This is a genomic window from Aeromicrobium sp. Root344 (assembly GCF_001425755.1).
Taxonomy (GTDB): domain Bacteria; phylum Actinomycetota; class Actinomycetes; order Propionibacteriales; family Nocardioidaceae; genus Aeromicrobium.
On record NZ_LMDH01000001.1, the window covers coordinates 686215 to 796945 of the forward strand.

The 110731-nt window shown below is 68.5% G+C and carries 121 protein-coding genes, 3 tRNA genes and 1 pseudogene (2 of these 125 running past the window's edge); 29 read left to right on the forward strand and 96 right to left on the reverse strand.

All coding sequences use genetic code 11. The features are described from left to right. From ASC61_RS03350 to ASC61_RS03380, 7 genes are all read left to right on the forward strand, one after another. Nucleotides 1–1113 carry the 3' portion of a citrate synthase gene (locus ASC61_RS03350; protein WP_056209344.1) on the forward strand. 183 nt of this gene lie to the left of the window's left edge, so the window shows 1113 of its 1296 coding nt (coding positions 184–1296); its start codon lies beyond the left edge, outside the window; its stop codon occupies nt 1111–1113. Nucleotides 1114–1188: 75 nt separating this feature from the next. After that, nucleotides 1189–1746, forward strand: a complete 558-nt coding sequence (locus ASC61_RS03355) for a hypothetical protein (RefSeq protein ID WP_157439359.1) — start codon at nt 1189–1191, stop codon at nt 1744–1746. Between the two features lie 21 nt (nt 1747–1767). Then, complete coding sequence (gene truA, locus ASC61_RS03360; RefSeq protein ID WP_056209348.1) at nt 1768–2559, forward strand: tRNA pseudouridine(38-40) synthase TruA; 792 nt, start codon at nt 1768–1770, stop codon at nt 2557–2559. Further along, nucleotides 2556–3059 (forward strand): GNAT family N-acetyltransferase, encoded by a 504-nt coding sequence (locus ASC61_RS03365; RefSeq protein ID WP_056209351.1) that lies wholly within the window; start codon nt 2556–2558, stop codon nt 3057–3059. The genes truA and ASC61_RS03365 overlap by 4 nt, the downstream gene beginning before the upstream one ends. 13 nt (nt 3060–3072) lie before the next feature. After that, nucleotides 3073–3414, forward strand: coding sequence for an MmcQ/YjbR family DNA-binding protein (locus tag ASC61_RS03370; RefSeq protein WP_056209354.1), 342 nt, complete (start codon nt 3073–3075; stop codon nt 3412–3414). Further along, a complete protein-coding gene (locus ASC61_RS03375) occupies nt 3411–4175 on the forward strand; it encodes an endo alpha-1,4 polygalactosaminidase (RefSeq protein WP_200935385.1) in 765 nt (254 codons plus the stop codon). The genes ASC61_RS03370 and ASC61_RS03375 overlap by 4 nt, the downstream gene beginning before the upstream one ends. 12 nt (nt 4176–4187) lie before the next feature. Continuing rightward, nucleotides 4188–4772 (forward strand): class I SAM-dependent methyltransferase, encoded by a 585-nt coding sequence (locus tag ASC61_RS03380; RefSeq protein WP_056209358.1) that lies wholly within the window; start codon nt 4188–4190, stop codon nt 4770–4772. Here ASC61_RS03380 and ASC61_RS03385 read toward each other — a convergent pair. The 10 genes from ASC61_RS03385 to ASC61_RS03430 all read right to left on the reverse strand — a co-directional run bounded on the left by ASC61_RS03385 (nt 4769) and on the right by ASC61_RS03430 (nt 12637). Continuing rightward, a complete protein-coding gene (locus tag ASC61_RS03385; RefSeq protein ID WP_056209361.1) occupies nt 4769–7207 on the reverse strand; it encodes a S8 family serine peptidase in 2439 nt (812 codons plus the stop codon). The two genes, ASC61_RS03380 and ASC61_RS03385, sit on opposite strands and share 4 nt — an antisense overlap. A gap of 150 nt (nt 7208–7357) precedes the next feature. Continuing rightward, nucleotides 7358–7957 (reverse strand): 50S ribosomal protein L17, encoded by a 600-nt coding sequence (gene rplQ / locus ASC61_RS03390; protein WP_056209363.1) that lies wholly within the window; start codon nt 7955–7957, stop codon nt 7358–7360. Between the two features lie 50 nt (nt 7958–8007). Then, entirely contained in the window at nt 8008–9018 is a 1011-nt protein-coding gene (locus tag ASC61_RS03395; RefSeq protein WP_056209366.1) for a DNA-directed RNA polymerase subunit alpha, read from the reverse strand. A gap of 71 nt (nt 9019–9089) precedes the next feature. Then, nucleotides 9090–9698: a 30S ribosomal protein S4 gene (gene rpsD / locus ASC61_RS03400; protein ID WP_056209369.1), complete on the reverse strand. Its 609-nt coding sequence runs from the start codon at nt 9696–9698 to the stop codon at nt 9090–9092. 33 nt (nt 9699–9731) lie between these two features. Further along, the gene (gene rpsK, locus ASC61_RS03405) at nt 9732–10127 is read right to left on the reverse strand and encodes a 30S ribosomal protein S11 (RefSeq protein ID WP_056209373.1); all 396 of its coding nucleotides are present in this window, start codon (nt 10125–10127) and stop codon (nt 9732–9734) included. Between the two features lie 6 nt (nt 10128–10133). Further along, on the reverse strand, nt 10134–10502 hold the full coding sequence (rpsM, locus tag ASC61_RS03410; protein ID WP_056209375.1) for a 30S ribosomal protein S13: 369 nt from the start codon (nt 10500–10502) through the stop codon (nt 10134–10136). Between the two features lie 176 nt (nt 10503–10678). Continuing rightward, nucleotides 10679–10792 (reverse strand): 50S ribosomal protein L36, encoded by a 114-nt coding sequence (gene rpmJ, locus ASC61_RS03415; RefSeq protein ID WP_007540807.1) that lies wholly within the window; start codon nt 10790–10792, stop codon nt 10679–10681. Nucleotides 10793–10827: 35 nt separating this feature from the next. Next, nucleotides 10828–11049, reverse strand: coding sequence for a translation initiation factor IF-1 (infA, locus tag ASC61_RS03420; RefSeq protein ID WP_007078610.1), 222 nt, complete (start codon nt 11047–11049; stop codon nt 10828–10830). A gap of 141 nt (nt 11050–11190) precedes the next feature. Further along, nucleotides 11191–12060, reverse strand: a complete 870-nt coding sequence (locus ASC61_RS03425) for a serine hydrolase (protein ID WP_082530427.1) — start codon at nt 12058–12060, stop codon at nt 11191–11193. A gap of 109 nt (nt 12061–12169) precedes the next feature. After that, entirely contained in the window at nt 12170–12637 is a 468-nt protein-coding gene (locus ASC61_RS03430; protein ID WP_056209377.1) for an Lrp/AsnC family transcriptional regulator, read from the reverse strand. Nucleotides 12638–12782: 145 nt separating this feature from the next. Between ASC61_RS03430 and ddaH the strand changes: the two genes are divergently transcribed. Further along, a complete protein-coding gene (gene ddaH, locus ASC61_RS03435) occupies nt 12783–13652 on the forward strand; it encodes a dimethylargininase (RefSeq protein ID WP_235503470.1) in 870 nt (289 codons plus the stop codon). A 78-nt stretch (nt 13653–13730) separates the two neighbouring features. Continuing rightward, entirely contained in the window at nt 13731–15851 is a 2121-nt protein-coding gene (locus ASC61_RS03440) for a CHAP domain-containing protein (RefSeq protein ID WP_157439360.1), read from the forward strand. A 5-nt stretch (nt 15852–15856) separates the two neighbouring features. Here ASC61_RS03440 and ASC61_RS03445 read toward each other — a convergent pair whose 3' ends face one another. The 34 genes from ASC61_RS03445 to ASC61_RS03610 all read right to left on the reverse strand — a co-directional run bounded on the left by ASC61_RS03445 (nt 15857) and on the right by ASC61_RS03610 (nt 40560). After that, nucleotides 15857–16273 (reverse strand): hypothetical protein, encoded by a 417-nt coding sequence (locus ASC61_RS03445; protein WP_157439361.1) that lies wholly within the window; start codon nt 16271–16273, stop codon nt 15857–15859. A 4-nt stretch (nt 16274–16277) separates the two neighbouring features. Continuing rightward, complete coding sequence (gene map / locus ASC61_RS03450) at nt 16278–17090, reverse strand: type I methionyl aminopeptidase (RefSeq protein ID WP_056209388.1); 813 nt, start codon at nt 17088–17090, stop codon at nt 16278–16280. 16 nt (nt 17091–17106) lie between these two features. After that, nucleotides 17107–17670, reverse strand: coding sequence for an adenylate kinase (locus ASC61_RS03455; protein WP_056209391.1), 564 nt, complete (start codon nt 17668–17670; stop codon nt 17107–17109). Then, complete coding sequence (gene secY / locus ASC61_RS03460; RefSeq protein ID WP_056209393.1) at nt 17670–18974, reverse strand: preprotein translocase subunit SecY; 1305 nt, start codon at nt 18972–18974, stop codon at nt 17670–17672. Before secY ends, ASC61_RS03455 begins: the two co-directional genes overlap by 1 nt. Nucleotides 18975–19114: 140 nt before the next feature. After that, nucleotides 19115–19558, reverse strand: coding sequence for a 50S ribosomal protein L15 (rplO, locus tag ASC61_RS03465; RefSeq protein WP_056209397.1), 444 nt, complete (start codon nt 19556–19558; stop codon nt 19115–19117). A 1-nt stretch (nt 19559) separates the two neighbouring features. After that, nucleotides 19560–19742 carry a 50S ribosomal protein L30 gene (gene rpmD / locus ASC61_RS03470; protein WP_056209399.1) on the reverse strand — a complete coding sequence of 61 codons (183 nt, stop codon included), beginning with the start codon at nt 19740–19742 and terminating at the stop codon, nt 19560–19562. Continuing rightward, on the reverse strand, nt 19742–20359 hold the full coding sequence (rpsE, locus tag ASC61_RS03475) for a 30S ribosomal protein S5 (RefSeq protein WP_056209402.1): 618 nt from the start codon (nt 20357–20359) through the stop codon (nt 19742–19744). The genes rpmD and rpsE overlap by 1 nt, the downstream gene beginning before the upstream one ends. Beyond that, the gene (rplR, locus tag ASC61_RS03480; protein WP_056209405.1) at nt 20359–20742 is read right to left on the reverse strand and encodes a 50S ribosomal protein L18; all 384 of its coding nucleotides are present in this window, start codon (nt 20740–20742) and stop codon (nt 20359–20361) included. The genes rpsE and rplR overlap by 1 nt, the downstream gene beginning before the upstream one ends. A gap of 2 nt (nt 20743–20744) precedes the next feature. Beyond that, a complete protein-coding gene (rplF, locus tag ASC61_RS03485; RefSeq protein WP_056209407.1) occupies nt 20745–21287 on the reverse strand; it encodes a 50S ribosomal protein L6 in 543 nt (180 codons plus the stop codon). Nucleotides 21288–21302: 15 nt separating this feature from the next. After that, the gene (rpsH, locus tag ASC61_RS03490; RefSeq protein WP_056209411.1) at nt 21303–21710 is read right to left on the reverse strand and encodes a 30S ribosomal protein S8; all 408 of its coding nucleotides are present in this window, start codon (nt 21708–21710) and stop codon (nt 21303–21305) included. 93 nt (nt 21711–21803) lie between these two features. Beyond that, a complete protein-coding gene (locus tag ASC61_RS03495; protein ID WP_056209415.1) occupies nt 21804–21989 on the reverse strand; it encodes a type Z 30S ribosomal protein S14 in 186 nt (61 codons plus the stop codon). A gap of 1 nt (nt 21990) precedes the next feature. Next, the gene (rplE, locus tag ASC61_RS03500) at nt 21991–22557 is read right to left on the reverse strand and encodes a 50S ribosomal protein L5 (protein ID WP_056209418.1); all 567 of its coding nucleotides are present in this window, start codon (nt 22555–22557) and stop codon (nt 21991–21993) included. A gap of 2 nt (nt 22558–22559) precedes the next feature. After that, complete coding sequence (gene rplX / locus ASC61_RS03505; RefSeq protein WP_056209420.1) at nt 22560–22922, reverse strand: 50S ribosomal protein L24; 363 nt, start codon at nt 22920–22922, stop codon at nt 22560–22562. Between the two features lies 1 nt (nt 22923). Then, complete coding sequence (gene rplN / locus ASC61_RS03510; protein WP_056209423.1) at nt 22924–23292, reverse strand: 50S ribosomal protein L14; 369 nt, start codon at nt 23290–23292, stop codon at nt 22924–22926. A gap of 10 nt (nt 23293–23302) precedes the next feature. After that, on the reverse strand, nt 23303–23590 hold the full coding sequence (rpsQ, locus tag ASC61_RS03515) for a 30S ribosomal protein S17 (RefSeq protein ID WP_056209425.1): 288 nt from the start codon (nt 23588–23590) through the stop codon (nt 23303–23305). Beyond that, on the reverse strand, nt 23587–23811 hold the full coding sequence (gene rpmC / locus ASC61_RS03520; RefSeq protein ID WP_056209429.1) for a 50S ribosomal protein L29: 225 nt from the start codon (nt 23809–23811) through the stop codon (nt 23587–23589). The genes rpsQ and rpmC overlap by 4 nt, the downstream gene beginning before the upstream one ends. Continuing rightward, nucleotides 23811–24230: a 50S ribosomal protein L16 gene (rplP, locus tag ASC61_RS03525; protein ID WP_056209431.1), complete on the reverse strand. Its 420-nt coding sequence runs from the start codon at nt 24228–24230 to the stop codon at nt 23811–23813. Before rplP ends, rpmC begins: the two co-directional genes overlap by 1 nt. Continuing rightward, the gene (gene rpsC / locus ASC61_RS03530) at nt 24230–25078 is read right to left on the reverse strand and encodes a 30S ribosomal protein S3 (protein ID WP_056209433.1); all 849 of its coding nucleotides are present in this window, start codon (nt 25076–25078) and stop codon (nt 24230–24232) included. Before rpsC ends, rplP begins: the two co-directional genes overlap by 1 nt. Then, the gene (gene rplV, locus ASC61_RS03535; RefSeq protein WP_082530428.1) at nt 25078–25536 is read right to left on the reverse strand and encodes a 50S ribosomal protein L22; all 459 of its coding nucleotides are present in this window, start codon (nt 25534–25536) and stop codon (nt 25078–25080) included. Before rplV ends, rpsC begins: the two co-directional genes overlap by 1 nt. Then, a complete protein-coding gene (gene rpsS, locus ASC61_RS03540; protein ID WP_056209436.1) occupies nt 25533–25814 on the reverse strand; it encodes a 30S ribosomal protein S19 in 282 nt (93 codons plus the stop codon). The genes rplV and rpsS overlap by 4 nt, the downstream gene beginning before the upstream one ends. Before the next feature lie 17 nt (nt 25815–25831). Further along, on the reverse strand, nt 25832–26659 hold the full coding sequence (rplB, locus tag ASC61_RS03545; RefSeq protein WP_056209438.1) for a 50S ribosomal protein L2: 828 nt from the start codon (nt 26657–26659) through the stop codon (nt 25832–25834). 13 nt (nt 26660–26672) lie between these two features. Beyond that, the gene (rplW, locus tag ASC61_RS03550) at nt 26673–26978 is read right to left on the reverse strand and encodes a 50S ribosomal protein L23 (RefSeq protein WP_056209441.1); all 306 of its coding nucleotides are present in this window, start codon (nt 26976–26978) and stop codon (nt 26673–26675) included. Continuing rightward, nucleotides 26975–27976 carry a 50S ribosomal protein L4 gene (gene rplD / locus ASC61_RS20405; protein WP_082530429.1) on the reverse strand — a complete coding sequence of 334 codons (1002 nt, stop codon included), beginning with the start codon at nt 27974–27976 and terminating at the stop codon, nt 26975–26977. The genes rplW and rplD overlap by 4 nt, the downstream gene beginning before the upstream one ends. 2 nt (nt 27977–27978) lie before the next feature. Then, the gene (rplC, locus tag ASC61_RS03560; RefSeq protein ID WP_056209444.1) at nt 27979–28635 is read right to left on the reverse strand and encodes a 50S ribosomal protein L3; all 657 of its coding nucleotides are present in this window, start codon (nt 28633–28635) and stop codon (nt 27979–27981) included. Nucleotides 28636–28649: 14 nt separating this feature from the next. Beyond that, nucleotides 28650–28958 (reverse strand): 30S ribosomal protein S10, encoded by a 309-nt coding sequence (gene rpsJ, locus ASC61_RS03565; protein WP_012923688.1) that lies wholly within the window; start codon nt 28956–28958, stop codon nt 28650–28652. A 316-nt stretch (nt 28959–29274) separates the two neighbouring features. Continuing rightward, the gene (locus ASC61_RS03570) at nt 29275–30189 is read right to left on the reverse strand and encodes a cation diffusion facilitator family transporter (protein ID WP_056209447.1); all 915 of its coding nucleotides are present in this window, start codon (nt 30187–30189) and stop codon (nt 29275–29277) included. A gap of 278 nt (nt 30190–30467) precedes the next feature. Continuing rightward, complete coding sequence (gene tuf / locus ASC61_RS03575) at nt 30468–31661, reverse strand: elongation factor Tu (protein ID WP_056209450.1); 1194 nt, start codon at nt 31659–31661, stop codon at nt 30468–30470. A 90-nt stretch (nt 31662–31751) separates the two neighbouring features. After that, nucleotides 31752–33863: an elongation factor G gene (gene fusA / locus ASC61_RS03580; protein ID WP_056209451.1), complete on the reverse strand. Its 2112-nt coding sequence runs from the start codon at nt 33861–33863 to the stop codon at nt 31752–31754. 68 nt (nt 33864–33931) lie between these two features. Further along, nucleotides 33932–34402 carry a 30S ribosomal protein S7 gene (gene rpsG / locus ASC61_RS03585; protein WP_056209454.1) on the reverse strand — a complete coding sequence of 157 codons (471 nt, stop codon included), beginning with the start codon at nt 34400–34402 and terminating at the stop codon, nt 33932–33934. Then, entirely contained in the window at nt 34402–34776 is a 375-nt protein-coding gene (gene rpsL, locus ASC61_RS03590; protein ID WP_056209459.1) for a 30S ribosomal protein S12, read from the reverse strand. The genes rpsG and rpsL overlap by 1 nt, the downstream gene beginning before the upstream one ends. 166 nt (nt 34777–34942) lie before the next feature. After that, nucleotides 34943–35668, reverse strand: coding sequence for a maleylpyruvate isomerase family mycothiol-dependent enzyme (locus ASC61_RS03595; RefSeq protein ID WP_056209461.1), 726 nt, complete (start codon nt 35666–35668; stop codon nt 34943–34945). A 15-nt stretch (nt 35669–35683) separates the two neighbouring features. Further along, complete coding sequence (locus ASC61_RS03600; protein WP_082530430.1) at nt 35684–38503, reverse strand: FAD-binding and (Fe-S)-binding domain-containing protein; 2820 nt, start codon at nt 38501–38503, stop codon at nt 35684–35686. Further along, the gene (locus ASC61_RS03605) at nt 38497–39786 is read right to left on the reverse strand and encodes a hydroxyacid-oxoacid transhydrogenase (protein WP_056209464.1); all 1290 of its coding nucleotides are present in this window, start codon (nt 39784–39786) and stop codon (nt 38497–38499) included. Before ASC61_RS03605 ends, ASC61_RS03600 begins: the two co-directional genes overlap by 7 nt. Nucleotides 39787–39828: 42 nt before the next feature. Then, on the reverse strand, nt 39829–40560 hold the full coding sequence (locus ASC61_RS03610; protein WP_056209467.1) for a GntR family transcriptional regulator: 732 nt from the start codon (nt 40558–40560) through the stop codon (nt 39829–39831). Nucleotides 40561–40713: 153 nt separating this feature from the next. Here ASC61_RS03610 and ASC61_RS03615 point away from each other — a divergent pair, with 153 nt between their 5' ends. Further along, on the forward strand, nt 40714–41844 hold the full coding sequence (locus tag ASC61_RS03615; protein WP_056209470.1) for a hypothetical protein: 1131 nt from the start codon (nt 40714–40716) through the stop codon (nt 41842–41844). Here the strand turns inward: ASC61_RS03615 and ASC61_RS03620 are convergent. Continuing rightward, entirely contained in the window at nt 41823–42284 is a 462-nt protein-coding gene (locus ASC61_RS03620) for an NUDIX hydrolase (RefSeq protein ID WP_056209473.1), read from the reverse strand. The genes ASC61_RS03615 and ASC61_RS03620 overlap by 22 nt on opposite strands. 61 nt (nt 42285–42345) lie before the next feature. Here ASC61_RS03620 and ASC61_RS03625 point away from each other — a divergent pair, with 61 nt between their 5' ends. Then, nucleotides 42346–43446: an acyltransferase family protein gene (locus ASC61_RS03625; protein ID WP_056209478.1), complete on the forward strand. Its 1101-nt coding sequence runs from the start codon at nt 42346–42348 to the stop codon at nt 43444–43446. Continuing rightward, nucleotides 43443–44219, forward strand: coding sequence for a cutinase family protein (locus tag ASC61_RS03630; RefSeq protein WP_082530432.1), 777 nt, complete (start codon nt 43443–43445; stop codon nt 44217–44219). Before ASC61_RS03625 ends, ASC61_RS03630 begins: the two co-directional genes overlap by 4 nt. A gap of 54 nt (nt 44220–44273) precedes the next feature. On the opposite strand, the gene ASC61_RS03635 is transcribed toward ASC61_RS03630, so the two are convergent. The 21 genes from ASC61_RS03635 to ASC61_RS03735 form a co-directional block, all read right to left on the reverse strand. After that, nucleotides 44274–48092, reverse strand: a complete 3819-nt coding sequence (locus ASC61_RS03635) for a DNA-directed RNA polymerase subunit beta' (RefSeq protein ID WP_056209489.1) — start codon at nt 48090–48092, stop codon at nt 44274–44276. 69 nt (nt 48093–48161) lie between these two features. Further along, entirely contained in the window at nt 48162–51626 is a 3465-nt protein-coding gene (gene rpoB, locus ASC61_RS03640; protein WP_056209492.1) for a DNA-directed RNA polymerase subunit beta, read from the reverse strand. Between the two features lie 369 nt (nt 51627–51995). Next, nucleotides 51996–52724 (reverse strand): hypothetical protein, encoded by a 729-nt coding sequence (locus ASC61_RS03645; RefSeq protein WP_056209494.1) that lies wholly within the window; start codon nt 52722–52724, stop codon nt 51996–51998. After that, a complete protein-coding gene (locus ASC61_RS03650; RefSeq protein WP_056209497.1) occupies nt 52721–53278 on the reverse strand; it encodes a hypothetical protein in 558 nt (185 codons plus the stop codon). The genes ASC61_RS03645 and ASC61_RS03650 overlap by 4 nt, the downstream gene beginning before the upstream one ends. Beyond that, nucleotides 53275–54498 carry an MCE family protein gene (locus tag ASC61_RS03655; protein ID WP_056209501.1) on the reverse strand — a complete coding sequence of 408 codons (1224 nt, stop codon included), beginning with the start codon at nt 54496–54498 and terminating at the stop codon, nt 53275–53277. The genes ASC61_RS03650 and ASC61_RS03655 overlap by 4 nt, the downstream gene beginning before the upstream one ends. Further along, complete coding sequence (locus tag ASC61_RS03660; RefSeq protein WP_056209504.1) at nt 54495–55841, reverse strand: MCE family protein; 1347 nt, start codon at nt 55839–55841, stop codon at nt 54495–54497. Before ASC61_RS03660 ends, ASC61_RS03655 begins: the two co-directional genes overlap by 4 nt. Nucleotide 55842: 1 nt before the next feature. Then, the gene (locus tag ASC61_RS03665) at nt 55843–57006 is read right to left on the reverse strand and encodes an MCE family protein (RefSeq protein WP_082530433.1); all 1164 of its coding nucleotides are present in this window, start codon (nt 57004–57006) and stop codon (nt 55843–55845) included. Further along, nucleotides 57006–58001 carry an MCE family protein gene (locus tag ASC61_RS03670; protein ID WP_056209510.1) on the reverse strand — a complete coding sequence of 332 codons (996 nt, stop codon included), beginning with the start codon at nt 57999–58001 and terminating at the stop codon, nt 57006–57008. The genes ASC61_RS03665 and ASC61_RS03670 overlap by 1 nt, the downstream gene beginning before the upstream one ends. After that, nucleotides 57998–59086, reverse strand: a complete 1089-nt coding sequence (locus tag ASC61_RS03675; protein WP_056209513.1) for an MCE family protein — start codon at nt 59084–59086, stop codon at nt 57998–58000. Before ASC61_RS03675 ends, ASC61_RS03670 begins: the two co-directional genes overlap by 4 nt. Next, a complete protein-coding gene (locus tag ASC61_RS03680; protein ID WP_056209516.1) occupies nt 59083–60516 on the reverse strand; it encodes an MCE family protein in 1434 nt (477 codons plus the stop codon). The genes ASC61_RS03675 and ASC61_RS03680 overlap by 4 nt, the downstream gene beginning before the upstream one ends. 3 nt (nt 60517–60519) lie before the next feature. Then, nucleotides 60520–61365 (reverse strand): MlaE family ABC transporter permease, encoded by an 846-nt coding sequence (locus tag ASC61_RS03685; protein WP_056209519.1) that lies wholly within the window; start codon nt 61363–61365, stop codon nt 60520–60522. Nucleotides 61366–61367: 2 nt separating this feature from the next. Next, the gene (locus tag ASC61_RS03690; RefSeq protein WP_056215250.1) at nt 61368–62087 is read right to left on the reverse strand and encodes an MlaE family ABC transporter permease; all 720 of its coding nucleotides are present in this window, start codon (nt 62085–62087) and stop codon (nt 61368–61370) included. A 136-nt stretch (nt 62088–62223) separates the two neighbouring features. Further along, on the reverse strand, nt 62224–63183 hold the full coding sequence (locus tag ASC61_RS03695) for an ABC transporter ATP-binding protein (RefSeq protein ID WP_056209521.1): 960 nt from the start codon (nt 63181–63183) through the stop codon (nt 62224–62226). A 274-nt stretch (nt 63184–63457) separates the two neighbouring features. Further along, entirely contained in the window at nt 63458–63850 is a 393-nt protein-coding gene (rplL, locus tag ASC61_RS03700; RefSeq protein WP_056209524.1) for a 50S ribosomal protein L7/L12, read from the reverse strand. Between the two features lie 54 nt (nt 63851–63904). Continuing rightward, nucleotides 63905–64570, reverse strand: coding sequence for a 50S ribosomal protein L10 (gene rplJ / locus ASC61_RS03705; RefSeq protein ID WP_056209528.1), 666 nt, complete (start codon nt 64568–64570; stop codon nt 63905–63907). Between the two features lie 305 nt (nt 64571–64875). Next, nucleotides 64876–65688, reverse strand: a complete 813-nt coding sequence (locus ASC61_RS03710; protein ID WP_157439363.1) for a hypothetical protein — start codon at nt 65686–65688, stop codon at nt 64876–64878. 147 nt (nt 65689–65835) lie between these two features. After that, nucleotides 65836–66549 carry a 50S ribosomal protein L1 gene (rplA, locus tag ASC61_RS03715; protein ID WP_056209533.1) on the reverse strand — a complete coding sequence of 238 codons (714 nt, stop codon included), beginning with the start codon at nt 66547–66549 and terminating at the stop codon, nt 65836–65838. Nucleotides 66550–66632: 83 nt separating this feature from the next. Then, a complete protein-coding gene (rplK, locus tag ASC61_RS03720) occupies nt 66633–67061 on the reverse strand; it encodes a 50S ribosomal protein L11 (protein ID WP_056209536.1) in 429 nt (142 codons plus the stop codon). A 51-nt stretch (nt 67062–67112) separates the two neighbouring features. Further along, complete coding sequence (gene nusG, locus ASC61_RS03725) at nt 67113–67979, reverse strand: transcription termination/antitermination protein NusG (protein WP_235503472.1); 867 nt, start codon at nt 67977–67979, stop codon at nt 67113–67115. A 16-nt stretch (nt 67980–67995) separates the two neighbouring features. Further along, on the reverse strand, nt 67996–68217 hold the full coding sequence (gene secE / locus ASC61_RS03730) for a preprotein translocase subunit SecE (protein ID WP_056209538.1): 222 nt from the start codon (nt 68215–68217) through the stop codon (nt 67996–67998). 35 nt (nt 68218–68252) lie between these two features. After that, nucleotides 68253–68325: transfer RNA gene (locus tag ASC61_RS03735), tRNA-Trp, on the reverse strand. A gap of 158 nt (nt 68326–68483) precedes the next feature. Between ASC61_RS03735 and ASC61_RS03740 the strand changes: the two genes are divergently transcribed. The 4 genes from ASC61_RS03740 to ASC61_RS03755 are packed head-to-tail and all read left to right on the forward strand — an operon-like array spanning nt 68484 to nt 71648. After that, entirely contained in the window at nt 68484–69881 is a 1398-nt protein-coding gene (locus ASC61_RS03740; RefSeq protein WP_056209540.1) for an NAD-dependent malic enzyme, read from the forward strand. Nucleotides 69882–69899: 18 nt separating this feature from the next. Beyond that, entirely contained in the window at nt 69900–70964 is a 1065-nt protein-coding gene (locus ASC61_RS03745; RefSeq protein WP_056209543.1) for an adenosine deaminase, read from the forward strand. Then, a complete protein-coding gene (locus tag ASC61_RS03750; protein ID WP_056209545.1) occupies nt 70961–71320 on the forward strand; it encodes a DUF4190 domain-containing protein in 360 nt (119 codons plus the stop codon). Before ASC61_RS03745 ends, ASC61_RS03750 begins: the two co-directional genes overlap by 4 nt. A gap of 28 nt (nt 71321–71348) precedes the next feature. Then, nucleotides 71349–71648: a hypothetical protein gene (locus tag ASC61_RS03755; protein ID WP_082530434.1), complete on the forward strand. Its 300-nt coding sequence runs from the start codon at nt 71349–71351 to the stop codon at nt 71646–71648. A gap of 55 nt (nt 71649–71703) precedes the next feature. On the opposite strand, the gene ASC61_RS03760 is transcribed toward ASC61_RS03755, so the two are convergent. The 5 genes from ASC61_RS03760 to ASC61_RS03780 all read right to left on the reverse strand — a co-directional run bounded on the left by ASC61_RS03760 (nt 71704) and on the right by ASC61_RS03780 (nt 74361). Beyond that, nucleotides 71704–72777 carry a UDP-N-acetylmuramate dehydrogenase gene (locus ASC61_RS03760; RefSeq protein WP_268750625.1) on the reverse strand — a complete coding sequence of 358 codons (1074 nt, stop codon included), beginning with the start codon at nt 72775–72777 and terminating at the stop codon, nt 71704–71706. A gap of 27 nt (nt 72778–72804) precedes the next feature. Further along, nucleotides 72805–72975: a 50S ribosomal protein L33 gene (gene rpmG / locus ASC61_RS03765; protein WP_055964149.1), complete on the reverse strand. Its 171-nt coding sequence runs from the start codon at nt 72973–72975 to the stop codon at nt 72805–72807. Between the two features lie 56 nt (nt 72976–73031). Continuing rightward, nucleotides 73032–73105, reverse strand: a tRNA-Met gene (locus ASC61_RS03770). Nucleotides 73106–73157: 52 nt separating this feature from the next. Continuing rightward, nucleotides 73158–73230 (reverse strand) — tRNA-Thr (locus tag ASC61_RS03775). 105 nt (nt 73231–73335) lie between these two features. Continuing rightward, nucleotides 73336–74361 (reverse strand): quinone-dependent dihydroorotate dehydrogenase, encoded by a 1026-nt coding sequence (locus tag ASC61_RS03780; RefSeq protein WP_082530436.1) that lies wholly within the window; start codon nt 74359–74361, stop codon nt 73336–73338. 63 nt (nt 74362–74424) lie between these two features. Here ASC61_RS03780 and ASC61_RS03785 point away from each other — a divergent pair, with 63 nt between their 5' ends. Then, nucleotides 74425–74733 (forward strand): hypothetical protein, encoded by a 309-nt coding sequence (locus ASC61_RS03785; protein WP_056209553.1) that lies wholly within the window; start codon nt 74425–74427, stop codon nt 74731–74733. Nucleotides 74734–74735: 2 nt separating this feature from the next. Here ASC61_RS03785 and ASC61_RS03790 read toward each other — a convergent pair whose 3' ends face one another. Then, the gene (locus ASC61_RS03790; RefSeq protein ID WP_056209556.1) at nt 74736–76493 is read right to left on the reverse strand and encodes a sensor histidine kinase; all 1758 of its coding nucleotides are present in this window, start codon (nt 76491–76493) and stop codon (nt 74736–74738) included. Beyond that, nucleotides 76490–77146 (reverse strand): response regulator, encoded by a 657-nt coding sequence (locus ASC61_RS03795; protein ID WP_056209560.1) that lies wholly within the window; start codon nt 77144–77146, stop codon nt 76490–76492. Before ASC61_RS03795 ends, ASC61_RS03790 begins: the two co-directional genes overlap by 4 nt. Nucleotides 77147–77299: 153 nt before the next feature. Between ASC61_RS03795 and ASC61_RS03800 the strand changes: the two genes are divergently transcribed. Further along, nucleotides 77300–77671, forward strand: a complete 372-nt coding sequence (locus ASC61_RS03800) for a hypothetical protein (protein ID WP_157439364.1) — start codon at nt 77300–77302, stop codon at nt 77669–77671. 9 nt (nt 77672–77680) lie between these two features. Next, entirely contained in the window at nt 77681–77977 is a 297-nt protein-coding gene (locus ASC61_RS03805; protein ID WP_056209564.1) for a hypothetical protein, read from the forward strand. A 53-nt stretch (nt 77978–78030) separates the two neighbouring features. Here ASC61_RS03805 and ASC61_RS03810 read toward each other — a convergent pair whose 3' ends face one another. Further along, the gene (locus tag ASC61_RS03810; RefSeq protein WP_056209566.1) at nt 78031–78672 is read right to left on the reverse strand and encodes a GAF and ANTAR domain-containing protein; all 642 of its coding nucleotides are present in this window, start codon (nt 78670–78672) and stop codon (nt 78031–78033) included. Between the two features lie 188 nt (nt 78673–78860). On the opposite strand from ASC61_RS03810, the gene ASC61_RS03815 reads away from it, so the two are divergent. After that, entirely contained in the window at nt 78861–80396 is a 1536-nt protein-coding gene (locus ASC61_RS03815) for a molybdopterin-dependent oxidoreductase (protein WP_235503473.1), read from the forward strand. A 32-nt stretch (nt 80397–80428) separates the two neighbouring features. Beyond that, entirely contained in the window at nt 80429–81073 is a 645-nt protein-coding gene (locus ASC61_RS03820) for a fasciclin domain-containing protein (protein WP_056215259.1), read from the forward strand. 65 nt (nt 81074–81138) lie between these two features. Here ASC61_RS03820 and ASC61_RS03825 read toward each other — a convergent pair whose 3' ends face one another. The 17 genes from ASC61_RS03825 to ASC61_RS03905 all read right to left on the reverse strand — a co-directional run bounded on the left by ASC61_RS03825 (nt 81139) and on the right by ASC61_RS03905 (nt 98958). Further along, a complete protein-coding gene (locus ASC61_RS03825; protein ID WP_056209572.1) occupies nt 81139–81924 on the reverse strand; it encodes a DUF1295 domain-containing protein in 786 nt (261 codons plus the stop codon). After that, a complete protein-coding gene (locus ASC61_RS03830) occupies nt 81885–82649 on the reverse strand; it encodes a DUF1365 domain-containing protein (RefSeq protein WP_082530437.1) in 765 nt (254 codons plus the stop codon). Before ASC61_RS03830 ends, ASC61_RS03825 begins: the two co-directional genes overlap by 40 nt. Further along, on the reverse strand, nt 82646–83908 hold the full coding sequence (locus ASC61_RS03835; RefSeq protein WP_056209575.1) for an NAD(P)/FAD-dependent oxidoreductase: 1263 nt from the start codon (nt 83906–83908) through the stop codon (nt 82646–82648). The genes ASC61_RS03830 and ASC61_RS03835 overlap by 4 nt, the downstream gene beginning before the upstream one ends. Before the next feature lie 74 nt (nt 83909–83982). Next, a complete protein-coding gene (locus ASC61_RS03840; RefSeq protein ID WP_056209578.1) occupies nt 83983–84684 on the reverse strand; it encodes an anti-sigma factor in 702 nt (233 codons plus the stop codon). Continuing rightward, nucleotides 84681–85277 carry an ECF RNA polymerase sigma factor SigK gene (gene sigK, locus ASC61_RS03845; protein ID WP_235503474.1) on the reverse strand — a complete coding sequence of 199 codons (597 nt, stop codon included), beginning with the start codon at nt 85275–85277 and terminating at the stop codon, nt 84681–84683. Before sigK (ASC61_RS03845) ends, ASC61_RS03840 begins: the two co-directional genes overlap by 4 nt. A 128-nt stretch (nt 85278–85405) precedes the next feature. Then, on the reverse strand, nt 85406–86143 hold the full coding sequence (locus ASC61_RS03850; protein ID WP_056209580.1) for an amino acid ABC transporter ATP-binding protein: 738 nt from the start codon (nt 86141–86143) through the stop codon (nt 85406–85408). Continuing rightward, entirely contained in the window at nt 86140–86979 is an 840-nt protein-coding gene (locus ASC61_RS19600) for an amino acid ABC transporter permease (RefSeq protein ID WP_056209583.1), read from the reverse strand. Before ASC61_RS19600 ends, ASC61_RS03850 begins: the two co-directional genes overlap by 4 nt. After that, on the reverse strand, nt 86976–87851 hold the full coding sequence (locus ASC61_RS19605; protein ID WP_056209585.1) for an ABC transporter substrate-binding protein: 876 nt from the start codon (nt 87849–87851) through the stop codon (nt 86976–86978). Before ASC61_RS19605 ends, ASC61_RS19600 begins: the two co-directional genes overlap by 4 nt. Before the next feature lie 74 nt (nt 87852–87925). Beyond that, nucleotides 87926–90610, reverse strand: coding sequence for an FtsX-like permease family protein (locus tag ASC61_RS03865; protein ID WP_082530439.1), 2685 nt, complete (start codon nt 90608–90610; stop codon nt 87926–87928). Beyond that, nucleotides 90607–93732, reverse strand: coding sequence for a hypothetical protein (locus ASC61_RS03870; protein WP_056209589.1), 3126 nt, complete (start codon nt 93730–93732; stop codon nt 90607–90609). The genes ASC61_RS03865 and ASC61_RS03870 overlap by 4 nt, the downstream gene beginning before the upstream one ends. Nucleotides 93733–93751: 19 nt before the next feature. Then, the gene (locus tag ASC61_RS03875; protein WP_235503475.1) at nt 93752–94426 is read right to left on the reverse strand and encodes an ABC transporter ATP-binding protein; all 675 of its coding nucleotides are present in this window, start codon (nt 94424–94426) and stop codon (nt 93752–93754) included. After that, nucleotides 94423–95349 (reverse strand): ATP-binding cassette domain-containing protein, encoded by a 927-nt coding sequence (locus ASC61_RS03880; RefSeq protein ID WP_056209593.1) that lies wholly within the window; start codon nt 95347–95349, stop codon nt 94423–94425. The genes ASC61_RS03875 and ASC61_RS03880 overlap by 4 nt, the downstream gene beginning before the upstream one ends. Before the next feature lie 88 nt (nt 95350–95437). Continuing rightward, complete coding sequence (locus ASC61_RS03885; RefSeq protein WP_056209596.1) at nt 95438–95857, reverse strand: hypothetical protein; 420 nt, start codon at nt 95855–95857, stop codon at nt 95438–95440. Continuing rightward, nucleotides 95854–97020, reverse strand: a complete 1167-nt coding sequence (locus tag ASC61_RS03890) for a molybdopterin-dependent oxidoreductase (protein ID WP_056209598.1) — start codon at nt 97018–97020, stop codon at nt 95854–95856. Before ASC61_RS03890 ends, ASC61_RS03885 begins: the two co-directional genes overlap by 4 nt. Then, complete coding sequence (locus ASC61_RS19610; protein ID WP_056209601.1) at nt 97017–97655, reverse strand: class I SAM-dependent methyltransferase; 639 nt, start codon at nt 97653–97655, stop codon at nt 97017–97019. Before ASC61_RS19610 ends, ASC61_RS03890 begins: the two co-directional genes overlap by 4 nt. Further along, a complete protein-coding gene (locus ASC61_RS03900) occupies nt 97652–98299 on the reverse strand; it encodes a TIGR04282 family arsenosugar biosynthesis glycosyltransferase (RefSeq protein ID WP_056209603.1) in 648 nt (215 codons plus the stop codon). Before ASC61_RS03900 ends, ASC61_RS19610 begins: the two co-directional genes overlap by 4 nt. Further along, nucleotides 98296–98958, reverse strand: coding sequence for a glycosyltransferase family 2 protein (locus ASC61_RS03905; RefSeq protein ID WP_056209605.1), 663 nt, complete (start codon nt 98956–98958; stop codon nt 98296–98298). The genes ASC61_RS03900 and ASC61_RS03905 overlap by 4 nt, the downstream gene beginning before the upstream one ends. A gap of 114 nt (nt 98959–99072) precedes the next feature. Here ASC61_RS03905 and ASC61_RS03910 point away from each other — a divergent pair, with 114 nt between their 5' ends. From ASC61_RS03910 to ASC61_RS03920, 3 genes are read left to right on the forward strand one after another with little or no spacing between them, the layout of a single operon-like run. After that, on the forward strand, nt 99073–100371 hold the full coding sequence (locus ASC61_RS03910) for a hypothetical protein (RefSeq protein ID WP_235503476.1): 1299 nt from the start codon (nt 99073–99075) through the stop codon (nt 100369–100371). Nucleotides 100372–100373: 2 nt separating this feature from the next. Continuing rightward, the gene (locus ASC61_RS03915; protein ID WP_056209608.1) at nt 100374–101081 is read left to right on the forward strand and encodes a response regulator transcription factor; all 708 of its coding nucleotides are present in this window, start codon (nt 100374–100376) and stop codon (nt 101079–101081) included. Next, nucleotides 101078–102082 (forward strand): sensor histidine kinase, encoded by a 1005-nt coding sequence (locus tag ASC61_RS03920; RefSeq protein ID WP_056209611.1) that lies wholly within the window; start codon nt 101078–101080, stop codon nt 102080–102082. The genes ASC61_RS03915 and ASC61_RS03920 overlap by 4 nt, the downstream gene beginning before the upstream one ends. 10 nt (nt 102083–102092) lie before the next feature. On the opposite strand, the gene ASC61_RS03925 is transcribed toward ASC61_RS03920, so the two are convergent. Together ASC61_RS03925 and ASC61_RS19295 are read right to left on the reverse strand one after the other, a co-directional pair. Then, a partial coding sequence (locus tag ASC61_RS03925; RefSeq protein ID WP_235503477.1) for an NAD-dependent epimerase/dehydratase family protein occupies nt 102093–103151 on the reverse strand: 1059 nt, incomplete at its 5' end. Nucleotide 103152: 1 nt separating this feature from the next. Beyond that, nucleotides 103153–103943 (reverse strand): annotated as a pseudogene (locus ASC61_RS19295) (S-methyl-5'-thioadenosine phosphorylase); the annotation flags it as partial. 164 nt (nt 103944–104107) lie between these two features. On the opposite strand from ASC61_RS19295, the gene ASC61_RS03930 reads away from it, so the two are divergent. The 4 genes from ASC61_RS03930 (at nt 104108) to ASC61_RS03945 (ending at nt 107588) form a co-directional block, all read left to right on the forward strand. Then, nucleotides 104108–104779, forward strand: coding sequence for a hypothetical protein (locus tag ASC61_RS03930; protein WP_200935386.1), 672 nt, complete (start codon nt 104108–104110; stop codon nt 104777–104779). A gap of 180 nt (nt 104780–104959) precedes the next feature. Beyond that, a complete protein-coding gene (sigK, locus tag ASC61_RS03935) occupies nt 104960–105562 on the forward strand; it encodes an ECF RNA polymerase sigma factor SigK (RefSeq protein ID WP_082530442.1) in 603 nt (200 codons plus the stop codon). Next, nucleotides 105559–106260, forward strand: coding sequence for an anti-sigma factor (locus ASC61_RS03940; protein ID WP_056209621.1), 702 nt, complete (start codon nt 105559–105561; stop codon nt 106258–106260). Before sigK (ASC61_RS03935) ends, ASC61_RS03940 begins: the two co-directional genes overlap by 4 nt. Then, nucleotides 106257–107588: an SAM-dependent methyltransferase gene (locus ASC61_RS03945; RefSeq protein ID WP_056209623.1), complete on the forward strand. Its 1332-nt coding sequence runs from the start codon at nt 106257–106259 to the stop codon at nt 107586–107588. The genes ASC61_RS03940 and ASC61_RS03945 overlap by 4 nt, the downstream gene beginning before the upstream one ends. Here the strand turns inward: ASC61_RS03945 and ASC61_RS03950 are convergent, their stop codons facing one another. From ASC61_RS03950 to ASC61_RS03960, 3 genes are read right to left on the reverse strand one after another with little or no spacing between them, the layout of a single operon-like run. Beyond that, on the reverse strand, nt 107589–108275 hold the full coding sequence (locus ASC61_RS03950; protein WP_056209626.1) for a FadR/GntR family transcriptional regulator: 687 nt from the start codon (nt 108273–108275) through the stop codon (nt 107589–107591). It abuts the gene before it with no gap. A 31-nt stretch (nt 108276–108306) separates the two neighbouring features. Then, complete coding sequence (locus tag ASC61_RS03955; RefSeq protein WP_056209628.1) at nt 108307–109065, reverse strand: SDR family NAD(P)-dependent oxidoreductase; 759 nt, start codon at nt 109063–109065, stop codon at nt 108307–108309. Next, complete coding sequence (locus ASC61_RS03960) at nt 109062–109922, reverse strand: fumarylacetoacetate hydrolase family protein (protein WP_056209631.1); 861 nt, start codon at nt 109920–109922, stop codon at nt 109062–109064. Before ASC61_RS03960 ends, ASC61_RS03955 begins: the two co-directional genes overlap by 4 nt. Before the next feature lie 105 nt (nt 109923–110027). Between ASC61_RS03960 and ASC61_RS03965 the strand changes: the two genes are divergently transcribed. Continuing rightward, a protein-coding gene (locus ASC61_RS03965) for an amidohydrolase family protein (RefSeq protein ID WP_056209634.1) crosses the window boundary here: on the forward strand, nt 110028–110731 show its 5' portion. The gene runs 148 nt beyond the window's last position; the window shows 704 of its 852 coding nt (coding positions 1–704); the start codon lies at nt 110028–110030; the stop codon falls past the right edge of the window.

Sequence of the window (110731 nt, forward strand, 5' to 3'; positions counted from 1 at the left end):
ACCTACATCGACGGCGACAAGGGCATCCTCGAGTATCGCGGCTACCCCATCGAGCAGCTCGCGGAGAAGTCCACGTTCCTCGAGGTGGCCTACCTCCTGATCCACGGCGAGCTGCCCACCAAGGAGCAGCACGAGCGCTGGGTGCACGAGATCACGTTCCACACGTTCGTGCACGAGAACGTCAAGTCGCTGATGCAGGGCTTCCGCTACGACGCGCACCCCATGGGCATGCTGCTGTCGAGCGTCGGCGCGCTGTCGACGTTCTATCCCGAGGCGCGCAACATCAGCGATCCCGACGTCCGCCACGAGCAGGTCGTCCGCATGATCGCCAAGATGCCCACGCTGGGCGCCTGGTCGTTCCGGCACGCGCAGGGCAAGCCCTACGTCTACCCCGACAACGACCTCAACTACACCGAGAACTTCCTCTCGATGCTGTTCAAGATGAGCGAGCCCAAGTACGACCCGGACCCGCGGCTCGCCAAGGCCCTCGACGTCCTGCTGATCCTGCACGCCGACCACGAGCAGAACTGCTCGACCAACGCCGTCCGCTCCGTCGGGTCGAGCCAGGTCGACCCCTACTCGGCGGTCAGCGCCGGCATCGCCGCCCTCTACGGCCCGCTGCACGGTGGCGCCAACGAGGCGGTCCTCAAGATGCTGCGCCGCATCGGCAGCAAGGACAAGATCCCGGCGTTCATCGAGGGCGTCAAGAACGGCGACGAGAAGCTCATGGGCTTCGGGCACCGGGTCTACAAGAACTTCGACCCCCGCGCGACGATCATCAAGAAGGCCTGCGACGACGTCTTCGAGGTCACCGGCGTCAACCCGCTGCTGGAGATCGCGCAGGAGCTCGAGCGCATCGCTCTCGAGGACGACTACTTCATCAAGCGCAAGCTCTACCCCAACGTCGACTTCTACTCCGGCCTGATCTACGAGGCGCTGCAGTTCCCGCCCGAGATGTTCACGGTGCTGTTCGCCATCGGACGTACGCCCGGCTGGCTCGCGCAGTGGCTCGAGCTGGTGGACGACAAGGAGCAGAAGATCGCTCGCCCCAAGCAGATCTACACCGGCGACCGGCAGCTCGACTTCGTCCCCGCCGAGGAGCGCTGGAAGTAGGTCTCGCCACCTGCTCGTTCCGTGACCTTGTCGAAAGGACCCTTCGACAAGGTCAAGGTGCGGCACAGTGTCCGCATGAGCGAGACGCTGACCGCGGTGCCGGTACGACGGCTCGGAGTGCTGCTCATCAGCGTCGTCGTCCTCGCACTCACGCTGACGTGGGCGTTCCTCAGCATGCGGGCCGTCATGGAGGTCGGCGGCTCGTGCGCTGACGGTGGCCCGTACGTCAGCGCGCAGCCGTGCCCCGGCGGCGCCGGCTTCATCGGCATCGCGGTCCCGGTCATGATCCTGGCGACGTTCGTCGGCAGCTTCGTGGCGATCAGCCTCAGCGCGCCCAACCTCCTCGTCCCGATGTGGACGCTGCTGTTCGGCTCGCTGGGCTGGAACTTCCTGGAGTACGCGATCGAGTGGCCCGGTGGCGTCGACCCCGGGTGGCTGATCTGCGGCATCGTGTTCGAGCTCATGGCGTTGCCCGGGCTGGTCGTCATCGTCATGTCGCGCGGCGCGATGTGGACGTCGGGCAAGGGCGCCACCAGCGCGCCGAACGATTCCGGGCTGTGGTGGGGCATCTATGCCGCGCTCGGCACGATCGGCGCAGCCCTCGGGGCGTGGTCCTTCTACTCGTGGCGCTGACCTGCCCGGTAGCGTGACCGGGTGCGACTGCGACTCGACCTCTCCTACGACGGCACCGGCTTCCGGGGATGGGCCGTCCAACCCGGCCTGCGCACGGTCCAGGGCGAGATCGAGGCCGCCATCGCGATGATCCTGCGTCTCCCCCGGTCGGCTCAGCTGACATGTGCCGGCCGCACGGATGCCGGCGTGCATGCGCGCGGGCAGGTGGCCCACGTCGATCTCGACGACGTCGACCCGGGGCACCTCGAGCGGCGGTTGCGCCGGTTGCTGCCCGACGACATCGTGCTGCGGTCGCTCACCGTGGCCGCCGATGGCTTCGACGCCCGGTTCGCAGCGCTGGAACGCCGCTACGCGTACCGGATGTTCGACGGCCCGCCCGGCCCCGACCCGCTGACCCGCACCTCGGTCGTACGCTGGCCCCGCCGGCTCGACGTCGAGGCCATGAACGCCGCCGGCGACCGCCTGGTCGGCGAGCACGACTTCGCCTCGTTCTGCAAGAAGCGTGAGGGCGCGACGACGATTCGCACGCTCCGCCAGCTCAGCACCGTGCGCGACGGCGACAGCCTCGAGACAACCGTGCGCGCCGACGCGTTCTGCCACTCGATGGTGCGATCGCTGATGGGGCTGCTCGTCGCGGTCGGCGAGCGACGCTACGAGCCGGAGTGGACCGACGAGGTGCTCGCCAAGGCCACGCGCGACGCCCGGGTCATGGTCATGCCGCCGCACGGTCTCGTGCTCGAGGAGGTGGTCTACCCCGATGACGCCGGGCTCGCCGCCCGCGCCGCCGAGTCACGTCGCAGGAGGGACGAATGACGCTGCACCTGGTCCGCCTCACGCTGCCCGTGTTCGAGGCACTGGCGGCCGAGAAGGTCACCGAGGCCGAGCAGCTCACCGGGTTGACGATGGGTCCGTGGTTCGCCGAGCGGGTCGAGATCTGGCACTACATGATCTCGCTGCTCGAGGGCCGGCCCGACAACGCCGACTGGCTCATGCAGGCCGTCGTGATGCACGGCGCGGCCATCGGCAACGCCGGGTTCAAGGGCGCGCCGCTCGACGGCCAGGTCGAGCTCGGCTACAGCATCGCGCCCGAGCTGCGCCGCCGCGGCTACGCGTCCCAGGTCGTGCGCCTGCTGCTCGAGCGCGCCGCGCAGGACGCCCGGGTCGACCGGGTCATCGCCCGGATCAACCCCGACAACGCGGCCTCGCTCGGCGTCATCGCCAAGGCCGGGTTCGTCCCGGACGGCGACCACCTCAGCGCCAAGGCGGGCCTCCAGCTCCAGTTCGCGCATCCGATCGACCGACCACCGCGATGAGAGACTGATCGGCATGGGGGTCACCTGGGAAGACGTCGTGGCGTACGCCGCGACCCTGCCCGAGGTCGCGGAGTCGACGTCGTACGGGACCCCGTGCCTCAAGGTCGCCGGCAAGCTCATGGCGCGGCTGCGCACCGAGGACGACGGTGGGCTCGCGATCAAGTGCTCGACGTCCGACAAGGTGGCGCTCACCGGCGGTGACGACCCCGCCTACTACACGACCCCGCACTACGACGGCTACAACTACGTCCTCGTACGCCTCGAGCTCGCCAGGGCCGACGAGCTGTTCGAGCTCATCGCGGACGCCTGGCACATCGCGGCACCGGCGACCTTGCGCAAGCGGCACGCCCCGTGAGCCCGTTCCTCGCGGCGCTGACCGCGCTCCTCGGCCTCCTGGCGAGTCCACCGGTTGCGGGTGTCACCGACTACCAGCTCGGCGGCGCCTACGCTCCCGAGGCGAACGTCCAGGTCGTCACCCGCGACCGCACCGAGAAGCCCGCTGAGGGGACGTACTCGATCTGCTACGTCAACGCGTTCCAGACCCAACCCGGCTCGTACGCCTGGTGGAAGGCGCACCATCCTGACCTGCTGCTGCGCAACGCGAGCGGCACGCTGGTGCGCGATCCGGGCTGGCCCGACGAAGTCCTGCTGGACATCCGTACGCCCGCCAAGCGCGCCACGCTGGCCACGGTGGCTGGAGCGTGGTTCGTGAAGTGCGCGGCTGACGGGTTCCAGGGCACCGAGCCGGACAACCTCGACTCCTGGACGCGCTCGCGCGGCCTGCTCCGCGAGTCCCACGCGGTGGCGTTCGCCAAGCTGCTCGTCCGTGACGCGCATCGTGCCGGGCTCACCATCGCCCAGAAGAACGCGCCGGAGCTGTCCGGCAAGGGCATCGGCTTCGACTTCGCCGTGGCCGAGGAGTGCGAGGTCTACCGGGAGTGCGGGGCGTACACCACGACGTACGGGCGCCGGGTCATCGAGATCGAGTACACCGACAACGGCCGTGCCGCCTACCGCCGCGCCTGCGCTGCGCGGTCCGGCACCCACTCGATCATGCTGCGCGACCGCGACGTGGTGCCCCGCGGCGCTGCGGGCTACGTCTTCCAGACCTGCTGAGACAATGGGCCAGTGCCGGACCACTACTTCGACGCCAGCCCTTCCGTCCCCGACCGGCGGCAGGACGTCACGACGCGGATCTGGGGCAAGGAGCTGACGTTCACCACGTCGGCAGGGGTGTTCTCGCACGACGGTCTCGACAAGGCGACTGCGGTCCTGTTGCGCACCTCGAACCCGCCGACGGGCGGCACGATCCTCGACCTCGGCTGCGGCTGGGGACCCATCGCCTGCGCCCTCGCAGGCGCCGGGGCGACGGTGTGGGCGATCGACCCCAACGAGCGCGCGCTCGAGCTGACCGCGCTCAACGCGTCCCGTCTCGGCGTCACGGTGCACACGGCGCTGCCCGATGACGTACCGGCGGACCTCGTGCTCGACGAGATCTGGTCCAACCCGCCGATCCGCATCGGCAAGCAGGCCCTCCACGACCTGCTGCTGAGGTGGCTCCCCCGCCTCGCCCCCGAGGGCGTCGCCCGTCTCGTGGTCGGCAAGAACCTCGGCGCTGACTCGCTGCAGCGCTGGCTCACCGACCAGGGCTGGCCGACCGAGCGCGTCGCGAGCGAGAAGGGCTTCCGGGTCCTGGAGACCCGCCGCGGCTAGTAGGAGGTGATCCGCCGGCTGATCGAGTACTTCGACGCCACGTACGTGTTGCCGCCGAACTTGACCTTGATGGAGTGCGCGCCCTTCTTCAGCAGCGGCAGCCTGATCGTCTTCCTGCCGAGGGCACTCCCGTACAAGGTGGTGGAGACGATGCGTCGCGATCCGTCGAAGACCTGGATCGTGCCGGTCGGCCCGGGGTTGCTGAACGGTGGTGCCGTGACCGTGACACGCACCGAGGCGTGGGAGGTGTGCCGCACCCTGGTCGCGAGCGATGTCGCGACAGCCGGGACGACCCGGCGTATCGCGAACGGCTGCTGCTCGGACGATGCCGCCGGTGTCGAACCGGCACCGAGGTAGGCGGCCCGCAACAGGTCCGTGCCCGGCTTCCACGCTGTGCCCGGGATCGTGATCTCCGCGGCGACCCGGTTCGGCTGGCCGTCCTGGGGTGCCACGTCATGAGTCGTGCCGGTCGCCACCACGGTGCCGTCGGCCCGCCGGATCTGGATCTCGCCGTTGTCGATGACCTGGTCCGGCTGGTAGTAGTCGGCCACGACCTCGACCGTCGTGGTGAACGGTTTGCCGTACGTGATCGGGTCCGGACTCGTCGTCATCCAGACATCGGGTCCGGCCGGGACCGGCACGGTGGCCGCCGAGGTCGACGGGAACTTGGAGAACGGGTAGATGCGCGGCTGGATCGTGACCGTCAGCGACTTGCCCACATCCTGCTGAGTCGGGTGGTACACCTTGGAGTAGGCGCCGGTGATCGGCTCCCCGTCCCGCATCCAGATGTAGTACGGGTCGGCCGGAACACGGACCCACGATCCGGGCGTGGCCGTGAGCGGCTCGCCGATCCGCACGTCACCGGTGATCGTGGTCGGAGTCAGGGGCACCTCCACCCGACTCAGGTCGAGCAGCCCGCGACCGCACCACGAGTGGCCCGTGCAGTTCAGGTCGACGTAGTAGGCGTCTCCGTTGAACACCACGCGCTTGTTGGCGTACGTGCTGGACTTCGCCCGGAACGGTGACACGGAGGCATAGAGCGCCGTCTCGACCTCGCTTGCCGTCGGAGTCCCCACGGTGTCGAGCAACGAGCGCAGGAGCGCGGCGCCGGCGGAGACCTCCGGAGCCGCCATGCTGGTGCCTTCGTAGCGCACGTACGCCGGGGCCGCTGCCCCGGTCTTCCCCGTGTTGCCGAGCCCGAGGACGGAGTCGCCGGCACCCTCGACCAAGGTGTCGCCACCGGGTGCCGAGATGTCCACGGTCGACCCGATGTTGGAGTAGATCGAGCTGAAGCCCTTCAGGCTCGTGGCACCCACCGACACGAATCCCGAGCAGGAAGCCGGTACGGCGAGGTTCGCGTTCGCCCCGTCATTGCCGGCGGCGGCGACGATCACGGACCCGCGTGCGCGCGCTGCCGACGCGGCCGCTGCGTAGGGGACACAGAACTCATCGCGCTCGGCCTTGGTGTCGTACGTGGAGCCGAGGGACAGGTTGAGGACCTGCGACGGCGTCGCGTTGTCCGGGACGCCGGCCACGTGGCCGCCTGATGCCCAGGTGATCCCGGCGATGATGTCGGAGTCCCACCCGCCGCAGTGACCCAGCACGCGTACGGGCTGGACCTTGACGCCCGGCGCGACACCGGCGATGCCGATGCCGTTGTCCGCCTTGGCCGCGACCTGGCCGGCGACGAACGTCCCGTGCCACGAGCTGGGATAGGCGGGCGAGTTGCGACCGCAGTAGCCCGCCGTTGCCCAGTCTCCCGGGTCGGTCGGGTCACCGTCGCGGCCGCCACCGTCTCCCGCGTTCTTGAGCGCCATCGGGCTGTCGGCGCTGATCATGTCCCAGCCCGGGACGACCTGTCCGTCGAGGTCGGGGTTCGGGAGGATCCCGGTGTCCAGGACGGCGACCTGGGCGGAGTCGGAGCCCGTGGTCTTCCGCCACAGGGAGGGCGCCTTGACGCTGTAGCCGCCGGCCGGCGATGTCGCGGTCGAGTCCCACACGTTCCTCTGGTTCGGGAAGTAGGGATCGTTGACCGGGGTCGGCGACGCCGCCTGGTGCTGGCGCAGGGTGTTGGGCGCTGCCCAGACGACGTCGGCGCGCTTGGCGACCTCGTCGGCGACCTTCGAAGCGACCTCGGTCGAGACGGTCTGGTCGAAGTCGATCGTCGAGATCTTGCCGGTCAGCTTGTCGTCTGTCGCGACATCAGCCTTCGAGCCCAGCGCGTCGTCGGTCGCCGCGAGAGCGCCGTCCGACGGTGTCGTCGTCGTGGTCTGGACGATCAGGCCGCGGGCCACGGGGGCGCGTTGCTCGGGGACCGGGCGACCCGCCGCTGTCGTCGACGGAGCCACCGGCGCCGCAGTGGCGTTCACACCGAGACCGGCGAGGGTCAGGGTCGCGACGGCGACAACGGTCAGAGAGCGGCGAGGCAACGACACGGGTGGATCCCCCAAAGAAAGGGCGCGGCTCCTGTGAGCCCGCGCCTACCAGGACACCCTATCGAGTCAGGGAGTCACGCGAAGCGGAGGTGAGACAGATGGCAGGAGGCCCGCCACCTTGCGGTGACGGGCCTCCTGACGAGCTGATGCCTACTTGGCGTCGTCCTCGGTGGTCTCCTCTGCAGGAGCCTCCTCGGCGGCGTCGGTGTCCGTGGCCTCGGCGACCGTCTCGGCTGCCTCAGCAGCGTCGTCGGTGGCGTCGACGGGCACGTCGGTGCCCAGGTCCTCGGTCGCGACGACCTCGATCTCCTCGACTGCCGGCTCCTCGACGGGCGCGGCGGCCTTGGGAGCAGCCTTGGCCTTCTTGGGCGTCTGGTTCTGCGCGCCGAACTGCTTGGCCTCGACGATCTCGATGACGGCCATGGGGGCGTTGTCGCCCTTGCGCGGCGCGACCTTCGTGATGCGCGTGTAGCCGCCGGGACGGGTCGCCATGGCGGGACCGATCTCGGTGAACAGCGTGTGCAGGATGCTCTTGTCACGGATGACCTTGACGACCTGGCGGCGGTTGGCCACCGTGTCGGTCTTGGCCTTGGTGATGAGCGCCTCTGCGTAGGGACGCAGACGACGGGCCTTGGCCTCGGTCGTCGTGATCTTGCCGTGCTCGAACAGGTTCTGCGCGAGGTTGGCGAGGATCAGACGCTGGTGGGCCGGGCTACCGCCGAGGCGAGGTCCCTTGGTGGGGGTGGGCATGGTTTCGTCTCCAAATGTGTTCGGGCTGAGCCGTCAAGGACGGGCAGTACTCAGTACTGCTCGTCCTCGGCGAAGCTGGCGTCGTCGTCGTAGGCGTCGATGACGGCCGACGGGTCGAAACCGGCCGGGCTGTCCTTGAGCGCGAGACCCATCTCGGCGAGCTTGGCCTTGACCTCGTCGATCGACTTCGAACCGAAGTTGCGAATGTCGAGCAGGTCCTGCTCCGAGCGCGTGATGAGCTCACCCACGGTGTGGATGCCCTCGCGCTTGAGGCAGTTGTAGGAGCGCACCGTGAAGTTGAGGTCCTCGATCGGCAGGGCCAGGTCGGCAGCGAGCTGCTCGTCGACCGGGCTCGGACCGATGTCGATGCCCTCGGCCTCGACGTTGAGCTCACGGGCCAGGCCGAACAGCTCCACCAGGGTGGAACCGGCCGACGCGATCGCGTCACGCGGCAGGATCGACTTCTTGGTCTCGACGTCGATGACGAGCTTGTCGAAGTCCGTACGCTGCTCGACTCGGGTCGCCTCGACCTTGTAGGTCACCTTGAGGACCGGCGAGTAGATCGAGTCGACCGGCATGCGGCCGATCTCTTCGTCGCCGGACTTGTTCTGCACGGCCGAGACGTAGCCACGGCCACGCTCGACGACGAGCTCGATCTCGATCTTGCCCTTGGCGTTGAGCGTCGCGATGTGCAGGTCGGGGTTGTGGACCTCGACGCCAGCCGGGGGCTGGATGTCGGCGGCGGTCACGTCACCGGCGCCCTCCTTGCGGAGGTACATGACGACGGGCTCGTCGTTCTCCGAGGAGACCACGAGCTCCTTGAGGTTGAGGATGATCTCGGTGACGTCCTCGGTCACGCCGGGGACAGTCGAGAACTCGTGCAGGACGCCGTCGATCTTGATCGACGTGACGGCCGCACCCGGGATCGACGACAGGAGCGTACGACGAAGCGAGTTGCCGAGGGTGTAGCCGAAGCCGGGCTCCAGGGGCTCGATGACGAACCGCGAACGGAACTCGTCGACGACCTCTTCGGACAGGGCGGGGCGCTGGGCGATGAGCATTGTTTCTTCCTTTCCGGACCAACCTCTATTTGAAGGTCCGGGTTGTTTTCTCTGGTGAGAGCGGGGCCAGATCAGATCTTGGAGTAGAACTCCACGATCAGCTGTTCGTTGATCGGGACCGTGATCTGCTCGCGCACAGGCTGGCTGTGGACGAGGATCCGACCGCGCTCGGGCGCGACGTCGAGCCAGGCCGGCACGGTGTCGCGGTCGTGGGTCTCACGCGCGACGATGAACGGCGTGGTCTCCAGGGACTTGGTCTTGACGTCGATGATGTCGTGCTTGCTCACCTGGAACGACGGGATGTCGGTCTTGACGCCGTTGACCACGAAGTGACCGTGGTTGACGAGCTGGCGGGCGTGACGACGCGTACGGGCGAAGCCGGCACGGTAGACGACGTTGTCGAGGCGCGACTCGAGGATCTGCAGCAGGTTGTCGCCGGTCTTGCCGGGACGACGCGAGGCGAGCTCGTAGTACTTGCGGAACTGCTTCTCGAGCACTCCGTAGGTGTAACGCGCCTTCTGCTTCTCGAGCAGCTGGTTGCGGTACTCCGACTCCTTGACGCGCGCGCGGCCGTGCTGGCCGGGAGGGTAAGGACGCTTTTCGAATGCAGCGTCACCACCGACGAGGTCGATGCCGAGGCGGCGCGACTTCTTGGTGAGAGGTCCGGTGTAACGGGCCATGGTTGATAGCTCCTAGAAAGAATTCAGTCGACGTCAGAGACGACGGTGCTTGGGGGGACGGCAGCCGTTGTGGGGGCTGGGTGTCACGTCGGAGATGGTGCCGACCTCGAGGCCGACTCCGCTCAGCGACCGGATCGCCGTCTCGCGGCCCGAACCGGGGCCCTTCACGAAGACGTCGACCTTCTTCATCCCGTGCTCCATCGCCTGACGACCGGCCGACTCGGCAGCCATACCGGCTGCGAACGGCGTCGACTTGCGCGAGCCCTTGAATCCGACGGTTCCGCCGGAGGCCCATGCGATCACGGCGCCCGAAGGATCCGTGATGGTGACGTGGGTGTTGTTGAACGTGCTCTTGATGTGGGCCTCGCCCTGAGCGACGTTCTTCTTCTCCTTGCGGCGAACCTTCTTGCCAGCTGTCTTAGGAGGCATGCGCTATCACTTCTTCTTTCCGGCGACGGTGCGCTTGGGGCCCTTGCGGGTACGCGCGTTGGTCTTGGTGCGCTGGCCACGAACGGGCAGGTGCGCACGGTGGCGACGGCCCTGGTAGCTGCCGATCTCCATCTTGCGGCGAATGTCACCGGTGACCGTACGACGCAGGTCGCCCTCGGTCTGGTAGTTCGCTTCGATGTGATCGCGCAGAGCGACGAGGTCGTTGTCGTCGAGCTCGTGGACGCGCTTGTCCGGGCTGATGCCGGTTGCTGCGAGGGTCTCGGCGGCGCGGGTGCGGCCGATCCCGAATACATACGTGAGTGCGATCTCAATGCGCTTTTCGCGCGGGAGGTCGACTCCTACGAGGCGTGCCATCTAGGCATTTCCTTCCATTCGGCGAGGTATGGCCACCTGAGGCATCCCGACTGCCTCCAGGATCTTTGGTCGATCCTGAGTCGGGCTCCGGCCTACGCTTCCGGAGGTGACCCGCCACGATCGTGCTGTGACGGGAGCGATCAGATGTTTCGTGTTGCTGTGTGAAGAACTTCTGCTCAGCCCTGGCGCTGCTTGTGACGCGGGTTTTCGCAGATCACCATGACGTTGCCGTGGCGACGAATCACCTTGCACTTGTCACAGATCTTCTTCACGCTCGGGTTGACCTTCATCGAGATTCTCTCTTTGGGATCTGAACGTGGTGGATTTACTTGTAGCGGTAGACGATGCGGCCGCGGGAGAGGTCGTACGGCGAGAGCTCCACCACAACGCGGTCCTCGGGGAGGATGCGGATGTAGTGCTGGCGCATCTTGCCGCTGATGTGCGCGAGAACCTTGTGGCCGTTGGCCAGCTCCACGCGGAACATCGCGTTGGGAAGTGCCTCTACTACGGCGCCTTCCATCTCGATGACGCCTTCTTTTTTCGCCATAACCTCTTCTTTGTGTCGCTTGTCCGGCCGATCGGCCCGTTCTGGCGCACCCCAGCGAAGCCGCCTGAGCGGTAGCCACGACATGGGAATGCAGACCTGAAAAGGCCGACTCCCGATTCTACGCTCACACAGGCGGCAGACTCAAATCGCCGACAGTCCCGCGACCGCGGCGCGGGCCACCGCGTCGACCAGCGCGACGCCGTCATCGTACGAGGCGTTGCCGTCCGAGAGCACGGCGACGAGGTACGTGTGGCCGCCGGCCTCGATCTCGCCGATGCTCGTGACGTCCCACAGCCCGGTCGCCGACCGCTGCAGGTAGCCGACCTTGAGCGCTGCGTCGTCGGCGTCGTCGGCGGCAGCCGAGACCCCGAAGTTCTGTGAGTCGACGACGTGCGACATGAGCTCCTGCTCGTACGCCTGGGAGTCGGCCGTCAGCACGGAGCCGACCCCGAAGACCACCTCGAGGAGCTTCACCTGGTCGGCCGCTGTCGTCTGCGTGAGCCCCCAGCTGCCGTGCGAGCCGACCACGGTGTCGTCGAGCCCGACGATGTCGTTGAACGCCTCGAGGCCGGCCTTGCCGCCGACGGCGTTGAACAGTGCGGTCGCAGCGGAGTTGTCGCTGCGCTCGATCATCGCGGTCGCCAGTGCCCCCTCCGACGCCGTGAGGGTCCGACCGGCCTGCTGGGCCTGGTGGAGCAGTGCCGCGAGGATGTCGACCTTGACGATGCTCGCGGTGTCGTACGAGCCGTCGCCGTACGTGAGAGTCGCTCCCGTCTCGACGTCGACCGCCGACACGGCGAACTCCGCGTCGGTGTCGATCGCCGCGAGCGCAGCCGTCGACGGCTCGGTCGGGACGGTGGCGGCGGCCGGCCTGGTCGGCGCGGTGGTCGTCGTCGGCGTCCGCGTGGGCGTGGCAGCGCCAGAGTCCTGCGACGCCAAGGTCAGACCACTGATCGCGACGAGCGCGCTCACGAGCAGCCCCGCGAGCCCGTAGAGGGGCGATTTCGCCATGCCGAGGACGCTAGGCATCGGCCTGTTTCCTGTGGGTTTCCATGAGCGTGACGCTAGGAATCGCGGCTGGGATCTCCCTCCACGTCGGGTGTCAGCCGCCTGTGAGCCATCAGGTCGGCGGGCTGAACTCCGACTGGCCGGGTCCGTAACGCTCGATGAGTCGCGACAGGACGATCGCGGTCTCGGTGTGGTCGATGTTGTCGGTCTCGACCCGCACGCGTTCGAGTGCCCGCTCGAGATCGCGTACGTCCTTGGCCACGATGTGCAGGATCGCGTCGGCGGTGCCCGACACCGTCGCCGCTGCATGCACCTCCGGCACCCGGCTGAACGCCGCGCGGAGCTCGTCGGGCGAGATCGTGCCCTTGCAGTGCACCTCGACGTACGCCTCGGTGCTCCAGCCGACGAGGTCCGGGTCGAGGACGGCGGTGAACCCGCTGATCACGCCGTCTGCCAGCAGCCGGTCCATGCGGCGCTTGATCGCCGGGGCCGAGAGGCCGATGCGATCGCCGATCGTGGCGTAGCTGGCCCGCCCGTCCTCGAGCAGGCAGCCGATGAGCTTGCGGTCCAGATCGTCCATCGAGCCAGTATTGCAAGAATCCGCCGCTGAATCGCCATTGACGCAACAAATCGCCGGGCTTGACGACAGTTTCCGATTCGTTGAGCCGTTCTGCCCGGCTCTAGCATTGATTCATTGCGCAGCACCTCACCCCTGGAGGCTCACGTTGACCGTTCTCGACACCCGCACCGTCGTCCGTACCGCCGCCCCGTACGCCCGAACGTCGAGAACCCGGCACTACCTGATGTGCGAGCCGACGCACTTCGAGGTGACCTACGCGATCAACCCGTGGATGGACCCGAGCAACCCGGTCAACGTCGATCGCGCGCGGTTGCAGTGGGACGTCCTGCGCAACACCTACCTGAGCCTCGGCCATCGCGTCGACCTCATCGAGCCGATGCCGGGCCAGCCCGACATGGTGTTCGCGGCCAACGGCGGCCTCGTCGTCGGCGGTCGCGCGTACGGCGCGAAGTTCCGCTTCCCCGAGCGCGCTGCGGAGGGCCACGCCTACGCGTCGTGGCTCGTACGCTCCGGCGTCACGGTCGCCGAGCCGACGCACACCAACGAGGGCGAGGGCGACTTCCTGGCCCTCGGCTCGATGATCCTCGCCGGCACCGGGTTCCGTACGTCGCTGGCGGCGCACATCGAGGCCGCCGAGGCACTCGACCGGCCCGTCGTGTCGCTGGAGCTCGTCGACCCGCGGTTCTACCACCTCGATGTCGCGATCGCCGTGCTCGACGACGGCAACGGTGACGCACCGGCCGAGATCGCCTACTACCCCGGCGCGTTCAGCAAGCACAGCCAGCGCACGCTGCGCGACCTGTTCCCGGACGCCGTCATCTGCTCCGAGGCCGACGCCCGCGTGCTGGGCCTCAACGCGGTGAGCGACGGACGCCATGTCGTGCTGCCGGCAGCGGCGACCGGGCTCGCGGCCTCGCTCACGGCGCGTGGCTACACCCCGGTGCCGGTCGACCTGGGCGAGTACATGAAGTCCGGGGGCAGCGTGAAGTGCTGCACGATGGAGCTGCACCGCTGAATTTGCAGGGCAAATGCCACTGTTGTAATTCAGTTCAATTCATTCCCACCAGTCACACCAGTCACGTAGGGTAACCGGGTGTCACGCTCCCGGGTCCTCATGGTGGTGCTGTTCTGCGCTGCCCTCCTGGTCCCGATCTCGGCCGCTCAGGCGAGCTATTCGCTGATCTGCACGGGGTACACGTCCTGCGCCGACAAGGGCTACTCGCACTCCGGGTACGCGACTCACAAGTCGACGAGCTACTGGCGGATGTACACCGGCACCAACTGCACCAACTACGTCGCCTACCGCCTCGTGACGACCAACGGGATGCCCAACGAACGACCGAGGTCCGGCGTGGGCAACGCCGAGGACTGGGGCTTCGCGATGGCGTCGATCACCGACTCGACTCCCGTCGTCGGATCGGTGGCGTGGTGGGGCAGGACCGGCCACCACGTCGCGTACGTCGAGAAGGTCGTGTCATCGAGCGAGATCTGGGTGTCGGAGTCCAACTGGAGCGGCGCCTTCGACTGGCGCAAGATCACCAAGTCCGGGTCGGGATGGCCTGACGGCTTCATCCACTTCAAGGACCTCAAGCTCGTCAACAACGTACGCCCGACCATCAGCGGCGTCGTCAAGGTCGGTGGCGCCCTGACCGCCTGGGGCGGCGACTGGACCCCCAAGGGCAACACGTACGTCTACCGGTGGCGCGCCGACGGCGTCAACATCCCGGGCGCCGAGGGCAAGACCTTCACCCCCACCGCCGCGCAGCTCGGCAAGCAGCTGTCGGTCTCCGTGACCGCCAGCCGGCCCAGCTATCCGACGCTGCGGGCCTACTCCGTCTCCAAGAAGGTGGCTCCGGGCACGCTCAAGGCGACGGTGGCTCCGGAGATCACCGGCACCGCGCGGGTCGACTCAACCCTGTCGGCATCGGTCGGCACCTGGTCCCCCACCGGCGCGACGTACGCCTTCCAGTGGAACGTCGACGGCAACCCCGTCACCGGCGCGACCGGCGCGACCTACACCCCCGGTCCGGCCGAGGTCGGCCGCCGGGTCACGGTCACGGTGACCGCCTCCAAGCTCGGCTACGACAGCGTCGCCTCGACCTCCACGCCGACGGCCGAGCTCGCGCCGGGCCCGCTGACCGCGACCATCAAGCCGAGCATCACCGGGACGCCCAAGGTCGGTCTGCCCCTTTCGGCGCACCACGGCACCTGGTCCAAGCCGGACCTGACCTTCAGCTACCAGTGGTTCGTCGACGGTTCCGAGGTGAGCGGTGCGGACAGTGCGACGTTCGTCCCACGCGCCGCCGACGTCGGGCTCCCCGTCACGGTGCACGTGACGGCCAGCCGCGCCGGCTACGCCACGACGACGGCCATCTCACCGCAGACCACCCCCGTCGAGCGCGGCACGTTCAGGCTCGTCGAGAAGCCGGCGATCACCGGCAACCACACGCGCGTCGGGTCGCGGCTCACTGCCACGACTGGGCAGTGGTCGCCCGGTGGGACCTACACCTACACGTGGTACGCCGACGGCAAGCCGATCACCGGCGCGACGAGCCAGTCGTTCATCCCGACCAGCCGTCAGCTCGGCGCGAAGATCCGCGTCCGGGTGTTCGCCCACCGTGCCGGTTACGCCACAGCCTCAGCACTCGCGGACAACACCGAGAGGATCGAGCGCGGCCGCATCCAGAACGTGACGGCCCCGCGGATCACCGGCACAGCCCGCCTCGGTTCCTCCGTGGCGGTCTCTCCCGGTGAGCACACGCCCTCCGGTGCGACGCTCCGCTACCAGTGGCTACGCGACGGCAAGGTGCTGACAGGCGCCACGGGTCGTACGCGCAAGATCACGGTCGGCGACCTCGGCCACAAGCTCTCGGCGCGGGTCCGGTTCGCCGCACCGGGCTACACCGCGCACACCGTCACGACGGCTCCGACGGGCTGGGTCAAGGCGAGGACGACGATCGGTGTCTCCGCGACGCCGGGCACGCGACGCGTCTCGTTCACGATCAAGGTCACGGCGGCGGGTCTCCCGGCTCCGGACGGCACGGTCCAGGTTCGCTTCGACGGCGACCACTACCGCACCGTGACGATCGTCGACGGTCGCGGCAAGGTGACGCTCACGAACCAGGCCTCCGGCCCCCATGCGTACGTCTTCACGCTGCGCGGCACGCTCAAGCTCACCTCGGCGACCTACCGCAAGACCGTCACGATCAGCTGACCGGATCAGGCGGCGGAGTCGAACACGACCTTCCATCGAGTGCCGATGCGCTGCACGTCGTAGGACTCGGTCGGATAGCCGTTGCCCCAGGTGATGCTGACCGTGGCGCTGGCGTCGTGCAGCGCTCCGACGCGATAGGACACCTCGTCGAGGTCGATGCCCTCGTCGGCGAACGAGTCCTTGGACTGCTCGACGACGTCGCAGCCGAGCTCTGTCGGCGTGACGACGAGCTTGCGGGCGGCCTTGCAGTCGCCGGCGTCGAGGGCCCGCATCAGTGCGTCGACCGCCGCGGCGGCCGGTTCGAGTGCGGGGGCGGACGTCGCCGTGCGCGTCGGTGTCGACGCGGGCGACCTCTCCGGCGGGTCCGAGGTGCCGCAGGCCGCGGCGACCAGCAGTACGCCCATCGCCACCGCCAGCCTCATGCCCTCAGTGTCCCCCGTAAGGCACACCGAGCTCGGCGAGCCGGGCCGCGCCGCCGTCGATCGCCGTCAGCACCCAGGCTCCGGCGTCGGTCAGGGTGAACGTGTGCTCGTAGTGAGCCGCCCAGGAGCCGTCCGTCGTCACGACGGTCCAGTCGTCAGCCAGCGTACGCGTGTCCGGCGAGCCGAGGGTCACCATCGGCTCGACCGCGAGGGCCAGCCCCTTGACGAGCTTGGGCCCGCGCCCCGGCTTGCCGTAGTTGGGGACGTTGGGCGGCTGGTGCATCGCCGAGCCGATGCCGTGGCCCGTGTAGCCCTCGACGATGCCGTAGTCACCGGCCGCGTCGACCGTGGTCTCGACCGCGTGGCTGATGTCAGACACCCGGCCACCGAGATGCGCCGCCGCGATGCCCCGCCACAACGCCTCCTCCGTGACCCGCATCAGCTCGGTGACCTCGTCGGGCACCTCACCGATGGCCACGGTCGTCGCGGCGTCGCCGTGCCAGCCGTCGACGATCGCACCGCAGTCGATCGAGATGATGTCGCCGTCCCGAAGGACCCGCGTGCCGGGGATGCCGTGCACCACCTGGTCGTTGACCGACGTGCAGATGACACCCGTGAAGCCGTGATAGCCCAGGAAGTTGGACGTCGCGCCCTGCGAACGGATGTGGTCGTGGGCGATCGCGTCGAGCTCCGCGGTGGTGACGCCGGCCACGGCAGAGCTACGCAACACCTCGAGTGTCGACGCCACGACGCGCCCAGCTCTTCGCATCGACTCGATCTGGGCCGGCGTCTTGATCTCGATGCCGCGTTCGAACATGGCTGTTGGCCGACCCTCAGCCGGGCAGGGCGGCGTCGATCCTTCGGGTGACCTCGTCGACGTCACCCATGCCGTCGACCTCGATGACCAGGCCTCGGGAACCGTAGACCTCGAGCAGGGGCGCCGTCTCGGCGGTGTAGACCTCTTGGCGGTGCCGGATGACGTCCTCGGTGTCGTCGGCGCGGCCGCTGGTCTCGGCCCGCTTGAGCAGGCGCTGGATCAGCTCCTCGGGATCGACGACGAGCTCGAGCACGCCGTCGAGCTTGGTGCCGAGCCCGTCGAGGATGCGATCGAGGGTGTCGACCTGGTCGACCGTGCGGGGATAGCCGTCGAGGATGAACGCGTCGCGGGCGTCGTCCTGCGCCAGCCGGTCCTCGACCATCGCGTTGGTGACCTCGTCGGGGACGTACTCACCGGCGTCCATGTAGCGCTGCGCGGTCTTGCCGAGCTCGGTCTGCTGCTGCACGTTGGCGCGGAAGATGTCGCCCGTCGAGATGTGCGCTCCGCCGATGCGCTGGGCCAGCGCCACTGCCTGGGTTCCCTTGCCCGCTCCCGGGGGGCCCATGATCAGCAGCCGCATTACTTGAGGAACCCTTCGTAGTTGCGCTGCTGCAGCTGGCTCTCGATCTGCTTGACGGTGTCGAGGCCCACGCCGACGATGATGAGGATCGTCGTGCCGCCGAACGGGAAGTTCTGGCTGGCGTTGAGGATCGCGATCGCGATCATCGGGATCAGGGCGATCATGCCGAGGTAGAGCGCGCCGGGTGCCGTGATGCGGCTCAGGACGTACGCGAGGTAGTCCTGCGTCGGCCGGCCGGCGCGGATGCCCGGGATGAAGCCGCCGTACTTCTTCATGTTGTCGGCGACTTCTTCGGGGTTGAACGTGATCGACACGTAGAAGTAGGTGAAGAACACGATCAGCACGAAGAACGTGACCATGTAGTAGGGATGGTCGCCCTTGACGAAGTTGTCGTTGACCCACTGGGCCCACGGGGCGCTCTGGTTGAACTGCGCCATCAACGCTGGGAGGTACATCAGGCTCGAGGCGAAGATCACCGGGATGATGCCGGCCTGGTTGACCTTGAGCGGGATGTAGGTCGAGGACCCGCCGAACATCCGGCGACCGACCATGCGCTTCGCGTACTGGACCGGGATGCGGCGCTGCGCCTGCTCGATGAAGATCACCGCGGCGACGATGACGAGACCGATCAGCACGACGAGGACGAACGTCGTCCAGCCCTTGGTCTGCTTGATCTGCCACATGGCACCCGGGAACGTGGCGACGACCTGGGTGAAGATCAGGATCGACATGCCGTTGCCGATGCCGCGGTCGGTGATGAGCTCGCCGAGCCACATGATGACCGCGGTGCCGGCGACCATCGTGAGGACGATCAGGAGGAACGACAGGATGCTGTCGTTGTTGTAGAGCAGGTCGCCGGTGGTCTGGCCGCCGAAGAGGTTGCCGGAGCGGGCGAGTGCCACGATGCCCGTCGCCTGGAGGATCGCGAGACCCAGCGTCAGGTAGCGGGTGTACTGCGTGATCTTGGTCTGGCCGGCCTGGCCCTCCTTCTTGAGGGCCTCGAGCCGCGGGATCACCACGACGAGGAGCTGCAGGATGATGCTCGCGGTGATGTAGGGCATGATGCCCAGTGCGAAGACCGTCAGCTGCAGCAGGGCTCCGCCGGAGAAGACGTTGATCAGCGCGAAGAGACTGCTGTTGTCACCGTTGGTCGCAGCGTCGACCGAGTCCTTGACGTTGCCGACGTTGATGCCCGGCGCCGGCATGGTCGAGCCGAGGCGGAAGAGCACGATGATGAACAGGACGAAGAGGATCTTCTTCCGCAGGTCGGGCGTCCTGAATGCATGGACGAAGGCGCTGAGCACCGCGATCCTCCTCGTGCACCTTGGTGCATATAAAAACGGGCGTCGGTATGACGGACAAAAGCGGGCGAGTACGCCCGCATCAAGACTCTAACAGTCGGCAAAGCAGCCGGGGCAGGACATGGCGTCCTGCCCCGACAGCATCAACCGAGAACGGTGACGCTGCCTCCGGCTGCCTCGATCTTGGTCTTGGCCGACGCGGAGAACTTGTCCGCCGTGATCTGCAGCTTGACCGTGATCTCGCCATTTCCGAGGACCTTGACGGGGCGACCCTTGCGGACCGCGCCGTTGGCGACGAGCGACGCGACGTCGACGTCACCACCCTTGGGGTAGAGCTCCTCGAGACGCTCGAGGTTGACGACCTGGTACTCCTCGCGGAACGGGTTCTTGAACCCCTTCAGCTTCGGCAGTCGCATGTGGATCGGAACCTGGCCGCCCTCGAAGCCCGCGGGGACCTGGTAGCGAGCCTGGGTGCCCTTGGTGCCTCGACCGGCGGTCTTGCCCTTCGAACCCTCACCACGACCCACGCGGGTCTTGGCGGTCTTGGCTCCCGGTGCGGGACGCAGGTGGTGCAGCTTGAGCGCCATGTCAGTCAACCTCCTTGACGTCCACGAGGTGCGAGATGGACGCAGCCATGCCGCGGATCTCGGGACGATCTTCCTTGACGACGACGTCGCCGATGCGCTTCAGACCGAGCGTGCGCAGGGTCTGTCGGTGATTGGGCTTGCGGCCGATGCCGGACTTGACCTGGGTGACCTGGATCTTCGCCATCACGCACCCACCCCAGCCTCAGCCTTGGCCTTCGCCTCGGCGATGCCTTCCTTGCCGGCCCGCAGGAGCGCCGCCGGAGCGACCTCCTCGACCGTCAGGCCGCGACGCGCCGCCACCATCTCCGGCGACTCGAGCAGCTTGAGGGCCGCCACGGTCGCGTGGACGATGTTGATCGCGTTGGACGAACCGAGCGACTTTGACAGGACGTCGTGGACGCCTGCCGCCTCGAGCACGGCGCGCACCGGGCCACCGGCGATGACGCCGGTACCGGGCGATGCGGGACGCAGGAAGACGACGCCAGCCGCCTTCTCGCCCTGCACCGGGTGCGGGATCGTGCCCTGGATGCGCGGGACGCGGAAGAAGGACTTCTTGGCCTCTTCGACGCCCTTGGCGATCGCGGTCGGGACTTCCTTGGCCTTGCCGTAGCCGATGCCGACCTGACCGTCACCGTCGCCGACGATCACGAGAGCGGTGAAGCTGAAGCGACGACCACCCTTGACGACCTTGGCGACACGGTTGATCGTGACGACCTTCTCGATGTAGTTGGACTTCTCGGCGCCGCGATCGTTTCCACGACCCCGGCCGCCTCCGCCTCCACGGCGTTGCTGCGTGCTCATCAGAACTCCAGTCCTGCTTCACGGGCGCCGTCAGCGAGTGCCGCGACGCGTCCTGCGTACTTGTTGCCCGCACGGTCGAAGACGACGGTGGCGACGCCGGCAGCCTTGGCACGGTCGGCGACGAGCTCGCCGACCTTGCGGGCCTTGGCGGTCTTGTCACCCTCGGACGAGCGCAGATCGGCTTCCATCGTCGACGCGGAGGCCAGCGTGCGGCCCTCGAGGTCGTTGACGACCTGAGCAACGATGTGCTTGCTCGAACGGGTGATGACGAGACGCGGACGCTCCGCCGAACCCTCGATCTTCTTGCGTCCTCGCACCTGACGGCGCAGACGCGAAGCCGTACGGGGCGACGTGTGCTTGGCGTGCTTGATCGAGATAGCCATGACTACTTACCAGCCTTTCCGACCTTGCGGCGGACGTGCTCGCCGGCGTAGCGGACGCCCTTGCCCTTGTAGGGCTCGGGCTTACGGATCTTGCGGATGTTCGCTGCGACCTCACCGACGGCCTGCTTGTCGATGCCGTGCACGGCGAACTTGGTGGGCGACTCGACCGAGAACGTGATGCCCTCGGGAGCCTGGACCGGGACGGGGTGGCTGAAGCCGAGCGCGAACTCGAGTGCAGCCGGGCCCTTGGCCTGGACGCGGTAACCGACGCCGACGATCTCGAGCTTCTTCTCGTAGCCCTCGGTGACACCCGTGACCATGTTGGCGATCAGGGTGCGCGAGAGGCCGTGGAGAGCCTTGCTCTTGCGCTCGTCGTCGGGACGCTCGATCGCGAGGGTGCCGTCGTCGGACTTGGAGACCGTGATGGGCTCCGCGACCGTGTGCGACAGCTCGCCCTTGGGACCCTTGACGCGTACGTCCTGGCCCTCGATCGTGACCTCGACCCCGGACGGGATCGTGACGGGAATCTTGCCAATGCGTGACATGTGTTCAGACCCCTCTCACCAGACGTAGGCGAGGACTTCTCCGCCTACGCCCTTCTGGTTGGCCTGGCGGTCCGTGAGCAGACCCTGGCTCGTCGAGATGATCGCCACGCCGAGTCCACCGAGCACCTTGGGCAGGCCGGTCGACTTCGCGTAGACGCGAAGACCCGGCTTGCTGATGCGGCGGATGCCGGCGATGGAACGCTCGCGGTGCGGCCCGTACTTGAGCGTGATCGTGAGCGTCTTGCTCACCTCACCCTCCTTGGGCTCGGTGACCTCGATCGCGGTGATGTAGCCCTCCTGCTTCAGGATCTCGGCTACGCCGGCCTTGAGCTTGGAGTACGGCATCGACACGCTGTCGTGGTACGCCTGATTGCCGTTGCGGACACGCGTCAGCATGTCGGCGATCGGATCGGTCATTGTCATAGTTCGTGTGTTCCATTCCTGCCGTGGTTTCCACTCTGGCTCGAGATTCTCATCTCGGACTGGAGGGACCTTCGGCCTGTGAGGGGTGAGAAATTACCAGGAGCTCTTGGTGATGCCCGGCAGCTCGCCACGGTGTGCCATCTCGCGAAGGCAGATGCGGCAGAGGCCGAACTTCTTGTAGACCGACCGGGGTCGGCCACAGCGCTGGCAACGGGTGTAGCCGCGTACCGCGAACTTGGGCTTGCGGGCGGCCTTGACCTTGAGTCCAGTCTTCGCCATGTCAGTTCTCCTTGTACGGGAAGCCGAGCAGCTTGAGCAGCGCGCGACCCTCGTCGTCGTTGGTGGCCGTGGTGACGATTGTGATGTCCATGCCGCGCGACCGATCGATCTTGTCCTGGTCGATCTCGTGGAACATGACCTGCTCGGTCAGACCGAACGTGTAGTTGCCGCGGCCGTCGAACTGCTTGGGCGAGAGCCCACGGAAGTCACGGATGCGGGGCAGCGCGAGCGTCAGCAGACGGTCGAGGAACTCCCACATGCGGTCGCCACGCAGCGTGACGTGCGCGCCGATCGGCATGCCCTCACGCAGCTTGAACTGGGCGATCGACTTGCGAGCCTTGGTGACCTGCGGCTTCTGTCCCGTGATGGCCGTGAGATCGCGAAGCGCGCCCTCGATCAGCTTGCCGTCGCGGGCAGCCTCACCGACGCCCATGTTGACGACGATCTTGGTGAGGCCGGGAACCTGCATGACGTTGGCGTAGTCGAACTGCTCACGAAGCGCCGGGAGGATCTCCTCGCGGTACCGCGTCTTGAGGCGGGGGGCCGCCGTCGTGGTGGTGTCACTCATGCTCAGATCTCCTTTCCGGTCTTCTTGGCGATGCGCACGCTGCGCTGCGCGGTGTAGGTGGAACCGTCGGGACGGTTCTTGGTGACGTCGTCGCGGCGGTAGCCCACACGCGTCGGGGTCTTGTCGGCGAGCAGCATCACGTTGGAGATGTGGATCGGTGCCTCGCTGGTGATGATGCCGCCCGAGCCTGCGCCACCGGCCTGTGAAGGCTTGGTGTGGCGCTTGACGCGGTTGACGCCCTCGACGATGACGCGGTTCTGGTCAGCGATCACTTCGATCACCGAGCCGGTCACGCCCTTGTCCTTGCCAGCGATGACCTTGACCTGGTCACCCTTGCGAATGCTGATGGTGCCTTTGCGGGCCATCTCAGAGCACCTCCGGTGCGAGCGAAATGATGCGCATGAACTTCTTGTCGCGAAGTTCACGGCCTACGGGACCGAAGATGCGCGTACCGCGCGGGTCGCCATCGGCCTTGAGGATCACGGCTGCGTTCTCGTCGAACTTGATGTACGAGCCATCCGGACGACGGCGCTCCTTGACGGTGCGCACGACGACAGCCTTGACGACATCACCCTTCTTGACGTTTCCGCCGGGGATGGCGTCCTTGACAGTGGCGACGATCGTGTCGCCGATGCCCGCGTAGCGTCGACCTGAGCCACCGAGGACACGGATGCAAAGGATCTCCTTGGCACCGGTGTTGTCGGCGACCTTGAGTCGCGACTCCTGCTGAATCATCTGTCGTCTCCTACTTGGCCTTCTCGAGGATCTCCACGATGCGCCAACGCTTGGTGGCGGACAGTGGACGTGTCTCCATGATCAGGACACGGTCACCGATGCCGGCGTCGTTCGCCTCGTCGTGAGCCTTGAACTTGATGTTGCGACGCAGGACCTTGCCGTAGCGCGCGTGCTTGACGCGCTCCTCGACGTTGACCACGACGGTCTTGTCCATCTTGTCGCTGACAACGAGCCCCTCGAAGGTCTTGCGCGCTGTACGTTCGGTCACTGCCTCGTCCTTCTGGTTCTTGTCGGTCATGCCTGGACCTCCTCGACGATGCCGAGCTCGCGCTCACGCATGACGGTGTAGATCCGGGCGATGTCCTTGCGCACTGCCCGAAGCCGGGCCGTGTTGTCGAGCTGACCGGTGGCGTTCTGGAAGCGCAGGTTGAACAGCTCTTCCTTGGCCTCTGACAGCTTGGCTGCCAGGTCGTCGGAAGCGACGCTGCGCAGCTCTGCTGCGGTTGTGTGCTGCGCCATCACAGCTCACCTGTCTCTCGGGTGATGAATCGGGCCTTCATGGGGAGCTTGTGGATCGCGCGGCGCATGGCCTCGCGAGCAACCTCCTCGGAGACACCCGACAGCTCGAACATGACGCGTCCGGGCTTGACGTTGGCGACCCACCACTCCGGGGAACCCTTGCCGGAACCCATGCGGGTCTCGGCAGGCTTCTTCGTGAGCGGACGGTCCGGGTAGATGTTGATCCAGACCTTGCCGCCACGCTTGATGTGACGCGTCATGGCGATACGAGCGGACTCGATCTGACGGTTCGTCACGTAGGCGGCGGTCACGCACTGGATGCCGTAGTCACCGAACGCGAGCTCGGTGCCACCCTTGGCCGCGCCGCGGCGCGTGGGGTGGTGCTGCTTGCGGTACTTGACCCTGCGGGGCATCAACATCAGCTCTCCCCTCCTTCAGGTGCTGCAGCGGCGGGCGCGGCAACGGTTGCGGCGGCTTCGGTGGCCGGAGCCGCAGCAGCGGCGTCGGCCGCCGGAGCGGCGTCCTCACGGGCGGGACGCTCGGGGCGACGAGCGCCACCGGCGGCGCCACCACGGGCGGGACGACGGTTGCTGCCCGGAGCGGCCGCGCGCTTGGCCGCCTCGGCCTCGCGCTCGGCGCGGGTGCCCGCGACCTCGCCCTTGTAGATCCAGACCTTCACGCCGATGCGGCCGAAGGTCGTCTTGGCCTCGTAGAAGCCGTAGTCGACGTCAGCGCGGAGCGTGTGCAGGGGCACGCGGCCCTCGCGGTAGAACTCCGAGCGGGACATCTCGGCGCCGCCGAGACGACCCGAGCACTGGATGCGGATGCCCTTGGCACCACTGCGCATCGTCGTCTGCATGGCCTTGCGCATCGCGCGACGGAACTGCACACGACCCGACAGCTGCTCGGCAACGCCCTGGGCGACCAGCTGCGCATCCATCTCGGGGTTCTTGACCTCGAGGATGTTGAGCTGCACCTGCTTGCCCGTGAGCTTCTCGAGGTCGCCGCGGATGCGGTCGGCCTCGGCGCCACGGCGGCCGATGACGATGCCCGGACGAGCGGTGTGGATGTCGACGCGTACGCGGTCACGCGTGCGCTCGATCTCGACACGGCTGATGCCGGCGCGGTCCATGCCCTTGGTGAGCATCTTGCGGATCTTGACGTCCTCGCCGACGTAGCTCTTGTAGAGCTTGTCGGCGTACCAACGGCTCTTGTGATCCGTCGAGATGCCCAGTCGGAACCCGTGCGGGTTGATTTTCTGTCCCACTATCGGTTCCCGCCCTTCTTCTTGGAGTTCTTGATGTTGGCCGCGTCCAGCTTGGCCTGGACGACCTCGCGGGGCTGTACGACCACGGTCAGGTGGCTGCTGCGCTTGAGGATGCGGTTGGCCGCACCCTTGGCGCGCGGGCGCCAACGCTTCATCGTCGGGCCCTCGTCGACCTGGACCACGGTGATGACCAGGTCCGAACGGTTGAGGCCTTCGGTCGTCTCGGCGTTGGCCGCGGCGCTGTCGACGAGCTTGTAGAAGTTCTCGGCAACGGCCTGCGGCGCGAACTGCAGGGTGGCCAGCGCGTTGTCGACCGAGTCGCCGCGGATCAGGTCCGCGATGCGGCGCGACTTCTGCGCGGTGACGCGCACGAAGCGCGCGACGGCGAACGCACCGGGCTCGTCGCCCAGCAGACGCTCACGTCGAGCACTGATGCTCTCACGGGTAGCTGCACTCATCGCCTCTTCGCCTTCCGGTCGTCCTTCTCGTGACCGCGGAACGTGCGGGTCGGGGCGAACTCGCCCAGCTTGTGACCCACCATCGAGTCCGTGATGAACACGGGCACGTGCTTGCGGCCGTCGTGCACGGCGATCGTGTGTCCGATGAAGGACGGCAGGATCATCGAGCGACGCGACCAGGTCTTGATCACGGTGTGAGTGTCGGCGGCGTTCTGCGCGTCGACCTTCTTCTCGAGGTGCCCGTCAACGAACGGGCCCTTCTTCAAACTGCGTGGCATCTGTTAACCAATCCTTCTCAGCGGCCGGACTTGCGGCGGCGGACGATCTGGGAGTCGCTGGCCTTGCGCTTGCGCGTACGGCCTTCCGGCTTGCCCCACGGGGAGACGGGGTGACGTCCACCGGACGTCTTGCCCTCACCACCACCGTGCGGGTGGTCGACCGGGTTCATGGCGACACCGCGGACGGTCGGGCGCTTGCCCTTCCAGCGGTTGCGTCCGGCCTTGCCCCAGTTGATGTTGGACTGCTCGGCGTTGCCGACCTCGCCGATCGTGGCGCGGCAGCGGACGTCGACGTAGCGCATCTCACCGGAGGGCAGACGCAGCTGCGCCTTGTTGCCCTCCTTGGCGACGAGCTGCACCTTGGTGCCGGCGGAGCGGCCCATCTTGGCGCCACCGCCCGGCCGCAGCTCGATGCCGTTGATCAGCGTGCCCACGGGGATGTTGCGCAGGGGCAGGTTGTTGCCGACCTTGATGTCGGAGCCGATACCGGACTCGACCGTCATGCCCTGCTTGAGGCCTTCGGGCGCGATGATGTAGCGCTTCTCGCCATCGGCGTAGTGCAGGAGCGCGATGCGTGCGGTGCGGTTGGGGTCGTACTCGATGTGAGCGACCTTGGCCGGCACGCCGTCCTTGTCGTAGCGACGGAAGTCGATGATGCGGTAGGCGCGCTTGTGACCGCCACCCTGGTGACGCGTCGTGATGCGTCCCTGGTTGTTGCGGCCGCCCTTCTTGGGCAGCGGCTCCGTCAGCGACTTCTCAGGCGTCGTGCGGGTGATCTCGGCGAAGTCGGCAACGCTCGAGCCACGACGGCCCGGGGTTGTCGGCTTGTACTTGCGAATAGCCATAAGTCCTCAGTCCTCAGTTGCTCGGGCTCGAGAAGATGTCGATGCTCTGGCCTGCGGCGACACTCACGATGGCTCGCTTGGTGTCCTTGCGCTTGCCGAGCCCCGAACGCGTGCGACGGGTCTTGCCCTTGCGGTTGAGCGTGTTGACCGCAGTGACCTTGACGCCGAAGATCTTCTCGACGGCGATCTTGATCTCCGTCTTGTTGGCGTCGGGGTGCACCACGAACGTGTACTTGTTGTCATCGAGCAGGCCGTAGCTCTTCTCGCTGACGACCGGCGCGATCAGGATGTCGCGGTGGTCCTTGTGGATCGTGCTCACTTGTCATCGCCTCCGGGTGCGGCCTTCTTGGCTGCGGTCTTCTTGGCGGGCGCCTTCTTGGCCGCGGGGGCCTTCTTGGCAGCAGCCTTCTTGGCCGGCTTGTCCTCGTCGGCAGCAGCCTTCTTGGCCGGCGCCTTCTTGGCGGTGCTGGCCTTCTTGGCCGGAGCCTCGTCGGCAGCCTTCGCAGGCGCCTTCTTGGCCGGAGCCTCGTCGGCAGCCTTCGCAGGCGCCTTCTTGGCCGGTGCCTTCTTGGCCGGCTTGTCCTCGTCGGCGACAGCCTCGGTGGCCGCAGCCTTCTTGGCCGGTGCCTTCTTGGCGGGCGCCTTCTTGGCCGCAGGCTTGGCGTCGCGGGCGTCGACCTCGGTCGCCGCCGCGCTCAGGGCGATCGTCTTGACACCCTCGCCCGAGCGCGCCGCCACGAAGGCGTCGAACGCGGACTGGGTGAAGACGATGTCGTCGCTGAGCAGGACGTCGTAGGTGTTGACCTGGTCGAACGTCAAGATGACGGTCTCGCCGGCGTTGCGCAGGCTGAGCGACGTGATCGTGTCGTCACGGTCCACGACGATCAGCACGCGGGGACGCGGCGTGAGCTCGCGCAGCGTGGCCAGGGCCAGCTTGGTCGACGGCTTGTCGCCGGCGACGATGCTGTCGACCACGTGCAGGCGACCCGAACGAGCCCGGTCCGAGAGGGCACCGCGCAGGGCGGCGGCCTTCATCTTCTTGGGCGTGCGCTGGTCGTACGAGCGCGGCGTCGGGCCGTGCACGATGCCACCACCGTTGTACTGGGGTGCGCGGATCGAGCCCTGACGAGCGCGACCGGTGCCCTTCTGGCGGTACGGCTTCTTGCCACCGCCGGACACCTCGCCACGCGTCTTGGTGCTGTGCGTGCCCTGGCGAGCCGCGGCGAGCTGCGCCACGACGACCTGGTGGATCAGCGGGATGTTGACCTGCACGTCGAAGATGTCGACAGGCAGCTGAGCATCAATGGTCTTTGCCATGATCAGGCTCCCTTCACGGCAGAGCGGATGACGACGAGTGCGCCCTTGGGGCCGGGTACGGCGCCCTTGATGAGGATGACGCCCTTGTCGGTGTCGACGGAGTGAACCTTGAGGTTCTGCGTCGTGACCTGCTCGGCGCCCATGTGGCCCGCCATGCGGAGGCCCTTGAAGACACGACCCGGGGTGGCGCAGCCACCGATCGAGCCGGGCTTGCGGTGGTTGCGGTGTGCACCGTGCGAGGCGCCGACGCCGTGGAAGCCGTGGCGCTTCATGACACCCGCGAAGCCCTTGCCCTTGCTGGTCGCGGTGACGTCGACGACGTCGCCGGCGGCGAAGATCTCCGGGGAGACCTCCTGGCCCAGCGTGTAGTCCGAGATGGCCTCGGTGCGGATCTCGACGATGTGGCGACGCGGCGTGACACCTGCCTTGGCGAGGTGGCCGGCGACCGGCTTGTTGACCTTGCGGCCGTCGATCTCGCCGAAGCCGAGCTGGACGGCGGAGTAGCCGTCGGTCTCACGCGTACGGATCTGCGTGACGACGTTGGTGTCGGCAGCGATCACGGTGACGGGAACGATCTTGTTGTCGGCGTCCCAGACCTGGGTCATGCCGAGCTTGCGGCCGAGGAGGCCGCGCGTGGTTGCAGTGCTGCTGGAGCTCATGGTCGCTGTCCCCCTCAGAGCTTGATCTCGATGTCGACGCCGGCAGGCAGGTCGAGGCGCATGAGCGAGTCGACTGTCTTCGGCGTCGGGTCAATGATGTCGATGAGGCGCTTGTGCGTGCGCATCTCGAAGTGCTCGCGGCTGTCCTTGTACTTGTGCGGCGAACGGATCACGCAGAACACGTTCTTCTCGGTGGGCAACGGCACCGGTCCTGCGACCTTGGCGCCCGTGCGCGTCACCGTGTCGACGATCTTGCGCGCCGACGAGTCAATGACCTCGTGGTCGTAGGCCTTGAGCCGGATACGGATTTTTTGTCCCGCCATGCTCTCGCTTGTCCTTTACGTTCGTTCGCTTCGCAGTCTCGCCCCGGATCGAGGGAGAAAGGCTCCTCCCTCCCGCCGACCCCCGAGGTCGGGCGTGTCGCGGCCGCTTGGGCGCATACGTCACACACTTGTCGAGTTAGGTGGTTGGACCCGCCTTCAGCGGGACAAGCTCGATCTCAGGTTCGGCACCGGCGTCGTGATCGGCGTGAGAGGCCGGACGGTCGGCGCCCCAGCGATCGAGCCGGAGCAACCGAACTATTCTGACAGACGCGTCGTGGTTAATACAAATCGAGGCCGCGAAGTGCTAGCCGGCCCTTCAGTGGTGCACGTGGCTCTCGGAGTCGACGTGGCCCGCGGGCTCGATCTGGAATGTCGAGTGCTCGACGTCGAAGTGATCCGCCAGGCAGCCGCGCAGCCGGTCGAGGACACCGTGCGCGTCGTTCATCGCGGTGACCGAGTCCTCGACCACGACGTGGGCGCTCATGACCGGCATGCCGGAGGTGATCGTCCAGACGTGCAGGTCGTGGACGTCCTTGACCCCGTCCATCGCGAGGATGTGCTGGCGCAGCTCGGTCAGGTCGACGTCGCGCGGTGTCGACTCCAGCAGCACCTCGGCGACCTCACGGAGCAACGAGATCGCGCGTGGCACGATCATCGCCGCGATCACGAGGGACGCGATCGCGTCCGCGGGATACCAGTCGGTCAGCAGGATGACCGTGGCCGAGACCAGCACGGCGACTGAGCCGAGGGCGTCGCCCAGCACCTCCAGATAGGCGCCGCGGACGTTGATGCTCTCCTGGGCGCCATGGCGGAGCAGCAGCAGGCCGACGACGTTGACCACCAGGCCGATGCCTCCGGCCACCAGGATCAAGCCGCCCTCGAGCTCCGGCGACTCCCCGAAGCGGCGAATCGCGCTGTAGGTGACCCAGCCGGCCAGGCCCAGCAGGATCAGACCGTTGGCGCCGGCCGCGAGCACCTCGGTGCGCGAGTAGCCGAACGTACGACGCGAGCCCGGCCCGCCACCGCGTTGTGCGACCGTGATCGCCGCGAGCGCCATCACGATGCCGAAGGAGTCACCCAGCATGTGCCCGGCGTCGGCCAGCAGCGCGAGGCTGCCGCTGAGCCAGGCGACCACGGCCTCGACGACCAGGACGCCGAACGACAGGGCGAGAACCAGCGCGAGCCGGCCGCGATGCGCCGCGCCGGCGCCGTGCGCGTGGTCGTGTCCCATGCATTAAGGATAAGGCGGCGTTGCGAAAACAACGAGCCAGTTGTCCGCCAAAAGGACGCGACCGGGAACCACTCCCATCTGGGCGGTGACCTGGTCGCCCATCAGGGGTTCTGAAGGGCGAGACCCCCACCGCCACAACGTACGAAGGGCGAGCAGGTCACCGCTCCCCCGTACGAAGGGCGAGCAGGTCACCGCTCCGGACATGCCAAGAGCCCCGCCCTGCCGAAGCAGGACGGGGCTCTCGATGAGCTGGTGTACCAATCAGATGTTGGCAGTGCTCACTTGTTGATCTTCGTGACGCGTCCGGCGCCCACCGTGCGACCACCCTCGCGGATGGCGAAGCGGAGGCCTTCCTCCATGGCGATCGGCTGGATCAGCTGAACGCTCATCTCGGTGTTGTCGCCGGGCATGACCATCTCGGTGCCCTCGGGCAGCGTGACGACGCCGGTGACGTCCGTGGTGCGGAAGTAGAACTGCGGACGGTAGTTGTTGAAGAACGGCGTGTGACGGCCACCCTCCTCCTTGGACAGGATGTAGACCTGGCCCTCGAACTCCGTGTGGGGAGTCGTGGAGCCGGGCGCGATGATGACCATGCCGCGCTCGACGTCCTCGCGCTTGGTGCCGCGGAGGAGCAGTCCGACGTTCTCGCCGGCCTGGCCCTCGTCGAGCAGCTTGCGGAACATCTCGATGCCGGTGACCGTCGTCGTCTGCTTGTCCTCACGGATGCCGACGATGTCAACGGTCTCGTTGACCTTGATGATGCCGCGCTCGATACGACCGGTGATGACCGTGCCACGACCCGTGATCGTGAAGACGTCCTCGACGGGCATGAGGAACGGCTTGTCGGTTTCGCGGGGAGGCATCGGGATGTAGTCGTCGACGGCCTGCATGAGCTCGAGGATCGACTCGCCCCACTTGGCGTCGCCCTGGAGCGCCGGGTGAGCGGCGACCTTGACGACGGGAACGTTGTCGCCGTCGAACTCCTGATCGCTCAGGAGCTCACGGACCTCGAGCTCGACGAGCTCGAGGATCTCTTCGTCGTCGACCATGTCGCACTTGTTGAGCGCCACGACCATCGCCGGCACGCCGACCTGGCGAGCGAGCAGCACGTGCTCACGCGTCTGGGGCATGGGGCCGTCGGTGGCGGCGACCACGAGGATCGCGCCGTCCATCTGGGCCGCACCGGTGATCATGTTCTTGACGTAGTCAGCGTGACCCGGGCAGTCGACGTGCGCGTAGTGGCGGTTCTCGGTCTGGTACTCGACGTGCGAGATGGAGATCGTGATGCCGCGCTGCTTCTCTTCGGGCGCCTTGTCGATCTGATCGAAGGCCGAGGCCTCGTTCAGGTCGGGGTACTTGTCGTGCAGCACCTTGGTGATCGCCGCGGTAAGAGTCGTCTTACCGTGGTCGATGTGACCGATGGTGCCGATGTTCATGTGCGGCTTGGTCCGCTCGAACTTCGCCTTAGCCACTTGGGGCTCCTTCTTCGAATTGGTTGCTGTTGAACGCCGTTGGGTCCCGCCGTACGGAAGCCTCAGGCCATCTTATGAGATGGACCGCTGCTACTCGCCGCGGGCCTTTTTGATGATCTCTTCCGCGACGTTCTTGGGAACCTCCGCGTAGGAGTCGAACTGCATCGAGTATGACGCACGGCCCGAGGTCTTGGACCTCAGGTCGCCGACGTACCCGAACATCTCGGACAGGGGGACGATCGCCTTGACGATCTTGACGCCTCCCATGCCCTCTTCCATGGCGTTTACCTGGCCACGGCGAGAGTTGAGGTCGCCGATCACGTCGCCCATGTAGTCCTCGGGCGTGGTGACCTCGACCGCGAACGTGGGTTCGAGGATCACCGGATCGGCCTTGCGCGCGGCTTCCTTGAAAGCCATCGAGCCGGCAAGCTTGAACGCGAGCTCCGAGGAGTCGACGTCGTGGTAGGCGCCGTCCTCGAGAGTCACCTTGACGTCGACCATCTGGTAGCCGGCCAGGACACCGAACTGCATGGCGTCCTCGGCTCCGGCGCCGACCGACGGGATGTACTCGCGGGGCACGCGGCCACCCGTCACGTTGTTGACGAACTCGTAGCCACCCTCGCCACCGACGGAGACGCCGGTGGGCTCGATGCTGATGACGACCTTGGCGAACTGGCCCGAGCCACCCGTCTGCTTCTTGTGGGTGTAGCTGACGTTCTCGACCTTGCGCTTGATCGTCTCGCGGTACGCGACCTGCGGCTTGCCGACGTTGGCCTCGACGTTGAACTCGCGCTTCATGCGGTCGACCAGGATGTCGAGGTGAAGCTCGCCCATGCCGGCGATGATCGTCTGACCGGTCTCTTCGTCGGTGTGGACCTGGAACGTCGGGTCCTCCTCGGCGAGCCGCTGGATGGCGGTGCCGAGCTTCTCCTGGTCGCTCTTGGTCTTGGGCTCGATGGCGACCTGGATCACGGGAGCCGGGAACGTCATCGACTCGAGGACGATCTGCTTGTTGGGATCGGCCAGCGTCTCACCGGTCGTGGTGTCCTTGAGACCCATGACGGCGACGATCTGGCCGGCGCCGACGGACGCGATCTCAGCGCGCTTGTTGGCGTGCATCTGGTAGATCTTGCCGATGCGCTCCTTGCGGCCCTTGGTCACGTTGATGACCGTGCTGCCGGCCTCGAGGCGACCGGAGTAGACGCGCAGGTAGGTCAGCTTGCCGAGGTGCGGGTCCGACGCGATCTTGAACGCCAGGGCCGCGAACGGCTCGCTCTCCTTGGGCTCACGCGTGTCGGTCTTGCTCTCGTCACGCGGGTCGAGGCCCGTGATGGCTCCGACGTCGATCGGCGAGGGGAGGTAGTCGATGACGGCGTCGAGCAGGGGCTGGACGCCCTTGTTCTTGAACGCCGTGCCGCACAGCACCGGGTTGAGCTTGGCGGCCAGCGTCGCGCGACGGATGGCCGGCTTGAGCAGCTCGGGAGTGATGTCGACGCCGTCGAGGTAGGCCTCGGCGAACTCGTCGTCGTGGTCGGCGAGCGTCTCGATCATCTCGGTGCGCGCAGCCGCGGCCTTGTCGGCCAGGTCGGCCGGGATCTCCTCGACCTCGTAGTCCTCACCGATCGCGGTCTCGCCACGCCACACGAGTGCGCGGTTGCCGACGAGGTCGACGACGCCGATGAAGTCGCCCTCGGCGCCGATCGGGACCTGCAGGACGAGGGCCGTCGCGCCGAGGCGCTCACGGATCGTCTTGACGCAGTAGTCGAAGCTGGCGCCGGTGCGGTCGAGCTTGTTGACGAAGCACATGCGCGGGACGCCGTACTTGTCGGCCTGACGCCAGACGGTCTCGGACTGCGGCTCGACACCGGCGACACCGTCGAACACGGCGACGGCACCGTCGAGGACGCGCAGGTTGCGCTCGACCTCGACCGTGAAGTCGACGTGACCGGGGGTGTCGATGATGTTGATCTGGTTGTCTTTCCACCAGCAGGTCGTCGCGGCCGACGTGATCGTGATGCCGCGCTCCTGCTCCTGCTCCATCCAGTCCATCGTGGCGCCGCCGTCGTGGACCTCACCGATCTTGTAGTTGATACCGGTGTAGAAGAGGATGCGTTCGGTCGTCGTGGTCTTGCCGGCATCGATGTGCGCCATGATGCCGATGTTGCGGACCCGGTTGAGGTCGGTGGTGATGTCGGTTGCCACGAGTTTGGTCGCTTTCCTTTGTTGCGGAGCATCGCCGGGTCACGGCGACGGGTGAATGTGTTGCTGACTTACCAGCGGTAGTGAGCGAAGGCCTTGTTGGCTTCGGCCATCTTGTGCGTGTCCTCACGCTTCTTGACGGCGCCGCCGAGACCGTTGGAGGCGTCGAGCAGCTCGTTCATGAGGCGCTCGGCCATGGTCTTCTCGCGACGCGCACCGGCGAAGCTGACGAGCCAACGCAGGGCCAGGGTGTTCTGCCGGACCGCGCGGACCTCGATCGGGACCTGGTAGGTCGCGCCGCCGACGCGACGGCTCTTGACCTCGATCGACGGCTTGACGTTGTCGAGTGCACGCTTGAGCGTGATGACCGGATCGGTGCCGGACTTCTCGCGAGTGCCTTCGAGCGCGGTGTAGACGATGCGCTGGGCGACCTGCTTCTTGCCGTCGACCAGGACCTTGTTGATGAGTGAGGTGACGAGCTGGCTCCCGTAGACGGGATCAGTCTCGACGGGGCGCTTGGTTGCCGGACCCTTACGAGGCATTAGCTCTTCTCCTTCTTCGCGCCGTAACGGCTGCGAGCCTGCTTGCGACCCTTGACGGCCTGCGTGTCGAGGGCGCCGCGGACGATCTTGTAACGGACACCGGGAAGGTCCTTGACGCGGCCACCACGCACGAGCACGATCGAGTGCTCCTGCAGGTTGTGGCCCTCGCCCGGAATGTATGCAGTGACCTCGGTGCCACTCGAGAGCTTCACGCGGGCAACCTTGCGGAGCGCGGAGTTGGGCTTCTTCGGAGTGGTGGTGTAGACGCGGGTGCAGACACCGCGGCGCTGAGGCGAACCCTTGAGCGCGGGAGTCGTCGTCTTGACGACCTTGCGCTGGCGGCCCTTGCGGACCAGCTGGTTGATCGTGGGCACTACAAACTTCCTTCTTCTGACTGGTGTGAGCCATGAGTCGTGATGCACTCGCCACCGTGCGATCCGGCAGGATGCGTGCATCGGCCTGAGTGGTTCAGGCACAGCAGCCAATACTACCGGGCAGCCTCGTCATCTTCCAAACCGAGTCTGCCGGGATTCAGGCCGGTCAGGGCGTGGTGGGACCGTCGAACAGGATGCGTCCGTCGACGCCGTCGAAGTCGAGCCGTTCGGGGCCCATGCGCTTCCAGAGGCCGAGGTAGAGCTCGACGGCGGTGCCACGCACGGATCCGTCGGCATCCAGCGATGGATGCAGCTGGATCGGCGGCCCGAGGTCGCCGTTGCCGGGTGCGATCAACCACGACTGGTGGGTGTCGGTGGCGACCAGCCGGATTCGCGAACGTACGTCAGGGCGCTGGCGGCGGGCCGTCATGCGCGGGAAGAACACCTGGAGGACTTCGTCGACGCCGTCGGCGGCGACGGACGAGGCGATTCCCCAGTCGTCCTCGTGGATGCCCAGGGACTGCGCGGCGTCGACCGCGTGCACCGTCGCCTCGTGCATCTGCCGGCGGGCCCAGAACGCGGCCCGCTCGTCGACGTACGAGAAGTTGGGGACGGGTTCCTCGGGGCTGACGGCCTGCAGCGCACTGAGCAGGGCTGTGGCGGTTCCGGCGTACCACTCCACGGCGGGTTCGGTGACGACCGGCTCCGGCTCGTGCAGCCGCTGACCGCTGAGCACCGTCGCGGCGGCCCAGCGATGGATCGTGCCGAGGTGCGTCGTCAGGTCGCGAACGTTCCACGCCTGGCAGGCGGGAACGGGCTCGTCACCCGCAGCCTTGCCGACGAGCTCGGCGAACCGGGACATGGCCGAGCCGAGCTCGAGCATGTGGTCCATGTCGCCAGCTTCCGGTCAGGGGTCGAGGAGCTGCGCCAGGTGCAGCGCGTCTATTGAGGCTAGGTCGTCCAGCTGGGTCCTGCAGGAGAACCCGTCAGCGACAACGACTGCACCGTCACCGGCGTTACGAACCGCCGGCAGCAGCTGCTGCTCGGCGACCGCGACCGACACCTCGTAGTGACCCTTCTCGACACCGAAGTTGCCCGCGAGCCCGCAGCATCCGGACAGCCGCTGGATCGTCGCGCCGGTCGACTGCATGACCGCGAGATCGGCCTCGAACCCGAGCACCGAAGCCTGGTGGCAGTGCGGCTGCACGACGAGCGTCGTCCCCGTGAGGTCGGGCGCACGCCATCCCTCGGTCCGCTGCAACAGCTCCGACAGCGTGAACACCCCGCGGGCCACGTCGACGGCGCGAGGGTCGTCCAGCAGCTCGACGGCGTCCGACCGCAGGACAGCCAGGCACGACGGCTCGAGGCCCACGACCGGCACGCCCGCCAGGACGTACGGATGAAGCCGCGCGACCGCGCTGCCGACGATCGACCGCGCCTTGTCCAGCTGGCCGGTCGTGATCCAGGTCAGCCCGCAGCACGCAGAGCGGTCAAGGAGCTCGACGCGGTAGCCGGCGCCCTCGAGCACGCGAACGGCCGCCTTGCCGCCCTCGGTCGAGAAGAAGTCGGTGAACGAGTCGGCCCACAGCAGGACGCGACCGAGTGGTGCGTCGGCGACGGGCGCACGCCGGCGCGCCCAGCGGCTCAGACTCCCCCGTGCGAACGTCGGCAGGCTGCGACGCTGGTCGACGCCGGCCGCCCACCGCGCCAGCGAGCGGACCCCCGGCGTGCGGAGGCCGAGGTTCGCGAGCCAGGCGATCGGCGAGGTCACGCGCGCCCAGAACGGGAGCCGGCCGAGGATGTAGTGGCTGCGCGGGCGGAGGCGTCCCTTGTACGACTGGTGCAGCACCTCGGACTTGTACGTGGCCATGTCGGTGCCGGTCGGGCAGTCCGTGGCACATCCCTTGCACGACAGGCACAGGTCGAGCGCCTCGTGCACCTCCGGGGCACGGAAACCCCCCGTCACGAGGCGGCCGTCGATCATCTCCTGCAGCACGCGGGCGCGCCCGCGCGTCGAGTCCTTCTCGTTGCGGGTCGCCTGGAAGGACGGGCACATGACGCCGTTGGAGCCGGCGTTGTCGGCGATGCACTTGCCGACACCGGTGCAGCGGTGGACCGCCTTGCCGAAGTCACCGTCGTCGTGCAGGAGCCGCAGGCCGAGCCGGCCGTCGAGGCGGTCCCGCGAGGACTCTGGCCCCCGGAGGTCCGCGTCGACCGGTCGCGGGCGAACCAGGACGCCCGGGTTGAGCAGGTCGTCGGGATCCAGCACCGCCTTGACCTGCGCGAACAGGTCGATCGCCTCGGCGGAGTACATCAGGGGCAGAAGCTCCGACCGCGCTCGGCCGTCGCCGTGCTCGCCGGAGAACGATCCGCCGTGCGACGCCACGAGTCTTGCGGCGTCGAACATGAACGTGCGGAACAGCTCCTTGCCCCCGACCGCGTCGAGCGGGAAGTCGATCCGGATGTGGATGCAGCCGTCGCCGAAATGGCCGTAGGGAACGCCGTCGAGGCCCCGGTCGCGCAGGAGCTCCTCGAACTCGCGCAGGTAGGTCCCGAGCTTGTCGGGCGGCACTGCGGCGTCCTCCCAGCCCGACAGTGCCTTGCCGGGCAAGGTGCGGGTCGCCAGGCCCGCGCCCTCCTCGCGGATGCGCCAGAGCACGGCCTGCTCGCGCAGGTCGGTGACGACCCGGCTCGCGACCGAGGACGACGCCGCCGAGGCGCGGCGCACCGTCTCGGCGACGAGCCCCGGATCGTCGCCGGAGATCTCGACGAACAGCCAGCCCTGGCCTCGAGGCAGGTCGGGCACCGACCCCTTGTGCATGCGGAAGACGTTGACGATGCGGGAGTCGAGCCCCTCACACGCCGTCGGGCCGAACGGCAGGAGCGCCGGGACGTCGTCTGCCGCGTCGGCCATCGAGGCATAGCCGAGCACCAGGATCTGCCGGTGCGGCGGATCCTCGACCAGTCTCACGGTCGCCGACGTCATCGTCGCGAGGGTGCCCTCGGTGCCGGCGAGGAATGTCGCGACGTCGAAGCCGCGCTCAGGCAGCAGGTGCTCGAGGCTGTAGCCGGAGACCTGCCGGCCGAACCTGCCGAACTCCGTGCGGATCACCCCGAGGCCGCCCTGCACGACCTCGTCGAGCCGGTCGAGGGTCGGCGACTTCGTACGCCCTCCGGCAGTCACCGAGAGCCGCTCCCCCGCCATCGTCACGACGTCGAGGCCCATGACGTTGTCCGCCGTACGGCCGTAGGCCAGCGCGCGCGAGCCGCATGCGTTGTTGCCGATCATGCCGCCGACGGTGCAGCGCGTGTGCGTCGAGGGGTCCGGGCCGAACCGCAGTCCGAGAGGCGTGGCCGCCTTCTGGAGCACCGCGTGGACCGTCCCGGGGTCGACCCGAGCGGTGCGGGCCTCGACGTCGATGTCATGGACCCGGTTGAGGTGCCGGGTGAAGTCGATGACGACGCCCGTGCCGACGGCGTTGCCGGCGATCGAGGTGCCGGCGCCGCGTGAGGTCAGGGGCGTACCGGTCAGGCGGCACGCCTCGACGGTCGCGAGCACCTCCTCGACGCTGCGCGGGCGTACGACGACCTGCGGGACGACACGGTAGAGCGAGGCATCGGTGCTGTAGAGGGCGCGACCGAGGGTCGAGTCGTCGACCTCGCGGACCCCCAGCTTGTGCAGCTCGGCAACGACGTCCCGGGTCGCGACCTCGACGGGACTCACCACAGCTCGATCGACTCGTCGAGGATCGTCGCGACGGCATCCTCGGTGACCTCGAGCGGGGCGGTCGCGAGGAGCCGCTGCTGCTTCATGGTGCCCTCGACGAGGGAGTCGATGTCGCCGGAGGTGAACCCGACTGCCCCGATGCCCGCCGGGATGCCGACGTCGCGCATGATCGCGGCCAGGACCTGCGGCAGCGCCTCGGCCGGGTCGTCGGGACGGTCGGCGTCGGGAGCGAGCAGCTCGGCAGCGCGGAGGTGGCGCTCGGGCGACGCCTCGAACGTGAAACGGAACGCGGCCGGCGCGGTCAGCGACACCGCCATCCCGTGCGGCACCATGGCGTGGTCTGCGGGGTAGTCGGCCGGCCGGAAGTCGCGGACCTGACCCGCGATCGGATAGGCGTTGGCGTGCGGGATGTGCACCCCGGCGTTGCCGAAGCCCAGCCCTGCGAACGTGGCTGCCATCGCGACCTCGGTGCGGGCGCCGAGGTCGTCGCCGTCACGTACGGCTTTGCGGAACGACGACGCCATGAGGCTCAGCGCCTTCTCCGACCACATGTCCGCGATGGGGTTGGCGCCGCAGTAGGGCACCCGCTCGTCGGCCTGCTTGTGCTCGTACGACTCGAACGGCCGTGCCGTGTAGCTCTCAAGCGCGTGGCACAGGATGTCGAGCCCGGCGGCCGCGGTCACCCCGGCCGGCTGGGTCAACGTCAGCTCGGGGTCGACGACCGCGAGCGTCGGCCGCAGCCGCGCGTGCGAGATGCCGGTCTTGACGTGCTGGCTGACGACGTCGAGCACGCAGATCGTCGTGCTCTCGCTGCCGGTGCCGGTCGTCGTCGGCAGCGCGATCAGCGGCAACAGCGGCTGCTTCGGCGCTCGCGCCCGGCCGACCGGGGCGTTGATGTAGTCCATCAGCTCGCCGTCGTTGGTCGTCAGCAGGTTGACCGCCTTGGCCGTGTCGATGCTGCTACCGCCACCGATCGCCACGATGGCGTCGAACGGCCCTTCGGCGCGCGCGAAGTCGATCGCCTCGACCAGGCTCGCGTCGGTCGGCTCGACCCTGGACCGGTCGAACACGACCGCGTCGATCGACGCGGCCCGCAGCGACTCGGCGATCTCCCCCGGTGCACCGGTGGCGGCGACGCCCGGGTCCGTGACGATCAGGACCCGTCGCACGTCGAGCTGCGCGAGGTCATGACCCAGCTCGTGCCGCGCGCCGACGCCGAACTTCAGGCCCGGAGCACCGTACGTGAACACGGTCTCGGGGTGTGCGGGATGAAAGCTCGGCACGGTGCTGCTCCTTCGGGTCGACGCGATCAGCGTACTAGCATGCTACTCGCGTAGCGAGGCCCCTTCACCCGGGACGTACAGGTGACGGCGCAGCCGGTCGGCCCAGCCGGCCTCGGGCGCCGGGTCGTCAGCGGTGGCTGCCTGCGCCATGAGGAGCGTCGCAGTGGAGACCAGGTGCTCTTCCATGTGGCGCGCCGCCGCGACGGCGTCGCGCGCCGCGATCGCCGTCACGATCGGCACGTGCTCGTCAAGGATCTCGGGCATGCCGCGAGACCGGTGCAGCGTGGAGGCGCCGCGAGTCTGGATCGAGTCGCGGAGTGCGGCGACCTCGTGCTGAGCCCTCTGGTTGCCGAGGACCGCGCCGATCATCTCGTGGAGCGCGCGGTCGTGGACCGTGAACGCCGTCTCGTCACCGGCTGCCGCCGCGTCCCGCATCCCGTCGAGCTCGGCCTCGAGCAGGCACACGTCCTCGTCGGTTGCGTACGCCGCGGCGTACGCGGTCGCCGGCACCTCGATCATGAGTCGCAGCTCGAACACCGAGCGCACGTCCGTCACGGACACGCCGCGGATGCGTACGCCGCGGTTGCGCTCGATCGTCACCAGCCCGAGGTCGGCGAGCCGCAGGACGGCTTCACGCACGGGCGTACGGGACACCTCGAGCAGGTCCGCGAGGCGATAGATCGAGTGCAGCGAGCCGGCCGGGAACTCGCCGGACAGGATCGACTCGCGCAACGACGCGAGCACGCGATCAGTCGTCGTGACCCGAGCAGCCATCGCGTTCTCCTCTCCGGACGTCAGACCGTACGGTCCGCTCCCTTGGCCGGGAACGATATCGTGTGGTGTTGGTGCACGAGATCTCGTCGCAATGGCGCTGCTCGGAACGCCTGAACGACCACGTCCCCCATGGGGATCCGACGAGGGGATCGCATGAAGTCTCGCTGCTTCCGGGTGGTGTTGTCACTGGTCGCGCTGACGCTGGTTGCCGCCTGTGACGGTGGCTCTGGCGGCGCTCCGACGCCGACCTCGACGCGGACGACGACCCAGCCGCCCGATGTCACCGAGCACGAGTCGGGTCCCGAGAGCCCCATCACGTACGGCCTCCAGGTGCCGCGCGGTGCGACCCAGCTCGGCCCCCTGATCCGCTATCGCAGCGCCCGGTTGATCGCCGCCTACCTGCCCGAGCTCAAGGCGGCACAGGCGCAGAAGGATGCCGAGGCGCGCGACAAGGCAGCCGAGAAGGCCAGCGAGGGCACCCCGACGACTCCCACGACACCGACGCCCGACACGCGGCCCAGCGACGACACGTTCAAGCTGCTCGACGACCCGCCCAAGCCGGACTCGACCGTCTCGCTCATGCGCATCGACGGCGACCCGTCCGATGTCGTGCGTCGCATGCTCGCGCAGATCGCTGCCCTCCTGCCCGACTCGGGCGTCTCGACCAACGACCTCGGCGACTACTGCAGCTCGGCGCAGCGCCGCATCACCAAGTGCCGCCTCGCGATCCAGGGCATCGCCCAGGGCGACCGCGAGATCCGCGTCGTCATGACCGTCGACCCCGGCAAGATCGCGACCCGCACGTCGGGCCCGTCGGATCTCACCCGTCCCGTCATGACGCTCTCCGTCGAGTACGTCGGTGAGCCCCGCAAGGGTCAGCTGTCGCGGGAGTCCAACTCCCTCGACGGCGTCAAGAGCATCGACTCCGAGCCCGAGAAGTCCGGGCTGATCTGGCCCAAGATGGACGAGGACGCCCCGGCCACCGGAAAGCTGCTCAACGGCTGGACCGCGCCGACCTCGGCGACGATCCTGCTGAGCGGCTACCACCCGAGCTTCGTGGTCATCACGGCCAAGCGCGCAGTCGACGCGGACGTGACGGCCGAGCAGTACGTCCTCGCCAACAGCCCCAACGGCCGCATCACCAAAGATGTCGTCGAGGACCTCAACGAGGTCAGCACGACCTACTCGACCCGCACCAAGAGCGGCGGCACGGCCCGGGCGACGTACGTCCTCTCGGCGCGCGGCAACTACAGCGTGCTGTTCTACGAGCCGACGTCGAACTGATCCAGGTGCTCCAGGGCATGCGTCACCATGGGCAGCACGGGGTGCGTGGCTGAGCCGATCTCGTCGATCGGCACCCAACGGACGAGATCTGTCGTGCCGTCGACGTCGACGACGTGCGGCTCGATCGCGGGATCGACCTCGACCGCATAGAGCAGGTGCACGCCGTGGTAGTCCTCGTACTGGTCGCCGCGGCCCACCTCCACGATGTGCACGTGATGCACGTCGACGAGGCGCGCGCTGATCGCCTCGAGCCCGGCCTCCTCGTAGAGCTCCCGACGTACGGCATCATGCGGCGACTCCCCGTGGTCGACACCTCCACCGGGAAGGGTCCACGTGCCGGCCGGGTAGCCGATCGGCGAGATGCGGGTCAGCAGGAGGCGGCCCGCGTCGAGCGCGACGGCATACGCACCCAGGCGCTGGGTACGGGACGGATCGACCACGCGTGCTCCCCACTGATGCGTCACAGTGCACGTTCAGACAGTGCTTATAGAGTCAATCACAATGAGTGCGCTCGAACCGTTGCCCGTCACCACGTCTCCGGCCAAGGAGCGCGTGGCCTACCTCGACAACGCCCGCTACTGGGTCATGCTCCTGGTCGTGATCGGGCACTCCCTCACGCAGTTCACCGACATGGACTCCGCCCGCGGGGTCTACGTCTGGATCTACTCGTTCCACATGCCGTTCTTCATCCTGATCTCGGGCTACACGGCGCGGCGCTACATGGGCGACGCCCGTCAGGTGCGCCGCATCGTCAGCACCTTGGTCGTGCCCTACCTCATCGTCGAGACCACGATGCAGCTCATCACCCGGCACTACACCGGCGAGCCGGATCCCATGATGATCCTGTCCCCGCAGTGGCTCGCCTGGTTCATGGCCGCGTTGTTCGTGTGGCGGCTCACGACCCCGATCTGGCGCGCGCTGAAGTACCCCATCACGACGTCGATCGTGATCTCGCTGCTCGTCGGGCTCATCGAGGTCCCCAACGTCCTCGCGCTGCCCAAGATCCTGGGCTTCCTGCCGTTCTACGTCGTCGGGCTGCACATGAGCCGCGAGAGGTTCGAGCGTCTCACCACGCCTCGCGTCCGGGCGGCGTCGGTCGTGCTGCTCGGCTCGGCACTGCTGATCTGCTACGTCTACTCCAAGAACTGGACGACCGACTGGCTGCTGTGGAAGCAGCGCTACGACGAGAACCCGCTCAGCGCGACACCGATCGAGGGCATCACCCAGCGGGCCGAGCTGCTCGTGATCGGCTTCGTGCTGACCTTCGCGGCGTTGTCCCTCGTCCCCCGGCGCCGCTCGTGGACCACGGCGCTGGGCGGCCGTACGTTCTACTGCTACCTGATCCACGGCTACATCATCTTGTACCTGCAGTACCAGTTCGAGGTCTTCGACCGCGTCGACCGGTTCGGCGTGGGTGCCGTGATCGGTTGCTCGCTCGTCGCCGTCGTCGTGGCCAACCTGCTCATGACCAAGCCCATCGCCACCGTGTTCCGGCCGGTCTTCGAACCCAGGCTGGCCTGGCTGTTCAGGCCCGTGGAGAAGCCGGCCCCTGCGGCCAAGCCGACGGAGCCGGCCACTGACCGCTCTCCCGCCGCCACGTGAAAAGGATCGCGGCAACGCTCGCGCTCCTCGTGGCTGCCGGGTGCTCCAGCCCGAGTCCGGCTCACGAGCCCGGTTCGCCGGCAGCGACGAAGGACGGCCCCGTCCCGGTCCTGGTCAAGACCGGATGCGCCGACCTCGTGGTTCTGGGTCTGCGCGGTTCCGACCAGTCGCTCGACAAGAACTTCGGCTCCGGCCAGGAGATCCTTCGCACCGTACGCGCGATGTCCACCGACCTGCACCGCACGTCACGCACGACGGTACGTCTCGAGGGCATCCCCTACCGGGCGGAGAGCGCCGCCAGCGCGGCGATCTACCAGGCCAACATCGAGGACGGGGTGAGCCGAACCAGGACACGCATCGCGCAGCTCGCCCGGCGATGCCCGCACACCCGCGTCGCGCTCGTGGGCTTCAGCCAGGGCGCCCAGGCCGTGCACGGCCTCGCGATCGAGCTGCCGGCATCGACCCTGCGCAGGGTCGCACTCGTCGCGATGATCGCCGATCCACGACGCAACCCTGACGACACGATCGCGTCATGGACCTATGGCAAGGCCGCACCCGGACCGGGCAAGCTCGGTGCCGGTACGCCGCTGCCCGGCTCTCTCAAGGAGAAGGCCATCACGTTCTGCGCGACCGGCGACGAGATCTGCAACTGGCCGCCCGGGGGCTACTCAGGTCCGTTGTCCCAGACACACCGGCACTTCTACGAGACGCCCGCGCACTCCCGGTCGACCGGGCGCCAGCTGGCCGGCATCCTCCGCACGAACGGGCTCTGAGACACGCAACAGCCCCCGGCCGAGGGCCGGGGGCTGTTGACGTGTGGTGCGTGGCTACTTCTCGTACGACGTGAAGTCGAAGTCATCCAGCTGCACCGGAGCGGAGTCCGGAGCGCCGAAGCCGTAGTCGTAGTCGCCGTAGCCGGTGACGGCGTAGGCGGCCTGACGGGCCTCTTCGGTCGGCTCGACCCGGATGTTCTTGTAACGGTCGAGACCGGTACCAGCCGGGATGAGCTTGCCGATGATGATGTTCTCCTTGAGCCCGCGCAGCGCATCCGACTTGCCGTGGATGGCCGCGTCGGTGAGGACGCGGGTCGTCTCCTGGAAGGAGGCGGCCGACAGCCACGACTCGACGGCCAGCGAGGCCTTCGTGATGCCCATCAGGACCGGACGGCCGGAGGCGGGGGTGCCACCCTCGGCGACGACGCGACGGTTCTCTTCCTCGAACTTGGCCCGATCGACCAGGTCACCCGGGATGAGGTTCGACGCGCCCTGCTCGATGACCGTCACGCGACGGAGCATCTGTCGCACGATGATCTCGATGTGCTTGTCGTGGATCGCCACGCCCTGCGAGCGGTAGACCTCCTGGACCTCGTCCACGAGGTGCTCCTGAGCCCGGCGGACACCGAGGATGCGCAGGACTTCCTGCGGATCCGGGGTGCCGTGCGTGAGCTGCTGGCCGACCTCGACGTGGTCGCCGTCGGCGATGAGCAGACGCGAACGCTTGGTCACGGGGTACTCCAGCACCTCGGAACCGTCGTCCGGCGTCACCACGAGCTTGCGCGTCTTGTCGGAGTCGTCGATCTCGACCCGTCCAGCGGACTCGGTGATCGGCGCACGGCCCTTGGGCTGACGCGCCTCGAAGAGCTCCACGACGCGCGGCAGGCCGTGCGTGATGTCGTCTCCGGCCACACCACCGGTGTGGAACGTACGCATCGTCAACTGCGTGCCCGGCTCACCGATCGACTGGGCCGCGATCGTACCGACGGCCTCACCGATGTCGACGAGCTTGCCGGTCGCGAGCGAACGGCCGTAGCACTTGGCGCACGTGCCGGCCTTGGCCTCACACGTCAGGACCGTACGGACCTTGATCTCCTCGACACCGGCAGCGATGAGCTGCTCGATCTCGACGTCGCCGAGGTCGCCGCCGGCCGCCACGAGCACATTGCCCTTGGCGTCGGTGACGTCGACGGCTGCCGAGCGCGAGTAGGCCGAGGTCTCGACGTTCTCGGCGGCGACCAGACGGCCGTCGTCGAGCTTCGTCGCGATGACCTTGGGCAGGCCGCGCTCGGTGCCACAGTCGTCCTCACGGATGATGACGTCCTGGCTGACGTCGACGAGTCGACGCGTCAGGTAGCCCGAGTCGGCCGTGCGGAGAGCCGTGTCGGCGAGTCCCTTGCGGGCACCGTGGGTGGCGATGAAGTACTCGACCACCGACAGGCCCTCGCGGAAGTTGGCCTTGATGGGACGAGGGATGATCTCGCCCTTGGGGTTGGCGACCAGACCACGCATGGCGGCGATCTGACGGACCTGCATCATGTTTCCGCGGGCACCGGAGTCGACCATCATGAAGATCGGGTTGTCCTCGTGGAAACCCTTCTCCATCTCGGCCGAGACCTCGGCAGTCGCCTGCGTCCAGATCTCGATGAGCTCCTGACGACGCTCGTCCTCGGTGATGAGACCGCGGTCGAACTGCGTCTGGACCTTGGCCGCCTGCGTCTCGTAGGTCGCGAGGATCTCGGGCTTGCGGCCCGGGGTCACGACGTCCTCGATGGAGATCGTCACACCGGAGCGGGTGCCCCAGTGGAAGCCGGTGTCCTTGAGGTTGTCGAGCGAGTTGGCGACGTCGACCTTGGAGTAGCGCTCGGCGAGGTCGTTGACGATGACACCGAGCTCCTTCTTGCCCACCTGGTAGTTGACGTAGCGGTAGTCCTCGGGCAGCGCCTCGTTGAAGATCGCGCGACCCAGGGTCGTCTCGACGGTCTCGCCGCCGATGCGGATCTTGACGTGGCTCTGCAGCGTGATCTCGTCACGCTCGAACGCCATGATGGCCTCCGAGACCGAGCTGAACGCGCGACCCTCACCGACGTGCCCCGCACGCTCGAGCGTGAGGAAGTACAGACCGATGATCATGTCCTGGGTCGGCATCGTGACCGGCCGGCCGTCAGACGGCTTCAGGATGTTGTTGGTCGACAGCATCAGGATGCGGGCCTCGGCCTGCGCCTCCGCGCTCAGCGGCAGGTGCACGGCCATCTGGTCACCGTCGAAGTCGGCGTTGAAGGCCGAGCAGACGAGCGGGTGGATCTGGATGGCCTTGCCCTCGATGAGCTGCGGCTCGAACGCCTGGATGCCCAGACGGTGCAGTGTGGGTGCACGGTTGAGCAGCACGGGGTGCTCGGTGATGACCTCTTCGAGGACGTCCCACACGACCGGGCGAGCCCGCTCGACCATGCGCTTGGCGCTCTTGATGTTCTGCGCGTGGTTGAGGTCGACCAGCCGCTTCATGACGAACGGCTTGAACAGCTCGAGTGCCATCTGCTTGGGCAGACCACACTGGTGCAGCTTGAGCTGCGGGCCGACGATGATGACCGAACGGCCCGAGTAGTCGACGCGCTTGCCGAGCAGGTTCTGGCGGAAGCGACCCTGCTTGCCCTTGAGCATGTCGGAGATCGACTTGAGCGGACGGTTGCCCGGTCCGGTGACCGGACGACCGCGACGGCCGTTGTCGAACAGCGAGTCGACGGCCTCCTGCAGCATGCGCTTCTCGTTGTTGACGATGATCTCCGGAGCACCCAGGTCGAGCAGTCGCTTGAGCCGGTTGTTGCGGTTGATCACGCGGCGGTAGAGATCGTTGAGATCGCTCGTCGCGAAACGTCCACCGTCGAGCTGGACCATCGGGCGAAGCTCCGGCGGGATCACCGGCACGGCGTCGAGGACCATGCCCTCGGGCGCGTTGCTGCTGCCGAGGAACGCCGAGACGACCTTGAGGCGCTTGAGCGCACGGGTCTTCTTCTGGCCCTTGCCGGTCGCGATGATCTCGCGCAGGGACTCGGCCTCGGCCTCGAGGTCGAAGTCCTGCAGGCGCTTCTGGATCGCCGTGGCGCCCATGTAGCCCTCGAAGTACTTGCCGAAGCGGTACGTCATCTCGCGGTAGAGCAGCTCGTCGCCCTCGAGGTCCTGGACCTTGAGGTTCTTGAAGCGGTTCCAGACCTCGTCAAGACGGTCGATCTCGCGCTGCGTACGGTCGCGACGCTGCTTGGCCTCACGCTCGGCGGCGTCCTTGACCTTGCGCTTGGCGTCGGCCTTGGCGCCCTCGTCCTCGAGCTCCTTGAGGTCCTCCTCGAGCTTCTGCATGCGCTCGTTGACCTCGTTGTCACGACGGCTCTCGAGCTGCTTGCGCTCGAGGTCGATCTTGGTCTCGAGGCTCGACAGGTCCTTGTGACGCGCGTCCTCGTCGACCTTGGTGATCATGTAGGCCGCGAAGTAGATGACCTTCTCGAGGTCCTTCGGGGCCAGGTCGAGCAGGTAGCCGAGCCGGCTGGGCACACCCTTGAAGTACCAGATGTGCGTGACCGGAGCGGCGAGCTCGATGTGGCCCATGCGCTCACGGCGCACCTTGGACCGCGTGACCTCGACGCCGCAGCGCTCGCAGATGATGCCCTTGAAGCGCACGCGCTTGTACTTGCCGCAGTAGCACTCCCAGTCCCGGGTGGGACCGAAGATCTTCTCGCAGAAGAGGCCGTCACGCTCGGGCTTGAGCGTGCGGTAGTTGATCGTCTCCGGCTTCTTGACCTCACCGAACGACCATCCGCGGATGTCGTCGGCGGTCGCGAGACCGATCCGGATCTGATCGAAGAAGTTCACGTCGAGCACGTTGTCTTCTTTCCCTTGCTTGTTCTGAAAACTGATGTGGTTGCGATGGGGAAGGTCCAGCCCTGGGGGCTAGACCTCCTCCACGCTGGAGGGCTCACGCCGGGACAGGTCGATGCCGAGTTCTTCGGCGGCACGGAAGAGATCCTCTTCCGCGTCGCGCATCTCGACGGCCGAACCGTCACTGGACAGCACCTCAACGTTGAGACACAGGGACTGCATCTCCTTGACGAGAACCTTGAACGACTCGGGGATGCCGGGTTCGGGCACGTTCTCGCCCTTGACGATCGCTTCGTAGACCTTGACGCGTCCGAGGATGTCGTCCGACTTGATGGTCAGGAGCTCCTGCAGCGCGTACGCCGCTCCGTAGGCCTCGAGGGCCCACACCTCCATCTCACCGAAGCGCTGTCCACCGAACTGCGCCTTACCGCCGAGAGGCTGCTGCGTGATCATCGAGTAGGGACCCGTGGAACGTGCGTGGATCTTGTCGTCGACGAGGTGGTGCAGCTTGAGCAGGTACATGTAGCCGACCGAGACGGGATCGGGGAACTTCTCGCCGGTACGACCGTCGAAGAGCACCGCCTTGCCGTCACGCTTGACCATGCGCTCGCCGTCCCGGTTGGGGAGAGTCGAGGCCAGCAGGCCCTGGATCTCGTCCTCACGGGCGCCGTCGAACACGGGCGTCGCGATGTTGGTCGAGGGCTCAGCCTTGTCCGCCTTGATCTTGCGGAGGGTCTGCGCCCACTCGTCCTTCTCGTCGTCCGGGATCTGCCAGCCGGTCTTGGCGACCCACCCGAGGTGGGTCTCCAGCACCTGTCCGACGTTCATGCGTCCGGGGACACCGAGCGGGTTGAGCACGATGTCGACGGGCGTGCCGTCCTCCAGGAAGGGCATGTCCTCGACCGGAAGGATCTTGGAGATGACGCCCTTGTTGCCGTGGCGACCGGCGAGCTTGTCGCCGTTGGAGATCTTGCGCTTCTGGGCGACGTAGACGCGTACGAGCTGGTTGACGCCCGGGGAGAGCTCGTCACCCTCGGCCGCGTCGAACACGCGAACGCCGATGACGGTGCCCGACTCACCGTGCGGGACCTTGAGCGAGGTGTCGCGCACTTCGCGCGCCTTCTCACCGAAGATCGCACGGAGCAGGCGCTCCTCCGGGGTCAGCTCGGTCTCACCCTTGGGCGTGACCTTGCCGACCAGGACGTCGCCGTTGCCGACCTCGGCGCCGATGCGGATGATGCCGCGCTCGTCCAGGTCCGCCAGCATTTCCTCGCTGACGTTGGGGATGTCGCGCGTGATCTCCTCGGGACCGAGCTTGGTGTCGCGGGCATCGACCTCGTGCTCCTCGATGTGGATCGAGGTCAGCAGGTCGTCCTGGACGACTCGCTGCGAGAGGATGATCGCGTCCTCGTAGTTGTGACCCTGCCACGGCATGAATGCCACGAGCAGGTTGGTCCCGAGGGCCATCTCGCCCTCGTCGGTGCACGGGCCGTCGGCCAGCGGAGTGCCGACCTCGACGCGCTGACCCTGCGCGACCAGCGGACGCTGGTTGGTGCAGGTGCCCTGGTTGGAGCGACGGAACTTCGCCAGGCGATAGGTGAAGTAGGAGCCGTCGTCCTGCATGATCTCGATCGCGTCCGCGGACACCTCGTTGACCACACCGGCGACCTTGGCCACCGTGACGTCACCGGCGTCGACGGCGGCACGGAACTCCATGCCGGTGCCGACGAGCGGCGCGTCGTTGCGGATCAGCGGGACGGCCTGACGCTGCATGTTCGAGCCCATGAGGGCGCGGTTGGCATCGTCGTGCTCGAGGAACGGGATCAGCGCCGTGGCGACCGACACCATCTGACGAGGCGAGACGTCCATGTAGTCGACGTCGCCGGCGGGACGAAGCTCGGCCTCGCCACCCTTCTGGCGTACGAGGACCATGTCCTCGGCGAACGTGCTCTTGTCGGTCAGGACCGAGTTGGCCTGCGCGATGATGAAGCGGTCCTCGTCCGTCGCGGTGAGGTAGTCGACCTGCTCGGTGACCTTGCCCTTGACGACCTTGCGGTAAGGCGTCTCGACGAAGCCGAACGAGTTGATCCGGCCGTAGGAGGCGAGCGAGCCGATCAGGCCGATGTTGGGGCCTTCGGGAGTCTCGATCGGGCACATGCGGCCGTAGTGCGACGGGTGGACGTCACGGACTTCGTATCCGGCGCGCTCACGGGACAGACCACCAGGTCCGAGGGCGGACAGGCGACGCTTGTGCGTCAGTCCGGCCAAGGGGTTGTTCTGGTCCATGAACTGGCTGAGCTGCGATGTGCCGAAGAACTCCTTGAGCGCCGCGACGACCGGGCGGATGTTGATCAGGGTCTGCGGCGTGATGGCCTCGACGTCCTGGGTCGTCATGCGCTCGCGGACGACGCGCTCCATGCGCGCCAGACCGGTGCGGAGCTGGTTCTGGATCAGCTCGCCCACGGTGCGCATGCGGCGGTTGCCGAAGTGGTCGATGTCGTCGGCCTCGACGATCGTCTGACCAGCCGGCGTGGCCAGCTCGGTCTCGCCGGCGTGCAGCGCGACGATGTACTTGATCGTGGAGACGATGTCGTCGATCGTCAGCGTCTGCTGGTCGAAGGCCTCTTCGACGCCGAGCTTCTTGTTGATCTTGTAGCGACCGACCTTGGCCGTGTCGTAGCGCTTGGCGTTGAAGTAGTAGTTGTCCAGCAACGTCTGCGCGGCCTCGCGGCTGGGCGGTTCGCCCGGACGCAGCTTGCGGTAGATGTCGAGGAGCGCCTCGTCCTGGGTCGTGGTGTTGTCCTTCTCCAGGGTCAGGCGGATCGACTCGTACTGGCCGAACTCCTCGAGGATCTGCGCCTCGCTCCAGCCCAGTGCCTTGAGCAGCACCGTGACGCTCTGCTTGCGCTTGCGGTCGAGGCGTACGCCGACCAGGTCACGCTTGTCGATCTCGAACTCGAGCCACGCACCACGCGACGGGATGACCTTCGCGGTGTAGATGTCCTTGTCGGACGTCTTGTCGGGAACGCGCTCGAAGTAGACACCCGGCGAGCGGACGAGCTGCGACACGACGACACGCTCGGTGCCGTTGATGATGAACGTGCCCTTGTCCGTCATGAGCGGGAAGTCGCCCATGAAGACGGTCTGGCTCTTGATCTCGCCGGTCTCGTTGTTCATGAACTCGGCGGTGACGAACAGCGGAGCGGCGTAGGTGACGTCGCGGTCCTTGCAGTCCTCGACGGAGTACTTCGGCGGCTCGAAGCGGTGGTCACGGAACGACAGGCTCATCGTCTCGGAGAAGTCCTCGATCGGGGAGATCTCCTCGAAGATCTCCTCGAGCCCGGACTTGGTGGAGACGTCCGTGCGGCCACCGGCGAGGGCTTCCTCGACGCCGGCCTTCCAGGAGTCGTCGCCGATCAACCAGGCGAAGCTGTCGGTCTGCAGAGCCAGGAGCTCTGGGACCTCGAGGGGTTCTGAGATTTTTGCAAAAGAGATGCGGCGGGGCTGAACAGGTGCGGAGGTGCGCGAGGCGGCCAAGAGGGGTCCTTCCAAGGGCTCGCAGGCGGGTGGCTCGATGGATCGTGCTGCGCGCACGCCAATCGACCCCGGTCAAGGGGACATGGGCAGACAGAGCGGGCGCGAAAGTTCAGTGTAACCCGCAGGGCACAGCGAAGCAAGGGCGGGTCTTGACAAAGCCCGCTGCTTGGGGGAGTCTATTTGGCTTTTCGGACGAATCGGCGCATTTCACGCACGAACTCGCCCGCAAGTCGCCCCAAACCTTGCGCGAGCTGAGGAGCTCGCTTATCGGGCGCGGCAAGCCGCGCCCAAACCCTGCGCGAGCTTTTCGTCGCGCCTATCGGGCGCGGCAAGCCGCGCCCCGAGCCTTGCGCGAGCTGAGAAGCTCGCTTATCGGGCGCGGATGTCGTTGACGAGCCAGCCGTCGTCGGTCTTGACCATCGACACGCTCGCGCGGTTGGAGAACACCGTCGGGGTCTTCGACTCGCTGGTCAGCCGTGCCTGGTCGTAGAACACCAGGACATCCATCTTGGTCGTCGAGCACTCGTCGCCGCAGGGCATGGCCGCGGCATCGCCGACGACGCTCTGCATCTGGACGTTGCGCTGCTGCGCCGCCTCCTGCAGGGCCGGCTCGTACTTCTTGAACGTCTTGGCGAACGACGGCGTCATGATGGCCGTCGATGCCGACAGGTGCTTGTCGAGCTCGGTGTACTTGTAGGTGAACACCGTCTCCACGGCGCTGGCGGCGGCAGCGGTCGCCTGCTCGCGCGCGTCATCGAGCCGCTCCCCCGCGCCGTGCACGTGTCGGTAACCCTGGACGGTCAGGACGACCCCCAGGACAAGGGCGGCAACCGCGACGAGGGCGGCCGGGACGGTCCACCGCAGGTCGGGATTCGACGTCTTCTCGGACGCCTGCTTCGGCGCCTTGGGCGGGCGGGGCGCCTTGACCGTCGGTGCAGCCTTGGCCGGAGGGGCGGCGGCCGGCTTCTGCGTGGCGGCCTTCCTGACCGCCGCCGCGCGCGCCGGCACCTTGCGCGCCGAGGGCTTCGCGGCAGGGACGGCCGGCTTGCCCTCGCCGGCGATCCGGCGACGACGGGCGGGCCCGGTCGGATCGCTCATTCTCCGCTGCCTTCGCTGGGGGTCGCCGACGGCGACGGGGTGGCCACCGCAGAACGCGGGGCGACACTCTCGAAGTCCGAGATCAGCCACGTGCCGTTGGTCTTGGTGAACGAGACCTTCCAGCGGAAGTGTCGCAGGACGGCGGCCTTGTTGTCGGTGTTGGTGATCTTGGCGTCCACCGCGACCATCGCCACCGCGGAATCCTTGTCGATCGTGTCGACGGCGGTGGCCTGCACCTTGGCACCACCGCTCTTCTGGCTCTTGGACTCAAGCGCCTTGAAGATCACGTCGGTGACCTTGACGAACTCCTTGTCGTACTTCGGCGTCAGCAGGCCCTTGAGCCGCTTCTGGTAGTCCGCCGCGTTGGACACGTCGTACGTGTTGTAGGCCACCGCGAAGTCCGTGGCCCGCGACGTGATCTCGTTGCGGTCCTTGGAGTCCTCGTAGGGGTTCAGCTTGAGCAGGACGAGACCGATCGCCGAGAGCACCACGCCGAGAACCGTGGTGACCACCAGGAGAGCGATGACTCGGGTGCGGCTGGACCTCTCGGTCACTGTTGGGCCGGGCCGAGCAGAAGCCACTTCCAGGTGTCCTTTCCGGTGGGCACAGATGCGTCGGACGTTGCGGCCGACCGCTGCAGCACGGTCTTGGACGGCTGCCGCGCAATGTGGTTGTTGGCGACTTTACAGTCCGCTTCCGTATCGAAGGCGCGGTCACTGATGACCGCCTCCTCACGACGCTCACGGTAGCCCGATGCGGCACCGCCGTTCTGGTCGTACGTGCAGGTCGGCGTCGGGTCGAGCGCCACGAGACCGAACGTCGCGTTGTAGTCGCCGGTGCCCTTGCCGTTCTTGACGACCTCGTCGAGCACGGAGAACGAGCCTTCGACGAGGTAGGGGTAGAGGATGAAGATCGCCTGCAGCCCGAGAACGTTCTCCGACAACGGCTTGCTCGCGGTGACGAGGTCGCGAATGGCGTTGCCGAGGTCGGCGGAGTTCTCGTTGACCACGGCGTTGAGCGTCGCGGCGCTCTCGCTGCCCTTGTCGAACAGCCGGCGCAGGTCGGGATCCGCATCGACCAGGCTGTCTGACAGCAGAGCCAGGTTCTTGGAGAACGTGCCGATGTCGTCCGACTTGTCGATCTGGGTCTGCAGCACCGAGGACGAGTCACGGATCAGTGCGCGGGTCACGTCGATGTTGTCGTCGGCGGCCTTGATGAACTCCGACGACGTGTCGAGGATCGTCGACAGGTCCTGACCCGTGCCCTCGAACGCCTGACCGAGCTCGTTGACGACGGTGCGCAGGCTCTCGGTGTTGACCGACGACACGAGGTCGTTGACGTCCACGAGCAGCGTCGTCGTGTCGATCGGGATGCGGGTGTTGCGGAGCGAGATCGCCGAGTCCTTGCGCAGGTAGGGCGCCGAGTTGTTGCGCGGCTGCAGGTCGACGAACTGCTCGCCGATCGCCGACTTGTTGGCCACCACGGCCTCGACGTCGGCCGGGATCTTGGGCGCGTCGTTCTCGATGTCGAGCCTCGCCTGGACGCCGTCGTCCTTGAACTTGAGCTTGCCGACCTTGCCGACGGGGATGCCGCGGTAGGTCACCTGGGCGCCGGCGAAGATGCCTCCGGAGTCCTTGAACTGCGCCGTCACCGGGAACGTCCGGTCCACGAACAGCCGGTCGACCTGCGCGTAGCGACCACCGACGAACGCGCCGCCCAACAGGGTGACGATCGCGAAGATCACCAGCTGGATCTTGGTGAGCCTGGAGATCATGGTGCCACCGCCGGTTCCACGAGGAGTTGTCCGAGATCGCCGGACGGCACACTGGCGACCGCCGTACGGCACGTGTTGAGCAGCGAGCAGATGCCGCCCTTGCTCGGTGTGGGGCTCGCGCTCGGCGCCGGCGTCGTGGCGCCGGAGTCATCCGGCGTCGTGGTCGAGCCGCTGGACGGGACCAGGCCCGTGACGAGGTCGACCAGGTCCTGGGCCGGGGTGCCGGGCACGACACTCGTGCTGCCGTCGGGGTTCGTCTCGGTCTTGGTCGCCCCGGCCTGGGCGGCATAGCCGTCGAGGATGTTGGTCAGCTGCGTCGCGCTGATGTCGATACCGAGGTTGAGGTTGGCGAAGTCGCCGAAGCAGACGCCCTGCTTGACCGTGGGCGGGCCGTCCTCGCACTTGCCGGACGCTGCGGCGTAGGTGTTGCCGACGAAGCCGTCGGAGAACGGGTAGGTGAGAAGCACCTTCGTCGCGGTCGCGAGGTCGTCGCCGGCCTTGGTCAGGTTGGTCAGCGTCGGCACGAGGGCGCGCAGGTTGGCGACGGTGTCGGCCTTGGAGTCGCGGATGACGCCAGTCGCCACGTCGCTGAGCCTGGACAGCGACTGGAGCAGCTTGACGAGGTCGTCGCGCTGGTTGTTGACGACTCGCAACGCGCCGGGCAGATCGTCGAGCGCACCGGTGATGGCGGCCTTCTGGTTGTTGGTCGCCACCGCGAGCCGGTTGATCTTCTCCAGGGACGTCAGCAACGCTGCCTTGTTGTCGTCGAGCTGGCCGATGAAGGCGGTCGTGGAGTTGATGAGCTCCTTGACCTCGGGCTCGTTGCCGCCGAGAGCGTTGTTGAGCTCCTTGACGATCGTGTTGGTCTTCTCGAGACCGCCGCCGTTGAACAGCAACGACGCCGCTCCGAGCACTTCCTCGATTTCGGGGTTGCGGCTGGACCGGTCGAGCGGGATCGTGTCGCCGTTGCTGAGCGTGCCGCGAGCGCCGGTCTTGGGCGGCGCGAGCGACACGAACTTCTCGCCCAGCAGGCTGGTCTGGCGGATCGTCGCCTCGGTGTTGTCGGGCAGCTTGGCGTCGTGGTTGACCTTGAGCGTGACGACGGCCGTCCAGCCGTTGAGCTTGATGTCGGTGACCTTGCCGACCGCGATGTCGTTGACGCGTACGGCGCTCTGCGGCACCAGGTCGAGGACGTCGCGGAACTGCACCTTGATCGTGTAGGGATCGCTGCCGAGGTCGGCGCCGCCGGGCAGCGGGAGCTTGTAGGGCGAGAAGCCGCAGCCGCTGAGCAGCAGCCCCATGACACCGGTGACGACACCGGCACGAAGAAGTCGGCGGTTCATGTCAGTTCACCCCCAGCATCTGCGCGAAGGTCGTGTTGACCTTGTCCGGCGGAGTCACCGGCGCGGACGCGGCGGCCGTGCGCGGCAGTGCGTTGCCGAGCACGCCGGACAGCGTCTTGCACAATCCGTTCTCGACGGTCTCACCGAGCAGGTTGCACACGAAGGTCGCGGGATCCTTGAGCGAGCCGTTGAGCAGCTCGGGGATGTCGGCGCGGGTGTCGAGCGTGCCGGCCGTGCCGTTGTAGGCCAGGGCGACGTTGGTCAGGGCGGTCGGCGCAGCGATCGTCTGCTCCTCGATCTCGGCCTTGTGCTTGGCGAGCACCGCTGCGAGCGAGGCGATGTTGTCGATGTTGCTGCGCAGCTTGCCGCGGTTCTCCTTGACGAGGGAGTTGACGTCGACCAGGGCGAGGCTGAGCTGCCTCAGCGTCTCCTTGAGGTCGTCACGCTCGCCGGCGAGGACCGTCGACACCTTGGCCGTGCTGTCGTTGAACGAGCGCACGGCCGAGTCGTTGGTCTTGAGCAGGCTCACGAAGTCCTCGACCTCCCGCAGGCTGCCGAACAGCTCGTCCTTGTTGTTGGACAGCGTCGTGCTGAGCTTGCCGAAGTTGTGGATCGTCTCGTTGAGCTGGGCACCCTGGCCGTCGAGCTGCTTGGCCGAGTCGTCGATGAGGCTGCTGAGCGAGCCCTCCTTGTTGGCGCCCTTGGGGCCGAGCGCCACCGACAGGTCGTCGAGCGACTGGTAGATCTGGTCGAGCTCCACCGGAACGGCGGTGCGGTCGACCGGCAGGACCGCATTGTTCTTGAGCACCGCTCCGCCGGTGTAGGCCGGGGCGAGCTGGATGAAGCGGTCACCGACGATCGACGGCGAGACCACGACCGCCTTGACGTCGTTGGGCAGCTTGACGTCGCCCTTGTAGGAGACCTTGGCGCGTACGACGTCGCCGCGCGGCGTGAGGCTCACGACCTCGCCCACCGGGACGCCGAGGATCTTGACGTCGGATCCCTTGTAGACCGAGTTGGTCTGCTCGAAGTCGATCGTGATGTAGCGCTTGCCGTCGCCGTTGTTGACGACCAGCGCCACGGCTGCCAGCAGGGCGAGCACGACGAACGCGGTGAGCACCTTGGAGATGCCGGCGAACCGTTGTGCCAATCCGGATGGACTCATCAGTTGCCCCCTCCCAGCGCGTCTTCGATCTGCTTGCGGATCCCGGAGACCGAGGCCGCACCACCGAGGTAGGTGTCGAACCACGGCCCGGTGCCGAGCGAGTTGGAGAACACCCGGAGGAAGCCCGGGTAGATCCGGAGCGCCTCGTCGAGGCTCGCCTCGTTCCTGCGGAGCATCGTGGTCACCACGTCGAGCTGGTCGAGGGCCGGCTTGAGGTCCGAGCGGGTGTCCTTGACGAGCCCGCGCAGCTGCGTCGAGATCGACTGGGTCGACACGAGCAGGCGGTGAATCGAGTCGCGTCGCGCACTGATCGCCGAGAACAGGACGTCGGAGTCCTTGAAGAGCGTGACGAGCTGCGTGTTGCGCGAGTTGAGGACACCCGAGACCTTCTTGAGGTTGACCAGCAGCGTGTTGATCTGGTCGTCGCGGGCGGCCAGGTTGCGCGAGAGGTCGGAGACGCCCTTGATCGCGCCGCGGAACTCCTCGGGGGTGCTGGCGGCGACGTCGGCGAGGCTGTCGAGGGCCTTGGACAGCTCCGGGATGTTGATCTCGTCGGTCGTCTTGCTGAGCTCGGAGAACGCCTGCACGACGTCGTAGGGAGCGATCGTGCGCGCGACCGGGATCGTGCTGCCCTTGGGCAGGTGGCCCGGCCCCTTGGGAGTCAGCGCGAGGAACTCGGCGCCCAGCAGCGTCCGGACGCGGATGTCCGCCCCGGTCTCGGTGCCGAGGTCGGTGCCCTTGTCGATCTTGAACGTCACCCGCACCTTGTTGCCCTGGAGCTCGATGCCTTCGACCTTGCCGACCGCGACACCGGCGACGCGCACCTCGTTGCCGGCCTTGAGCGCACCGATCTCGGCGAAGTCGGCGTGATAGGTGTCGCCGCTGCCGATGATCGGCAGGCGGTCAGCGCGGAAGGCGCCCAGCATCAGCAGGGCGATCACGGCGATGCCGATGACGCCGATGACGACGGGATTGCGCTCGCGGAATGGCTTCATGGTGCATACCCCGGCTGGTCACAACGGGCTCCGCCGACCCCGAGGCCGTTGGGCCCGGCCAGGTCGAGCTTGGTCTCCGGCAGGATTCCCGCGATGGCGGGAATCGTGATGCTGCCGCGTGCGGCGCACAGGTAGAAGTTGAACTCGCTGCCGTTGGTGGCCGAGTTGCCGATCTTCTGCAGCTTGATCGGCAGGATCTTGATCGAGTTCTCGATCGTCGCCAGGTTGCGCTTGCTGCTGAGGTTCTTGGTCAGCGAGTTGAGCTGCTTGATGTCCTCGCCGATCGCCGGTCGACCCTGGACGAGCAGGTCGGACGTCTCGTCGGTCAGGTCGGAGATCGAGTCGACCGAGTTGAGGATCGCGTCGCGGTCGTCCTTGAGCCCGGTGACGAACTGCTGGAGCGTGTCGATCGTGTCCGACAGCTCCTTGTCGCGGCTGCCCACGGTGTCGAGCACCTGGCTGAGGTTGGTCACGACGTCGCCGATGAGCTGGTCACGGCCGGCCAGGGTGTTGGTGAGCGACGAGGTACGGGCGAGCAGGTTCTCGACGTTGCCGCTCTCACCCTGCAAGGTCTGCACGATCTCGTCGGCGAACTTGTTGGTGTCGGACGGCGAGAGCGCCTGGAAGACCGGCTTGAACCCGTTGAGCAGGACGTTGAGGTCGAGGGCTTCCTGCGTACGGCTCTCGGGGATCGTGCTGCCCGCCTTGAGCGTCGTCTTCGCGCCGTCGGCGCCCTGGGTCAGCGCGATGTAGCGCTGTCCCACGAGGTTGCGGAACTTGATCGTCACGTGGGTGTTGTCGGTCAGCGGGACGTCGCTGTCGACGCCGAACGTGACGAGCGCCTTGTCGCGCTTGATGATCTGAACCTTCTTGACCGAGCCGACCGCGACACCCGCGATGCGCACGTCGTCGCCCTTGGCCATGCCGGTGACGTCGGTGAAGACGGCCTTGTAGTCCTTGCGATCAGCGCCGAACGAGCCGTTGCTCAGCGTGAGCGCCAGGACCAGGGTCGAGATGCCGGTGAAGGCGAAGAAGAACCCGAGCTTGACCAGGGCGCTGATGGATTCGCGGTCGATCTGCTTCATCGGAGCTCCACCGCCGATCCACGGAGCACGGGGCTGATCAGCAGCGAGCCGATGTCGTCGACGCTCGAGGGCTGCATCCCGAGGGTGCCACCGAGCAGGACGTTGAGCTCGGCCCGCTCGCCCGGCGAGTCGACTCCGGTGATGCTCGGCTGGACCAGGTCCTGCAGCGAGACGCTCGAGGCTGCCGAGCGGTTGGCGAAGTCTGCTGCAGAGCCGAACTTGGCGTGCGGCTGCTTGATGCCGACGAGCTTGTAGACGTCGGCCGGGATCTTGAACGGGTGCGCCTGCGAGGAGTACTTCTTCTCCTCGGCCTTGCCCTTGTTGATCTCGTTGAGGTCGAGGCAGCTCGGCGTCGCCGCGTTGTCGGCCCGGATGTCCTTGCTGGTCTTGGCCGGTGCACCGGACGACGCGTTGTCGAACGTCTGCTGCGACGCCGTGAGGTTCTCGTTCTTGGCGTACGCATTGGGCTGGGCGATGACCTCGACGTTGATGTGCAGCTGCCCGTCACGGTAGGCGCTGTCGAGGCGCGGGACGAGCGTCGACATCGCGCCGAGGAAGCACGGGAACGTCGTGGAGTAGTCGCCGACCATCTCGAGGATCGGCCGGCCGAGCTTGTTGAGCGCCTTGATGTTGTCGCCGTTCGCCTTCGTGAAGTCGGTCAGGGTGTCGGACAGGCCGGTCGCCTCGTCGAAGAACGCCGTCAGCTGCGCCTTCTTGGCGACGATCGTGTTGCCGGTCACCACGGTGTTGCGCAGCAGTCGGCCGAGGTCGGGCATCGCCGCCGCGTAGGTGTCGGACACCGTGCCGAGCTTGTTGAGGTCGTCGACCAGCTGCGGGATGTCCGGGTTGACCTTCTGCAGGTAGCTGTTGGCCTGGACGAGTGTCTCGCCGAGCTGCTTGCCACGTCCGCTGAGCGCGGTCGAGACAGCGCTCAACGTGTAGGAGAGGTTGGCCGGGTCGACCGCGTCGAGCAACGGGTAGAGGTCGTTGAGCAGGGTCTCGACCTCGATGGGGACGTTCGCCTTGGTGATCGTGTCGCCGGCCTGCAGCGTCTCGCCGTCATCGGTCGCGGGCGGGATCAGCGCGACGTACTTCTCACCGAACAGGGTCTTGGGGACCAGCTGGGCCGTGACGCCCTTGGGGATGTCCTTGATGAGCTTGGGGTTGATCGCCAGCAGGAGCTTGACGCCGTCGCCGTCCGGCTCGACCTTGCGGACCTCGCCGACGATCATGCCGCGCAGCTTGATGTCGGCATTCTGCGGCAGGTTGACGCCGGTGGTGTCGGTCTTGAGGGTCACCGCGTCGTAGTTGACGAACGCCTTGGTGAAGAACGCCCACGTCACCCAGAGGATGAGGAGCAGCAGCGCGATGAATGCAGCACCCAGCATCTTGAGGGAGCCGGAGCGCTCGAGCAGGGGGGTACGAGCCATGGGTCAGCCCGCCAATCTCACGGTGACGTTCGTGCCCCAGATCGCCATCGAGGCGAGCAGGTCGACGACGTTGATCGCGACGATGGAGGTCCGCACGGCGAGGCCGACGGCGACACCCACACCGGCGGGTCCACCGCTGGCGTAGTAGCCGTAGTAGCAGTGGATCAAGATCACGACGACCGCGAAGATCAGGACCTTCGCGAACGACCACATGACGTCGCCAGGTGGCAGGAACGTGTTGAAGTAGTGATCGTAGGTGCCCGGACTTTGCCCGTTGATCTTGGTGATCGTCAATCTGGTGGCGAAGTAGGACGACAGCAGGCCGACGATGTAGAGCGGGACGACGGCGATCAGGCCGGCGATGACCCGGGTCGTCACGAGGAACGGCAGCGACGGGATCGCCATGACCTCCAGGGCGTCGACCTCCTCGCTGATGCGCATGGCGCCAAGCTGCGCGGTGAAGCCGCAGCCCACGGTCGCAGCCAAGGCGATGCCGGCGACGATCGGCGCGATCTCGCGAGTGTTGAAGTAGGCCGAGACGAATCCGGTCAGTGCCGCGGTGCCGAGCTGGTCGAGGGCGGCGTAGCCCTGGATGCCGACCTCGGTGCCGGTGAAGAAGCACATCGCCGTGATGACGCCGACCGTGCCGCCGATGACCGCGAGCGAGCCGGAGCCGAGGGCCACCTCGGCCAGCAGCCGGACGATCTCCTTGCCGTAGTTGGCGATCGTGCGGGGCACCGACGCGATGACGCGGATGTAGAACAGCATCTGACGACCGAGGTCGTCGAGGAAGTTGTTGAACTTGGCGGGGATGCCGGTGACGGCGGACAGAGCTGTCTTGTCGGACATCGTCACATCCCCTTCGGCGGCACGAGCTGGATGTAGATCGCCGAGATGAAGAAGTTGACGATGAACAAGAGAGTGAACGTGATGACGACCGCCTCGTTGACCGCGTCACCGACGCCCTTGGGACCACCCTTGGCATTCATGCCCTTGTAGGCCGCGACGATGGCCGCGATGAAGCCGAAGATCAGCGCTTTGACCATACCTTGATAGAGGTCTGGTAGCTGGGCGAGCGCCGTGAAGGACGCCAGGTAGGCGCCGGGGGTGCCGTCCTGCAGCACGACGTTGAAGACGTAGCCGCCGGCGACGCCGACGACCGTGACGAGTCCGTTGAGGAAGACCGCGACGAGCATGCAGGCCAGGACGCGGGGCACGACCAGTCGCTGGATCGGGTCGATGCCGAGCACCATCATGGCGTCGAGCTCCTCGCGGATCCGGCGGGCACCGAAGTCGGCGGCGATCGCCGAGCCGGCGGCCCCGGCGATCAGGAGCGCACACGCGATCGGGCCGGCCTCACGGACGACCGCGAGGACTGCGGCCGAACCGGTGAACGACTGCGCGCCGAACTGCTTGATGAGCCCGCCGACCTGCAGCGCGATGACGGCACCGAACGGAATCGAGACGAACGCGGTCGGGACGATCGTGACCTTGACGATGAACCAGGCCTGGAGCAGGAACTCCTTGAGCTGGAACGGTCGACGGAACAACGCGACGAGCACGTCCAGCATGAAGGCGAACAGGTTGCCGGCAACCCTCGCGGGTCCGGCGACAACAGCAGCGGTCACGCCACGACCTCCGTCAAAAACCCACGATACGGAGGCAGCGGCGCGACTCCTGCCTGACTGTTCGTTCGCTCGCGCTCGCTCACGCAACACCGCCGGCAGCCAGCGGCGTCTTCTCTCCGAAGGAACCGGCAGGGGCGGTGACGCCGTTGTCGCGGCACCAGGCGCCGGGCTCGCGCTGGGCACGGCGGGGCCGGCCGTCGGACGGCTCGAGCTGCAGCGGCACGGGCGGCAGCGGGGGCATCTCGATGCCCTGCTCGGCCGCGAGCTCGTCGGCGTCCTTCTCCTCGGACATGCCGATCGGGCCGACGGTCTGCGCGTTGAGGAACTGCGCCACGACGGGCTCGGACGACGTCAGCAGCATCTCGCGCGGACCGAACATCGCGAGGTGGCGGTGGTAGAGCAGGCCGATGTTGTCCGGCACCGTGCGCGCGGTGTTGACGTCGTGCGTCACGATCAGGAACGTCGCATCGATCTGCGCGTTGAGGTCGATGAAGAGCTGGTTGATGTAGGACGTACGGACCGGGTCGAGCCCGGAGTCGGGCTCGTCGATCAGCAGGATCTCGGGATCGAGGACCAGGGCGCGGGCCAGTCCGGCGCGCTTGCGCATGCCACCGGAGATCTCGCCGGGCAGCTTGTTCTCGGCACCGACCAGGCCAGTGAGCTCCATCTTGTCCATGACGATCTGGCGGATCTCGGACTCGGACTTCTTGGTGTGCTCGCGCAACGGGAACGCCACGTTGTCGAACAGGTCCATCGAGCCGAACATCGCGCCGTCCTGGAACAGCACGCCGAACAGCTTGCGGATCTCGTAGAGCTCCTTCTCGGAGCAGTTGGCGATGTCCGTGCCCTCGATGTAGACGTGGCCCTCATTGGGCTTGAGCAACCCGATGAGCGTCTTGAGGAACACCGACTTGCCGGTGCCGGACGGGCCGAGCATGACAGAGATCTCCCCTGCCGGAAGGGTCAGCGTGACGTCCTTCCAGATGAGTGAGCTACCGAACTTCTTGGTCAGCCCCTCGACGACGACTTCAACGCCCACGGTCGGCCCCTCCTTGCTTGCCGTGGTCTGCCGGCGAGTGCCGGCCGAACTACATCAATCCTAGGCCGGTGTGACCGCAGACACAGAGAGTAACGAGATATGGCAACCGAGGTTACGCTCCCGCACGCCTGGTGACTCGCCGGTAACTAACCGAAGGATCCGGTGAAACATACCCCATGTAACTCTGGGTGACAATCGTGACCCACGTCACCCCTGGACAGACAAAAGCGCCCCTCCCGAAGGAGGGGCGCTCTTGAATGGATTCAGCGACGAGTCACTTGACGGTGACGCTGGCGCCGGCGGCCTCGAGGGCCTCCTTGGCCTTGTCGGCAGCTTCCTTGTTGGCCTTCTCGAGGACAGGCTTCGGGGCGCCCTCGACGAGGTCCTTGGCCTCCTTGAGACCGAGGCCCGTGATCGTACGGACTTCCTTGATGACCTGGATCTTCTTGTCGCCGGCACCCTCGAGGATGACGTCGAACTCGTCCTGGTCAGCAGCAGCCTCGCCACCGGCGGCAGCGCCACCAGCAGCAGGAGCGGCGGCCGCGGCAACCGGAGCGGCCGCGGTGACGTCGAACGTGTCCTCGAACTCCTTCACGAACTCGGAGAGCTCGATGAGGGTCATTTCCTTGAATGCATCCAGCAGATCGCCGGTGCTGAGCTTCGCCATGGTGGCGTCCTTCCGTTATGAGACCCCGAGGGGGTCCCGATGTGAATCGGGCTTTCAGCCCTCGGTCGTCTCGGCGTCGGCAGACGCTTCGACAGGGGCGGCGTCGGCGGGTGCCTCGGCCGGGGTTTCTGCTTCCGCCGACTCGGCCACGGGGGCCTCCTCGACAGGGGCAGCAGGCGCGGGGCCGGCTGCCAGAACCGACGGGTCGCTCTCGGCCTTCGCCTGCAGGGCACCCAGAACTCGGGCGGCCTGCGACAGCGGGGCGTTGAACAGCGACGCGGCGTTCGTCAGGCTGGCCTTCATGCCACCTGCGAGCTTGGCGAGGAGGACCTCGCGCGACTCGAGGTCGGCCAGCTTGTTGATCTCGTCAGCAGTGAGGATCTTCCCGTCGAGGAAGCCCCCCTTGATGATGAGTGGCGTGTTGGCCTTCGCGAAGTCACGCAGACCCTTGGCCGCTTCCACCGCATCGCCCTTGATGAAGGCGATGGCGGTCGGACCGGTGAGGAGATCGGTGTCGATCTCCACTCCTGCGTCCTTGGCGGCGATCTTGGTCAGCGTGTTCTTGGCGACGGCATAGCTCACGTTCGCACCGAGAGTGCGCCGCAGTTCCTGCAGCTGCTTCACGGTGAGACCGCGGTACTCGGTGAGAACAGCGCCATTCGACTCGCGGAAGTTTTCCGCGAGCTCGGCAACGGCGGCTGTCTTGTCCGGGTTTGCCATGGGTCTCCTTCCAGCACATGGGTCCATCCGACGACTGCGATCCCATGTGCGTACACGGGCCCGACACGAAAAAACGTCCCGGCGCAAGGCACGGGACGTTGAAAGGACCAACATTCGCAACCTGCGCGGGCCGCCCTTCCGGGCGCTTCGTGCGACTCTCGCGAGTCACCGACCAGCGGTCTTCGGTAGGTCCAGAATAGGGCACGGCGGGACGGCGACCAAATTGGCGAACCCGAGGCCGCCTGCGGCCGGACGCACGAGAGCCCCCGACGCGGTCGAGGGCTCTCGCGGTGGCGTGGTGGCGGTCAGCCGGCAGCGGGCGCACCCAGCTGGCTGAGGTCCTTGTCCGAGATCTCTCCGGCCGACGGTGCCTTGATGTCGACCGAGTCGCCCCACTTGGAGTAGTCGATCGTCGACGTCGACCCGGCGAGGTCGAACTCCATGCGACGCGGCAGGTTGTCGGCGCCGATGAACATCGTGTAGACGATCGTGTCGGGGACCTGGGCCTTGGATGCCTCGGGCAGCTCCATGAGCGACTTGATCTTGCTCGTGTCGACCGTCACGACGTACGGCTGCGCGTCGACGCCGTCGATCTTCTGCGGCTTGCCCTTCTTCTCGAAGGACTTCATGGCCTCCTTGAACTGCTCCATCTGCTTCGACGGGTCCATCTGGTCCATGATCTGCCCGTACTGCTGGGCGAACGGGTTGCTCTTGTCCTTGAGGTCGATCTTCAGGAACTTGTTGTCGCTCATCGCGCCCATGTTCATGTAGAAGACCTGGTCGACGAGGCGCATGTCGGCCTGGATCGAGCCGAGGTCCATCGTCATCGCCACCGACGTGTCCGCGGCCGACGTGCCGAACTCGGCGTCGCCCTTGGCCTTGAACGACTGGCCGCCGGCACCGATCGTCATGTCGATGTGGGTGGACTTGGCCTTGACCTGCGAGTCGCCGATGACCTGCGCGAAGTTGGCCTGCGTCAGCGTCGTCTTGCTTCCACCGCCGGAGGGCGAGTCGGCCTTGTCGCCGTCGGAGCCGTCGCTGCCGCCACAGGCCGACAGGGACAGGCCGGCGAGCAGCACGGTCGCGACGACGGATGTCAATTTCCTCGAGAACGTCATGCCCCGAGCATAGGAGGCGGACAGTGTGTCGGAAAGGCTGGGCTCGAAGGACGCCCGGTCCAGTCGACCACGGCAGGCGCTGGCCGCGACGCACGAGAGCCCCCGGCAGGTGCCGGGGGCTCTCGTGACGTGGTGTGTCTGGGAGGCTCAGGCCTCGTCGACGGAGTAAGCCTTGGTGCGGCTCGGGTCGACCGGCACGCCGGGACCGTTGGTCGTGGAGACCGTGATCTTCTTGACGTAGCGGCCCTTGGAGCTCGCGGGCTTCAGGCGCAGGACCTCGTCGAGAGCGGCGCCGTAGTTGTCGGCGAGCTGCTCGGCGGTGAACGACGCCTTGCCGATCACGAAGTGCAGGTTGGCGTGGCGATCGACGCGGAACTCGATCTTGCCGCCCTTGATGTCGTTGACGGCCTTGGTGACGTCAGGCGTCACGGTGCCCGTCTTGGGGTTCGGCATGAGGTTGCGCGGGCCCAGGACGCGGCCGAGGCGGCCGACCTTGCCCATCATGTCGGGCGTCGCGACGACGGCGTCGAAGTCGAGCCAGCCCTCGTTGACCTTGTCGACCAGCTCGTCGGCGCCGACGAAGTCTGCGCCGGCCTCACGTGCTGCATCGGCGTTGGCGCCGGTGGCGAAGACCAGGACCCGTGCGGTCTTGCCGGTGCCGTGAGGGAGGTTGACGGTGCCGCGCACCATCTGGTCGGCCTTGCGGGGGTCGACGCCGAGCCGGATGGAGACATCCACCGTCGAGTCGTACGCCTTGCTCCCCGACTCCTTGGCCAGCGTGGTGGCCTGGAGTGGTGTGTAGAGGTTGCTCTTGTCGATCTTGTCGGCGACCTGTCGGTACGCCTTGCTGTGCTGTGCCATCTCTGGTCTTCCTTCTGTGTGAACCAGTTGTGGTCTGAACGGGCCCAGCGGGCCCTGCCACGTACTGCTTGGGTGAGGTGTTGCTAGTCCGTCGTGACGCCCATCGAGCGCGCAGTGCCCTCGACGATCTTCATGGCGGCATCGATGTCGGTCGCGTTGAGGTCCGGCATCTTGGTCGTGGCGATCTCGCGGATCTGGTCCTTGGAGATCTTGCCGACCTTGTCCTTGTGCGGAACAGGCGAGCCCTTCTGCAGTCCGGCAGCCTTCTTGATCAGCTCAGCCGCAGGCGGCGTCTTGGTGATGAAGCTGAACGTCCGGTCTTCGTAGATCGTGATCTCGACCGGGACGACGTTGCCACGCATGGCTTCTGTGGCCGAGTTGTAGGCCTTGCAGAACTCCATGATGTTGACGCCGTGGGGGCCGAGCGCGGTGCCGACGGGCGGCGCCGGGTTGGCCATACCGGCCTGCAGCTGCACCTTGACGATGGCTGCGACTTTCTTCTTGGGAGGCATTTCTCGGGTCCTTGACTACTGAATGGTTGGTGCTGATGAGAACCGGTTGGCTCAGACCTTCTGGATCTGGGTGAAGCTGAGCTCGACCGGGGTTTCGCGGCCGAAGATCTCCACGAGGGCCTTGACCCTCTGTGCGTCGATGTTGATCTCCGTGATGGTCGCGTGCAGCGTGGCGAACGGGCCATCGACGACCATGACGGAGTCGCCGACGGAGAAGTCGGTGAACTCGACCTTGGAGGCCTTCGCCTGCTGCTGATCGGGGGTGTCGGTCGCGGTTGCGACTTCTGCCTCCACTGCCGGGGCGAGCATGCTCTCGACCTCGGCAAGACTGAGGGGTACGGGCTGGTGGGAGTTGCCCACGAACCCGGTGACGGACGGCGTGTGGCGGACGACGCCCCACGACTCGTCGGTGAGGTCCATGCGGACCAGGACGTAGCCGGGGAGGACCGTGCGCTTGACGAGCTTGCGCTGGCCGTTCTTGATCTCGGCGACCTCTTCGGTGGGCACGACGACCTCGAAGATGTAGTCCTCGGCGTTGAGCGAGGTCACCCGGTTCTCCAGGTTGGACTTCACCCGCTTCTCCATGCCGGAGTAGGTGTGGACGACGTACCAGTCGCCGATCTGGTTGTGCAGGCGGTCGCGGAACTCCTGGAGCGCGTCGGCGACCGGCTCGTCCTCGGCGGGGACGTCCTCGGTCGGCGTCTCGTCGACGGCGTCCTCAGCGGCGACGTCCTCGACACCTTCGTCGTCGACGACGGCCTCGACGGGTGCGATCGAGTCCTCGGCGGGTGCGTCGTCGGCCTCGGCCTCGGGCGCCTCCGTCTCGGCTGCGACGTCCTCGGCAGCAGGGGTCGACGGCTCGAGCTCTTCGACCTCGTCGGTCTCGGAGCTGGTCTGCGGGTCGATGCCTTGAGTCACAAAATTCCTTTGGTTGCTACGCGAAGATCCAGAAAGCGGCCTTGCCGAACCCGTAGTCGAGTCCAGCCACGATGGCCATCATGAAGAGCACGAAGACGAGGACGACCCAGAAGTAGTTGACCACCTGGGGGCGAGTCGGCCAGACCACCTTGCGGAGCTCGGCGATCACCTGTCGGTAGAACGTGATCGGCGACGTGCGTTTGCCGGACGTGCCGGCCAGCTCGTGACGGTCGCTCACGGTACTCCTTCGTTGTGCTTCGTTGTCATGTCTCGCAGGGCACGAGGGACTTGAACCCCCAACCTTCGGTTTTGGAGACCGATGCTCTGCCAGTTGAGCTAGTGCCCTCAGTCGAATTCCATCCCAGGGTCAAACCTGATGAGGGCATGACGATCTAGAGTGAATATTCACCGGTGGGTCAAGTGTACGTGGTGCGCCCCGCCCTCGTCGAACCGAGGCCCGCGCCCCAAAAACCTGAGTCTTTCCTCATGTTTTAGCATGGTGGCATGCCCACTGCACCCAGCATCTCCTACTCGATCACGATCCGACTCGAGGTGCCGTCCGGCGGATCGGCGGTCAGTGAGCTCACGACGACCGTCGAGCGTACGGGCGGGATCGTCACCGCCCTCGACGTCACGGCGTCCGGCGCCGAAGCGCTGCGCATCGACCTCACCTGCGCCGCGTCCGACACCGACCACGCAGCCCTCATCGTCTCGGCGCTCGAGGCGATCAGCGACGTCAAGGTCGAGAAGGTCTCGGACCGCACGTTCCTCATGCACCTCGGCGGCGTCATCGAGACCGCGACGAAGCATCCGCTGCGCAACCGCGACGACCTCTCGATGATCTACACGCCCGGCGTCGCGCGCATCTGCATGGCGATCGCCGCCGACAAGGAGGACGCCCGCCGCCTGACGGTCAAGCGCAACAGCGTCGCGGTCGTCAGCGACGGCTCGGCCGTGCTGGGCCTCGGCAACATCGGCCCGCACGCCGCGATGCCCGTCATGGAGGGCAAGGCGGCGCTGTTCAAGGGCTTCGCCGACATCGATGCCTGGCCCATCTGCCTGGACACGCAGGACGTCGACCAGATCGTGGAGACGGTTGCGGCGATCTCCCCCGGCTTCGCCGGCATCAACCTCGAGGACATCTCGGCGCCTCGCTGCTTCGAGATCGAGGCACGCCTGCGCGAACGCCTCGACATCCCGGTGTTCCATGACGACCAGCACGGCACCGCGGTCGTCGTCCTCGCGGCTCTGCGCAACGCTCTCCAGGTCGTGGGCAAGGACATCGGCACGGCGCGCATCGTGCTGGCCGGAGCGGGCGCCGCCGGCACCGCGGTCCTCAAGGTGCTCATGCACGCCGGCGCGAAGCACCTCGTGGTGTGCGACGTCCAGGGCGTCGTGCACGAGGGACGTGAAGGGCTCGACGAGTCGCTGCAGTGGATCGCCGACAACACCAATGCCGGCCAGCTCACCGGCACGCTGCGCGAGGCACTGCCGGGCGCTGACGTCTTCATCGGCGTGAGTGCACCCAACCTGCTCAACGCCCAGGACATCGAGGGCATGGCCGACGACTCGATCGTCTTCGCGCTCGCCAACCCCGACCCGGAGATCGACCCGGCGATCGCCCGGCAGCACGCCAGGGTCGTCGCGACGGGCCGCTCCGACTATCCCAACCAGATCAACAACGTGCTGGCGTTCCCCGGGATCTTCCGCGGCCTGCTCGACGCGCAGAGCCACGGCATCGGCATGGACATCCTGCTGGCGGCGGCCGAGGCCATCGCCGGCAGCGTGACGGCCGACGAGCTCAACGCCAACTACATCGTGCCGAGCGTGTTCCACGCCGACGTGCACAAGCGGGTTGCCGCAGCGGTGCGCAAGGCGGCGGAGGCTGCTGACAAGGAGTGACAGAGGCCGACTGGCAGGATGGCCACTGTGCTCTCAGACCCGTCGGACCGCCGCTCGGTCTCGGCACTCCCCAAGGCGCATCTGCACCTGCACTTCACCGGCTCGATGCGGCACGGCACGCTGCTCGAGCTGGCCGAGCGGGACCGCATACGCCTGCCCGCGTCGCTGACCGAGGACTGGCCCCCGCAGCTGAGCACGACCGACGAGAAGGGCTGGTTCCGGTTCCAGCGCCTCTACGACGTCGCGCGGTCGGTCCTGCGCACTGAGGACGACGTACGCCGACTGATCCTCGAGGCGGCGCAGGACGATGCCGCCGACGGCTCGGTCTGGACGGAGATCCAGGTCGATCCGTCCGGTTACGGCGCGCGCTTCGGCGGCATTACGGCCTTCACCGACCTCGTCATCGACGCGGTCCGTGACGCGTCGGAGCGTGCCGGCATCGGCATGGGCCTGGTCGTCGCCGCCAACCGCACCCGGCACCCCATGGACGCGCGGACCCTCGCCCGTCTCGCAGCCCAGTACGCCGGCCGCGGCGTCATCGGCTTCGGCCTGTCGAACGACGAACGGCGCGGCGACACGACCGACTTCGGTCCGGCGTTCGCGATCGCCGAGCGGGCCGGGCTGGCGCTCGTGCCGCACGGCGGCGAGCTCCGTGGCCCCGCCCACGTCACGCAGTGCCTCGACCACCTGCACCCCGACCGCCTCGGGCACGGCGTACGCGCCTCGGAGAGCACCGCCGTGCTCGACCGGCTCGCGACCGACGGCGTCGCACTCGAGGTCTGCCCGACCTCCAACGTGTCACTCGGGGTCTACAGCACGCTCGAGGAGGTGCCGGTCCGCACCTTGACCGGCGCCGGGATCGACGTCGCTCTGGGCGCCGACGACCCGCTGCTGTTCGGGTCACGCCTCGCCGGACAGTACGCCGTGCTGCGTGCCGCCCAGGACTTCAGTGACGCCGAGCTGGCCGAACTCGCCCGCATGTCGGTCCGCAGGTCGTACGCTCCTTCAGACATCGTGAACGCAGGTCTCACGGGCATCGACGAGTGGCTCGGCAGCGCGCCGGCGGAGGGAGTGGAAGCATGACCACGCCGTACCCCTATCCGCCGCAGCAGCCCTATCCGTACGCCCTGCGCCCGGCCCTGCTCCCCAAGCCGCCGCGGTCCACCGCGGCCCTCGTGCTCGGCATCGTCGGGGTGGCGGGGTTCTTCCTGCTGCTCGCGCCGATCGCCCTCTCTCCGCTGGCGTGGTACTTCGGCGCGGTCGCCCAACGCGAGGCGGAGCGCGAGCCCACGCGATACCGACACGCCGGCGAGGCCAAGGCGGGGATGGTGCTGGGCATCATCGGCTCGGCGATCCTCGGGGTCGTCCTGCTCCTGCTCGTCGTCGCAGCAACGCTCACGGTCATCGGCGTCAACCACGACGCGGGATACGGCTCCTGACCCGTCGCGCGTGTGGAAGGGTGCTCGCATGAGCCCTGGATACCCGCCGCCGTACTACGTCCCGCCGAAGCACCCCCAGGCCACGACCGCCATGGTCCTGGGCATCCTCAGCGTCGCGGTGTGCGGACTTCTCGCGCCGATCGCCTGGAGCATCGGGGGCAAGGCGGTCAAGGAGATCGACGCGAACCCCGGGGCGTACAGCGGCCGCGGTGAGGCCAACGCCGGCAAGATCCTGGGGATCGTCGGGTCATGCTTGCTGATCGTCGGACTCGTCGCGCTCATCGGCCTGCTCTCCCTGGGTTTGGCTGTCGACTCCTCCTCCAGCTGAGCCGCTGGCGGGACGACGATCCCCACGCTCGGCCATCCGGTGGCTGCGCCGGGGTTCAGAGCTCGCAGCCGACGAGCACGGGCTCGTTGACCAGCGTGATGCCGTAGGCCTGACGCACGCCGTCGCGCACCTCACGGGCAAGCCCCAGGAGCTCGGCCGTCGTGGCGCCGCCGCGGTTGGTCAGCGCCAGGACGTGCTTGGTCGACAGGCCCACGTGCCCCCGGACGTCGCCCTTGGCGAAACCCGCGTGATCGATGAGCCAGGCCGCGCTGGTCTTGACCGTGCCGTCCGGCTGCGCGAAGCGCGGCGCCTCGGCCGGCAACGTCTCGGCCTGTGCGGGGGTCAGCAGCGGGTTGGTGAAGAACGAGCCCGCGCTCCAGGTGTCGTGGTCGTCGGCATCCAGCACCATGCCCTTGCCCCGGCGAAGGGCCAGCACGGCCTCACGCACCTCGGCCGACGGCGCGCGCTGGCCGACCTCGACGCCCAGGCTGCGTGCCAGCTCGGCGTACGCGATCGGGGCGCTGAGCTCGCCGAGGCGGAACTGGTAGGCCACGGAGAGCACCAGCCAGCGCTGCGGCTCGGCCTTGAAGCGGCTCGTGCGATAGCCGAAGCCGCAGTCGACCGCGTGGATCGTGCGGACCTTGCGGTCGAAGCGGTCGTACGCACGCACCGTCGCGATCGTCTGACCGACCTCCTGGCCGTAGGCGCCGACGTTCTGGATCGGCGTCGCACCGGTGGAGCCGGGGATGCCCGACAGCGCCTCGATGCCGACCCAGCCCTCGTCGACCGCGAGCGCCACGATGCCGTCCCACGACTCCCCCGCCGCGATCGTGACCATCGCGCCGCTGCAGGCGTCCGAGTCCACCTCGACGCCCTTGGTCAGGACCCGGATCACGGTGCCCGGCACCCCTTCGTCGGCGACCACGAGGTTGCTGCCGCCGGCCACGACCAGGACCGGGTCACCGGCCTCGTCGGCGACGCGTACGGCATCGAGCAGCTGCTGCTCGGAGGTCGCGTCGATCACGGCCCGGGCGGGGCCACCGAGGCGCAGCGTCGTCAGCTCGGCGAGGTCCATGGCGGCGACGCTAGCAGCGTCCGCGAACGACGAAGGCTCCCGCCTGCGGAGCAGGGGGAGCCGTCGTTCGGTGAGACAGGGTCAGCGGGTCTCGCGGTGGACCTGGTGGGTCTTGCAGCGCGGGCAGAACTTCTTGAGGTCGAGACGATCGGGGTCGTTGCGACGGTTCTTCTTGGTGATGTAGTTGCGTTCCTTGCACTCGGTGCAGGCCAAGGTGATCTTGGGACGAACGTCTGAGCTCTTGCTGGCCACGAGGGTGCCTCTTCTTGATCGGTGGTGCTGAAGGTCGTACGTGTGCAGTTCTGCGGTAGCGGGGGCGGGACTCGAACCCGCGACACCACGATTATGAGCCGTGTGCTCTAACCACCTGAGCTACCCCGCCACGGGCATGAGTTGCCTCATGTCCGAAGGACTCAGAAGTGCTCCGAGTCCAGAGCCCCTTTACGGAATCGAACCGTAGACCTTTTCCTTACCATGGAAACGCTCTGCCGACTGAGCTAAAGGGGCAAGCCGACAGCCAAAGATACAGGGTGATCGGCCCCGGGACGAAATCGGGGCCGGGAGTCCCTCGGGTTGCACCCGCGGCGGCCGGATCCGCCGCCCGGAGGCAGGTCAGCTCGAGGCGGCAGCGAGGCGCGAAGGCCAGCGCGGACCCTCGTAGATGAACGCCGTGTAGCCCTGCACGAGGTCGGCCCCGGCGGCCAGTCGAGCACGTACGTCGTCGGGAGTCGTGACCCCGCCGACCGAGACGATCGTCAGCCGGTCGCCCACGCGGGCCCGGAGGCGTACGAGGATCTCGGTGGCGCGCTCGGCGAGCACCGGTCCCGACAGGCCACCGGCACCGGCGGCCTCGATGACGTCGCGGGAGGTCGCGAGCGAGGCAGGGCGGGCGATCGTGGTGTTGGTCGCGCTGATGCCGGCGAGCCCCAGCTCCACCGCCAGGTCGGCAACCGCGTCGACGTCGTCGTCGGCCAGGTCGGGCGCGATCTTGACCAGCAACGGGACGGGCCCAGCGGGTGCCCGGTCGGCGACGTCCTTGACGGCACTGAGCAGCGGCCTCAGCTCGTCGACGGCCTGCAGGTCGCGCAGACCCGGCGTGTTGGGTGACGAGACGTTGACGACGAGATAGCTCGCGTACGGCGCCAGCAGGCGCGCGCTCTCGACGTAGTCCTCGACGGCGTGCTCGGGCTCCACGACCTTGGTCTTGCCGATGTTGACGCCGATGACGGCGGAGCGGCCGGCCTTGGTGCCGCGCAGCCGGTGCAGCCGCGAGGCCACCTCGGCGGCGCCGTCGTTGTTGAAGCCCATCCGGTTGATGACCGCACGGTCGTCGACGAGCCGGAACAGGCGCGGCCGGGGGCTGCCGGGCTGTGCCCGGGCGGTCACGGTGCCGATCTCGACATGGCCGAAGCCCAGGCCGAGCAGCCCGGGCACGGCCTTGGCGTTCTTGTCGAAGCCGGCCGCGAGGCCGAACGCGTTGGGGAACTCGATGCCCATCACGGTGCGCGGTGCGTAGGTCTGGGGAAACACCCGCCGGGTGGCACCGCGCCCCGCGCGGATCGCGGCGAAGGCCCGCTCGTGCGCCTTCTCGGGATCCATCGAGCGGAAGACGGCGTCGAAGAAGGCGCGATAGACCACGGCGTCAGCGTATCGGCACGGCGCGGGCGGCCCCTGCGGCGCTGTCGTCGTACGCTGACCGGCATGTCGAACGCACTGTTCCTGCTGATCCCCGCCACCGCGACCCTCGTGGTCATCTTCGGCGGGATCCTGGTGATGAAGGCCCAGAAGATGTCGGCGTACGTCGGAGCGCGTCAGGCTGGTGAAGCGGGGCCGACCGGGTTCCAGCAGGGAGCGGGCGAGACCCGTGAGGCGTACGTGCGCCGGCACTGGCAGCGCCCAGGCGTCGTCGCGAACGGCGAGACGCTCGTCGATCTCTACGACCGGATCGCCAAGCTCGAGGAGCGGCTCGCCGGCACCGAGGAGCGACTCGAGGCGCTGCAACAGCGCTGAGCTCAGATGGGGATGACGGCGTCGACGCGGCCGCCGTCGCGGTGTGCCGAGGCGACGACGCTGCCACCGACCTGCTCGGCGCGTTCCCGCATGGACGACAGTCCGACGCCGGGCTGCCACCTCTGCGTGGACGCGCCGTCGTCGTGCACCGACACGTGCAGCACACCGTCTTCGGCCGAGATGCTGACCTCGACCGAGGTCGCCGCGGCGTGCCGGGCCACATTGGTGAGCGACTCGACGACGATCCGGTAGGCCGCGACCTCCGCCGCCGCTGAGAGATCCGGGAGCGCGTCGGGGGTGTCGATCGTGACCGTCAACGGTCTGCCCTCGGCGGCGTGGAGGCTCGCCGCGTGCTGGCGTACGGCAGCCACGAGGCCCAGCTCGTCGAGGGTTGCCGGGCGCAGGCCCTCGACCAACCGGCGCACCTCGGCGATCGCTCCCGCGGTGTCGTCCCGGAGCCGGGCCAGGAGCGCGTCGGCAGCCTCGACGTCCGTGGGCAGGTGGTTGCGGGCAGCGTCGGCCGAGAACGCGACGCCCGTCAGGGTGGGCCCCAGGCCGTCGTGGAGGTCGCGGCGGAGCCGGCGACGCTCGTCCTCGATCGCGGTGATCGCCGCGCCCCTCGACTCCTGCAGGTCGCGCGCCAGTGTCGTCGCACGCAACGTCTGGGCCAGCAGCGGTGCCACGATCCGCAGGACGTGCTCGTCGTCGGCGGCGAGCGTCAGCTCACCGGCTCGCAGCCCGACGACCATCTCGCCCACTGCGTCGTCGCCCAGGTGGAGCGGCAGCGTGCGCGTGTGGGTGACCTCGGTGCCGGACGTCGCGAGCGTCTGACCCTCGGCACGCAGGCACGCGTAGGGCAGGACCAGCGCCTCGCGGATGGCGCGCAGCGCGAGGACAGGGTCGTCGCCGATGCGGTCGACCACACGGGTCGCCGCCTGCAGCGGATCCGGCCGGTCGCCGAACAGCATCTGGTCGACGACCCCGCGGAGCATGACCATCACGGGGTGCAAGCCGAACGCGAGCACGGCTCCGATCACCCCGAGCGCCCCGGGCGTCAGTGCGGGCGCGCCGGTCCAGTCGAGCACCGACACGAAGCCCGCGAACACCGAGACGTACGCGATGACCGCCACGCACCCGACGACGCCCCAGACGATGAGCCCGCGGACGTCGACCATGTCGGGTCGGATCACGCCGATCACCATCGCGGGGGCGATCAGCGTGCACAGAAGGGCCACGGCAGAGGCCGGTGTGTTGCGGGAGGCTCCTTCGGCGGAGAACAGCAGCAGTCCGCCGACGAGTCCGGCCGTCCCGGCGGCCACCGCGAACCACTGCAGCGGGACGCGGTCTGCCTGGTCCGCTGTCTCGAGCCGCCACCAGACGTGCAGGATGACAGCCAGCCCGATGACGACCGCCATCGCGTCGGCGGTGTGCGACTCGCGCGGCGCGGAGACCGAGATGACCCCTCCGGCGGCGAACGTCGTCACGGCGACGAAGTCCACCGGGTTCCGCCAGCTCCACCGCGGATAGGCGGCCACTGCGAGCGGGAACACCAGCATCGTGGACCCGATGGCGAGTGCCCATTCGACGTCACGGGCCTCGCCACGCGCGTGCAGCACCAGCGCGCCCAGCCCCGTCAGTGCGACGACGACCAGCATGGCCCCGGACACCGCCGCTCGTCGGACGGACAGCAGCACCAGGCCACTGACACCCGTCACGACGGCGAGCAGAGCGATGCTCGCACCGAGAAACCAGTCGCTCATCGGGCCCTGCCCAGGCCCTCGTCGCGGGCGCGGACGATCGCTGCCGACCGGTCCGACACCGCAAGCTTGGCGAAGATCGACGAGATGTGGTTGGCGACGGTCTTGGGCGCCAGCGCGAGCTCGTCGGCGATCGCGTGGTTGCGCTTGCCCGACGCGACGAGGTCGAGCACCTCGCGCTCGCGGTCGGTCAGCTCGGGGAACGGCAGCTCGGGCGCGGTCCTCGGCTGGCTGAAGTGCCCGAGGACCCGCGCCGCGACGCCCGGCCCGAAGATCGCCTCACCGGCGACGACGGCCCGGATCGCCCGGTCGATCTCGTCCTGCTGGGCGCCCTTGAGGAGGTAGCCACGGGCTCCGGCCTGCATCGCGGCGAAGACCGTGTCGTCGTCGTCGAACATCGTGAGCACCAGCACCATCGCGTCCGGGACGGCGACGCGGAGCCGGCGGGTCGCCTCGAGCCCGTCGATCCCCGGCATGCGGACGTCCATCAGCACGACGTCGGGGCGCTGCAGCTGCGTCTCGCGCACGGCACCCTCGCCGTCGACCGCCTCACCGACGACCTCGTATCCGTCGATCGACTCGAGCAGTGCACGCAGGCCCCCGCGTACGACGGGGTGGTCGTCGGCGAGCACGACACGGATGAGGTCGGGGGTCATTCCCTCATGATGCCGAGAAATCAGGGCAAAAGACCCGGGAACGTGCACCTAGGCAGACCGGGAGAAACTCCGCACAATGGGGAACCGGCACACCTTCTGGGGGTGCGGGTGCCGGGCCACCGTGGAACCACCTTCCACGACAAGGAGCTCATCATGATCCTCACCACCAAGAACAAGGTCGGCCTGGCCCTCGCAGGGCTGCTCGGGGTCCTCGACCTGCCCAGCTTCCTGGAGGCCCCGTCCGACGGCGAGACCGGGCCGCCGCTGGGCATCCTCATCCTCGGATCGATCTGCGGGCTGATCACGATCATCGCTGTCGTCATCGCCTGGCGCTCGGCGAGCGGCGCGGCCATCCGGGTGGCCGCCGGAGCGCGGATCGTCTCGATGCTGTCGGCGTTGCCGGCGTTCTTCGTCGACGTCCCGGCGTTCGTCAAGGTGCTCGTGACGGTGTTCGTCATCCTCACCATCGCGTCGCTCGTGCTGATGTTCTCGCCAGCACGGCGCACGACCGCCGTGATGGACTGAGGTGTCGTCATGATCGCCATCGTCACGATCCTCTTCGCGTTCCCGCTGGGGTTCTTCCTCCGGTCCCACCTGGCCGCCAACGTGGCGTACGCCGTCGCCTACCTGTGGGCGTTCGTCTTCCAAGGCGTCTACCTGACCCGGATGTGGGTCGGCGGGGACGACTCGGCCTTCCCGAAGGACCCCGACACGATGCCGGTCGGCTACGGACTCGTGTGCTGCGCGATCTTCGGCGTCGGCTTCGGCCTGGTCGCCCTGGGGCACCGCGTCGCCAGCCGGCGTCACAGCAAGGCACCGGCACACGCCTGACCCGGCACCCCGCGAGAGCCCGGCCCCTCGGGGGCCGGGCTCTCGCGGTTGCTCTAGTCCCCGGCGAGGCGTTCGACGGAGTCGGGCAGCTGGCGGGTCGCCACGATCTCGGCGACGATCTCACCCACCCGGCGGTTGGACTCCTGCGAGTAGCGGCGCAGCACCGCGAAGGCCTGCTCGGCGTCGAGGTCGAACCGCTCCATCAGGATGCCCTGCGCCTGGCCGATCATGGTCCGGGTGTCGAGGGCCTCGAGCAGGGTGTCCTCGCTCCGGGCGTTCGCCAGCGCGATCGCTCCGTGGCCGGCGAACAGCCGCGCGACATCGAGGTCGTCCGACGTGAACGTCGTGTGGGACGTGCCGTAGAGGTTGAGCGCACCGATGCGCTGACCACGGCCGTGCACCTCCGCGGAGATGATGCTGTGGAATCCCAGCTCGGCGGCAGCAGGCCCCCAGCGCGGCCAGCGGGCATCGTGCTCCAGCGACTCCGAGTGCACGCTCCTGACCTCGACCGCAGCGTCGACGCACGGACCCTCACGCAGCTCGTACTGCAGGGCGTCGGCCCGCTCGACCCTCGGATCCGTGGCGCCGACCGACTGGAACCGGCGGCCGCCGGCCTGGAGCAGCGTGATGCCGCCGTACGCGGCGCCCGTCGACCGGACCGCGAAGCTGACGATGTGCTCCACCGCGTCGTGCATCGTGGTCGAGCATGGTCTTCTCGTCGAGGATGGTCACCATGGGCACACCCCAAGCTGTGTGTTGAGTCCTGCGCCGGCTGCTTGACGCCCCTTGACTGTACGCCCGGAAGACCGCCCCGGAGCGGGTCGACTTCTGGATGTTCGGGTTCACGACCAATCCAAGGGTCCGCTCGCGGCGAACCACGTGTGTGAACACGATCACGAGGAGCCCATGGTGGGCCGGCGCGCTTGCAGGCGTGCTGGCCGCCGCGGCCGGAGTGGCCACCGGTACGGCGGTGGCCGCGCTCCTCAACGGGGTGCCGTCACCGATCGAGTCGGTCGGCAACCGGGCCATCGACCTGGCGCCACCGATGCTCAAGGACTTCGCGGTCGAGCAGTTCGGCACCCACGACAAGCCGGTGCTCATCGGCGGAGTGGTGGCCACGCTCGCGCTGCTCGCCGCCGTCGCCGGGATCATCGGCCGCACCCGCCCGGCGATCGCCACCGGGGGCGTCGCCGTCATCGGGCTGATCGCCGTGGCCGCGGCCGCGGTCGACCGCACGGCCACCGCCAGCCGGGCCCTCACCCTCGTCCCTTCGTTGCTGACCGTCGTCGTCAGCCTCGCGGCGCTCGCGATCTTGCTGACCACCCTCCGGCGTACGCGCGAGGCTCCGGCCGGGCTGCTGCGCCGCGACTTCCTCAAGGCCGTGATCGGCATCGGCGCGCTCGTGGTGGTCGGTGGCATCGTCAACAAGCTGTACGGCACGGCGGCAGCGGTCGCCTCCCGCGCCGGCATCCGGCTGCCCAAGCCCGCCGTCGCCGCTCCCCCGGTCCCCGCCGGGACGCAGGTCGACGTCACTGGCATCAGCCCGTACGTGACGGCGAACCGCGACTTCTATCGCGTCGACACCGCCCTGCGGATCCCCGACGTACCGGCGGAGGGCTGGAACCTGCGCATCCACGGCATGGTCGACAACGAGGTCAACCTCAGCTTCCGCGAGCTCCTCGACATGCCGCTCGCTGAGCACCGCATCACCCTGACCTGCGTCTCGAACGAGGTCGGCGGCCCGTACCTCGGCAACGCCGTGTGGACCGGGGTGCTCGTCAAGGACCTGCTCGAGCAGGCCGGCGTGAAGTCTGGCGCCGACGCGGTCAAGAGCACGAGCGCCGACAAGTGGACTGCCGGCACCCCGCTCGAAGCACTCACCGACGAGCGCAACTCGATGGTCGCGATCGGCATGAACGGCGAGCCACTGCCGCTGGCGCACGGCTTCCCCGCCCGCCTCGTCGTGCCGGGTCTGTACGGCTATGTCTCCGCGACCAAGTGGCTGACGGACCTCGAGGTGACTCGCTTCGCGGACTTCAAGGCGTACTGGACGACGCGACAGTACGACGCGCTCGCCCCGATCAAGTTCTCGTCGCGCATCGACGTGCCCAAGTCGTTCCAGACCTTCCCGGCCGACCGCGTACGCGTCGGCGGCGTCGCCTGGGCGCAGACCGTCGGCATCGAGCAGGTCGAGGTGCGCGTCGACAAGGGCCCGTGGCAGGTCGCGAAGCTCGGCACCGAGGACACCGTCGAGACCTGGCGCCAGTGGAGCTGGCAGTGGGACGACGCGACGCCCGGCAACCACACCCTGACCGTCCGCGCCACCACCAAGGACGGCGACACCCAGACCTCCGATCGGGCGAGCATTCGCCCGAACGGGACGACCGGCTGGCACAGCGTCCAGTTCCGCGTCGAGTAGCACGACCCCAACCCCAACAAGGAGAGATGAAGATGCGTACAACTGTGAAGACCTTCGCCGTCACGGCGGCCGTCTCGTTGTCGTTGTTCACCGCGGCGTGCGGCTCGAGCGACAACAAGTCAGAGGATGCACCCAAGGCGGAGAGCACCAGCTCCGCCGCGGCCGATCCGGCTGCCGACCTGGTCGGTGCGGGCTGCGCCGACTACGCCAAGGCCGTTCCCGAGGGCGCCGGCTCCGTCAGCGGCATGTCGCAGGACCCGGTCGCGACCGCAGCCAGCAACAACCCGCTGCTCAAGACCCTGGTCAAGGCGGTCTCCGGTCAGCTGAACCCCGACGTCAACCTCGTCGACACGCTCAACGGCGCTGAGTTCACGGTGTTCGCACCGGTCGACTCCGCGTTCGCCAAGCTGGACGCGAAGACGCTCAAGACGCTCAGCACCCCCGCCGGTGCCGACACGCTCACGAGCGTCCTGACGTACCACGTGATCCCCGGGCAGATCGCTCCGGCCGACATCGACGGGTCCCACAAGACCGTCAACGGTGCCGACCTCGAGGTCACCGGTTCGGGCAACGACATCAAGGTCGGCGGCGGCCAGGCCACCGTCATCTGCGGTGGCGTCAAGACCGCCAACGCGACGGTCTACCTGATCGACAACGTCCTGATGCCGCCCGCCTGAGCACATCCGACACAGTGGGCCGCCTCCCCTCAGGGGAGGCGGCCCATCGTCATGTCCGGGGTGCTTCAGCGGCGAGGCGGGAGGGGGAAGAAGCCAGACGTACGGTCCATGTACGCGCGGTAGCCGGGACGCTCTGCCATGTGGCGCTCGAGAACCCGCTTGCCCGACCCGAAGGCGAGCAGGTAGACCATGAGCGCCGGCGACAGGATCGTCAGCACGCCGGGCCAGTGCTCGGCGGCGACGAGGAAGAGGCCGACCCAGACACACGCGTCGCCGAAGTAGTTGGGGTGACGAGTCCAGCCCCACAAGCCGCGATCCATGACCGGGCCGCGGTCGGGATCAGCCTTGTAGGCCGCGAGCTGGCGGTCGCCGATGGCCTCGAACGCCACGCCGACGACCCACAGCAGCACGCCGGCGTACGCGATGACGCCGACGGAGCCCTGCGTCAGGGACCCGACCATCACCGGGAGCGCGACGAAGAACGCGATGCCGCCCTGCAGGACGTACACGATGAGGATGATCCCCAGCTCGCCCTTGCCCTCGAGCAGCGTGGCGTAGCGCGGGTCCTCTCCGTGCCCGCGACTGCGCAGGCCGATGTGGATCGCGAGTCGCAGCCCCCAGACGACGGTCATCACCAGGAGCAGCCACCGGCGGAGGTCGTCGCCGTGCCCCGCCGACGCGACGAATGCGGCCGCAGCGGCGCAGCAGAACATCAGCCCCCACGCGACGTCGATGACGTTGTGGCGGCCGAGCCGCTTGGCGACGGCGTACGTGATGCCGAGCGTGACCACGATCGCCGCGGCCGCTCCGATCAGCGTGTGGACGAGTGTGGTGCCGTCGATCTCGTGCATGGTTGGCTCCTGGTCAGGTCGTCGGGTCGGTCGTCGGGACGCGGCGCCGGCCGCAGGCCCTTGAGGAACAGCCGGATGCCGTGGACGCGGATCATGACGTCGACGGTCCAGTTGGCCCACGGCTTGCGCAGCGCGGAGGCGAGGCGGGCGTCGGTACGCCGGGTGCCGCGCATCGTCGCCACGAACGGGGCGCGATCGGGCCGGCGCAGCGTCACGGTGACAGCCAGCTCGGCGCCGGGCGCGGGGACGACCAGCTCGTAGTGGCCGTCGACGCCGTGGAACGGCGACACGTAGAACGTCTTGTCGGTCGTCGCGCGACCGTTGTCGGCAGGCTCGAGCAAGTAGCAGCGCCGGCCGCCGTACGTGTTGCGCACCTCGGCCACGACGTGGGTCAGCGTGCCGTCCGCGGCATGGCAGTAGAACAGGCTAAGGGGGTTGAAGACGTGGCCGAGCACGCGTGGACTGGCGAGCATGCGCACGGTCGCCGGCGGCGCGACGCCGCGCTCGGCGAGCCAGTCGTCGACGTTCCCGCGCAGCGACCGCGACGGGTCTCCGAGATGGTCGCGGGAGCTGAACGAGCACAGCCTGCGCAGTGGCCCGGCGAGTCGCGGCACGTCGTCGAGGTCGACCAGCCACGTGCGGCCGCGGTTCGTGAAGGCGTACTCGAGCCCGTCACGCCGGCGGTGACCGATCGTGACGTCGTAGCTCGCCACCGCGTCGCTCACCAACCTGCACCCAGGCTCTGCGCCGCGGCGACGCCCGAGCGGCAGCCGTCCTCGTGGAATCCCCACCCGTGGTAGGCCCCGGCGTACGCGATGACGCCGTCGTTGAGGCTCGGCAGGTCCGAGCGCGTGGCGACGGACTGGGGCGTGAAGACCGGGTGCTCGTAGAGCATCGACGCGATCTCGTGCCCTGGGGCGACGGGCTCGACGCCGTTGAGCGTGACGAGGTAGCGCGACCGCCCCGACAGGCGCTGGAGGCGGGTCATGTCGTAGGTGACGTTGACCTCGCCACCGGCCGCCTCGCACGTCGGCATCTGGTAGTTCCAGGCCGCCTGGGCCCGTGGAAGTGGCGGCAGGACCGAGGCGTCCGTGTGCAGCGCGACGCGGTTCTTGGAGTACGTCCACGCGCCCAGCGTCGCGGCCTCGGCCGCGGTCGGCTCGGCCAGCATCGCGAGCGCCTGGTCGGGATGTGTCGCGATGACGACAGCGTCGAACTCGGCGGCCTGGTCATCTGCGTCGATGATCCTGACGCCGGCGGCCGTACGCGTGACAGACCTGACGGGAGACAGCAGGTTGACCGCCGAGAGCTGCTTGCCGACCTTGTCCACGTAGCTCGCCGATCCTCCGGTGACGGTCCGCCAGGGGTGCGAGCCGCGTACGGACAGCATGCCGTGGTTGGCGAGGAACTCGAAGAGATAGCGCGCGGGATAGGCGCCGGCCTCGGCCGGGGCGCACGACCACACGCAGGCCACCATCGGCACGACGAAGTGCGTGCGGAAGTAGCGGCTGAACCGGCCTTCGGCGAGGAACTCGTCGAGCGTCATGCCATCCGCCTGGGTGGCCGCCAGGTGCCGCCGGGCGCGGCGGTGGAAGCGCTTGACCTCGGTCAGCATGTAGAGGAACCGCGGGTTCGCCGCATTGCGCATCGTCGGGAACAGCCCGCTCGCGCCGAGCGCTCCGGCGTACTGCAGCCCGCAGCCGTCGCAGCGGATCGACATGCTCATCTCGGACTCCTGCGTCTCGACGCCGAGCTCGTCGAACAGCCGGGACAGGTTCGGGTACGTCTGCCGGTTGTGCACGATGAAGCCGCTGTCGACGTTGAGCGACGTGCCGTCGGGGTCGAGCAGCTCATGCGTGTGCGCGTGGCCACCCAGCCGCCCGTCCGCCTCGTACATCGTCACGTCGGCGACGCGCTGCAGGAGGTAGCCGGCGGTCAGGCCCGCCACTCCACTCCCGATGATGGCGACCTGTCGTCTGCCCATGCTGAACTCCCTGCTCCGAAGGACCGGTACTACAGGAGGTTCGGAGCCGGTCGGCGCAGGGATTGGTCAGGCAGTCACACCGGTACGTTCAGCACCGGCGTCGTCGTGGGCTTGTCGGACCCACCGCTGGGCTCGACCGTGACAGCCAGCTCGTCGGCCTTCGCCAGATCCTTCATGATCATCTCGCCCGATCGCGAGAACGTGCCCTGCGACTCCGGCTCAGCACTCTTGATGAGCCAGACCTGGTAGACCTTGCCGTCGTCGAGCGCCGGCAGGCTGTGGGCGACCACCACGGCAGCGTCGCGCTTCTTGGACGTCACGAGTCGCACGGTCCCGCCGTTGGGGAAGTCCTGCGCCACGGTCGCCGCGTCTGACGCACCGAGCACGGACGTGATGTCGGCGAGCTGTCGCTCCCGGTCTTGAGCATGATCGCGCTCGACGAGGTAGCCACCACCTCCGGCGGCGGCCACCAGGAGCGCGGCAGCCGCGACGAGCTGGGGCAGCCTGCCCCGGAGCCCGCGGCGCTGGTTGATCGAGGCGACGAGCGGACGCTCCTGGGGGATCGAGCCGATCGCCGTCAGCAGCGTCTGGCGCAGGGCGGCCGGGGGTTCCTGGCTCTGTGCCTCGCCAAGACGCGTCGCCGTCGCCTGCAGGCCCCCGAGCTCGGACCGGCAGTCGGGGCACTGCTCAAGGTGCGCCTCGAACTGCGCGCGCTCGGCAGGGTCGAGGGCGTCCAGCACGTACGGGGCGAGGAGGGAGTGCAGATCTGTGGTCATGCCGGAACTCCGATGCAGTCGCGCAGGCGGACGAGGCCGTCGCGGATCCGGGTCTTGATGGTGGCGGGATTGGCGTCGAGGACCTGCGCGACCTCGGCGTAGGTGTGGCCCTTGTAGTAGGCCAGGTTGACGGCCTCACGCTGCAGCTCGGTGAGCCCGTCGAGGCAGCGGCGCACCTGTTCGTGCTCGAGGGTCGTGCTCACGGTCTCCTCGACCTCGTCGTAGTCCGGGCCGTTCGACCAGTCATAGCTGTTCTCGCGGTTGGTCGCCGCCTGGTCGTGCCTGACGGCGTCGACCGCCCGGCGGTGCGCGAGCGTCAGGACCCAGCCCTTGGCGCTCCCCCGCGCCGGGTCGAACCGTGGAGCGGACTGCCAGACCTGGATGAACACCTCTTGGGCGATCTCCTCGGCCCGGGCCGGATCGCGTACGACCCGGCGGGCCAGACCGTAGACCGCGGCGCCGAGCAGGTCGTAGACGGCGGCGAATGCCTGCTCGTCACCGCGTCCGACGCGGACGAGGAGCTCTGCGGCATCTGGTGCCGGCTCGTCGGAGGACGCGTCGGCAAGGCGCAGGTGCGCGGCGCTTCGGGTCACGTGGCTCTCCGATCGAAATGGCTTCTTGCCAATCATTCGAAGCTGCCTCCGTCACGGATGGGTCGCACCCACACATTTGTGCAAGCCCGCGCCAGCATCATCGCACTGGTCGGGTCCCGCCCCGCGGTTCAGGACCGGTGGCGGGCGAGGAACTCGGCGGTGCGTGGACTCCGCGGGGCCGTGAACAGCTGCTCCGGCGGACCGGACTCCTCGATGCGGCCATCGGCCATGAAGACGATGCGGTCGGCGACCTCGCGCGCGAACGCCATCTCGTGGGTCGCCATGACGATCGTCATCCCGTCGCTGCGCAGGTCGCGGATGACGTCGAGCACCTCGCCGACCAGCATCGGGTCGAGCGCCGACGTGATCTCGTCGAGCAGCAGCACCTCGGGCCGCATCGCGATCGCGCGTACGAGCGCGACCCGCTGCTGCTGGCCACCCGAGAGGGCGTCGGGATAGGCACCGGCGCGGTCCTCGAGCCCGACCCGGGCCAGCAGCTCGTGCGCCGTCGCCGCCGCCTCCGCCCGGCTGCGGCCGCCGGCCTTGACCGGGGCCAGCACGATGTTGTCGAGCACGGACTTGTGCGGGAACAGGTTGTAGGCCTGGAACACGATGCCGATCCGGCGCCGGATCGCGTCGACGTCGACCCGGGGGTCGGTGATCTCGGCGTCGCCGAGCCAGATGTCACCGTCGTCGACCTGCTCCAACAGGTTGAGGCAGCGCAGCAACGTCGACTTGCCCGACCCCGAAGCGCCGATGAGGCACACGACCTCGCCCTCGACGACCTCGAGATCGATGCCCTTGAGCACCTCCGTGCCGTTGAAGGACTTGCGGACCGCGTCGGCCCTCAGCACGCTGCCGCTCATGTCACGATTCCGTTCTCGCGGCGCAGCGACCGCACCGTGAGGTAGTCGGTGAACCGCGCCAGCGGGATCGTCGCGGCGATGAAGAACACCGCCGCGACCACGTACGCGGTGAAGGTGAAGTCGTGGCCCGAGATGACCTGCGCCGCACGCAGGGACTCGACGAGCCCGATGGTCGACAGCAGGGCGGTGTCCTTCTGGAGCGACACGAAGTCGTTGAGCAGCGGCGGGGCGACCCGGCGGAGCGCCTGCGGCAGCACGATGTGCCGCATCGTCTGGCCGTACGTCAGGCCGAGGGCGCGACCACTGGCCCACTGCGTCGGGTGGATCGACAGGATTCCGGCGCGGATGACCTCGGCGACGTACGCCCCGTAGCTCAGCGTCAGGGCGATGGCGCCGAGCCAGAACAGGCTCGTCGGCATGCCGGTGAGGTTGAGCGCCGGCAGACCGAAGCCGACCAGCAGCACGATCAGCAGCGTCGGGGTGCCGCGGAAGACGTCGGCGTAGAGGATCGCGATGAGCTTGACCGGCGCGAGCGCCGGAGCCGGGATCACCCGGACGATCGCGATGACGATGCCGACGACCAGCACGAACACCTCGACGACCATGAAGAGCCGGATGTTGAGCCAGAACGAGCGGGCGACGTCAGGGAATGCCGCCTTGGCGTCGGGCCACCAGAAGTACGTACGGTGGACCCGGTCCCAGCCAGGCGAGGTGCCGACGAGGTAGACGAGCAGCCCGATCACGACGATCGTCGAGACCGCCGCCACCGCACCCCGGGTCAGGGTGCGCCGGCGGCGGTAACGCTCGCGCTCGAGCTGGCGCGCGCTCGGGGTCACTTCAGCTCAGGGACGTCGGTCGCCTGGTTGAGCCACTCGTCCTTGAGCTTGTCGAGCGTGCCGTCCTTGGCCAGGGCGTCGACCGCGGCGCTGGCGCACGGGGTCAGCTTGCTGCCCTTGGACAGCAGCAGGCCGAACTGCTCCTGCTTGCCCTTGGTCGGCTGGAACTGCCCGACGATCGTGCCGCCGTCGATCTCGGCCGACGTGAGGTAGTAGGCCGTCGGCAGGTCCGCGACGATCGCGTCGACCTGCTTGTTCTGCAGGGCCTGGGCCGCCTTGGACGTGTCGTCGTAGACCAGCGGCTTGGCGGCCGGCTCGATCTGGTTGGTGATCGCGTCGAGCGAGGTCGTCGCGATCTGCGCACCGAGCTTGGCGCCCTTGAGCTCGGCGAGGCTCGTCGCCCCGGCGTACTTCGAGCCCTTGAGCGTGATGATCGCCTGGGCCGCGGAGTAGTAGGGCGTCGAGAAGTCGACGGCCTTGGCGCGGGTCGGCGAGATCGAGAACTGGTTGATGTCGACGTCGAACGACTTCTTGCCGGGCTGGATGGCCTGGTTGAAGCCGGCCTTGACCCACGTCACCTCGGACTTGGCGAAGCCGAGCTTGTCGGCCACGGCGTACGCCACGGCGGACTCGAAGCCCTTGCCGTTGGAGGGGTCGTTGTCGCTGAACCACGGGTCGTACGCCGGGTCGTCGGTCGCGATCGTGAACGTGCCGGCCTTGACCAACGGCAGGTCGGCGGGCTTGCAGTCGGCGAGGGCGGAGGGGGTCTTGGCGGCGGTGTCGCCTTCGGAGTCGGCGGGGGCGCACGCGGACGTCAGGACGAGGGCCGCGGCGGCGATGGCGGTCAGGCCGCCGTAGGGGGTGAACTTCATGGGAGAAGCGTAGGGCCAGGACGCAATAGGTCTGGACGTATCTCATCCCTCGACGTGTGGCAGTCGTCGCATCGTCAGCGTTGATCGCCGCCACGCAGCAGTGCCGCAAGCGGCAGGCGACGTACGTGGCCGGCCTCGGCGATGGCGATGAGCATCGCGGTGCCGACGAGCACGAGGGCGGTCGTGCCCGCCCACCACGGGACGACCAGGCTCGGCGTCGCGGACTGGCCGGTGACCAGCTGGAGCGAGAGGGAGCCGAACATCGTCACGGCCGCGCCGACGCCGAGGACGACACCGGCCACGGCGCCGACGAGGACCGGGCTGACGAGCTCACCGAGCAGGACCCGGCGCACGTCGAGGTGGCCCAGTCCGAGAGATCGGAGGCGGCCCAGCGACTCCGCCCGCGCCGGCGCCTCCGCCGCGGCAGCCAGGGCCACCCCGAGCACCGCGAACAACAGCAGGAGCAGGGCCGAGGCGACGGCGAGGCGTACGAGACCTGAGGCCAGTGGCGCTGTGCGGCGCGCCTCGACGACGTCGGTGAGCACGTCGACGGTCCCGGCCGACCCCGCCGCGGCCTTGAGGGCAGCGGCAGCCCCGGGCCCGACCGCCCAGACGGTGCCGGGGTCGGCCACCACGCCCGCCGCCTCGAACGCTGCACGGTCGATGACCAGCACGGGTTCGGTGGAGTCGCCGACGCGTGGGGCGACACCGACCACCGCGAGGGGTACGGGCGTGTCCTCCCACCGCACCTGGAGGTCGTCGCGGAGGTCGCGGTCGCCACCCAGCAGCAAGGCAGGGACCTTGCCGCCCGCCTTCCGGTGCAGGCGCGAGAGCTGGGTAGCGTCCGGCAGGGGGCTCGCCGCCAGGACCTTCTGGTACGCCGCAGAGTCGACGATCACGAGCCGCACCGTCGCCGAGCTCGAGCCGGAGGCCAGGCCGAAGCCCTCGACGACCCGCGCCGCGGCTGTGGCGCGCACCCCCGGTCGGGTCGAGACCTTGGCGGCGACCGCCGAGACGGACCGGTCAGGCGCCGTCTCCCAGGCGGCGTCACCACCGACGGACTGCAGCGCTCCAGCCGCCTGACCCTGCTGCTCGGTCGCCACGAGCGCGACCGCCGTCGTCAGCTGGGCCACCGTGACGGCCACGACCAGGAGCGGCAGCGCCCGCCCGGCTGACCGCGAGGTCCGTGCGGCGACCACGAGCGGCACCGCACCGAGCACACGGCGCGCACGCGCCAGCACCAGCCGGGAGGCGGGCGGGAGCAGCCGGACCAGCAGGAGGCCGCCGACGATCGCGAACCAGGTCGGCGCGGACGAAGCGGTCAGGTCCCCGTCACCCACGACGCCACGCTGGCGCAGTGCCACGTACGTCAGCACCGCCACGCCCAGCACGACCCCTTCGACGAGGAGCCGCCGCGCGCGCCGAGCCCGGGCCACCGCGAGACGCGCCGAGCGGTTGGCCGGCACCCGGCGGTCGTCCGCAGCCCGGGCTGCGCGCAGCGTGGCCAGGACCGGTCCGGCCAGGGACGCGACGACCAGCACGGGAAGGGACCACCGCCAGCCGACGTCGCCGACCACCAGCCAGGTGACAAGCGTGCCCAGCGCCGAGCCGACGAGCGCCACGGTCACGGACTCGGCGACCAGCTCGGTGAAGATGCCCATCAGGGAGGCGCCCCGCTCGCGCACCAGCACGAGCGAGTCCGACCGGCGGCGCACCAACAGGTCTGCCGCCAGGAGCAGGATCAGCGTCACGCCCGCGAGCAACCCGATGATCAGCACCGTCGCCTGCCCCTGCGCGGCCGACACCCTCGCGCGGCTGTCGAACAGGACCCGGTCGAGCAGGCTGTCCCACGAGATCTCCCCGCTCCCCCGCGACGCCGTCGTCTTGAGCGACACGATCTCCTGCATGAGCCGAGCGGTCTGCTTCCACCGCACCTGAGCGGGTCGTGGGCTGAAGACGACCCGAGTCGTCAGGTCGTCGAACGGCAGGGCGAGCTGGAAGTCCGGCAGCGAGTCCGTCGAGACGACCGCCGCCGCGGAGACGCTCGTCAGCTGGTCGGAGTGGCTGATGACGGGGTGTAGCAGCTCCGGCACGGCGGCCCACAGGTTGTCGTCCGGGTCGCCTGCGACGAAGATCCCGCTGATCACGATCGTGGCGGTCCGGTGCTGCTCGTCCTCGGCCTCGATGCGGTCGCCGACCTTCAGGTCGAGCGCGTCCGCGGCTTCGCGCGGCAGCGCCACCTGCACGGGCCACGGGTCGGTCTTGACCGCAACCTCGACGTCGGCCTTGGCCGCCGGCACGGACGGCTTGGGCGGACCGCCGGACGTATAGGTGACGGCAGGGTCGTGTCGTGGGGCGGTGAGGTAGGCCAGTCGGAGATAGCGTCCCGGGCCGGCGTCGAGGAGGTGCATCGACGGGGACGTCAGGCTCGTCACCCCTGGACGTACCACGGCGGCGAGCCCGTCCGGCATGGCTCGCTGCGCGCTCGCTGCGCTCTCCCGCAGCTGCGCGGCCGCCTTCGGATCGCGGATCCGCTGGCCTTCGTCGAAGGGCCGGGACACCGTGGCGACGACGGCCCCCTGCAGACCCGCATCACGTACGTCGGCTGCGATCGCACGGTCGGACGTACGTTCGGTCAGGGGCGCGATCGCCGAGGTCAGCAGCGTGGCGAGCATGACGACGAGCCCGATCAGCACCAGCAGGCCGAGGTGAGCCCGCGCGCGGCCGACCATGCTGGGCCGGTGCCACCGCGGCATCATGAGTCCGCCCCCCTCAGCTGGTCGGGGCCGGAGCGACGCACGACGACGAACGTGATGACGGTGGCGATGATCAGGCAAGCCGCCAGTGCACCGGCCACGACGGCCGACTCGCGACCCCACGGCCACACGAGGACGGCCGTCGGCACTGGCGCCACACCGATGTCGGAGCGGACCAGGCTCGAGGCGAGCGCCACCGACGCCACCACTCCGACCACCGCTCCGGTCAGCACCACGAGCCCCAGGAGGATGCCGTGCTCGGCGAGCACGAGCCGCGTCACCTGCCGCCGCGTGAGGCCAAGAGCGCGGAGGCGGGCCACCTCAGCCGATCGTGCCGGCCGGTCGGCGCCGACGACCAGGGCCGCACCGGCGAGCAGCAGCAGCCCACCCGCGACGACGAGGAGCACCAGCGCCGCGGGCACCATCGCGCGCAGCGGACCGCGCTCGAGCTGCGCCGCGACGCCCGTGCGGGTCGTGACCTCACCGAGGTCGAGGCCCGTCAGGGCCCGGGCCGTCTGCGGCGAGGGGTTCGCGACCCACCAGGCATCGACGACAGGCTCGAGGTGACCGAGCCCGATGAGCATGCGCGACAACGTCTCGGCGTCGGCCAGCACCGCCACCCGTCCTGGGGCCGACGGCACGGTCGGGACCACGGCGACGATCTCGAGCGGCACCGGCACTCCGTCGACGGTCGCGCTGACCTTGCCGCCGACCTTGGTCCCCACCACGTCGGCCAGGCGCTTCGACACCGCGACGGGCAGGGCGGCCGGGCGCGCGAAGCCCGTCACGAGCAGGTCACCGTCGGCGTACCTCAGGAAGGCGAGGTCCAGCTGCGCCGTGGTCCGGACCGTCGTGGCGCTCGCGGACGACGTCACCTCCACTGCCGCTCCGGTGACCGGGGTGTCGGGCGCGCCAAGCTTCACCACGTGCCAGTCCCGCTCGGAGTCTGCGTCCGGGTTCCTGACCGACAGGTCGACCGTCACCGAGGCGGTGCCCGAGGTGGTCGCCCCGCTCAACGTGAGCTTGGCCGCGACGAGGTGTGCCCCCTTGAGGTCGCCCATCCCGTCGAGCACGTGCGATCGCCCGTCCAGCGGCACGCTGTCGGCGCTGACCGCGCGGCGGAAGCCCGAGGCGTCCTGCACCAGCAGGGTGGGCGTCACGTCGATCGGCACGCCGCGCGGCGCGGACCCCTTGACGGTGACGCCGGCTGACAGCGGCACCCCGGCGACGGACGGCCCCGGCGCCAGCAGGTCACCGACGGCGGTCCACGTACGACCGTGGTCGAGCCGCCCTCGCAGCAGAGTCCCGGCGCGGCGGGAGTCAGCCGCGACGAGCACCGGGGCCGAGTCGTCGTCGCCGGAGCCCACGTACTGTCCGAGCGCGAGGGGTCGGTCGATGACCGCCGACGTCACCCGGCCTCGGGTCGCCGCCGCGATGGCCGCCGCCTCACGGTCAGTGGCCGGCGTCGACAGCGCGAACGACAGGTCCGTACCGACGCGAAGCGCCGCCTGGTCGTCCTGGGACCGGTCCCAGGTCGTCTGCAGGGCGAGTCCGAACGTCGCCGAGGCCGTCGCCATCGCAAGCAGCGCGAGGGCGGCGCCACCGTACGGGCGTCGCGCTGCCTGGCTGGTGGCGAGCGGGAGCACCAGCGCGGTCGAGCGGCCGGCGACCCACGCGACGGCGGCCAGCAAAGCGGGGGCCCAGCGCACCGCCAGCACGGTCACCGCGACGACGCAGACGACCGGCGCCAGGATGAGCGTGGCGTCGTCGGTGGTGGCGCTGGATGGCTGCGAGTGGAGCTGCCACCACGCAGCGATCGCGACGACCACGAGCACCAGGTCCACGCCGGAGCGGGCGACGCGCGCCGCGCGTGGACCGAGCGTGGCGGATCCCAGCATGGGGACGACCAACGCCAGCGAGAGCAGGACCGCGCCGGCCACCTCGACGAGCACGAGTCCGAGCGTGACGGCGGGCCCCTGGCTGAGTCCGGCGGCGGCCAGCGCCGGCAGATGGGTGACCGCCGAGTGCGCCAGTCCGGCGACCGGCACGGAGAGCACCGCGGCCGCACCGGCGATCAAGAGGACCTCTGCCAACGTCCACACCGCGAGCTGGTCGCGCCCAAGACCCAGGTCCGCCAGCAGAGCGCGCTCGCCCGCCCGTACGTCCCCGAGCAGTCGACCGGCGAGGAGCAAGGCCGTCAGAGCCATCACGGTGCCCAGCAAGAGCACGACCAGCAAGGTCGAACGGGTCGCCGCCTGCTGGGCATGGATCCGGCTCAAGGTCTGCGGCAGGTCGGAGGCGACGCGGCTGATCTCCACCTGATCGACGACGCGCGCCGACAGCAGACCGTCCGCTGCTCGCAACGTCTCGACAGCGGCGTTCATCGACCCGTCGGTCGCACGCGTCAGGGTCGGCTGGCCGGTCACCTGCAACGCGTCGATCGTCGAACCGCTCGCGAGGAACGTGGCGTCGTCGACCACGAAGGGGCCGTACGTGGGCGACAACCTGGGCAACGACCCGTCGGTGTACGCGGCGTCGTAGCCCCTCCCGGCCAGCGGGTCCCGTTCCCAGCCGACGCGAGACGTGGCACGGAAGGTGCCGACGACCACCAGGCTCACCGCGTTCTCGACCGGATGTGTGCCGATCTCACGGCCCACGGTGATCCGGTCACCCACCGCGAGGTGGAGCCGGCTGGCCGTCGCCTCGGGCACCACCGCCTCGCCGGCGCCGTCAGCCCAGTGCCCGGAGGTCAGGGCCGCCCGCGAGGACAGTGACGTGGTGGTTGCCAGATAGCCCAGCCGTGGGCCCTCACCGAGACGTCGCATCCGGGAGGTGGCGTTGGTCGTGAACGTCGGTGCCAACGGACGCAGTGCGTCGCCGATCACGGCGTGTGCAGCCGCACGGACGGCCACCGCGTCAGAGGCCTTGAGCCCACCGATGTATGCCGTCACCGCGGTCTGCTGGGGTGTCGTCTCCTGCACCCCTGCCGTGAACGACGCGTCCTGGGTCGGGCCCATCAGCAGGGCGCCGACCCCCAGCAACGACGTGCCGAGGGTGACGAGTGCGACGATGCCCGCGAGCAACCGCCACTGGGCCAGGGTGCGCCGGCGTACGAGCGTCAGCACTGCGGGATGGTCCGGGCCGTCATGTCAGCCGGCCGTCGGAGATCGTGAGCACCCGGTCGGCCAGCGCCATCATGACCGGGTCGTGCGTCGAGACGACGGCGGTGACCCCCTCTGACTCGACCAGTCCGCGCAACAGCCCCATCACGCCGAGGCCGGTCTCGGCGTCGAGCTGCCCGGTGGGCTCGTCCGCGATGAGCAGGCGAGGCGACCCGGCCAACGAGCGCGCGATGGCCACGCGCTGCTGCTGCCCGCCCGAGAGCTCGGCGGGTCGCTGGTCCGCGTGGTCGCGCAGTCCCACCAGCTCGAGGAGCAGGGCGACACGCTTCTCGCGCTCGACGGCGGGCGTACGACGCAGGCGCAGCGGCACGCCCACGTTCTCGGCGGCGGTCAGCGCCGGCACGAGCCCGAACGTCTGGAACACGTACGACACCGAGTCGCGGCGGAGCCGGCTCAGGCCCTCGTCGTCGAGGCCGGTCACCTCGGTGCCGTCGACACGCACGGTGCCGCTGTCGGGTTGGTCGAGGCCGCCGATCAGGTTGAGCAGCGTCGTCTTGCCAGAGCCGGAACGCCCGACCAGCGCCACCATCTCGCCGGGCGCGACGTCGAACGACACGCCTCGCAGCGCGTGCACCGTGCCCGGTCCAGAGCCGTACGTGCGCGTCAGGCCGCGGGCCACGACCATCGGCTCGGTCACCGGCTCTCCCCGGCCGAGCGGATCTCGACGTGGTCGTCCTCGAGCGCGAGCCGAACCCGCCGAGTGAGGGCCAACGCCTCACGGAACTCACGCGGCACCTGCACCCGGCCGGCGCGATCCATCACGGCGTACTCCTCACCCAACGCGTGCGCCCCGGCCGCCAGGTCGTCGTGGCTCCGCAGCACCTCGCTGCTCGTCCGTCCATCGCGGATGGCGACGGTGCGGGCCACCTGTCCGCTGACGGCGGCGTCGTGGGTGACGATCACGATCGTGGCACCGAGATCGCGGTTGGCGGTTCGCAGCGCCGTGAACACCTCCTGCGCGGTCTCGCTGTCGAGCTCGCCGGTGGGTTCGTCGGCGAGCAGGACCCTCGGCTCGTTGGCGAGGGCGACGCAGATCGCGACCCGCTGCTGCTCGCCACCGGACATCTCGCTCGGGCGGCGGTCGGCGCAATGCGCGACGCCGACGGCTTCGAGCAGCTGGGCCGTGCGCTGTCGTCGCTCGGCGCGTGACCTGCCCGCGATGCTCATCGGCAGGTCGACGACCTCGCCGGCGGTCAGATAGGGGACCAGGTTGCGCGCGGTCTGCTGGCGCACGAACCCGACGACGTTGCGCCGGTAGTGCACACGCTCGCTCCGGGTCAGCGCGAGCAGGTCGTGCCCGGCAACTCTCGCGCGGCCCGCTGTCGGCGCATCGACGCCCGCAAGCACCTGCAGCAAGGTGGACTTGCCGGAGCCGGAGGCGCCCACGATGGCGACCATCTCGCCCTCGTGCACGAGCAGGTCGAGGCCCTGCAACGCCTGCACCTCGACGCTCTCGGTCTGGTAGATCCGCACGAGGTTGTCGCAGACCACGAGCGCGTCGTGGCCGTACTCCGGCTCCTGCGCAGCCGGCGCAGGCAGTGACAAGCTTGGTCCCGCCACGACATTCCTCCCGCTCCGACCCCGCGTCAGCGTAACAAAGGTCACACCAATCTGGGTCCAGAAGTGACCGTCTGTCTTGGCGTGGTGGCTACCGAGACCGACGCTGGACCGCCGTCGGCCGCCGCCGGTACGCCACGGCAGCAGCGATCGCGGCGATCACCAAGGTCAGGACGATCCAGCTGAGACCGTAGGGCCGGTGCAGCACGGTGTCGTTGTCCGGCTTGCCGCCCTGACCCGACAGGACGTTGAGGAACGCCACCGTCAGGGTCGCCCACACGAGGAATGCGATCGCCGCGACCGACCGGGTGCGCCCCGGCAGCAGCCGCGCCGCGACGACGCCGAGCACCACCGTCACCGGCGCGATGACGGCGTCGTGCAGGATCACCCCGCCGGCGAGCCAGGTGCCCATCGAGACGAGCTGCTCGGAGGTGAAGTCGCGCATGAGCCAGACTCCCCAGAGCCCGAAGCCGACCCCGGTGAGCAGCAGCAGCGCTCGTACGAGCCTCATGTCCGCACCTCGAGCTCACGGACCCACTTCGTCTGCAGGACTCCGGGCCGGTTGGGCGCGATGATCCGGCACGGATAGCCATGGTCCAGGCTCAGCGGCTCGCCGTTGAGCTCCAGGGCCAGCAACGTGCGGGGGTCGTCGACGAAGTCGCCGGGCAGCTCGGAGGTACGAAAGGCGCCGCGCGTCTGCATCGACCGTACGGTGACCGTTGACCGGGACGGCGCCCCGACGAGGGCGATCAGGTCCTGGACGGCAACCCCGGTCCACACGGCGTTGCGGCTCCATCCCTCGACGCACGCGATCGGCAGCCGGTGCGTACGCTGCGGCAGCTTCGCGAGCTCGTCACGGGTGAGCGACACGGTGCGCGCTCCGGCCTTGAGCTGGAGCACGAACGCCGGATCGCTGGCGGCACGGGTGGCACCGGCTGCCCGCGCCGTGCGGTTGACCGGCAGGTCCTGCGGTCCGTCCCCGTCGCGTACGCCGAACACGGAGATCCTGCGGAGGACCGGCACCGTCTGGCCGACGGTCAGGACCAGGGCCAGGCCCGACGCGACGGTCAGGCCACGCAGGACGGCTCGGCGGCTGGGCCCCTCGGCGTCGACCGGCGGCTCGTCCGCGACCGAGGCTCCGAGACCTTCGCGGATGACCGGAAGCTTGACCGCGATGTGCACGAGGAGTGCTCCGATCGCGACCCACGCGACGGCCTCGTGCGTGCGCCGGAAGCTGAACTCCCACGGATACCACTGCACAACGTTGAGCAGACCGCTCGTGAGCTGGAAGATCGCCGCCGCGACCAGCACGCCGATCGAGGCGCGTTCCAAGACGTCGACGAGCTGGTCGCGTCTGGCCTTGGGCGGGCGGATGAAGAACCGGGGATAGACCGACCACAGCTTGACCAGCAGCAGCGGGACCGACGCGATGCCGGTCGCCACGTGCGTGCCCTGCGTGACCCGGTAGAGCCATGCGGGGTTCGGGCCGATCGGCAGCCAGCTGGGTGAGTCGTACTGGAAGTGGCTCCACAGCCCGGTCAGGAAGCAGATGCCGAACGCGATGCCCAGCGCTGTCCCGACGCGGGCGGTGGTCGCAGGTCCCCGCGACCTGGCGCTGAAGTCCTCGGGCCGCGGGATGCGCTTCTCGATGTCCTCGACGCGGGGAAGTCTCATGCGCGTTCCATGTGCGCAGTGTGCCTGCCGCCAGCGGAGTGCGTCGCCACGACGCGCAGGCCGGCGCGCTGCGCGACCTCGTCGATCGCGTCGAGACCGACCACGGCCCACGCGAAGTGGGCCGACAACCGCCCGTCGACCCGAAGCCGGCGGTGCTCGCGAACGAGCCCCGCGCCCGTGGGAGCGACCTCGGCGATCACGGTTCCGTCGTGGGTCAGGACCTGCCGCAGGCGACCGAGCAGACGCACGGGGTCGCCGCCGATGCCCAGATTGCCGTCGGCCAGCAGCGCGTACGCCCACCGGCCCTCGCCGGGAATGGCGCCGAACACGTCCCGGCGCAGCGCAAGCGCCCCGCGTGTGCGGGTCTGCCGGATCGCCTCGCTGGAGACGTCGATGCCCATCGCGGGAACCCGACGCGCGGCCAGCTCAGCGACCAGGCGGCCGGGGCCGCAGCCGATGTCGATCGTCGCGTCGTCGCACGGCTCGATGAACAGCTCGCGGTCGACCCAGTCGGGGGCCGACGACCACTGCGCGACCTCGAACGGCTGGGTGTGCCCGACGTGGTCGACGACGTGCGTCGGCTTGCCGGCGAAGGCCTCGTCGTACGCCGAGACCGCGTCGAACGCGATGCTCATGAGTTGACCCGAAGGCTTTGCACGACGGCGGCGACGCGGGAGAGCGGGATGCCGTCAGCGATGTCGAGGGCATCGGCCCACGTGTCCATGTCGCGGACCGTGCGCAGCCGTTCGACGTCTCCCAGGGCACGCTCGGTGTGCTCGGCGGTGTCGTCGACCGACATCTCGACGTCCGCGAGCACGGCGGCCTCGCCGGGGTCGGGCAGACCCAGGAGCCACCAGCCGCCGTCGACGGCCGGCCCGATGACGCGCGAGCCTCGGCGAACCTCGGCCCCGGCATCCAGGTAGTCCCGCACGGTCAGCTGCGGGGTGTCCATGCCGACCTGCACGACCCCGTGCCCGCCATCAGCGTCTGCGTGCGCATGAGCCAGCCGTGCGCCGAGGCCGTCGCCGCGCTGCGACACCACGCGTACGCCCGAGAGCGCGCGCGTGATCTCGTCAGTGCGGACCGCGTCGCCCAGCTCACCCGTCAGCGCGACGACGACAGGCCATCCCAGGGCTGCGACGGTCTCGAGCGTGTCGAGCAGTGCCGCTGCCGCGAGCTGGGCCGCCGCGTCGTCGCCGACCGTGGCCGCGACGCGGGTCTTGACGAGCCCCGGCTCGGGCGCCTTGGCCACGACGAGGACAGTCGGATCGTTCGTCATCGCAGGACCCTGGCGAAGTCCTGCACGACGCGTGCCGTGCCACGGACCGACCCGGAGACCTTGGACCTCGTGCCGGCTGCTCGACGGTCATAGTCGACGTCGATCTCCTGCACGGTCCAGCCGGCCTCTGCCGCGCGCAGCATGAGCTCGAGCGGGTAGCCGAAGCGCCGGTCCTCGACGCCGAGGCCGAGCAGATCGGTCCGGCGGCAGACTCGCATGGGCGCGAGGTCGTGGATCGGGAACGCCGAGCGGCGCCGGATCCAGGTCGCCAGGAGCTGTGTGCCCAATCGCGCGTGCCAGGGCCACACGCCGCGACCCATGGGGCGACGCCGGCCGACCGCCATCGTCGCCAGTCCCGAACGTACGAGCTCCAGCATGGGCACGAGATCGGCGAGGCGCATCGAGGCGTCTCCATCGATCACCGCGACGAACTCGGCCTCAGCGGCAAGCATCCCCGCATGAACGGCTGCGCCGTAGCCCGGTCGGGTCTCGGTCACGACGTGCGCGCCGAGGGCGCGGGCCACGTCTGCCGTGCCGTCAGTCGACCCGTTGTCGACGACGATCGCGCGCCATCCGGACGGGACGTCGGCGAGCACGATCGGCAGCGCAGCAGCCTCGTCCCGGCAGGGGATCACCACATCGCACACGCTCATACCCATGATTCGACGCTAGGGGCGTCCCGGCTTGGTCCGCCAGACGTCGGGCGATGACGGACCCGTGACGTCGGCTCGTTCGGCCAGCCCCGGGGCCACCGGCGCACCTAGGCTGACGTCGTGCCCCCCACCCTGTCCTCCGCCCGCGCAGCGATCGCGTCAGCGGCCGTCGGGCTCGTCCTGGTGGTGGCGGCGATCGTCGTCCCGCGCCTGACCGACGAGGACGTGCGCGTGCACTGGCCCCCGCTGCACGCCGACTGGGACCCGCGAATCGGGCTGCTGACCCTGCCCGCGGTCGCGATCGGCCTGCTCCTGTGGGTCGCGCTCCCCCGCCTGGCCGCGACCGCTTCGTGGCGCGCCCTCCTGGCGTACGCCTTCGCCGGCACGTGGCTGTGGACCATGGCGCTGGCGATGACGGAGGGCACCGACGGGCTCGCGCGGGTCTTCGAACGACCCGGCGAGTACGTCCACGACGCCCAGCGGGTCGACTCGATCGGCACCATGATGCGGACGTTCGTCGATCGCATCCCGATGGACTCGCCCGACCACTGGCACACCCACGTCGCCGGGCACCCACCCGGAGCACTGTTGTTCTTCGTGCTGCTCGACCGCCTCGGCATCACCGACCCGTTCTGGATCGGCGTCGTGGTCGTCACGATCGGCAGCACGGCGGTCGTCGCGGTCCTGATGACCCTCAAGACGCTCGGTTCCGTGCGCCTGGCGCGGCAGGCCATGCCGTGGATCGTCCTCGCCCCGACCGCCGTCTGGATGGGTGTCGACGGTGATGCCTTGTTCACCGCCGTCGCGGCGTGGGGTCTCGCTCTGCTGGCGGTCGCCGCCGTGCACCGGCGCCCGGGAGCCGCGGTCGCGGCCGGTCTGCTGCTCGGCGCGTGCGTCTACCTGTCGTACGGGCTGGTGCTCCTCGCGATCCTCGCCGTCGCGGTCCTGGTCGTCGGCCGTACGTGGCGACCGTTGCCCTGGGCGCTTGCGGGCGCAGCCGCTGTTGCCGTGGCGTTCACCGTGGCGGGCTTCGAGTGGTGGAGGGCGTACCCCGTCCTGCACGACCGCTACTACGCCGGCATCGCGTCCGAGCGGCCCTACTCGTACTGGGTCTGGGCCGATGTCGCCGCATGGACGTTCACGGTCGGGCTCGTCGTGTGGGCCGCGTTTCCCCGGGCGGTTCGCGCCTTCAGGGAGGGCGACGTCATGGCTCGGCTCGCGGGCGCCGCCGTGCTGACGATCCTCGTCGCGACGGTCTCCGGCATGAGCAAGGCCGAGGTCGAGCGCATCTGGCTGCCGTTCACGATCTGGGTCGTCGCGCTCCCGGCACTGCTCCCCCAGCGATGGCACCGTCCGGCCCTGCTGTCCCAGGTCGTCCTGGCCCTGTGCGTCCAACAGCTGGTGCTGACAAGGTGGTGATCATGGCGAGCGTCGACCGACCTCACGTCCTGGTGGTCGAGGACGATCACGCGGTGGGCGACGTGCTGCGTCGCTACCTCGAGCAGTCGTACGACGTCACCGTCGCCACCGACGGGGTGACCGGCCTCGCGGCCGCGCGTGACCTGGCACCGGACCTGATCGTGCTCGACGTCATGCTGCCGCAGCTCGACGGCCTGGAGATCTGCCGGCAGCTCCGCGAGACCGACGGCTCGGCCGTGCCGATCATCATGCTGACCGCTCTCGGGGAGACCGACGACCGCATCGCCGGACTCAGCAGTGGCGCCGACGACTACGTGACGAAGCCGTTCAGCGTCAAGGAGCTGACCTTGCGCGTCGGCTCGGTGCTGCGCCGCAGCCTCGTACCGGCCGGGACACGACCCGTCGCGGGGCTGCTGACCGACGGTGACCTCACGGTGCACCCCGTGGCCCGCGAGACACTGCGCTCCGGCAGCGTCCTGCCGCTGACCACGCGGGAGTTCGACCTGCTGCACTTCTTCCTGCGGCACCCGCACGAGGTGTTCAGCCGCGAGGAGCTGCTCCGGCAGGTCTGGGGCTGGGAGTACGGCGACCACTCGACCGTGACGGTGCACGTCAAACGCCTGCGCCACAAGATCGAGGCCGATCCGGCCGATCCGACGAGGATCGTCACGGTCTACGGACTCGGCTACCGCTGGGACCCGTCAGCATGAGCAGCGACACGCTGCATGCGCTGGTCATCGGGCTGCTGGGCTCGCTCGGTGTCGTCGGAGTCGGGGCGCTCGTGCTCTACCTGCTGCGGGGCCGCGCCCTGACGACGTCGATCGTCCTGCTGACCCTCGTACCCCTCATCGCGATCATCGTCGGCGTCGTCGGCACGAGCCAGTTCATGTTCACCGCCGAGCTGCGGCGCACCGCGATCGTCTGGCTGGTCGTCACGGCTGTCAGCGTGCCGAGCGCGATCGTCCTGGGCAGCTCCCTGGCTCGCAAGATCGTGTGGGAGCGCGAAGCCCTCGAGCGCGAACGCAGCGCCGAGCGGTCACGGCGCGAGCTCCTCGCCTGGCTCAGCCACGACCTCCGCACGCCCATCGCCGGCGTCCAGGCCATGACGGAGGCGCTCGAGGACGGCGTCGTGTCGTCGCCCGAAGACGTCAAGCAGTACGCCCAGCTGATCCGTGCCGAGACGCTGCGGCTGGCCTCGATGATCGACGACCTCTTCGAGATGTCGCAGATCAACGCCGGGACGCTGGCCCTCGACGTCGGCCCGATCGCGGTCGACGACGTCGTACGCTCTGCCGTCGACGCCGCCCGTCCTGCCGGCGAACGCCACGGCGTACGCCTCGCAGTGCAGGGCCGGCCGCACGGCACGCTCGCGGTCGGTGCCGCCCCCGAGCTCATGCGGGTGCTCCGCAACCTGCTCGGCAACGCGATCCGGCACACCCCCGAAGGCAGCACCGTGACGGTCTCGATCGGCTCGGACCGCTCCGAGGTGTGGCTGCGGGTCGACGACTCGTGCGGCGGCATCCCGGACCACGACCTCGGCAAGGTGTTCGACATGGGCTACCGCGGGTCGGCGGCGCGGGAGTCCGACGGCCAGGGCGCCGGCATGGGCCTGGCGATCGCCCGCGGCCTGCTCGATGCCCAGTCAGGCTCGATCGACGTCCGCAACCACGACACCGGGTGCCAGTTCGAGATCCGCCTCCCGGCCGCCTGAGCCGACCACCTCACCGCCGGCGCAACGGATCCGTCGCCAGCTCGGCGAGACCGACCTCGGGAGGGACCTCGGCGGTGAAACCGAGTCCCTCGGTCGCGGCCGTCGGCGACGCCACCACGTGCCGTACGTCGAACCGGCGGTAGTCGCCGGTCAGCTCGGGCGACGCACCGTCGGCGGCCGCTGAAAGTGTCGCTGCCATCTCGCCGATCGTGAACGGGTGCCCCGACGCGACGTTGTAGGCGGTCAGACCCGAGGGATGCGCCCCGACCTGCTCGATCGCCAGCACGTTGGCACGTGCGACGTCGTTGACGTGCACGAAGTCCCGCACCTGGCGGCCGTCCTCGAACACGCGAGGGGCCTCACCGCGCGCGATCGCGGAGCGGAAGATCGCCGCCACACCGGCGTACGGCGTGTCCGCGGGCATGCCCGGGCCGTAGACGTTGTGATAGCGCAGCGCGATCGTGCGCGCCTCGTCGAGCGTGCACCACGCGCCGGCGTAGTGCTCCTGCGCGACCTTCGACGCGGCATAGCTCGTGCGGGGCAGGAACGCGGTGTCCTCGCCGATCTCGCGCCACGCGATCTCGCCACCGCAGACCGGGCAGCGCGGATCGAACCGGCCGGCGGCCAGATCGTCCTCACGACGTACGGCCGGCGGCACGTCGCCGTCGACGGGGCACGTGTAGCGCCCGTCGCCGTAGACCACCATCGACGACGCGAGCACGAGGTCACGTACGCCTGTCCGCGACATCGCCGCGAGCAGGCGGGCGGTGCCGGCGTCGTTGTGCTCCGCGTAGTCCGGCAGGTCCTGCGCGTCCACGCCGTTGCCGACCATCGCCGCCTGGTGGCACACCACGTCGACCCCCTCGAGCACCTCGTCAAGCGGATCGCGACGCAGGTCGATGCGGCGGATGTCCGGGTCGTACGTCCCGCCCGTCCCGTGGGCCTGCGGGAGGTAGGCATCGAGCGCGACCACGTCGTGCCCCCGCGCCAGCGCCTGAGCGCGGATGTGCCCGCCGATGAAGCCGGCCGCACCGGTCAGCAGGATCCTCACGGCAGCTCGATCGGCAGGNATGCCGTCCACCGCGTGCGAGCAGCTGCAGTCGCGGTCCGTCCCGAGGCCGGCGACCACCGAAGTGAGCGCCGACTTGAGCGTCTCGGTGTGGGTCGCGAACACGGCGAACACGTCGTCCATGCTGACCGCGCTCGCCTCGTCGACCCCGGCGTCGTGGTCGGTGACCAGCGCGACGGTGGCGTAGCAGAGCGCCAGCTCGCGGGCGAGCACTGCCTCGGGATGTCCTGTCATGTTGATGACCGCCCAGCCCTGGTCGGCGTACCACCGCGACTCCGCGCGGGTCGAGAACCGCGGTCCCTCGATCACGACCATCGCGCCACCGTCCACGGGGCTCTGCTCGGCGAGCCCATCCAGCAAGTGGGTCCGCAACCTCGGGCAGTACGGATCGGCGAACGACACGTGGCAGGCGCCGGAGTCGAAGTACGTCTGGTGGCGTCCCGCCGTGCGGTCGACGAGCTGGTCGGGCACGACGAACGTGCCTGGCCCGTGCTCCACCTGGAGCCCACCGACCGCGCACGGCGCGAGCACCTGTCGCACCCCGAGGCTGCGCAGGGCCCACATGTTGGCGCGATACGGCACCCGGTGGGCCGGGAAGTCGTGGTGCGGTCCGTGGCGGGGAAGGAAGGCGACCGACCGACCCTCGACCGTACCGATGGAGATGGGTGCGGACGGCTTCCCATACGGCGTCTCGACCTCGACCGACCGTGGCTCGTCGAGGAACGTGTAGAACCCGGATCCGCCGATCACGGCGAGGTCCGGGCGCTGGGTCTCAGTCATGTCGTCGAGCATGTCATCCCGCCGGTCCGTACGGGCGACGAGACGCCGCCGGTCACCGGCTCGTCACGGGTGCGGACAGAAAGTTTGCGGACCGGACCAATCATCCGCACCCCTCCGTGGCGAACCACGGGTGTCAGCAGATGACCCAACGACATACACACAAGGATGTGGACCACATGAGCTCCATCAGCTCTCGCAAGAAGAAGATCGCCGGCCTCGCCATCGTCGCCATCGCCGCCCTGCCGCTCGCGGCGTGCGGATCGTCAGGCTCCGACTCGGCGTCGTCCGACTCCAAGGTGACGGTCGCCAAGCCCGTCGCCCGCCTCAACGACCTCAGCACCGGCGGCACCACCGCCATCAAGCTGGACCAGGGCTTCGTCGACGCGCTGACGTCGCTCAAGCTCACTCCCGGTGTCGTCGACGGCGCCAAGCTCGAGGACGGCTCGCTGATCTTCCCGATCACGGGCGGCAACGTCACCTACTTCAAGCCCGGCACCGCCAAGCCGTACGTCATCGGGCAGATCCAGCACGAGGCCTCCGGCCTGTCGCTGACCGCTGGTGACACCAAGGTCGAGCTGACCAACTTCAACGTCGACCCCGGCATCTCGCGGGTCTACGGCGACGTCACGGTCAACGGCAAGGTGGCCGCCACCAGCGCGTTCCTGTTCCAGCTGCGCGGCGCGACTCTGAAGCCGCTGCAGGCCGAGGGCAACACCGCGATCCTCGAGGGCACCAAGGTGTTCATCAGCCCCGTCGCCGCGGGCCTGCTGAACAAGGTCTTCAGCACCGACGCGGTGACCAAGGACCTCCTGGTCGGCGTCGCGAAGATCACCGTCAACACCAAGTAGTCGACGGCACCTCTCTCCCTTGGGGTGAGAAGCACAGTGGGCGCGTTTCCTCCGGGACGCGCCCACTGCGCTGTCCGCAGCCCGTCCACGAATGTGTTCGAACCTGACCGACCCGAGGCCCATCCGCGAACGCCGTGGCAACGAATCACTCATAGCAACCACCGACAACGGGAGAACGACATGGGAGCGAACGCCGCTCATCTGCAGCTCGCGAGCTCCAGCCCCATCACGCCTGGGACGGCCGTCGACCTCGGCGATCTCCTGGTTCGCACGGGCCGTGGTGACGAATCCGCGTTCGCCGTCCTGTACGACGAGCTGAGCCCCGCGGTCTACGGCATGGCCCGGCGCGTCGTCCGAGACCCGTCGCGCGCCGAGGAGATCTCCCAGGAGGTCTTCATCCAGCTGTGGAAGACCGCGGCCCGGTTCGACGCCGAACGCGGCAGTGCCAAGGGCTGGGTCCTGACGATGGCCCATCGCCGAGCCGTCGACGCCGTCCGCCATGACCAGGCGGCCAGCAACCGCGACAGGAAGTACATCTCCAGCAACGGGCCCGAGTTCGACGAGGTCGAGGAGTCGGTGACCCTCAGCCTCGAGCACGAGCAGGTGCGCCGCTGCCTGGCCGGGCTGACCGACCTGCAACGCGAGGCGGTCAACCTCGCCTACTACCAGGGCTACACGTACGCCGAGGTCGCCGAGGCGCTCAACGTCAACCCGGCCACGATCAAGACTCGAATACGCGACGGCATCGTCCGCCTGCGCGACTGCATGGGAATCGAAGCATGACAACCGACCTGCACACCCTCCTGGCTCCGTACTCGCTCGACGCTCTCGAGCCGCCCGAGGCCGCGCGCTTCGAGACGCACCTCGAGCAGTGCTCGGCGTGCCAGTCCGAGCTGGCGGGCTTCCGGGCCACGGCGGCACGGCTCGGTGACGCTGTTGCTCTGACGCCGCCGGCGACGATGCGTTCCCACGTGCTGTCCGAGATCGCGAGGACTCCTCAGGACCGCCCGGTGGTGACCGCGATCGCCGCACGGCGCAGCCTCCGGTCCGCCATCCCCCGGCTGGCCGCCGCAGCGGCGTTCCTCGTCGGCACCATCGGCGTCGGGGGCTACGCGATCGAACGCGACAACGCGCACGAGGCCGACGCCCGCAGCACGACCATCACGTCCGTCCTCGCCGCGCCTGACGCAGCCACCACGTCCAAGACGTTCTCCACGGGCGGCAACGTCCGCCTGGTCGCCTCGCCGGCCAAGGACTCAGCGGTCATCGTGGCCAACGACCTCGCCCGGCTCAAGGGCCACAAGGTCTACCAGGTCTGGATGGTCAACGGGGCGGGCCCGAAGTCCCAAGGGACGTTCACGCGCAGCGGCACCATGATCATGCACGGTGCCGGCGGAGCGGACTCCGTGGCCATCACCGTCGAGCCCGAGGGTGGTTCGAAGCAGCCCACCACGGCTCCGATCGTGACGATCGCGATATGAGCCAGGCGTCCGCCCTCCTGCACCTGGTCGAGGACACCATCGGACTGTCCCTGCCGATCCGCCTGCGTACGTGGGACGGCAGCGAGGCCGGCCCGCCCGAGGCTCCCGTCGTCGTGATCCGCAACCGGCGAGCGCTACGGCACGTGCTGTGGAGCCCGGGTGAGCTCGGCCTCGCTCGCGCGTACGTGCAGGGAGACCTCGACGTCGAGGGTGATCTCGGCGAGGCCCTGCGGGCGGTCTGGGATGCGGTGCGAGATGCCCGCGCCGCCGACGGAGCGGCTGGCCGCCCGCGCCTGCGTCCCCGCCAGGTCGCCCACGCCGCGGCGCTCGCCGTGCGCCTGGGCGCGCTCGGACGACGCCCACCACGGCCCGCAGCCGAGTCGGTCCTGACAGGTGCGCTGCACAGCAAGGAACGCGATCTCGCCGCGATCTCCCACCACTACGACCTGTCCAACGACTTCTACGAGCTGATCCTCGACCGCAACATGGCCTATTCGAGCGGTTTCCACGCCACTCCGGAGCTGACGCTCGAGGAGGCGCAGACCGCCAAGCTCCACCTGGTCTGCCGCAAGCTCGGCCTGCAGCCCGGCATGCAGATGGTCGACATCGGATCGGGCTGGGGCTCGCTGACCTTGTTCGCCGCCGAGCACTACGGCGTCCACGTCACGGGCGTGACGCTGTCCGTCGAGCAGCGCGACTACGTGATGGATCGGGCCGCCGAGCGCGGACTCCAGGACCGCGTCCAGGTGAGCCTTCGGCACTTCCGCGACCTCGAGGCGTCCGGCGTGCGCGATGCCGAGATCGACGCGATCGCCTCGATCGAGATGGGTGAGCACGTCGGCGATGCGGAGTACGTCGTGTTCACCGAGTCGATCCACCGCTACCTCAAGCCGGGCGGTCGGGTCCTCATCCAGCAGATGTCCCGCAGCAACGACGCACCGGGCGATCGCCCCGGCGGGGGCCCGTTCATCGAGACGTACATCGCTCCGGACATGCACATGAAGCCCCTGCCCAAGACGCTCGGGCTGATCGCGGCGGCCGGACTCGAGATCCGTGACGTCCAGGCGATGCGTGAGCACTATCCGCAGACCGTGGCCGCGTGGGCGGCCAACCTCGAGGACAGCTGGGACCGCGCCGTGAAGACGATCGGCGAGGAGTACGCCCGCGTGTGGCGGCTCTACCTGACCGGCGGCGCGCTGGCCTTCGAGGAGAACCGCATGGGTGTCGACCAGATCCTCGCGGTCAAGCCGAGCGCACGTGGCGTCAGCGGGATGCCGTCGTCGCCACTGCACTGGCTCCCAGCCGAGTCGACACCTCCCACTCGCTGATCAGGACCCCGCGCCGCCGAGGCTGCGACGCAGCCAGTCCTCGATCCCGGCGACGTGGGCCAGCGCGTGGGCCGCAGCGACGCTCGGCCGGCCCTCCGCGATGGCGAGGGCGATCGCCCGGTGCTCACGCCGTGTCTGCTCGAACGAGTCCTGCTGGGTCACCCCGCGCCACACCCGCGCCTGATGGGTCCGGGCGGCAACGCTGTCGGCGAGCAGGCACAGCACGCCATTGTCAGCAGCAAGCGCGATGCGGTGGTGGAACTCCATGTCGTTGTCGACCCACGCCTCCACCGAGTCGTCGATGCCGACCGAGTCCACGAGCGTGAGCAGGTCGGCGGCGTCGTCGGCAGTCATCAGCCGCGCCGCCTTCTCGGCGGCCAACGGCTCCAGAGCGCGGCGCACCTCGAACAGGTCGAGGATGTCCGAGTCCTGGTGGAAGTCGATGACGAACGTCAGCGTCTCGAGCAACAGCTCCGGCTCGAGGCTCGTCACGTACGTGCCGTCGCCGCGGCGTACGTCGAGGATGCGGATCATCGACAGCGCCCTGACCGCCTCGCGCAACGATCCGCGGGAGATGCCGAGCTGCTCGGCGAGGTCGGACTCCCGAGGCAGCCGATCACCGGGCCTGAGTCGGCCGTCGAGGATCATGGCCTTGATCTTCGAGATCGCGTCGTCGGTCAGTGCCATCTCACTCCGTTCTCGCGCCGCCGGGACGACCTCAGCTGGACGGTCGGGTTCGCAAGCCTGCCATGCCCCCGTCGACCGCGAGCGAGGCTCCCGTCGTCGAGGTGGCGAGCGGGCTGGCGAGGTATGCCACGGCGTGCGCGACCTCCTCGGGGCTGACGAGGCGGCCGTGCGGCTGACGAGCCGTCATGGCCGCGCGTTCGGCCACGGGATCGGCGGCCTGCTCCAGCAGTCCGGTCACGAAGGCGGTCTCGACGGTTCCGGGATTGACGCTGTTGACCCGGATGCCCTCCCGTACGTGGTCAGCGGCCATCGCGAGCGTGAGGGCGTGGACGGCACCCTTGGTCGCGGAGTAGAGCGCCCGTTCCGGCAGTCCCGCGGTCGCCGCGATCGACGAGACGTTGACGATCGCCGGGCTCGGCGACTGCCGCAGGTGCGGGAGTGCCGCGCGGCTGGTGCGGACGACCCCGAGGACGTTGACGTCGTGCACGCGCTGCCACTCGGCGTCGGAGTTGTCCTCGACCGTGCCCTTGGCGCTGATGCCGGCGTTGTTGACGACGATGTCGATACGTCCGAGCGTGCCCACGACGGTCTCGATCGCGGCGCGGACGCTGTCGTCCAGGGCGACATCCGCCTCGACGGCGAGGGTGCCCTCGGGCGCGGTGCTCGGTTCCCGGTCGAGGACCGCGACCGACGCTCCCCGGTCCCGCAGCTCCGACGCGATGGCGGCGCCGATGCCGCTGGCGCCGCCCGTGACGACGGCGACCAGGCCGTCGAGCTCCCGGGCGCTCATCGCGTCGCCTCGTGGGCGACGACCTCTTGGCGCTGCCGGCCGAGTCCGTCGATCTCGAGCTCGACGACGTCGCCCGGCTGCAGGTAGGGAAACCGGCCCGACAACGCGACTCCCTCGGGCGTACCGGTCAGCACCACGTCACCCGGATCGAGCACCATGTACTGGCTCAGGTGGTGGATGATGTGCGCCACGTCGAAGATCAGGTCGGCCGTCGTCGAGTCCTGTCGCGGCTCACCGTTGACCCAGCTGCGGAGCCGCAGGTTCGCGTGATCGACCTCGTCGGGGGTGACCACCCACGGACCGAGGGGGCTGAAGCCGGGCGCGATCTTGCCCTTGCTCCACTGCCCACCGGACTCCTCGAGCTGGAACGCCCGCTCCGACAGGTCGTTGGCCACGACGAATCCAGCGACGTGGTCGAGGCTCTGGTCGACCGAGTCGAGGTAGGAGGCGCGACGCCCGATCACGACTCCGAGCTCGACCTCCCAGTCGGTCTTCGTGCTGCCGCGCGGGATCGTCACGGCGTCGTTCGGTCCGGCGATCGTGTTGGCGGCCTTGAAGAACAGCACGGGAACGCTGGGCGGCTCCGAGCCGGACTCCGCGGCGTGCGCGGCATAGTTCATCCCGATGCAGACGATCGTGCCGGGCTTGCCGATGGGCGCGCCCACGCGGAGCGTCTCGGCGTCCGGGAGGGCCGGCAGGGTGTCAGCGGCGATTGCTGCGCGCGCCCTGGCCACTCCGTCCGAGGCCCAGAACGCCTCGTCGATGTCATCCGTGATCGACGAGAGGTCGAGGATGCGGTCGTCGACCTGGACGACAGGGGTCTCGCTGCCCAAGGGGCCGAGGCGGGCAAGCTTCATCAGAATCCTTCACAGACATTCGATCTTTGGCATCTCATGACCACTCGAACGAGCGGCATCTCGGTATCTTGACGGATCAAACATCCAATGTCTAGTCTCGATGCTGTGGTCACCTACCTCGACACGCACCTGCATTGCTGGGATCGACGCCTCTTCTCCTACGACTGGCTCCACGGGACGCCGTTCCCCGAGCGGTTCACGCCGGACGACGTGGCAGATCAGAGCGCGGGCGTGCTGGGAGCGGTGTTCGTCGAAGCCGATCGGCGTCCCGAGGAGGCTCCGGCGGAAGCAGCCTGGGCCGCACAGCTGCATGCCGGCGGCCCCGCCATCGCGGCGGTCGTGGCCTTCCTCCCGATCGAGAAGGGCACCGAAGTGGCCGCGGACCTCGACGTGTTGGGCGCCAATGACAAGGTCACCGGCGTGCGCCGACTGCTGCAGGACGAGCCGGCCGCCTTCTTCGACGACCCGTCTGTCGCGGCCGGTCTGGCGGCGGTCGGCGCAGCTGGGCTGGCGTTCGACGCATGCGTCCGCGCCCATCAGCTCCCCGCGCTGGTACGCCTGAGGCGGCGCGCGCCCGCGGTCACCGTGGTCCTCGACCACCTCGGCAAGCCGGACATCGACGAGGCGTGGGGCAGCACGACTGCACGACAGTGGCTCGACGACCTGTCGGCCCTCGCGGGCGAGCCGAACACCGTCATCAAGCTCTCGGGGCAGGGATCCGCGGCTGATCCGGCTCGTACGTTCGACCGCGCCCAGCCCTTCGTGGCCGCAGCCCTCGAGGCGTTCGGCCCTGAGCGCTGCCTGGTCGG

Bases quoted from the DNA above. Each gene is read 5' to 3' on its own strand.
- ASC61_RS03610 (WP_056209467.1), bottom strand. From the start codon at position 40,560: ATGGCTGCTCGGGTCACGACGACTGATCGCGTGCTCGCGTCGTTGCGC.
- ASC61_RS03395 (WP_056209366.1), bottom strand. From the start codon at position 9,018: ATGCTCATCGCCCAGCGCCCCGCCCTGTCCGAAGAGGTCGTCGACGAG.
- ASC61_RS03750 (WP_056209545.1), top strand. From the start codon at position 70,961: ATGACCACGCCGTACCCCTATCCGCCGCAGCAGCCCTATCCGTACGCC.
- ASC61_RS19610 (WP_056209601.1), bottom strand. From the start codon at position 97,655: ATGAGCATCGCGTTCGACGCGGTCTCGGCGTACGACGAGGCCTTCGCC.
- rplB (WP_056209438.1), bottom strand. From the start codon at position 26,659: ATGGCTATTCGCAAGTACAAGCCGACAACCCCGGGCCGTCGTGGCTCG.
- rplP (WP_056209431.1), bottom strand. From the start codon at position 24,230: ATGTTGATGCCCCGCAGGGTCAAGTACCGCAAGCAGCACCACCCCACG.
- ASC61_RS03805 (WP_056209564.1), top strand. From the start codon at position 77,681: ATGATCGCCATCGTCACGATCCTCTTCGCGTTCCCGCTGGGGTTCTTC.
- map (WP_056209388.1), bottom strand. From the start codon at position 17,090: ATGTTCGAACGCGGCATCGAGATCAAGACGCCGGCCCAGATCGAGTCG.
- ASC61_RS03660 (WP_056209504.1), bottom strand. From the start codon at position 55,841: ATGAACCGCCGACTTCTTCGTGCCGGTGTCGTCACCGGTGTCATGGGG.
- ASC61_RS03960 (WP_056209631.1), bottom strand. From the start codon at position 109,922: ATGAAGCTTGCCCGCCTCGGCCCCTTGGGCAGCGAGACCCCTGTCGTC.
- ASC61_RS03920 (WP_056209611.1), top strand. From the start codon at position 101,078: ATGAGCAGCGACACGCTGCATGCGCTGGTCATCGGGCTGCTGGGCTCG.
- ASC61_RS03905 (WP_056209605.1), bottom strand. From the start codon at position 98,958: ATGGGTATGAGCGTGTGCGATGTGGTGATCCCCTGCCGGGACGAGGCT.
- ASC61_RS03645 (WP_056209494.1), bottom strand. From the start codon at position 52,724: ATGAGCGATCCGACCGGGCCCGCCCGTCGTCGCCGGATCGCCGGCGAG.
- ASC61_RS03940 (WP_056209621.1), top strand. From the start codon at position 105,559: ATGACAACCGACCTGCACACCCTCCTGGCTCCGTACTCGCTCGACGCT.
- rplD (WP_082530429.1), bottom strand. From the start codon at position 27,976: ATGGCAAAGACCATTGATGCTCAGCTGCCTGTCGACATCTTCGACGTG.
- ASC61_RS03685 (WP_056209519.1), bottom strand. From the start codon at position 61,365: ATGTCCGACAAGACAGCTCTGTCCGCCGTCACCGGCATCCCCGCCAAG.
- rplJ (WP_056209528.1), bottom strand. From the start codon at position 64,570: ATGGCAAACCCGGACAAGACAGCCGCCGTTGCCGAGCTCGCGGAAAAC.
- ASC61_RS03425 (WP_082530427.1), bottom strand. From the start codon at position 12,060: ATGGCGAAATCGCCCCTCTACGGGCTCGCGGGGCTGCTCGTGAGCGCG.
- ASC61_RS03790 (WP_056209556.1), bottom strand. From the start codon at position 76,493: ATGAGCGACTGGTTTCTCGGTGCGAGCATCGCTCTGCTCGCCGTCGTG.
- rplV (WP_082530428.1), bottom strand. From the start codon at position 25,536: ATGAGTGCAGCTACCCGTGAGAGCATCAGTGCTCGACGTGAGCGTCTG.
- rplE (WP_056209418.1), bottom strand. From the start codon at position 22,557: ATGAGTGACACCACCACGACGGCGGCCCCCCGCCTCAAGACGCGGTAC.
- ASC61_RS03455 (WP_056209391.1), bottom strand. From the start codon at position 17,670: ATGCGGCTGCTGATCATGGGCCCCCCGGGAGCGGGCAAGGGAACCCAG.
- rpmD (WP_056209399.1), bottom strand. From the start codon at position 19,742: ATGGCGAAGATCCAGGTCACCCAGGTCAAGTCCGGCATCGGCCGCAAG.
- ASC61_RS03795 (WP_056209560.1), bottom strand. From the start codon at position 77,146: ATGACCCCCGACCTCATCCGTGTCGTGCTCGCCGACGACCACCCCGTC.
- ASC61_RS03885 (WP_056209596.1), bottom strand. From the start codon at position 95,857: ATGAGGCTCGTACGAGCGCTGCTGCTGCTCACCGGGGTCGGCTTCGGG.
- ASC61_RS03900 (WP_056209603.1), bottom strand. From the start codon at position 98,299: ATGACGAACGATCCGACTGTCCTCGTCGTGGCCAAGGCGCCCGAGCCG.
- rpsH (WP_056209411.1), bottom strand. From the start codon at position 21,710: ATGACAATGACCGATCCGATCGCCGACATGCTGACGCGTGTCCGCAAC.
- ASC61_RS03365 (WP_056209351.1), top strand. From the start codon at position 2,556: ATGACGCTGCACCTGGTCCGCCTCACGCTGCCCGTGTTCGAGGCACTG.
- ASC61_RS03950 (WP_056209626.1), bottom strand. From the start codon at position 108,275: ATGGCACTGACCGACGACGCGATCTCGAAGATCAAGGCCATGATCCTC.
- rpsE (WP_056209402.1), bottom strand. From the start codon at position 20,359: ATGAGCACGCAGCAACGCCGTGGAGGCGGAGGCGGCCGGGGTCGTGGA.
- rplO (WP_056209397.1), bottom strand. From the start codon at position 19,558: ATGGCGCTCAAGCTGCACCACCTGCGTCCCGCACCGGGAGCCAAGACC.
- rpsM (WP_056209375.1), bottom strand. From the start codon at position 10,502: ATGGCACGCCTCGTAGGAGTCGACCTCCCGCGCGAAAAGCGCATTGAG.
- ASC61_RS03820 (WP_056215259.1), top strand. From the start codon at position 80,429: ATGCGTACAACTGTGAAGACCTTCGCCGTCACGGCGGCCGTCTCGTTG.
- ASC61_RS03890 (WP_056209598.1), bottom strand. From the start codon at position 97,020: ATGAGACTTCCCCGCGTCGAGGACATCGAGAAGCGCATCCCGCGGCCC.
- ASC61_RS03680 (WP_056209516.1), bottom strand. From the start codon at position 60,516: ATGGCTCGTACCCCCCTGCTCGAGCGCTCCGGCTCCCTCAAGATGCTG.
- ASC61_RS19605 (WP_056209585.1), bottom strand. From the start codon at position 87,851: ATGAAGTTCACCCCCTACGGCGGCCTGACCGCCATCGCCGCCGCGGCC.
- rpmJ (WP_007540807.1), bottom strand. From the start codon at position 10,792: ATGAAGGTCAACCCGAGCGTGAAGAAGATCTGTGACAAGTGCAAGGTG.
- ASC61_RS03595 (WP_056209461.1), bottom strand. From the start codon at position 35,668: ATGGACCACATGCTCGAGCTCGGCTCGGCCATGTCCCGGTTCGCCGAG.
- ASC61_RS03835 (WP_056209575.1), bottom strand. From the start codon at position 83,908: ATGGGCAGACGACAGGTCGCCATCATCGGGAGTGGAGTGGCGGGCCTG.
- ASC61_RS03675 (WP_056209513.1), bottom strand. From the start codon at position 59,086: ATGAAGCAGATCGACCGCGAATCCATCAGCGCCCTGGTCAAGCTCGGG.
- rpsS (WP_056209436.1), bottom strand. From the start codon at position 25,814: ATGCCACGCAGTTTGAAGAAGGGCCCGTTCGTTGACGGGCACCTCGAG.
- ASC61_RS03690 (WP_056215250.1), bottom strand. From the start codon at position 62,087: ATGCTGGACGTGCTCGTCGCGTTGTTCCGTCGACCGTTCCAGCTCAAG.
- rplN (WP_056209423.1), bottom strand. From the start codon at position 23,292: ATGATTCAGCAGGAGTCGCGACTCAAGGTCGCCGACAACACCGGTGCC.
- ASC61_RS03865 (WP_082530439.1), bottom strand. From the start codon at position 90,610: ATGATGCCGCGGTGGCACCGGCCCAGCATGGTCGGCCGCGCGCGGGCT.
- rpsQ (WP_056209425.1), bottom strand. From the start codon at position 23,590: ATGACCGACAAGAACCAGAAGGACGAGGCAGTGACCGAACGTACAGCG.
- rplL (WP_056209524.1), bottom strand. From the start codon at position 63,850: ATGGCGAAGCTCAGCACCGGCGATCTGCTGGATGCATTCAAGGAAATG.
- ASC61_RS03785 (WP_056209553.1), top strand. From the start codon at position 74,425: ATGTCGAACGCACTGTTCCTGCTGATCCCCGCCACCGCGACCCTCGTG.
- ASC61_RS03745 (WP_056209543.1), top strand. From the start codon at position 69,900: ATGGCCACTGTGCTCTCAGACCCGTCGGACCGCCGCTCGGTCTCGGCA.
- rplQ (WP_056209363.1), bottom strand. From the start codon at position 7,957: ATGCCCACCCCCACCAAGGGACCTCGCCTCGGCGGTAGCCCGGCCCAC.
- rplX (WP_056209420.1), bottom strand. From the start codon at position 22,922: ATGGCCCGCAAAGGCACCATCAGCATTCGCAAGGGTGACCAGGTCAAG.
- ASC61_RS03810 (WP_056209566.1), bottom strand. From the start codon at position 78,672: ATGCACGACGCGGTGGAGCACATCGTCAGCTTCGCGGTCCGGTCGACG.
- sigK (WP_082530442.1), top strand. From the start codon at position 104,960: ATGGGAGCGAACGCCGCTCATCTGCAGCTCGCGAGCTCCAGCCCCATC.
- ASC61_RS03570 (WP_056209447.1), bottom strand. From the start codon at position 30,189: ATGGGACACGACCACGCGCACGGCGCCGGCGCGGCGCATCGCGGCCGG.
- ASC61_RS03445 (WP_157439361.1), bottom strand. From the start codon at position 16,273: ATGAGGCTGGCGGTGGCGATGGGCGTACTGCTGGTCGCCGCGGCCTGC.
- rplF (WP_056209407.1), bottom strand. From the start codon at position 21,287: ATGTCACGCATTGGCAAGATTCCCGTCACGATCCCGTCCGGGGTCGAG.
- ASC61_RS03740 (WP_056209540.1), top strand. From the start codon at position 68,484: ATGCCCACTGCACCCAGCATCTCCTACTCGATCACGATCCGACTCGAG.
- infA (WP_007078610.1), bottom strand. From the start codon at position 11,049: ATGGCGAAAAAAGAAGGCGTCATCGAGATGGAAGGCGCCGTAGTAGAG.
- rplC (WP_056209444.1), bottom strand. From the start codon at position 28,635: ATGAGCTCCAGCAGCACTGCAACCACGCGCGGCCTCCTCGGCCGCAAG.
- ASC61_RS03655 (WP_056209501.1), bottom strand. From the start codon at position 54,498: ATGATCTCCAGGCTCACCAAGATCCAGCTGGTGATCTTCGCGATCGTC.
- ASC61_RS03915 (WP_056209608.1), top strand. From the start codon at position 100,374: ATGGCGAGCGTCGACCGACCTCACGTCCTGGTGGTCGAGGACGATCAC.
- ASC61_RS03825 (WP_056209572.1), bottom strand. From the start codon at position 81,924: ATGCACGAGATCGACGGCACCACACTCGTCCACACGCTGATCGGAGCG.
- rpsD (WP_056209369.1), bottom strand. From the start codon at position 9,698: ATGGCCCGTTACACCGGACCTCTCACCAAGAAGTCGCGCCGCCTCGGC.
- ASC61_RS03430 (WP_056209377.1), bottom strand. From the start codon at position 12,637: ATGGACGATCTGGACCGCAAGCTCATCGGCTGCCTGCTCGAGGACGGG.
- ASC61_RS03930 (WP_200935386.1), top strand. From the start codon at position 104,108: ATGAGCTCCATCAGCTCTCGCAAGAAGAAGATCGCCGGCCTCGCCATC.
- ASC61_RS03800 (WP_157439364.1), top strand. From the start codon at position 77,300: ATGATCCTCACCACCAAGAACAAGGTCGGCCTGGCCCTCGCAGGGCTG.
- rpmC (WP_056209429.1), bottom strand. From the start codon at position 23,811: ATGGCGCAGCACACAACCGCAGCAGAGCTGCGCAGCGTCGCTTCCGAC.
- rpsJ (WP_012923688.1), bottom strand. From the start codon at position 28,958: ATGGCGGGACAAAAAATCCGTATCCGGCTCAAGGCCTACGACCACGAG.
- ASC61_RS03850 (WP_056209580.1), bottom strand. From the start codon at position 86,143: ATGAGCGGCAGCGTGCTGAGGGCCGACGCGGTCCGCAAGTCCTTCAAC.
- ASC61_RS03755 (WP_082530434.1), top strand. From the start codon at position 71,349: ATGAGCCCTGGATACCCGCCGCCGTACTACGTCCCGCCGAAGCACCCC.
- ASC61_RS03840 (WP_056209578.1), bottom strand. From the start codon at position 84,684: ATGACCACAGATCTGCACTCCCTCCTCGCCCCGTACGTGCTGGACGCC.
- rplK (WP_056209536.1), bottom strand. From the start codon at position 67,061: ATGCCTCCCAAGAAGAAAGTCGCAGCCATCGTCAAGGTGCAGCTGCAG.
- ASC61_RS03710 (WP_157439363.1), bottom strand. From the start codon at position 65,688: ATGACGTTCTCGAGGAAATTGACATCCGTCGTCGCGACCGTGCTGCTC.
- ASC61_RS03945 (WP_056209623.1), top strand. From the start codon at position 106,257: ATGAGCCAGGCGTCCGCCCTCCTGCACCTGGTCGAGGACACCATCGGA.
- rpsG (WP_056209454.1), bottom strand. From the start codon at position 34,402: ATGCCTCGTAAGGGTCCGGCAACCAAGCGCCCCGTCGAGACTGATCCC.
- ASC61_RS03615 (WP_056209470.1), top strand. From the start codon at position 40,714: ATGAAGTCTCGCTGCTTCCGGGTGGTGTTGTCACTGGTCGCGCTGACG.
- ASC61_RS03955 (WP_056209628.1), bottom strand. From the start codon at position 109,065: ATGAGCGCCCGGGAGCTCGACGGCCTGGTCGCCGTCGTCACGGGCGGC.
- ASC61_RS03495 (WP_056209415.1), bottom strand. From the start codon at position 21,989: ATGGCGAAGACTGGACTCAAGGTCAAGGCCGCCCGCAAGCCCAAGTTC.
- ASC61_RS03370 (WP_056209354.1), top strand. From the start codon at position 3,073: ATGGGGGTCACCTGGGAAGACGTCGTGGCGTACGCCGCGACCCTGCCC.
- ASC61_RS03665 (WP_082530433.1), bottom strand. From the start codon at position 57,006: ATGAGTCCATCCGGATTGGCACAACGGTTCGCCGGCATCTCCAAGGTG.
- rplA (WP_056209533.1), bottom strand. From the start codon at position 66,549: ATGGCACAGCACAGCAAGGCGTACCGACAGGTCGCCGACAAGATCGAC.
- ASC61_RS03625 (WP_056209478.1), top strand. From the start codon at position 42,346: ATGAGTGCGCTCGAACCGTTGCCCGTCACCACGTCTCCGGCCAAGGAG.
- ASC61_RS03355 (WP_157439359.1), top strand. From the start codon at position 1,189: ATGAGCGAGACGCTGACCGCGGTGCCGGTACGACGGCTCGGAGTGCTG.
- ASC61_RS03670 (WP_056209510.1), bottom strand. From the start codon at position 58,001: ATGAAGCCATTCCGCGAGCGCAATCCCGTCGTCATCGGCGTCATCGGC.
- rpsK (WP_056209373.1), bottom strand. From the start codon at position 10,127: ATGCCTCCTAAGACAGCTGGCAAGAAGGTTCGCCGCAAGGAGAAGAAG.
- rplR (WP_056209405.1), bottom strand. From the start codon at position 20,742: ATGGCTATCTCGATCAAGCACGCCAAGCACACGTCGCCCCGTACGGCT.